Source organism: Pseudomonas flavocrustae (assembly GCF_029872515.1).
GTDB lineage: Bacteria > Pseudomonadota > Gammaproteobacteria > Pseudomonadales > Pseudomonadaceae > Chryseomonas > Chryseomonas aestiva.
Map to the genome: position 1 here is coordinate 1 of NZ_JAPDIQ010000001.1, position 113220 is coordinate 113220.

Consider the following 113220-nt stretch of genomic DNA (forward strand, 5'->3'; position numbering starts at 1 on the left):
GCTTCCTGAAGGGCCGTCGAAGACTACGACGTTGATAGGTCGGGTGTGTAAGCGCTGTGAGGCGTTGAGCTAACCGATACTAATTGCCCGTGAGGCTTGACCATATAACACCCAAACAATCTGACCGCGTGTCAGAGCGTGAGGAAGACGACGCCGAAAACGGCGCGTGGGTTCGCAAGACCCCAAAGACGAGTTGTCTACTTCGATCACAGACCCAATTGGGCCAGCCAGGCAGCCTCATCGCCTGGTCAGCCAACCGAATTGCTTGACGAACATAGAGCATTGGAACCACCTGATCCCTTCCCGAACTCAGAAGTGAAACGATGCATCGCCGATGGTAGTGTGGGGTTTCCCCATGTGAGAGTAGGTCATCGTCAAGCGCCTAACACCCAGCACCCCCGCTCAGTTCATTCTGGCGGGGGTGTTGTCTTTGCGGCGGGAAAAGTTTGGCCGGGCGTCAGGGGCTTGAGGACTGGGAGCAGCTAATTGGCTAGCGGACGCCTGAAGCCGCGTGGCTGAGGTTGCCCTCACCCTAGCCCTCTCCCGGGGGGAGAGGAGACCAAAAGGGCGCGGCGGCGGCGTTGGAGCAGTGCCTGCTAGGCAGGTGCTGCTTTACGTCCGCAAGAGCCCAAGAGCCACAACAGCCCGGCTGCGCCGGGCTGTTGGGTTGGAAGCGCAGCACAGAATCATCGTAGGTTGGCGCTGAGCGTAGCGAAGCCCAACAATCAAATCCGCTGCAGGGATCAAGCGAGCGGCGGCAAGGCGGTGAGGGGGTCAAGGCTGGAGTATGGATGTTGGGCTTCGCTAGGCTCAGCCCAACCTACCGCATCTTTACGCGAGCAAGAAAAAGCCCGGCATTGGCCGGGCTTTTTGCGTTCAGGGTTTGCGGGCGATCAGGGTCGCGCGCAGGGGGGCGGGGAGGCCTTCGACGGTCAGGCTGGGATCTTCCGGGTTCAGGAAGTCCGGTAGCGACTGGAAGCCCATCCATTCGGTGGAGCGCTGTTCGTCTACGGTCGTGGGGGTAAGGTCCACCAGGCGGATGTCCCGATAGCCTGCGCGTTGCAGCCAGAGTTGCAGCGCGGCCGCGGAGGGCAGGAACCAGACATTACGCATCTGGGCATAGCGGTCTTCGGGAACCAGGACGGTGGTGGCATCGCCCTCAACGACCAGGGTTTCCAGGACCAGCTCACCGCCGCTGTCGAGGCAGTTCTTCAGGTCCAGCAGGTGGTCGATGGGCGAGCGCCGATGGTAGAGCACGCCCATGGAGAAGACGGTATCGAAGCCGCCGTCCAGTGCGGGCAGTTCTTCCAGGGTCAGTGGCAGGTGCCAGGTCGGCAGGTCGGGCAGATAGCGCCGCAGGGCCTGGAACTGGCAGTGGAACAGCCAGTTGGGATCGACGCCCAGGACCAGGCTGGCTCCAGCACCGAGCATGCGCCACTGGTAGTAGCCGTTGCCGCTGCCGACATCCAGGACGCGTTTGCCCTGCAGATCCAGGTGGGGGGCGACCCGGTCCCACTTCCAGTCGGAGCGCCACTCGGTGTCCAGATGGAGATCGAACAACTGGAAGGGCCCCTTGCGCCAGGGCCGCAGTTGCAGCAGTGCCTCGCGCAGGACCTGGTGCTGCTCAGCGGTAGGAGCGCCGGCGAGGCGCACGGCCTCATGCAGGTCGACAGCTGCTACAGCGATTTCGGGGAGCGCATCGATACCCGCTTGCCAGCGCTGCAGATCGCCATGGCCACGGGCGTACTTGGCGGCCAGGACGGCTTCGAGGGACTGGGACCAGATGGCCAGCGGGGTATCCGCTAGCGCCTGTTGCAGGTCTGCGAGGTAAGGGGGCTGGGTCATGGCAGGGCGATCAGGGAGGTGAAGTTGAGGCACTGGAACCAGGGTTCGACGGTGGTGAAACCGGCGGCCTGCAGGCGTGCCCGGTGTTCGGCCAGGGTGTCGGTGAGCATGACGTTTTCCAGCGCGGTGCGTTTCTGGGCGATTTCCAGTTCGCTGTAGCCATTGGCTCTCTTGAAGTCCAGGTGCAGGCCGTTGAGCAATGCCTGGGTTTGAGCGTCCGGGAACCGGATCTTTTCCGACAGCAACAGGGCTCCTCCTGGCAGCAGGCTGTTGCGCAGACGGCTGAGCAGGCCCAGGCGCTGCTCCGGCGCGATGAACTGCAGGGTGAAGTTGAGCGCGATCACCGAGGCCGATGCGAGCGGAACCTCGAGGATGTCGCCTTCCACCACTTCGACCGGCAGCAACTCCTCGTGCATCGAATCCTGGGCGCTGAGGTATTCGCGGCAGCGGGTGACCATAGCGGTGGAATTGTCGATGGCCACCACCCGGGTACCCTCGGCGCGGACATGACGGCGCAGGGCCTGGGTCACGGCGCCCAGGGAGCAGCCGAGATCATAGAGGCGGCTGTTGGGCTGGGCGAAACGCGCCGCGATGACGCCAAGATTCTCGACGATGGTGGGATAGCCCGGCACGGATCTCTTGATCATGTCGGGAAAGACGCGCACCACGTCTTCGTTGAAGGTGAAGTCGGCAGGAGGCTGCGGCGACGCGAACAGGCGGTCGGCTTCGCTCATGGGCGGTACCTGGAAAATCGAAAGGGGGCATTGTACCCCCGGCAGGCACTGCAGGACGTGGCTTCAGCGGATTTCGATACGGCAGTCGAAGCGTGCCTGGGGCTCGGCTTCGGCATCCCAGGGCTGGCGGGCCTGGAGTTCGAGATGGGCGCTGCCGGCGTTCTGCGCGCGGAAGCGCCAGAGGGACTGACCGGCGCTGCCAATGCCGCCCTGATCCTGGCGCTGTTCGCGAAAGACTTCCGGGCCGAGTTGCCTGAGGTTGTCGCTACGCTGGAGGATGCTCCAGCGATAGCCGCTGGTGGGATCGCTGGGCAGGGTCAGGGTCAGTTCCTGGCCCGTGTGCATGGCCAGCGGAGTGCAGTCGCTGTCGTCGCCCAGGATGAGGTTGCCACTCGGCTGGGTACTGCTGCAGCCGGCCAGGAGCAGACAGCCGCAGAACAGAAGACGGTTGGACATGAAAACCTCCGGGGTATGACGGCAAAACGCAGAGCATACCCCAAGAGATTGGCCGGTCAGACTAGAAGAGCACCTTGGCCACGTCGGCGAAGCGCTTGGCGAAGTGGACGGTCAGCCCTTCCTTGAGATAGGCGGGCAGCTCTTCGAAGTCACCACGATTGGGCTCCGGCAGGATCAGTTCGCTGATCTTCTGCCGTCGCGCGGCGATGACCTTTTCCCGTACCCCGCCGATGGGCAGTACCTGACCGGTGAGGGTCAGCTCGCCGGTCATGGCCACGTTCTTCTTCGGCGCCTGGTTGCGGGCTAGCGACAGCAGGGCGGAGGCCATGGTGACGCCGGCGCTGGGGCCGTCCTTGGGCGTGGCGCCTTCGGGGACGTGCAGGTGGACGAAGGCCTGGTCGAAGAAATTCGGATCGCCCTTGAAGTCCTTGAGGTGCGCGGTGACGTAGCTGTAGGCGATCTCGGCGGATTCCTTCATGACGTCACCCAGCTTGCCGGTGAGCTTGAAGCCGCGGTTCAGGGTATGGATGCGCGTCGCCTCGATCGGCAGGGTGGCGCCGCCCATGCTGGTCCAGGCCAGGCCGGTGATGATGCCGACTCCGGACAGCACCTGCTCCTTGCGGAAAGGCGGTATGCCGAGGTAGTCCTCAAGATCCGAGGCACCGATCTTGACCTTGAGCTTGGGATCCTCGATGAGCCTGACCACCGCCTTGCGCACCAGCTTGCCCAGCTGCTTCTCCAGCTGGCGCACGCCGGCTTCGCGGGCATAGCCCTCCACCAGGGCCTTGAGGGCACTGTCGGTAAGCGTCAGGCGATCCTTGGGCACCCCGGCCTTGTCCAGCTGCTTGGGCCAGAGGTGGCGCTTGGCGATGGCCTGCTTCTCCTCGGCGATGTAGCCGGAAAGGCGGATGATCTCCATGCGGTCCAGCAGGGGGCCGGGGATGGAATCCAGGGTGTTGGCGGTACAGACGAACAGCACCTTGGACAGGTCCAGGCGCAGATCCAGGTAGTGGTCGAGGAAGTCGACGTTCTGCTCCGGATCCAGGGTCTCCAGCAGCGCCGAGGCCGGATCGCCCTGGTAGCTCTGGCCCATCTTGTCGATCTCGTCGAGCATGATGACCGGATTCATCACCTTGACGTCGCGCAGCGCCTGGACGAGCTTGCCGGGCATGGCACCGATATAGGTGCGCCGGTGCCCCTTGATCTCGGCTTCGTCCCTCATGCCACCCACGCTGAAGCGATAGAAGGGGCGGCCGAGGGATTCGGCGATGGATTTGCCGATGCTGGTCTTGCCCACCCCGGGCGGACCCACCAGCAGCACGATGGAGCCGGTCACCTCACCCTTGAAGGCGCCCACGGCGAGGAATTCGAGGATGCGATTCTTGATGTCATCGAGCCCGGCGTGGTGGCGGTCGAGCACCTTGCGCGCGTGCTTGAGGTCGAGCTTGTCCTGGCCGTGGACGCCCCAGGGCAGATCGGTGGCCCAATCCAGGTAGTTGCGGGTGACACCGTATTCCGGCGAGCCGGTCTCGAGGATGGACAGCTTGTTCAGCTCGTCCTCGATACGCTTCTGCGCGGCTTCGGGCAGGCTCTTGCCTTCCAGACGCTGGCGGAAGCTTTCGATGTCGCTGCTGCGATCGTCCTTGGTGATGCCCAGCTCCTGCTGGATCAGCTTGAGCTGCTCCTTGAGGAAGAATTCGCGCTGGCGCTCGTTGATCTTGCGATTGACCTCGGCGGACAGCTCCTTCTGCAGGCGGGCGACCTCGACCTCCTTGCGCAGCAGCGGCAGGACCTTTTCCATGCGCTGCAGCATGGGCACGGTATCGAGCACCTGCTGCAGTTCGTCGCCCGGCGCGGTGGTGAGGGCGGCGGCGAAGTCGGTCAGCGGCGAGGGGTCATTGGGGCTGAAGCGATTGAGATAGTTCTTCAGCTCTTCGCTGTAGAGCGGATTGAGCGGCAGCAGCTCCTTGATGGCGTTGATCAGCGCCATGCCGTAGGCCTTCACCTCGTCGCTGGGATCGGGGTTGGGGCGCAGGTGCTCGACCTCCACCAGGTAGGGCGGGCGCTGCCGGCGCAGCCAGCCGCGGATGCGCACCCGCGACAGGCCTTGGGCGACGAACTGCAGCTTGCCGTCCTGACGGGTGGCATGGTGAATGCGCACCAGGGTGCCATGCTGCGGCAGCTGGTCGGGATCGAAACCCTCGGCATCGCCGGGCTGCTGCTCCATGTAGAACAGCGCCAGGCAGTGGTGGTCGGTCTTGGCCACCAGTTCCAGGGTTTCCGCCCAGGGCTCTTCATTGACGATGACGGGCAGGACCTGGGCCGGGAAGAAGGGCCGGTTGTGGATGGGAATGACGTAGAGCTTGTCGGGAAGATTCTGGCCAGGCAGGACCAGGCCGGTCTGACCGGCTTCTTCGCTGAGAATATCCGCTTGATTGTCCTGATCGCTCATTGGCGTACCTTGGGCTTGGATGTGAGGCCAACATGGGGCGAGGGTGGCGCTTTTTCAACGCAGGCAAAGACCTGTCCTTCTTGACCGCCGGGTACCGCTCGAAGTGCGACGACCGGGACCGAGCCTGGCCACCGCGACGATAAAGATTCCTCCGGCACTGCCGCTAAAGCTGAAGTCACGCCGCGAAGTCGGCGAGAGTTTCCCAGGGCGCGTGGTGGAGAGCAGCGGGTGAATAAGCATTGGTTGGTAGCGGGATGGTTGGCTTTGGGCCTGGGAGCTGCGCAAGCGGCCGAGGTCGCGGTGCAGGTGGTCGATGGTCAGGGGGCGCCCCTGGCCGATGCCGTGGTGATGCTGTCGGGCCAGGGCCTGGTGCCCGAGCGGCAGCCCGCGGCCATTGATCAGCAGAATCGGCGATTCGTCCCCCATGTCCTGGCGGTGGCCACCGGGACGGCGGTGAGCTTTCCCAATACCGATGACATTCGCCATCAGGTGTATTCCTTTTCCAGTCCCAAGCGCTTCGAGCTGCCGCTCTACCACGGGCTTCCCAGCACACCGGTGGTGTTCGACCAGCCCGGCGTGGTGGTGGTGGGCTGCAACATCCATGACTGGATGGTGGGTTACGTCTACGTGACCACCGCCGGGCGCTCCGCGGTGACCGACAGTCAGGGTCGCGCCCGACTGGAGGCGCCGGACGGTCATTATCAGCTGGCGCTCTGGCATCCCGACCTCAGCGACAAGCAGGAGGTTGCCCAGCCTGCGCTGGACGTGGCGGGCAAGCCGGTGACCCTGAAACTCCAGCTGGCGGTCCAGCCGAAGCCGCAGCCTGCGGAACCGGCGAGCTCGGCTTTCGAGGATGCCTTCCACAAGGCCACGCACGATGAAGCTCATCCATAGTTTCCAGACCCGCATCGCCGGCAGCCTCTTCCTGCTGATGCTGGTGGTCATCACCCTGGTCTATCTGACGGTCAAGGCTGCCACCGAGGCCAGTGCCGTGCGCCAGTCCTATGACCAGCTCGACACCGGGGCGCGGGTATTCCGCCAGGTGCTGGACGGCCGCTGCCGCCGGCTGAACGATGCCGTGCGGGTGCTCGCCGCCGATTTCGGCTTTCGCGACGCCGTGGCCAGTGGCGATGTGCCGACGCTGAGGTCGGTGCTGGCCAACCACGGCGCCCGGGTGGGCGCGGGCGATACCTACCTGCTGGATCTGGACGGCCGGCTGATCGCCAGCACCGTGGCGGCGCATAGCGAAGGCGAGCGTCTGCCCGTTGCCATGGCGTCGGGCAATGACGGCAGTTGCGTGCTGGCCGGTACCGGCCTGCCGCAGTTGCGGGTCACGGTGCCGGTCCGTGCCCCTGTGCCCATCGCCCAGGTGGTGATGAGTTTCGCCATGGATCAGACCATGGCCGAGGAGTTTCGCTCGCTGATCAATCTGGACGTGGTGTTTCTCGGCGAAGCCGCGCTGATGGCCAGTACCCTGCCGGAGCAGGAGGGACGGCTGCTGCTGCATGAGCTGGCGACTTCACCCCAGGGCAGCGACATCTGGCAGCTGACCCTGGGCGGCCGGCTCTATCAGGTCAAGCGGCTGACCCTCGGGACCGCCGATCATCCGGTACAGGTCTATCTGCTGCGTTCGCTCGACGTGGCCATGGCCGAGTTCGAACCCCTGCTCAGGCAACTGGCGCTGATCGCCGGCGGTGCCCTGCTGGCGGCCTTGCTAGGTGCGCTCTGGCTTGCGCGCAACCTGGCCCAGCCGCTGCGGCAGCTGTCGGTGATGTCATGGCGCATCGGTCGGGGAGATTATGGGGTCAAGGTGGAGGTCCAGCGCCGTGACGAATTCGGCCGGCTGGCACAGGTGCTCGAAGAGATGCGCCAGGGGATCGCCGAGCGCGAGCAGCGGCTCAACCACAATGCCCTGCATGACGCCCTGACCGGTCTGCCCAATCGCATCCTGGCCGAGGAGCGACTGCGGGTCTTTATCGCCACCCAGTCCCAGGTGTCGCTGCTGTACCTGGGGCTGGATGGCTTCCAGGCGATCAACGAAAGCGCCGGGGTCGCCGGGGGTGATCGCATCCTCCGGATGGTGGCCGAGCGGGCCCAGGTGCTGCTGGCCGGGCGCGGCTGCGTGTCGCGCCCGGTAGGCGACGAATTTCTCGTGCAGTTCTGTCGCGTCGGCCTGGAAGGCGCGGTGGGTCTGGCCGAGCAACTGCGCCTGTCACTGGCCGAACCCATCGAATGGGAAGGCCAGCTGTTTCGGCTGAGTTGCCGGATCGGCGTCGTCGAGTATCCCCGCCATGGCGATGATCCGACCCTGCTGATCGAGCGCGCGCGCAGTGCCATGCTCGATGCCGGCCAGGTGCCGGATCGCCTCCGGGTCTATGATGAAGGTCGGGATGCGGCCCAGCAGCGGCGTCTGCAACTGGTCCACGACCTGCCGCTGGCGGGCGAACGGGGTGAATTGATGCTGGTGTTCCAACCCAAGGTGGCCCTGCAGGGCAATGGGCCGCACCAGGCCGAGGTGCTGCTGCGCTGGCGCCATGCCGAGCTGGGCATGGTCTCGCCGGGTGAATTCATTCCCCTGGCCGAGCACAGTGGCAGCATGGCCGGACTCACCCGCTGGGTAATCCAGGCGACTATCCGGCAGCTGGCGCTCTGGCAGACCCAGGATCGCGAGGTAAAGGTATCGGTGAACGTTTCGGCGGTCGACCTGGCCGATGCCCGCTTGCCCGAGCGCGTCATGGGCTGGCTCGATGACGCCGGCGTCTCGGCGCGGCAGCTGACCTTCGAGATTACCGAGAGCGCCATCATGGACGATCCCGAGGCGGCCATCGCGCTGCTGACGCAGCTGTCCGTGCTGGGCATCCGGCTGTCGGTGGACGACTACGGTACCGGGCATGCCTCCCTGGCGCACCTGAAGCGGCTGCCGGTGGACGAATTGAAGATCGACCAGTCCTTCGTGAAGGAACTGGCGCCGGGCAACGATGACGCCGTCATCGTCCGCTCGACCATCGAGATGGGCCACAACCTGGGCCTGGAAGTGGTCGCCGAGGGGGTCGAGGAAGCCCGGGCCCTGGCGCTGTTGCGCAGTTGGGGCTGCGATGTGATCCAGGGTTACTACATCAGCCGCCCGGTGCCGGCCGCGGAATTCGAGGCCTGGATGGAGCGGCAGAGCCAGCCGGTGCTGGAGGCGTTGTCATGAAGCACGGCTGGCTGCTGGCTGGCCTGCTGCTGGCAACCGCTGCCCAGGCCGACGGCGGCAAGCTGCTGGCCACCGGCGGCGCCAGCAGTCTGGAAGGCGCGGCGGGCGGCGGTATCACGCCCTGGGCGGTGATCGGTGGCTATGGCGAAAGCGGCCAGCCCGGCGCCACGGCCTTTGCCACCCGGGTGTGGACCGGTGACTACCGGCTCGATGCGGCCGGCGTGGCGGTGGCCTACGACAATCGGGTGGAAATGTCCTATGCCCGCCAGCGCCTGGACATGCCGACCCTGCGCCGCTTGATGAAGCTTGAGGAAGACAGCCTCAGCCAGGACATCGTCGGCGCCAAGGTGCGCCTGGCGGGCGACCTGATTTACGACCGGCTGCCGCAGCTAGCCGTGGGGGTGCAATACAAGCATCAACGGGATTTCGGCATTCCCGCTGCCGTGGGCGCGCGGCGCGACAGCGATGTCGAGGGCTACCTGGGCGCCAGTCGGCTGTTGCTGGGCGGTGCCTTCGGCTACAACCTCTTGCTCAACGTCGGTCTCAGGTACAGCCGCGCCAACGAGATGGGGCTGCTGGGCTTCGGTGGTGACCGCAACGACAGCCGTCAGTGGCTCAAGGAAGGCTCGGCCGCGGTGTTCGTCAATCCGCGCTGGGCGGTAGGCATGGAGTATCGCGAGAAGCCGCAGAATCTGTCCTTCACCCGGGAGAGCGACTGGGTGGATACCTTCGTCGGTTACTTCCCCAACAAGCACCTGTCGCTGGTGCTGGCCTATGCCTGGCTGGGCGAGATCGCCACCCTGGACGATCAGCAGGGTCTCTATCTGTCGCTGCAGGGGAGCTACTGATGCAGGGGAAAACGCTGGTACTGGCGGCGCTGCTGCTGATGCTGGGGTGCACGCCTCAGCCGCCGACGGGTGATCGGCTCTATCAGGAGCTGGGTGGCCAGCCCGGCATCACCCGGATCGTCGAGGGGATGCTGCTCAATGTGGCGCATGACGGGCGGATCCGGCACTACTTCGCCAACGTCGATATCGCGCGACTGCGCAGTCTGCTCATCCAGAAATTCTGCGTCGATGCGGGCGGTCCCTGCCGCTATGAAGGGGCGAGCATGGCGGAAAGTCATCGCGGTCTGAATCTGCAACCCGCCGACTTCAATGCCCTGGTGGAAGACCTGCAACTGGCCATGCAGCGTGAGGACGTTCCGGAGCGGGCGCAGAATGCCCTGCTGGCACGCCTGGCCCCGCAGCGCGGCCAGGTGATACGCCAGTAGTCTGCCGGCCGTCGCCGATGTCGAACCCCAGGCGGTGGAGAGCCTTCCTAGGCAAGACGCCTACGCGAGGGATACGGCTTGAGCAAGACGACTTCGGCGGCCGATCTCGGCCTGATGCTGGAGGTGGACGACGAATCGGCGCTGTTTGGCTGGTTCCTGGCGAGCTACCTGTTCGGCAAACGCATCTCCCAGGGTATCGCCGCCCAGGCCTGGACGGTGCTCTATCGCACCTATGGTCGCGACACGCCGCGCAAGCTGCTCAATCTGAGCTGGCGGCAATTGGTCGGCTATCTCGGCGAAGGGCATTACCGGCGTTATGACGAGAGCACGGCCACGCGCCTGCTGGACGTCTGTCTCCATCTACAGGAGGAGTATGGCGGCAGCTTCGTGAGATTGCGTGACGCCAGTACGGACCATGCGGATTTCGAGGCGCGTCTACAGCGGCTGAAGGGGGTCGGGCCCAAGACCTGTGAGATCTTCATGCGCGAAGCAGGGCCGCTATTATTTCCTGACTGAATGCACACCGCCGGCACGGGGCCGGCGGTGTCTAGGACGAGCGAGCCGCCGTTACTTGCCCAGATCGGCCTTGAGCCGGCTGCCGGCATAGGCCTGGGCGTCCTTGGCCTTTTGCACCACGGCAGCGGTGCCAAAGAACTCGTGGGTAACACCCGGATAGACCTTGCGCTGCACCTGCACGCCGGCCTGGCGCAGGGCGGTTTCCAGGAAGCCACCGTCATCCCGCAGGGGATCGATCTCGGCATTGACGATGGTTACCGGCGGCAGGCCGGCGAGGTCGGCCCGGGTCAGATCCAGGCGTGGATCCTTGAGGTCGGCGGGCGTACGGGTCACCTGCTCGACAAACCACAGCATCATCGGCCGGTTGAGCGGCTTGGCGTCGTCATACTGTTCATAGGACTGGGTATGGGTGTTGGTCTGGGCCACCGGATAGACCGACAGCACGTGCTTGGGCGCGGTGAGACCAGCCTTGCGCGCCGCCACGGCGGTCGCCACCGCCAGGTTGCCCCCGGCGCTTTCGCCGGCCAGGGCCAGGCGCTGCGGATCGCCATTCAGCGAGGCGGCATGGGTAGTCACCCAGCGATAGGCCGCCAGGGCGTCGTCATGGGCGGCGGGAAACTTGTATTCGGGCGCCTGGCGATAGTCCACCGACACCACGATGGCATTGGCCTGCTTGGCCAGACCGCGGGCGCCAGCGTCGTAGACGTTGCGATCGGCGAACACCCAGCCGCCGCCATGGAAATATAGGATGACCGGGAAGGGACCCTGGCCTTCGGGGGTGTAGATACGGGCCGGCAGCACACCGGCGGCGCCGTCGACGGCGCGGTCGACACTGGTAACGCCCGGCACCAGGGCTTCGGGCTGGGTGGGACGACCTTCGTCCTGCAGGACGCCCTTGACCGCATCGGCGATGGTAGGCTGCTTGCGGGCCTGCTGGGCGGTGAGTTTTTCCACGGCCTTGGGATCGAAGCTGGCGTACTTGTCGAGCACCTTCTGCATGTCGGCATCGGTACGCGCCATGCTCTTGGCATTGCTGACCGCTTCGGCACCCAGCGAACGTTTTTCCGGATCGCGGGCGCAGCCGGTCAGGGCGAGGCCGGCGCCAACCAGGGCCAGGGCGAGGAGGGTGGGTTTGCTACGCAAGACGGACAGCGGCATGGCGAAGATCCTGTGCGAATTCGAGGGGACTACCCTTAAACCGACATGCTTATCGCGCGAGAGGTTCCAGCGAACCGCCGGCAGGACCCTGGTGATCTTCCTGCTGGGACTGGTGGGTACCCACGCCTTCGCCGAGCCGGCGGCCTACTGGCGCTGGCGCAGCAACACGGATGGCCAGGAGTTCTGTACCCAGACGCCGCCGGGCGCGGGCTGGGTCAGGGTCGCGGGGCCCTTTCGCGATCTGCAGTGTCGCGAGCCGGGCAATCTGCCATTGCGCCGCTGGGCCGTACCGCCGCAACAGCGCTTCTAGTTCGAGGTCTCGGCAGCCTTGAGCAGGGAGGCGCCGAGCTCGCCTTCGTAGCGTTGCCACACCGGGCGCATGGCCTCGCGCCAGCGGGTCCGCTGCTCGGGGGTGAGGGTGATGATCTCGCTGCCGCCCGCGGCGGCGATGCGCGCGCGATCGCGCTGATTTTCCGCCTCGGATTGCTTCTTCACCTCGAAGGTCACCTGGTCGATGATTTCCTCCAGGGTGCTGCGTACGGCGAAGGGCAGGGTGCGCCAGCGATCCGCCTTGACGATCAGCATGTAGTCCAGGGCGCCGTGATTGCTTTCGGTGAAATAGCGCTGCTGCTGATCGAGGCGCTGACTCCAGTAGTTGGACCAGGTGTTCTCGGTGGCATTGACGGTGCCCGTGGTGAGCGCCTGCAGGGTCTGGTTGAAGGGCAGCCTGACCGCCGTGGCGCCGAGGGCCTCGAATTGGCTCTGCAGGACGTCGGAATTCTGGATGCGGAATACCAGCCCCCTGGCATCGCCGGGTTCGCGCAAGGGTTTGCGCGCCGCCAGCTGCTTGAGGCCGTTGGGCCAGTAGGCCAGGCCGATGATGCCGGCCGGCTCCAGACTGTGCAGCAGCTGGCGACCACTGGGGCGGGCCTGGAAGTGATCGAGGGCCGCGCGACTCTCGAACAGGAAGGGCAGGTCGAACAGCTTGAGCTTGGGACTGAGTTCGGTGAGCTTGCTGATCGCCGGCGCCAGGATGTCGACCTTGCCGTCCTGCAGCGCCTGGAGTTCGTTGGCGTCGGTGAAGGCCTTGCCGCTGGGCATCACCTCCAGCTGGACCTGCCCGGCGAGGCGCTGCGCCACCAGTTGCTGGAACAGCTGAGCACCCTTGCCCTTGGGGGTCTCCGGTGCCACCACATGGGAAAACCTCAGAGTAATGACATCAGCGTAGCTGGAGGTCATGGGCAGGGCAGCAGAGAGCAGGGCGCAAAGGCCCAGGATCGACGGTTTCATGGCAGGTCCTGGTGGTTATTCTTGGAATCCTTATAGGCGTACTTTACCAGTGCGACGTCAGGTCGCAGGGCCTGTGGGGAGGCGTTGGCTGCCGTTTGGCGGATGACCGGGAGAATCGGCGTCGCGCTGGCGTTCCAACGTCCACACCCCAAGAGAAGGATGCGTCCATGAATACCGCTCAAACCGTTCGTTTGCCCGATGGCACTACCGTTCCGGCGCTGGGCCAGGGAACCTGGCGCATGGGCGAGAACGCCGACCTGCATCGCCAGGAGGTCAGCGCCCTGCGTCAGGGCCTGGACCTGGGGCTCACCCTGATCGACACCGCCGAGATGTATGGCGAAGGCCGCGCCGAGGAACTGGTTGGCGAAGCCATCGCCGGTCGGCGGGACGAGGTGTTCTTGGTGAGCAAGTTCTATCCGAAGAATGCCACCGAAGCCGGGGTGCCTCTGGCCTGCGAACGCAGCCTGAAGCGCCTGGGCACCGATGTCATCGACCTCTATCTGCTGCACTGGCGCGGCCAGGTGCCGCTGATCGAGACGGTCATGGCGCTGGAGAAGCTGCGCGACGAAGGCAAGATCCGCCACTGGGGCGTGTCCAATCTCGACACCAGCGACATGCTCGAATTGAACGATGATCGCTGCAGCGCCAACCAGGTGCTCTACAACCTGGAACAGCGCGGCATCGAGCATGACCTGCTGCCCTGGAGCCAGCGTCAGCAGATGCCGGTGATGGCCTATTGTCCGCTGGGGCAGGGCGGCGATCTCTTGCGGCACCCCACCTTGGCAACCCTGGCCGAGCGGCATCAGGCCACCCCGGCGCAGATCGCCCTGGCCTGGGTGCTGCGTCAGCCGGGCGTGATCGCCATTCCCAAGGCGGGCGATGCCGGACATCTCGAAGAGAATGCGCGGGCCTTGGATCTGCGCCTGAGCGAAGAAGACTTCGCGCTGCTCGACGGTGCCTTTCCGCCGCCGCAAAGCAAGACGCCGCTGGCGATCATCTAGCCGCCGCGGATCAGCCGGCGCAGGGGAAAGCGAGTGGGGTGGCAGGCTTCGGCCACCCGTCGGGCCACCGGCAGGGGTTCGTCTTCCAGCCAGGCCGCCAGCAGTTCGGCGGCCAGCGGGGTGGTGACCAGGCCACGCGAGCCGTGCGCCAGATTCACATAGAGTCCCGTACGCCAGGGCGCCGCCTGCTCGGGTACCTGGCGGGCGTCGTAGGCTAGCGCCTGATACTGCTGGGCGAAGGCGACTTCATCCGCGACCGGCCCGACCAGGGGCAGATAGTCCGGCGAGGTGCAGCGAAAGGCCACCCGACCGTCCAGTGCCTCGGCCTGGTAGCTGGCGGCCAGCTCGGGCGACAGCTCGGCGAGCAGCTGCAGATTGCTCTGGTGTTCCGCCTGGCTGGGTTCGGTTTCGTCCCGGTCGAAGACGAAGCTGGCGCCCAGGCAATGCCGACTCTCCCGCGCCGGAGCAAGATAGCCTTCGCCGCAGACCACGGTCGCCAGCGCCTGGCTGTCCGGGGTTTCCGGCAGCGCGGACAACTGTCCACGAATCGCCTTGAGCGGCAGCTCAGGCAGCAGCGTCCTGGCCTGGGCGGCGCTGGCCACCACGACCACCGTCGCCACCAGTGACTCACCCTGGGTGCGGGCCTGCCAGCCATGCTCGGTTTGTTGCAGAGCGGTCACCTCGGTATGGGTGACCAGCTCGATGTTCGGATGGGTCAGCCAGTGCGCGCACAGGGCGGGCGGATGCACCCAGCCCCCTTCCGGAAAAAACAGGCCACCCGCTGTCAGAGCGATGCCGGCCCTGTTGCTGGCGGCTTCCCTATCCAGCGGTTGCAGCAGATCGGCGGGGAAGTGCGCCGCCAATTGCGCCTGCCGCTGGGCGTCCTTGTCCGTCAGCGCCAGTTGCAGCACTCCACAGGGTGACCAGGCGGCACCCGGAGGCAGTGCCTGGAGCTCGCGCAGGGTCAGGCCGAAGCCGTCGAGGATCAGCCGACTGAGCGGGGTGTCATGGGCCGACAGCTTGAGATAGAGCACCCCCTGGGGATTGCCGGAGGCTTCCTGGGCGGGCGCCCCGTGGCGCTCGACGACCCGGACCTGCCAGCCGCGGCGCGCGAGACTGGCGGCGGTGGCGCAACCGGCCAGGCCGGCGCCTATGACCAGCGCCGTGCGCGGGCCCCGGGGGCGCGGTGGGCGGGCATACCAGGGTACGGCGGCAGTAGTGACCGGGCGTTCCAGCGCGCCGGCCAGCATTTCCCGCTTGTGGCCGAAGCCGGGCACCTTGGCCATGGCGAAACCGGCCTCGTTGAGGCCACGGCGGACGAAGCCGGCACAGGTGAAGGTCGCCAGGGTGGTGCCGGCGTGGGACAGCCGCGCCAGTTCGGCGAACAGCGCGGGCGTCCACATCTCGGGATTCTTGGCCGGGGCGAAGCCGTCCAGGAACCAGGCGTCGCACCGGGCATCCAGTTCGGGCAGGCGCTCCAGCACATCGCCGACCAGCAGGGTCAGGGTGACGCGCCCGTCGTCCAGGATCAGGCGCTGGAAGCCCGGATGGATGGCCTGGTACTGCCGCTGCAGCGCCGCGCTGTAGGGGGCGAGTTCCGGCCAGAGGGTCAGTGCCTGGGCGAGATCGGCGGCGGTCAGTGGAAAGCGCTCGACGCTGACGAAATGCAGGCGTGCTTCCTTTGGAGCCAAGGCGGCGAAGAGTTGCCAGGCACAGAGGAAGTTGAGGCCGGTGCCGAAGCCCGTCTCGCCTATGGTGAAGACCTCTCCCGCGGCCAGCGCGGTGAAGCGTTCGGACAGGCGATTCTGCTGCAGGAAGACGTAGCGCGTCTCTTCCAGGCCGCTGGCACGGGAAAAGTAGACATCGCCATAGGTGCGGGAGAGCGGTTGCCCGGAGGCGTCCCAGTCGAGCTGGGCGTGCTGGAAGTCGGTCATGAGCGGCGCGGCCTGGCATTCAGGGCGCGCAGTCTAAAGGATCGAGCGCAGGCGGTCAGACGTTGCTGACGGATTGGCGCATCAGGCCCTGAGAGGTTTGCAGCCGTTCGACATAGCGATCGATCTGGTTGAGGGCTTCCTCGCGGCTGAAGAAGGGGCCTTCCAGGGTGCCTTCGCGGGTGGTGAAGAAGAACTGGCCGTTGACCACGCTGACGCGCTCGCTACGGAAATGGGTGGTGGCACCAGGGTCGTCATTGCGTTTGCCGAACATGAGAATCTCCTCCTCGTCTTGGCAACAGACCATGGCGAGCGCTGCGGGTTGCCCCGCTCGGCCGAATTGCGGTCCGTCGATCTTCCTTAGGTGTAGCACCCTAGCGGGCGCTGCGCCCGGGTGGAAAAAGCGCGACGGAATTGTGATGATGATCACGCGGCACGTGGCGTCGCGACCGGGGGATGGCCCAAGAGGGGTCGGCTTTCGCGTTATAACCACAGCGTGATCCGATCTTTCCCGCCCGCTCTGGTGGGCGGCATAGTGCCGCTATCCCTACCTGCATCCAGGAGAACTGCCAATGACCATCCGTCTGGGCGACATCGCCCCCGATTTCGAACAGGATTCCAGCCTGGGTCGCATCCGCTTCCACGAGTGGCTGGGCGACAGCTGGGGCGTACTGTTCTCCCATCCGGCCGACTTCACCCCGGTCTGCACCACCGAACTGGGCCTCACCGCCAAGCTCAAGGACGAATTCGCCAAGCGCGACGTCAAGGTGATCGCCCTCTCGGTGGACGGTCTGGAATCGCACCAGGGCTGGATCAAGGACATCGAGGAAACCCAGGCCACCGCCGTGGGCTTTCCGATCCTGGCCGACGCCGATCGCAGCGTCTCGACCCTCTACGACATGATTCACCCCAACGCCAACGACACCCTCACCGTGCGTTCACTGTTCATCATCGATCCGCAGAAGAAGGTGCGGCTGTCGATCACCTATCCGGCCAGCACCGGGCGCAACTTCGACGAGATCCTGCGGGTGATCGATTCCCTGCAGCTCACCGACAACCACAAGGTGGCGACCCCGGGCAACTGGAAGGATGGCGACGACGTGGTCATCGTGCCGTCGCTCAAGGACGAGGAAGAACTCAAGCGGCGTTTCCCCAAGGGCTACACCGCGGTGAAACCCTATCTGCGCCTGACGCCCCAGCCCAATCGCTGAAATTTCCTGCGACAACCCGACCCCGGCTCAAGCCGGGGTTTTGTTTTTCTGGTTATAACCAAGTGCCGAAAGGGTATTTTTAGGGAATAAACACCCGCTGCTAAGGTCCGCTCATTCCTTTTTCGAGCGGCGCGACACCGCTCTTTTTTCTCCAGGAGACGGCGATGCAGGTGGTAACTTTGGCAGGCAGTCCGGCAGCGCGCTCGCGCTCCAGCGGCGTGCTGGATCTGGCAGCGAACTGGCTGCAGGGGCGCGGCGTGGAACTGTCCCGCTGGCGCATCCAGGACTTTCCCGCCGCCGACCTCATCGGCGCCCGTTTCGACAGCCCGCCCGTGGTGGAACTGATCGCCCAGCTGCAGGCCGCCGATGGCCTGGTGATCGCAACCCCGGTCTACAAGGCCTCCCTGGCCGGCGCCCTCAAGACGCTGCTGGACCTGCTGCCCGAGCGCGCCTTGGCACTCAAGGTGGTGCTGCCCCTGGCCACCGCCGGCTCCAGCGGTCATCTGCTGGCCATCGACTACGCGCTGAAGCCGGTGCTCTCGGCGCTCAAGGCCCAGGAAGTCCTCAACGGCGTCTTCGCCGACGACAGCCAGGTCAGCTACACCGAGACCGGGGTCGCCCTGACCCCGGCGCTGGAGCAGCGCCTGCACGAATCCCTCGAACAATTTCACGCGGCCCTGGTGCGGCGTCCCCAACCCCTGACCCCCGAGCTGCTGGCCGATCGCATCGGCCAGGCGCGCTGGGGCATCTGACCAGGAGCCTTAGTCATGCAGTTCTCCTTCACGCGCTCGCTGCTCGCCGTTTCCCTGCTGACCCTGGCCGCCGGCCTGGCCCAGGCGGAAGAGACGGTGCGCATCGGCTACCAGAAGTACGGCACCCTGATCACCCTCAAGGCCCGCGGCACCCTGGAGCAGCGCCTGGCCAAGGACGGTGTCAAGGTGCAGTGGACCGAATTCCCCGGCGGCCCGCAGCTACTGGAAGGCCTCAACGTCGGCAGCATCGATTTCGGCGTGACCGGGGAGACACCGCCGGTGTTCGCCCAGGCCGCCGGCGCCGACCTGGTCTATGTGGCCCACGAGCCGCCGGCGCCCACCAGCGAAGCCATCCTGGTGCCCAAGGATTCGCCGATCCGGTCGCTGGCCGATCTCAAGGGCAAGAAGATCGCCCTGAACAAGGGCTCCAACGTCCACTACCTGCTGGTGCAGGCACTGGCCAAGGCCGGCATCCCCTACCAGGACATCCAGCCGGTCTACCTGCCGCCCGCCGATGCCCGGGCCGCCTTCGAGCGCGGCGCGGTGGACGCCTGGGTGATCTGGGATCCCTACCAGGCCGCCGCCGAGACCCAGTTGCAGGCGCGCACCCTGACCGATGCCACCGGCCTGGCCGACAACCACCAGTTCTATCTGGCCACCCGCAGCTTCGCCAAGGCCCATCCCGAACAGGTCGGCGCCATCGTCGACGAGGTGCGCTCGGTGGGCGAGTGGGCCAAGGCCCACCCGGACCAGGTCGCCGCCCAGGTGGCGCCCCTGCTGAACCTGCCGCTGGAAACCGCCGAGCGGGTGGTCAGGCGCCAGGGCTATGGCGCCCGCTTCATAAGTCCCGAGGTCGCCGCGCAGCAGCAGAAGATCGCCGACGCCTTCACCGCCCTCAAGTTGATTCCCAAGCCGCTGGTCATCCGTGACGTGGTGTGGACCCCGCCCGCCAGTCTGCAGACCGCTGCCGCCAAACCCTGATTTCGCCTGCTGGAGAAAGCCCCATGAGTCTCGATATCTTCTGGTTCCTGCCGACCCACGGCGATGGCCACTACCTGGGTACCGCCGAAGGCGCCCGCGCCGTCGACCACGGCTACCTGACCCAGGTCGCCCAGGCCGCCGACCGCCTGGGCTTTGGCGGGGTGCTGATCCCCACCGGCCGCAGTTGCGAGGATTCCTGGCTGGTGGCCGCCTCGCTGATCCCGGTCACCCAGAAACTCAAGTTCCTGGTAGCCCTGCGCCCCGGGATCATCTCGCCCACCGTGGCAGCGCGGCAGGCGGCCACCCTGGATCGCCTCTCCGGCGGCCGGGCGCTGTTCAACCTGGTCACCGGCGGCGATCCGGACGAACTGGCCGGTGACGGCCTGCACCTGTCCCACAGCGAAAGATACGAAGCCTCGGTGGAATTCACCCGCATCTGGCGTCGCGTGCTGGAAGGCGAGACGGTGGACTACGACGGCAAGCACATCCAGGTGAAGGGCGCCAAGCTGCTCTATCCGCCGCTGCAGCAACCGCGCCCGCCGCTGTACTTCGGCGGCTCCTCCGATGCCGCCCAGGACCTCGCCGCCGAGCAGGTGGAGCTCTACCTGACCTGGGGCGAGCCCCTGGACGCGGTGCGCGAGAAGATCGAGGCGGTCAGGGCCAAGGCCGCCGCCCAGGGCCGCACGGTGCGCTTCGGCATCCGCCTGCACGTGATCGTCCGCGAGACCAATGAAGAGGCCTGGCGGGCCGCCGACCGGCTGATCGCCAATCTGGACGACGCCACCATCGAAAAGGCCCAGGCCGCCTTCGCCCGCTTCGATTCCGTCGGCCAGCAGCGCATGGCGGCCCTGCACGGGGGCCGTCGCGACAAGCTGGAGATCGCGCCCAACCTCTGGGCCGGTGTCGGCCTGGTGCGTGGCGGTGCCGGGACCGCGCTGGTCGGCGACGGTCCCACCGTGGCCGCGCGGGTCAAGGAATATGCCGCCCTCGGCATCGACACCTTCATCTTCTCCGGCTATCCGCACCTCGAAGAATCCTATCGGGTGGCCGAACTGCTGTTCCCGCACCTGCCGGTCAAGCGGCCGACCCAGGTCGAAGGCGCCAATTACGTGAGTCCCTTCGGCGAGATGGTGGCCAACGACATCCTGCCGCAGAAAGCGGCGCAGAGCTGAGGGAGGCAGGCATGAACAGCACGATCGAACGTCAACTGCAGCGCCTGGCGCCCTGGGTGGTGCCGGTGGCCCTGATCGTCGCCTGGCAGCTGGCGGTCAGCAGCGGCCTGCTGTCCAGTCGCATCCTGCCGTCGCCGGCGGCGGTGCTGGAAGCGGGCTGGAGTCTGATCAAGAGCGGCGAGCTCTGGCAACACCTGGCCATCAGCGGCTGGCGCGCCGGCATCGGCTTCGCCATAGGCGGCAGCATCGGCCTGGCGCTGGGCTTCATCACCGGGCTGTCGAAATGGGGCGAGCGCCTGCTCGACAGCACCCTGCAGATGGTGCGCAACGTGCCGCACCTGGCGCTGATCCCGCTGGTGATCCTCTGGTTCGGCATCGACGAGTCGGCCAAGTTGTTCCTGGTGGCCCTGGGGGTGTTCTTTCCCATCTACCTCAACACCTACCACGGCATCCGCAACGTCGATCCGGCGCTGGTGGAGATGGCCCGCAGCTACGGCCTCTCCGGGGCGCGGCTGTTCTGGCACGTGGTGCTGCCGGGCGCCTTGCCGGCCATCCTGGTGGGGGTGCGCTTCGCCCTCGGCCTGATGTGGCTGACGCTGATCGTCGCCGAGACCATTTCCGCCAGCTCCGGCATCGGCTACCTGGCGATGAACGCCCGGGAATTCCTGCAAACCGACATCGTGGTGCTGGCCATCCTGCTCTACGCCATCCTCGGCAAGCTGGCGGATCTCGCCGCCCGCGGCCTGGAGCGTGCCTGGCTGCGCTGGCACCCGGCCTATCAGAAGGGAGCCCACGCATGACCAGTCTGCAAGCCGTTCCGCCGCTCTCGCGGGGCATCGCCCTGAAGCTGCAACAGGTGGTGAAGACCTTTGGCGAGCGCACCGTACTCCACGGGATCGATCTGCAGATCCCGGCTGGCCAGTTCGTTGCCGTGGTGGGCCGCAGTGGCTGCGGCAAGAGCACCCTGCTGCGCCTGGTGGCCGGTCTCGACCGCGCCAGTGGCGGCACCCTGCTGGGTCAGGACGAACCCCTGGCGGAGCACCGCGAAGACACCCGGCTGATGTTCCAGGATGCGCGCCTGCTGCCCTGGAAACGCATCATCGACAACGTCGGTCTGGGCCTCAGGGGCGACTGGAAACCGCGCGCCCTGGAAGCCCTGGCGGCGGTCGGCCTGGCGGATCGCGCCCAGGAGTGGCCCTCGGCGCTGTCCGGCGGCCAGAAGCAGCGCGTGGCCCTGGCCCGCGCCCTGATCCACCAGCCGCGCCTGCTGCTGCTGGACGAACCGCTGGGCGCCCTGGATGCCCTGACCCGAATCGAGATGCAGCAGCTCATCGAAGGCCTCTGGCAGCGCCACGGGTTCACCGTGCTGCTGGTGACCCATGACGTGGGCGAGGCGGTAGCCCTGGCCGACCGCGTGGTGCTCATCGAAGACGGCCATGTCGGTCTGGATCTCGACGTCAACCTGGCGCGCCCCCGGGCCGCCGGCGATGCCCAACTGGCGCGCCTGGAAGCCGAGGTACTGGCCCGGGTGCTGCAGCAACCGCTCAATCCCGATCTACCCGAAATCGTGCAACCCCTGCCCACGCAACTGCGCTGGGCCTACTGATCGCTCATCCGAGGAGTTCTGCCATGACCATCAAGGCCATCAACGTTCGCAACCAGTTCAAGGGCACCATCAAGGAAATCATCGAAGGCTCGGTGCTCTCCGAGATCGACGTCCAGACCGCCGCCGGCATCGTCACCTCCGTCATCACCACCCGCTCGGTCAAGGAGCTGGAACTGGTGGTGGGCAGCGAGGTGATCGCCTTCGTCAAATCCACCGAGGTGTCCATCGCCAAGCTGTGATGCGGCCCTGGTGGTGAGGAAACCCGCCCTGGTGGCGGGTTTTTTGTTTTGGCCTTGAGATGTTGGGCTCGAGAAGGCAAGCCGCTCCCCGTGGCAGACACGCCAGCGCCCCGGCTGAGCCAGGGAAGCGCCTGGGACCGGGGCGTTATGAAAGATTCGGAAGAACGGGGATCAGGCGACGTGCAGGCCCTGGCTCGACCCCAGCTTCGCCAGGTGGATCAGGCCTTCTTCCCACTGCCGATGCCCGGAGCGGGTATTGATATGGCCGGCACCCGGGAGGATGTCCAGGTCGCTATCCCAGTCGCGTGCCAGGGCTTCGGCCCGCGCGAGACTGATGGCGTGATCGTTGTCCGAAGTCACTATCCGCGAACGAAAGGGCAGTGGCTCCTGTGGCAAGGGCGCGAAACCCACCAGCTCCGCCGGGCAACCCGGGCGCTCGACGTCGGCCGGCGCCACCAGCAAGGCCGCCAGCACCCGCTGCCGACGGGCCACCGGGGCACTGGCCGCCCAACGCGCGACGGTCACGCAGCCCAGGCTATGGGCGATCAGCACCACCGGCGCATTGGCTTGGGCGATGGCTCTGTCGAGCGCGGCGACCCAGAGCTGCGGATCGGGACGCTGCCAGTCGTCCTGCTCGACGCGATGGGTGTCAGGCAGCAGCCGCTGCCAGTGAGTCTGCCAATGATCAGGGCCGGAACCTTGCCAGCCAGGAAGGATGAGATAGCGGGTCATGGCGGAGCTCCGCAGACGAAAGGGAGAACCGATAGTGCCGATGGATGATCCGCAGGAGAAAGAATAAAAGGCGCTTTGGTTATGCTCGGAGCTTGAGTCGGGGTTGGCCGCGGTAGACCCGTAGGTTGGGCTCAGACGGCGCCATCGTCGAAGCCCAACAGGGCCAATGTCGAAGTGCTGTTGGGCTTCGCTGGCGCTCAACCCAACCTACCAAGGCCCTTGGGTGGACTATTCGTTCCGTCCCAACCGCTCCACTTCCTGCAGCCAGCGCAGCCGCTGTTCCTCGTCCGCCGCTCGCACCGGCGAGTACTCATGAACCTGCAGCACCTGGATGCCGCAGGCTTCCAGGCCTTCCTGGATGCCCTGGCGGTGGGGCGCCTGGTTGCGCAGGCGCTGCCAGGGCGAGGGCGGGGTGTCGGAGGTCACCAGCAACTCGGCGCTGCGGCCGGTCAGCAGGGGCTCGCCGCCCCAGGTCTGGTCGCGCTGGGCGAAGGCGAAGCCCGGTTGCAGCACCCGCTCCAGAAAACCCGCCAGTACCGCCGGCAGGCCGTTCCACCACACCGGGTAGATGAACACCAGGTGCTCGGCCCAGTGGATCTGCCGTTGGGCTTCCAGCAGATCCGGCTCCAGGGTCTGGGAGAGGTCATAGCCTTCGCGCAGTACCGGATCGAACTGGGCGTCGGCCAGCTTGAGCTGACGCACCACCTGGCCGCTGGCCTGGGCGCCTAGGACATAGGCGTCGGCCAGCGACTGGCAGAAACTGGTGCGCTTGGGATTGCCCTGGATGACCAGCAGGCGCCGGCCATCTCCTTCCAGCGGCGTAGCGCCGCGGGCCTCAGCCACGGCCACCGGCTTCCAGCATGGTTTCCGGACGTACCCACTGATCGAATTGCTCGTCGGTCAGATAGCCAAGCTCCAGCGCGGCAGCGCGCAGGGTCTTGTTCTCGCCGTAGGCCTTCTTGGCGATCTCGGCGGCCTTGTCGTAGCCGATGTGCGGATTGAGCGCCGTCACCAGCATCAGCCCCTGTTCCAGGTGTTCGGCCATCTTGTGCTCGTCCGGCTCCATGCCGGTGACGCAATGGGTGTTGAAGTTGCGACTGCCATCGGCCAGCAGGCGGATGGATTCCAGCACGTTGTGGGCGATCACCGGCTTGTAGACATTGAGCTGCAAATGGCCTTGGCTGGCGGCGAAACCGACGGTGACGTCATTGCCGATCACCTGGCAGGCCAGCATCGACAGCGCCTCGCACTGGGTCGGGTTGACCTTGCCCGGCATGATGGAACTGCCCGGCTCGTTGGCCGGCAGCTTTACCTCGGCGAAGCCCGCGCGCGGACCGGAACCCAGCAGACGCAGGTCGTTGGCGATCTTCATCAGCGCCACGGCCAGGGTCTTGAGACCACCGTGCAGGGCCACCAGCGGTTCATGGCCGGCGAGGGCGGCGAACTTGTTCGGCGCGGTGACGAAGGGCAGGCCGGTGAGTTCGGCGATTTCCTTTGCGATGGCTTCGTCGAAGCCCTTGGGCGCATTGAGGCCGGTGCCCACGGCGGTGCCGCCCTGGGCCAGTTCCAGGACCGCCGGCAGGGCATTGCGGATGGCGCGCTCGGCCAGGTCCAGCTGGGCGACGAAGGCCGACAGCTCCTGGCCGAAGGTCACCGGGGTGGCGTCCATCATGTGGGTGCGGCCGGTCTTGACCAGGTTCTGGTAGCGCGCCGATTGCAGCGCCAGGCCGCCGGACAGCTCGGCGATGGCCGGCAGCAGGTCGTTCTGTACCGCCAGGGCGGTGGCGATGTGCATCGCGGTGGGGAAGCAGTCGTTGGAGCTCTGGCCGCGATTGACGTGGTCATTGGGATGGACCGGCTTTTTGCCGCCCATGCCGTTGCCGGCCAGTTCGTTGCTGCGTCCGGCGATGACCTCGTTGACGTTCATGTTGCTCTGGGTGCCGCTGCCGGTCTGCCAGACCACCAGCGGAAACTGGTCATCGTGGAAGCCGTCGAGGATCTCGCTGCTGGCCTTTTCGATCAGGGTGGCGACATCTTCCGGCAGTTCGCCAAGGCGCAGATTGACCCGCGCGGCCGCCTTCTTCACCGTCGCCAGGGCATGTACCACCGCCAGCGGCATCTGCTGGTTGCCGATGGCGAAGTTTTCCAGCGACCTCTGAGTCTGGGCGCCCCAGTAGACGTCGTCGGCTACTTCGATGGGGCCGATGCTATCGGTTTCGGTGCGGCTCATGGCGGTCTCCGTTGATGAGGTAGGGTCCAGCTAACTTGGGCAGCAGGTTAGCGCCAGGGTTCCCAAATGGGAAGTGTTCTCAACTTGGCGGTAGTCCTCGATAAGTTCAGGCCAGGTTCAGCCGCTCTGTGGCACACTCGCGGTCCATTTTCAGTCTCCTGAAGGATGCCCATGAAGAAGACCCTCCGTACGCTTGGCGCCGTCGTTGTGCTCGCCAGCGCCAGCAGCTTCGCCCTGGCCGACGCCAAGAGCCACGCGGCCGACGCGGAGCGCTTTCTCAAGCTGGCCAACGCCGACAAGCTGACCACGCCGGTCTACGCCCAGGTCCAGCAGCTCTTCGCCCAGCACTTCGAGCAGGCCAAGTCGCCGGCCAAGAAAGCCGTGCTGGAAAGCTACACCGCCCGCGCCAACCAGGCGCTGGACAGCACCATCGGCTGGGAAAAGATCAAGCCCGAGATGGTCAAGCTGTACACCGACAACTTCACCGAAGACGAGCTGGAGGGCCTGATCAAGTTCTACCAGTCCGATCTGGGCAAGAAGATGATCGCCACCCTGCCGCGCCTGTCGGCGCAGTCCGCCCAGCTGACCCAGGCCAAGCTGGAGCAGGCGGTACCCAAGGTCAACGGCATCCTCGCCGAGATGGACAAGGAGCTGGGCGTGAAGCCGCCGGCCGGTGCCGAGAACGCACCCCCGCCCGCCAAGCGCTGATTCAGCCTTGCCACAAGGCCCGGACCCGTTCCGGGCTTTGTCGTTTCCGGGCGGCGCCCAGGCTCGCTAGAATGACGCTTCTCACAGTCGAGGTATCCCCATGAGCATGCGCGAACGTATCCAGTCCAGCCTGGGCCTGTTGCAACCCGAGCACCTGGAGGTGCTGGACGAAAGCCACATGCACAGCCGCGGCCAGGAGACCCACTACAAGGCGGTGGTGGTTAGCGATCACTTCGCCGGCCTTAACGCGGTGAAGCGCCACCAGAAGGTCTACGGCACCCTGGGCGAACTCATGGGCCAGTTCCATGCCCTGGCGCTGCACACCTATACCCCCAAAGAGTGGGCGGCGCAGGGCCAGGCACCGGATTCGCCCACCTGCCGCGGCGGCAGCAAGCACGACCTCGCGGGTTGAACCCGGCGAGCCCTGTTCAGCGGCAGTCCGTATTGGTTAAAATTTGATCGGCGCCGGCATCCTTGCCGGCGTTTTCGTCTAACCGGTCCGCCCTTTGCGAGGGCGACCCCTGGGAACCCGAAGATGACCGACAAGATTGTCGTGGCGGCCTTGTACAAGTTCGTCACCCTGGACGACTACGTCCAATTGCGTGAACCCCTCCTGCAAACCCTGCTGGCGCATGACGTCAGGGGCACCCTGCTGCTGGCCGAGGAAGGCATCAACGGCACCGTCTCCGGCAGCCGCGAAGGTATTGACGCCGTGCTCGCCTGGCTGCGCGCCGATGCGCGCCTGGTGGACATCGATCACAAGGAATCCTACTGCACCGAGCAGCCCTTCTATCGCACCAAGGTCAAGCTGAAGAAGGAGATCGTCACCCTGGGCGTACCCGGCGTCGATCCCAACCGCCGCGTGGGTACCTATGTCGAACCCCGGGACTGGAACGCCCTGATGGACGATCCCGAGGTGCTGGTGATCGACACCCGCAACGACTACGAGGTGGGCATCGGCAGCTTCAAGGGTGCCATCGATCCCCAGACCAAGAGCTTTCGCGATTTCCCGGCCTATATCCGCGAGCACTTCGATCCGGCCCGGCACAGGAAGGTCGCCATGTTCTGCACCGGCGGCATTCGCTGCGAGAAGGCGTCGAGCTTCATGCTGCAGGAAGGCTTTCCCGAGGTTTTCCATCTCAAGGGCGGCATCCTCAAGTACCTCGAAGAGGTGCCGGCAGCGGAGTCGCGCTGGGAAGGCGAGTGCTTTGTCTTCGACAACCGGGTGACCGTGACCCATGACCTCGCCGAAGGGGTCTACGACCAGTGCCATGCCTGCCGCACGCCGGTCTCGCCGGAAGACATGCAGTCAGTGCATTACAGCCCCGGCATCAGCTGCCCGCACTGCTGGGATTCGCTGTCGGAAAAGACCCGCGCCGGCGCCCGCGAGCGGCAGAAGCAGATCGAACTGGCGCGCCTGCGCAACGAACCCCATCCCATCGGCCGCGATCCGCGGCTGAACGCCATGCCCAACCCCGAGGAGGTCTAGGATGCCCGGTCGCCTGCTCTATGTGATGGACCCCATGTGCTCCTGGTGCTGGGGCTTCGCGCCGGTGGTCGAGCGCCTGGCCGAGCGGGCGGCCGCCCAGGGCATTCCGCTGCGCCTGGTGGTGGGCGGCCTGCGTCGCGAGCGGGTGGCCCAGGACACCGCCAGCCGGGTGCGCACCCTGGCCTACTGGCAGGCGGTGCAGGAGACCACCGGCCAGCCCTTCGCCCTGGACCAGGGGCCGCCGGAAGGCCTGGTGTACGACACCGAGCCGGCCTGCCGCGCCCTGGTCGCCGCCCGCCAGCTCGACGAAGAGGCGGTCTGGCCACTGGCCAAGCGTATCCAGCGGGCCTTCTACGTCGAAGCCCGCGACGTCACCCAGCCGGCGCTGCTGGTGGAACTGGCCGAAGCCTGTGGCCTGCCGCGCATCGAATTCGCGCCGCTGTTCGACGGCGAGCCGGCGCACCAGGCCACTCAGGCCGACTTCGATTGGGCGCTGAATCTGGGTATCGCCGGCTTCCCTACGCTGCTGGCCGAGCGTGACGGCCAGCTGGCGCTGGTCACCAACGGCTACCAGCCGCTGGAGGAACTGGAACCGCTGCTGGACGCCTGGCTCAGCCGCGGCGCGCACCTGGCGTGAGTCTGGTCATCGACGAGCGTCTGACGCTGCCCGAGCAGGAAATCCAGCTCACTGCGGTTCGTGCCCAGGGTGCGGGTGGGCAGAACGTCAACAAGGTTTCCAGCGCCGTCCACCTGAGATTCGACATCCAGGCGTCTTCGCTGCCGGAAGCGCTCAAGGAGCGGCTGCTGACGCTGCGCGACGGGCGCATCAGCCGCGATGGCGTGGTGGTGATCAAGGCCCAGCAATACCGCACCCAGGAGCAGAATCGCGCCGACGCCCTGGAACGCCTGGCCACGCTGATCGCCACGGCCAATGTCCAGGAAAAGCCGCGGCGTCCGACCAAGCCCACCTATGGCTCCAAGCAGCGCCGCCTGGAAGGCAAGTCGCGCCGCAGCGGCCTCAAGGCCAGTCGCGGGCGGGTGGATTTCTAGGCGGCAGCCTGGGCTAACGCACCACGATCAGCGCGCTGCCGGCGGCTTCCAGCATGTTGCGGGTGTTGCTGCCCATGAAGAAGTGGCGCAGGCGCGAGTGGCCGAAGGCGCCCATCACTACCAGTTCCAGGCCGTGCTGCTTGCGATAGCGCTCCAGGCCCAGTTCCACGTCGCCGTCGGTGATGGCGGTGGTGACCGTGCGGCCCCGGGCCCTGAGTTCCTCGGCGGCGCGGGCGAGGGCGGCGCGGCGTTCTTCGCGGTCGCGGCCGACGGTCACCAGGTGGCAGGCCAGGCCGTCGAACAGCCGGCAGGTGGCCACCCAGGTCACCGCCTTGCGCGCGCTGTTGCTGTCGTCGTAGGCCAGCAGCACGCCGCTGGGCTTGACGAACAGGTGGCCGGCCACCAGCAGCGGGCGATGCAGGAGGCGGATGGCGCTTTCCAGGTGGCGGCCGATCAGCCGCTTGGGTGGACTGTCCTCGCCCTGACGGCCCAGCACGATGAGGTCGAAATCCTCCTGCAGACTTTCCAGCGAACCTATCAGGTCACCGTGCTGGAGCACGGCCCCGGCGCAGCGCGCCTGTTGCTCCTCCACCCGCAGCTGGGCCGCATCGAGCAGCAGCCGACCCTGGTCTTCCGCCAGGGTGCCGCGCTGGGCATCCAGCGCCGCCAGCTCGGTCAGCAGGTGTTCGCGGTTGACCAGCAGGGACGGCGTGGCCTGGCCCGGCCGCGGATAGCGGCGCTGATCCAGCACGTGCAGCAGGGTGAGCGGGGCATCCAGGGTGGTGCCGGCCCAGGCGGCGAAGTCGCAGACGGCGGCGCTGACGGCCGAGCCGTCGAGGCAGGCGAGGATCTTGGACATGGCCGCGGGTCTCCAGGAGCAGGACATTGCTGGGAGAGACCCGGGCGCGCCGTTGCGGGTTCAATCGCCGAGGGCGAGGTCGTCCGTCATGCCGCCGCGGCGCAGCAGCTGCTTGCAGCGTTGGGACAGGTGCAGCACCCGCACCCGCTTGCCGGCCTTGGCATAGCGTTCGTGCAGGGTGCGCAGCGCGGCCACGGCGGAGTAGTCGACGAAACTCAGGTGGCGGCAGTCCACCACGACCCTGGCGGGGTCGCCGGCCGGATCGAACTGGTTCAAAAAGGTGGCGGTGGAGGCGAAGAACAGGGTGCCGTGCACCTGGTACCTCTTGCTGCCGTCGGCCTCCAGATGGCTGTCGGCATAGAGCCGGCGGGCGTGCTGCCAGGCGAAGTTGAGCGCGGCCAGGACGATGCCGCAGAGTACCGCGGTGGCGAGGTCGGCGAAGACGGTGATCACGGTGACGGCAATGATCATCAGCATGTCGCTGCGCGGTACCCGGTGCAGCACCCGCAGCGAGGCCCAGGCGAAGGTCTGCTGGGCGACCACGAACATGGTGCCCACCAGCGCTGCCAGCGGAATGCGTTCGATCAGCGGCGAGAGAAACAGCACGAACAGCAGCATCAGCACGCCGGCGACCACCCCCGACAGCCGGCCGCGGCCGCCCGAGCTCAGGTTGATCATGGTCTGGCCGATCATGGCGCAACCGCCCATGCCGCCGAACAGCCCCGAAGCCATGTTGGCCGCGCCCAGGGCCACGCACTCGCGATTGGGCAGGCCGCGGCTCTCGGTGATCTCGTCGGTGAGATTCAGGGTCAGCAGGGTCTCCAGCAGGCCGACCAGGGCCATCAGCACCGCATAGGGCAGGATGATCTGCAGCGTTTCCAGGCTCCAGGGGATGTCGGGCAGCGCCAGGCGCGGCAGGCCGCCGGCGATATGGGCCATGTCACCCAGGGTACGGGTGGGCAGGTCGAGGAAATGCACCGCCAGCCCCACGCCGAGGATGGCGGCCAGGGCCGGCGGCACGGCGCGGGTCAGCCGCGGCAGCAGCCAGATGATGGCCATGGTCACGGCGGTCAGACCGATCATCAGGTACAGCGGCGTGCCGCTGAGCCAGGTCTCGCCCTGCTTGAAGTGCTCCAGCTGGGCCAGGGCGATGACGATGGCCAGGCCGTTGACGAACCCCAGCATGACCGGGTGCGGCACCATGCGGATCAGCTTGCCCAGGCGCAAGAGGCCGAAGGCGATCATCAGCAGGCCGCCGAGCACCACCGTGGCCAGCAGGTACTGCACGCCGTGCTGCACCACCAGGGCGATGATGACCACCGCCATGGAGCCGGCGGCGCCGGAGACCATGCCGGGGCGGCCACCGAAGAGGGCGGTGAGAGTACAGATGAAGAAGGCCCCATAGAGCCCCATCAGCGGATTGAGATGGGCAACCAGGGCGAAGGCGATGCACTCGGGCACCAGCGCGAAGGACGTGGTGAGACCGGCCAGGATGTCGGCGCGGGGAGAGACACTTTTCATGACGTATCCAGAACGGGCGACAGCACGGCGGGGCGCGATCGCGGAGAGACGACAGGGCAGCAGGACTCGGGTACAGACCGCAGGGGCCGTCACCAGGGGAGGGTTGGCGCTATGGCGGCGTCGGCAGGTGCTTGGACATGGTGAAGGGGTCCGCAGGCATCGCGAGGAAAGTTAGCCAGCTTAGCATGACTTTCCGGAGCTGCCGAGTCGCCAGGATCGCCGGACCGCTCTACTGGCTACCTTTCGCCAGGCCCTGGACTTGCGCACCCGCTCGGTGAGCGGCGGCTGGCCGACGATGATCCGCTGCCAACGGAGGGTACCCGGCCGTGCGGGATCCCAGGCCATTCGTCAGGCCGCGGCGGATCAGGGGACGGAAGGCCGACTTCCATTGATCGGCGACAACAGCTGAGCGCTCGATAAGCCAGGCTGTTGGGTTACTCTCTGTGCAGGGTTCGGCTACGCACCGGACCCAGCCTGAACGAGGATAAGAATCGTGGATATGAACCGTCGGCAATTCTTCAAGGTCGCTGGAGTCGGCCTTGCGGGATCCAGCCTGGCGGCGTTAGGCATGGCTCCCACAGCCGCCTTTGCCGACCAGGTGCGCCATTTCAAACTGGCGCACACCGTGGAAACCCGCAACACCTGTCCCTATTGCTCGGTCGGCTGCGGCCTGATCATGTACAGCATGGGCGACCGGGCCAAGAACGTGGCCCAGAACATCATTCACATCGAGGGCGACGCCGACCATCCGGTCAATCGCGGCACCCTCTGCCCGAAGGGCGCCGGCCTGCTGGATTTCATCCACAGCCCCAATCGCCTCAAGTACCCGGAAGTCCGCAAGCCCGGCAGCAACGAGTGGACCCGCATCAGCTGGGACGAGGCGCTCGGGCGCATCGCTACCCTGATGAAGGAAGACCGCGATGCCAACTTCATCGCCACCAACGACAAGGGCCAGACGGTCAATCGCTGGTTGACCACAGGCTTCCTGGCCGCCTCGGCGTCCTCCAATGAAACCGGTTATCTGACGCACAAGATCGCACGGAGTCTGGGCCTGCTGGCCTTCGACAACCAGGCGCGCGTTTGACACGGCCCGACGGTGGCAGGTCTTGCCCCGACGTTTGGCCGTGGAGCGATGACGAATCATTGGAGCGACATCAAGAACGCCAATCTCGTCCTCATCATGGGCGGCAATGCCGCTGAAGCCCATCCGTGCGGCTTCAAATGGGTCACCGAGGCCAAGGCGCACAACAACGCCCGGCTGATCGTGGTCGATCCGCGTTTCACCCGTTCCGCCTCGGTGGCGGATTACTACGCGCCGATCCGCACCGGCAGCGACATCGCCTTCCTCGGCGGGCTGATCAATTACCTGATCACCCACGACAAGATTCAGCAGGAGTACGTCCGCAACTACACCGACGCCGGCTTCCTGGTGAAGGAAGGCTTCACCTTCGAGGACGGCCTGTACAACGGCTATGACGCCGAGAAGCGCACCTACACCGACAAGGTGAACTGGGGCTACCAGATCGGCGACGACGGCTTCGTCAAGATCGATCCGACCCTGCAGGATCCGCGCTGCGTCTTCCAGCTGATGAAGCAGCACTACAGCCGCTACACCCTGGAAGTGGCCAGCCAGACCTGTGGCACGCCGACCGACGCGATCCAGAAGGTCTGGGCCGAAATCGCCGAGACCTCGGCGCCCGGTCGCGTCATGACCATCCTCTATGCCCTGGGCTGGACCCAGCACTCCATCGGGGCGCAGATCATCCGCTGCGGCGCCATGGTTCAGCTGCTGCTGGGCAACATCGGCCTGCCGGGTGGCGGCATGAACGCCCTGCGCGGTCACTCCAACATCCAGGGCCTCACCGACCTGGGCCTGCTGTCGATCCAGCTGCCCGGCTACCTGACCATCGGCGGCGACGGCGAGCAGGACTACAACGCCTTCATCGCCCGTCGCGCCAGCAAACCGCTGCGTCCGGGGCAGATGAGCTACTGGCAGAACTACGGCAAGTTCCACGTCAGCCTGATGAAGGCCTGGTACGGCGACAAGGCCACCAAGGACAACGACTGGTGCTATCACTGGTTGCCCAAGGTCGATGTCACCGGCGCCGGCTACGACGTCCTGCGCTACTTCGACATGATGGGCAAGGGCCAGGTCAACGGCTATGTCTGCCAGGGTTTCAACCCCATTGCCGCCTTCCCCAACAAGGCCAAGGTGATGCGCGGGCTGTCCAAGCTCAAGTGGCTGGTGATCATGGACCCGCTGGCCACCGAGACCTCCGAGTTCTGGCGCAACCACGGCGAGCACAACGATGTGAACACCGCCGAGATCCAGACCGAGGTGTTCCGCCTGCCCACCACCTGCTTCGCCGAGGAAGACGGCTCCCTGGTCAACTCCAGCCGCTGGCTGCAGTGGCACTTCAAGGGCGCCGAGGCACCCGGCGAAGGGCGCAGCGACATCGCCATCATGTCCGAGCTGTTCCTCAAGCTGCGCGAGGCCTATGCGAAGGATGGCGGGGCCTTCCCCGATCCGATCCTGGGGCTGTCCTGGCCCTACGCCAAGCCCGAGGAGCCGGCGCCGGAAGAACTCGCCAAGGAGTTCAACGGCTACGCCGTCACCGATGTGCTGGATGCCAAGGGCGCGGTCTCGGCCAAGGCCGGTCAGCAACTCGCCGGCTTCGGCCAGTTGATGGACGACGGCAGCACCGCCTCGGGTTGTTGGATCTTCTGCGGCGCCTGGACCGAGCAGGGCAACCAGATGGCGCGGCGCGACAACAGCGATCCGTTCCATATGGGGCAGACCCTGGGCTGGGCGTGGTCGTGGCCGAACAACAGACGCATCCTCTACAACCGCGCTTCCTCGGACCTCAGCGGCAAGCCCTGGGACCCGAGCAAGAAGCTGGTGTGGTGGAACGACAAGGCGCAGAAGTGGGGCGGCACCGATGTGCCCGACTACAAGATCGACGCCAAGCCGGCCGACGGCATGAGTCCCTTCATCATGAACCCGGAAGGGGTGGCGCGTTTCTTCGCCCTGGACAAGATGGCCGAGGGGCCCTTCCCGGAACACTACGAGCCGTTCGAGACGCCCATCGGTGTCAACCCGCTGCACCCCAACAACCGCAAGGCGCTCAACAGCCCGGCGGCGCGGGTGCTCAAGGACGACTGGGCGGACTTCGGCGATCGCAAGGACTTCCCCTATGCGGCCACCACCTACCGCCTGACCGAGCACTTCCACTACTGGAGCAAGCACTGCCGTCTCAACGCCATCATCCAGCCGGAGCAGTTCGTCGAGATCGGCGAGGTGCTGGCCAAGCAGAAGGGCATCGCCGCGGGTGATCTCGTGCGCGTCACCTCCAAGCGCGGCCACATCGTCTGCAAGGCGGTGGTGACCAAGCGGATCCGTCCGCTGCAGGTCAACGGCGAGACGGTGCACCACGTCGGCATCCCCATCCACTGGGGTTTCTCCGGCGTGGCGCGGATGGGTTACCTGGCCAACACCCTGACCCCCTTCGTGGGTGACGGGAACACCCAGACGCCCGAGTTCAAGTCGTTCCTCGTCAACGTGGAGAAAGCGTGATGGCAAGCCAGGATATCTACGCCCGCTCCGCGACCACCACGGCCTATACGTCGGTGCGCACCCAGGCGGAAGTGGCCAAGCTGATCGATGTGTCCAAGTGCATCGGCTGCAAGGCCTGCCAGGTCGCCTGTTCGGAATGGAACGAGTTGCGCGACGAGGTGGGCCACACCCACGGTACCTACGACAACCCGGCGGACCTCACCGCGGACTCCTGGACGCTGATGCGTTTCACCGAGCACGAGGACGAGGCCGGCAAGCTGGAGTGGCTGATCCGCAAGGACGGCTGCATGCACTGCGCCGAGCCGGGTTGCCTCAAGGCCTGTCCGAGTCCGGGGGCCATCGTCAAGTACGCCAACGGCATCGTCGACTTCAACCAGGACCACTGCATCGGTTGCGGCTACTGCATCGCCGGTTGCCCCTTCGATATCCCGCGGATCTCGAAGAAGGACAACAAGGCCTACAAGTGCTCGCTGTGTTCGGATCGGGTCGGGGTCGGCCTGGAGCCGGCCTGCGTGAAGACCTGCCCCACTGGCGCCATCGTCTTCGGCACCAAGGACGCCATGAAGGAGCACGCCGCCGAGCGCATCGTCGATCTCAAGAGCCGCGGCTACGAGAACGCCGGTCTGTACGACCCGGTTGGGGTAGGGGGCACCCACGTCATGTACGTGCTGCACCATGCCGACCAGCCGCAGCTGTACAACCACCTGCCCAAGGACCCGACCATCAGTCCCACCGTGGGCCTCTGGAAGGGCTTCACCAAACCCCTGGCGCTGTTCGCCATGGGCGCGGCGGTGCTGGCCGGTTTCTTCCACTACGTGCGCGTCGGCCCGAACCGGACCGATGACGACGACGAGGTGGTCGAGGCGCCGCCTCGTCCCGAGGGCGATGCGCCCAGGGGCGAGGTCAAGCAGCTGAGTCCGTCCGTGCAGATCTTCGATCCGCACGACAAGCAGCCCTAGCAGGGGTACGCCCCCGGTTTGGCCGGGGGCGTCCTGGGAGATCGAGATGAAACCTGAAATCCAGCGTTACAACGCCAACGAGCGGACCAACCACTGGATCGTGGCGATCCTGTTCTTCATGGCCGGGCTGTCGGGACTGGCGCTGTTCCACCCCGCGCTGTTCCCGCTGTCGAACCTGTTCGGTGGTGGCACCTGGACGCGCATCCTGCATCCCTTCATGGGTGTGGCGATGTTCCTGTTCTTCGCCTTCCTGGTGATCCGCTTCTGGCGGCACAACAAGATCGGTCGTGAAGACGCCCAGTGGCTCAAGCAGATCAACGATGTGCTGAACAACCGCGAGGAAAAGCTGCCGCCGATCGACAAGTACAACCCTGGGCAGAAGATCCTGTTCTGGGTACTGCTGGCCTGCATGCTGGTCCTGCTGGTCAGCGGCGTGGTCATCTGGCGGCAGTACTTCGCCCACCTGTTCCCCATCCCGGTGATCCGCCTGGGCGCCCTGGCCCATGCCGTGGCCGCCTTCGTGCTGGTGCTGTCGATCATCGTGCACATCTATGCCGGGATCTGGATCAAGGGCTCGGTGACCGCGATGATGACCGGCTGGGTGAGCCGGGCCTGGGCCAAGAAGCACCACTCGCTGTGGTACGAGAAGGTCACCCGCGAGAAGAAGTGAGCGGTCTCTATCGTTGGGCTTCGCTACGCTCGACCCAACCTACGGCTGAGGGGCGCGGCATTTTGCCCCCTCCCTCCGGGAGAGGGTTGGGGTGAGGGCAGCGGAGCCCGACACCCCAACCCGCCCGCTATCCTGAATCCTCCATCTTCCACCGTTTTGCTAAGGAGCCCTGCCATGGCGGGCCAGATCCTCGAGCCCGGCGAAATCGAAGCCGCGGCCGTCAATCCCGATTTCATCCTGCTGCCCGGTGGCGAGCTGTTCGGCTATCGCGCCGACCGCCTGCGCCTGCTGGCCGCCGGCAATGCGCTGAGTGACTACCTGCTGCTGATGGCCGACCTGTGCGAAGCCCAGCAAGGGGTCTTCGACCGGCTCGCCCCCCTGCCGCTGGACGAGGCGCGCAGCGCCCAGAGTCTGCAGCATGGTCTGCCACCCCTGGGTTACGACACCCTGGTTCGCGAGGGGGACTGGTTGCCCGCGCTGGATGCCCTGCTGGAGGCCCTCAAGCTTGCGCAGGCGCCGGTACAGGCCGCCCTGGACGAACTGCGCCAGGCCGATGCCGGCCAGCGCAAGGCCTGGGCCATCGCCCTGCTGGCCGGCAGCTACGAACTGGTGCCAGCCGGCGTCGTGCCCTTCCTCGGCGCCGCCCTGCAGGTGGCCTGGACCCACTGGCTGCAGCGCAGTGACTTCAGCGCCCTGCGCGAACAGGGTAGTCAGACGTCCTGCCCCTGCTGCGGTGCGCCGCCCATGGCCGGCATCATCCATCACCTGGGCAAGGCCAATGGCCTGAGATACCTCACCTGCTCGCTGTGCGCCTGCGAGTGGCACTTCGTGCGGGTCAAGTGCAGCCACTGCGAGACGGGCAAGGGCCTGGGCTACTACTCCCTGAGCACCGACGACGCCAACGTCCAGAAGGCTCCGCTACGCGCCGAGACCTGCGCCCACTGCAAGACCTATCTCAAGCACCTCTATCGCGACCACGACGCCCGCAGCGAACCCCTGTCCGCCGATCTCGCCAGCCTGGCGCTGGACGTGCGCCTGGCGGAAGAGGGCTACGAGCGCCACGCGCCCAACCTGCTGTTCGCCCCGGGCTAGACCGGGCAGGACGACCGCCCGGGGCAGGGCGGTCGCCGCTTCCGTTTCCGCCTATGGCGGGTAGCCTCGTCCTGGCCGGTGCCGATGCGCGCACCCTGATTCCGCTTCGTGAAGCCGAGCCGCGCGAACCCCGGCGAAGCGCTCGCCAACGCTGCTTATCGCGCCAAGCGTAGGTCGGCAATGCCCTGTCACCGCGGGGTCATCTTGCAGAGCCAGTCTATCGAAGGGCACAAAACCTTCTATCACACCGGGTGGCGAAGCCGTCTAGTATGGAGACTGCGCCGCTTCGTCGGTGTGCCCATCTGATGAGGGGATAACAATGACCGTAACGTCCGCTTCGCCCATGGTGGGGCTCTACCCGGAGCCGGCTCGACGCCGGCCTCAACGCCTGTCGTGCCCCTAGGCCGACGCGACCGGAACCACGCCTTCTGCAGGCCGTGCTGCTGTCGCGGCTGACAACCGGATGAACAAGACCCTGAGGTAGCCAAGAAGATGTCGACCGAATCCAAGTGCCCGTTCAATCACGCCGCCGGCGGTGGTACCACCAACAAGGATTGGTGGCCGAACCAGCTCAATCTCAACTTCCTGCACCAGCATTCCTCACTCTCCGATCCCATGGGCGAAGAGTTCGACTACGCCACCGAATTCAAGAGCCTCGACCTGGAAGCGGTAAAGGCCGACCTGCGCGCCGTGATGACCGATTCCCAGGACTGGTGGCCGGCCGACTTCGGCCACTACGGCCCGCTGTTCGTGCGCATGGCCTGGCACAGCGCCGGTACCTATCGCGTCGGTGACGGCCGTGGCGGCGCCGGTCAGGGTCAGCAGCGCTTCGCGCCGCTCAACAGCTGGCCGGACAACGTCAGCCTGGACAAGGCGCGCCGGCTGATCTGGCCGGTCAAGCAGAAGTACGGCCGCAAGATATCCTGGGCCGACCTCATCGTCCTCACCGGCAACGTCGCCCTGGAATCCATGGGCTTCAAGACCTTCGGCTTCTCCGGCGGTCGCCAGGACGTTTGGGAACCGGACGATGCGGTGTTCTGGGGTTCGGAAACCGTCTGGCTGGGTGGCGACGTGCGCTATGGCGCGCACAAGCAGATGGAGCAGCCCGGTGACGGTGTGCTGACCGCCCAGCCCGAGCAGCATCCGGTGGAGCACAGTCGCAACGACAATCCGCAGCGCACCCTGGAAAATCCTCTGGGCGCGGTGCAGATGGGCCTGATCTACGTGAACCCCGAAGGTCCGGACGGCAATCCCGATCCGGTGGCCTCGGCCCATGACATCCGCGAAACCTTTGGCCGCATGGCCATGAACGACGAGGAAACCGTCGCCCTGATCGCCGGCGGCCACGCCTTCGGCAAGACCCACGGCGCAGGCCCGGCGACCAACGTCGGCGCTGAGCCGGAAGCGGCCGACCTGGAACAGCAGGGCTTCGGCTGGCACAACAGCTACGGCACCGGCAAGGGCGCCGACACCATCACCAGCGGCCTCGAAGTGACCTGGACCTCCACGCCCACCCGCTGGAGCAACGAATACTTCGAGAACATGTTCAAGTTCGAGTGGGAGCTGTTCAAGAGTCCGGCCGGCGCCCACCAGTGGCGGCCGAAAGACGGCGCCGGCGCCAATGCCGTGCCCGATGCCCACGATCCCAGCAAGCGTCATCAGCCGACCATGCTGACCTCCGACCTGGCACTGCGCTTCGATCCGGCCTACGAGAAGATCTCCCGCCGCTTCCTGGAAAATCCGGACCAGCTGGCCGACGCCTTCGCCCGTGCCTGGTTCAAGCTGACCCACAGGGACATGGGGCCCCTGGCTCGCTACCTGGGCCCGGAAACCCCCACCGAAGAACTGCTGTGGCAGGACCCGCTGCCCAAGGCTGCAGGCGCGCCCCTGGGCGAGGCCGAGGTCAAGGCACTCAAGGACAAGCTGGCCGCGTCCGGCCTGAGCGTGTCCGAACTGGTCGGCACCGCCTGGGCGGCTGCTTCCACCTTCCGCGGTTCCGACAAGCGCGGCGGGGCCAATGGCGGCCGTCTGCGCCTGGCGCCGCAAAAGGACTGGGAGGTCAACCAGCCGGCGCAACTGGCCAAGGTGCTGGGCGTGCTGGAAGGCATCCAGCGTGACTTCAATAGCCAGGGCAAGCAGGTCTCCATCGCCGACCTGATCGTGCTGGCCGGCAGCGTCGGGGTGGAAAAGGCCGCCCAGGCGGCGGGCCATTCGGTCAGCGTGCCCTTCACTCCGGGGCGCGTGGATGCCTCCCAGGAGCAGACCGACGTCCACTCCTTCGGGCACCTGGAGCCCTGGGCCGACGGCTTCCGCAACTACGTCGGCGGGGAATTCAAGGTCAAGCCGGAATTCCTGCTGGTGGACAAGGCGCACCTGCTGAACCTGACCGCGCCCGAGCTGACGGTGCTGCTGGGCGGCCTGCGCGTGCTGGACATCAACGTGGGCGGCGCCAAGCATGGCGTCTTCACCCAGCGGCCGCAGACCCTGACCAACGACTTCTTCGTCAACCTGCTGGACATGGCTACCGAATGGAAGGCCACCGGTCCGGACAAGGCCACCTTCGAAGGTCGCGATCGCCAGACCGGTGCGGTGAAGTGGACCGGTACCCGGGTCGATCTGGTGTTCGGTTCCCACGCCCAGCTGCGCGCCCTGAGCGAGGTCTATGGCAGTGCCGATGCCCAGGAGAAGTTCGTCAAGGACTTCGTCAAGGTCTGGACCAAGGTGATGGAGCTGGATCGTTTCGATCTGCGCTGATCGCCGAGCGGTAGCTGAAAACGCCTCCTTCGGGAGGCGTTTTTTTTGGCCTCGCCAGCGCACCGCCGTCCATCGCCGATCAATGGCGGATCGAGTGGAAGGCGCGTTTCAGAGCCGTTCTGGCGCCCGCGACGCAGGGCTGGTCCGGCCTTAAGCAAACCCTAAGCGCCCCTTAAGGAGCGCGTAACCCGGGAGATACACACTGCGCCAAACACCCAGAGGCTGTCCCCATGGAAGCGCTTGCCGAACTCTCCCTCAGTCTGGTCGAAGGCCCCATCCGCCCCGATCTGTGCCGCGATGAAGTCCTCGCCGATCTGTTCGAGGCCACCGCGGCGCGGGCGCCGGAGCGGCCCGCCCTGCTCGAAGGCGAGCGCAGCCTGAGCTATGGCGAACTCAACGCCTGGGCCGACCGCGCCGCGTCGCGGCTGCTGGCCGCCGGTGCCGGGCCTGGCCGCGTGGTCGGCCTCTGGCTGCCACGCGGTATCGAGCTGCTGGTGATGCAGCTGGCCATCGCCAAGACCGGCGCCGCCTGGCTGCCCTGCGACGCCGAAACCCCGGCCGATCGCGTGGCCCTCTGCCTGGAAGATGCCCAGGCGGTGGGCGTGATCACCGGGGCGCCCTTCGCCGATCTGCTGGCGCGGCCCGGGCTCGGCTGCTGGACCCCCGACGAGCTGAGCGTCGGCCTGGCCCAGGGCGAGACCCTGCGCCGGCGTGGCCAGGTCTCTCCGGACCACCTGGCCTACCTGATCTACACCTCCGGCTCCACCGGCAAGCCCAAGGGCATCGGCATCCGCCAGGACAGCATCTGTCACTTCCTGCGCAGCGAGAATTCGCTGCTCGGCATCGAGGCCGGCGATCGGGTCTACCAGGGTTTCTCGGTGGCCTTCGACATGTCCTTCGAAGAGATCTGGATCAGCTACCTGGTGGGCGCCACCCTCTGGCTGGCGCCGCGGGAGATCACCGCCGACCCCGAGGCCCTGGCCCGCGCCCTGACCGCCAATCGCATCAGCGTGCTGCACGTGGTGCCGACCCTGCTGGCGCTGTTGCCGGAAGACGTCCCCAGCCTGCGCCTGATCAACCTCGGCGGCGAGATGTGCCCCGAGCCCCTGGTGGCACGCTGGAGTCGGCCGCAGCGGCGGCTGTTCAACACCTATGGCCCGAGTGAGGCCACTGTCTCGGCGAGTCTGGCGCAACTGCAACCGGGCGAGCCGGTGACCATTGGCCGGCCGCTGCCCAACTACAGCCTGCTGGTGGTGCACGCCGATGCCAGCCTGCCGCTGGCGCTGCTGCCACGCGATCAGGTGGGTGAACTCTGCATCACCGGTCCCGGCGTGGCCGATGGCTACCTGGGGCGTCCCGAACTGACCGCCGAGAAATTCCTGCCCAATCCCTGGAGCACCGGCAGCCACGACCTCAAGCTCTATCGCACCGGTGACCTGGCACGGGTCGACAAACACGGCCAGGTGCATTGCCTGGGCCGGGTCGACGACCAGGTGAAGATCCGCGGCTATCGCGTCGAGCTGGGCGAGATCGAAGCCACCCTGGCGCGGCAACCCGGCGTCGGGACCGTGGCCGTGGTGCTGCGCGAAGAAGGCGGCGTGGAGCAGCTGGTGGCCTTCCTGGTCGGCGATGGCGGTCCGCTGCCGCGCAGCGACCTGCTGCGGACCGAGCTGGCCGGCTGCCTGCCGCTGTACATGGTGCCCAGTCGCTTCGAGTGGCTCGGCGAGATGCCGCGGCTGAACTCCGGCAAGATCGACCGCAAGCAACTGCGAGCTCGGCCCCTGGCCATTGCCGTAGTGGCGCCGGTCACTCCGGCCAGTGGCGCCCTGGGTGCGCTGCTGGCGGCCACCGCCGAGCTGTTTCCCGGTCAGCCCCTGCACGCCGAGATGGATTTCTTCGACGACTTGGGCGGGCACTCGCTGTTCGCCGCCCGCCTGGTCTCGCGCCTGCGCCAGGACCCGCGCTATGCCAGCGCCACGGTCAAGGCGGTCTATGCCGGCCGCACCCTGGGCGCCATTGCCGACGCCCTGGAGGCGGATGCCGCCGAGGCGGGCACGGCGACGGCCACCGAGGCCTGGGCGCCGCCCAGCCGCTGGCGACGCTGGCGCTGTGGCCTGGCCCAGGCGGTGGCCCTGCCGCCGCTCCTGACCCTGCGCCTGGGCCGCTGGCTGGCACCCTTCCTGGCCTTTCCGCTGCTGATCCATTCCGGTACCGCGCTGCCCTTGGCCATGCTGACCGCCCTGAGTCTGTTCGTTCTGGCCATCGGCCTGGAATTCGCCGTGGCCCTGCTGGGCAAGCGTCTGACCGGTCGCCTGCAGCCCGGTCGCTATCCGCTGTGGGGCCTGACCTATTATCGCTGGTGGCTGGGTGAGCGCTTCCTCGCCCTGGCGCCGGCCTACCTGCTCAGCGGTTCGCCCCTGGCCCGTGGCTGGCTACGGCTGCTGGGCGCCCAGGTCGGCGCCGAGGCCTTCGTCGGCACCCTGACCCTGCGCGTCCCCGAGTTGCTGACCCTGGGGCAGGGTGCCAGCCTGGGCAACGGCGTCAACTTCGAAAACGCCCGGGTGCTGCGCGGCGAACTGCTGCTCGGCGCCGTGACCCTGGGTCGCGAAGCCCAGGTCGGCTCCTATGCCATCCTCGAAGGCGACACCGCCCTCGGTGACGGTGCGCGCCTGCAGGCCCAATCCGCCCTGCGCAGCGGCCAGCGCATCCCGGCCGGACGCAACTGGGGCGGCGCGCCGGCCCATGACCAGGGCGCCGCCGGTGCCCGCGTCCTGCCGCCGGCTCCGGTATCCCGCGCCCAGCGTGCCGTGCTGAAAGGGCTCTATGCCCTCAGTGGCCTGGTGGTCTCGGTGCTGTTCTTCATGCCGCTGTTTCCCCTGGCGCTGCTGATCGACGAACTGGAAAGCTTCGGTGGGCTGCCCTGGTGGCACACCTCTTCGCTGCTGCTCGATGCCCTGCAATACGGCGTACTGGCCCTGCCGCTGGGCATGGTCAGCGTCGCCCTGACCCTGCTTGGCTGCGCCCTGGCACGGCGGTTGATCCTGCCGCGGCTGGAAGAAGGCCAGTGGTCGATCGACAGCCTCTTCTACTGGCGCAAGTGGCTGGCCAACCTGATCCAGGAGTCGGCGCTGCAGAGTCTGCAGGGCCTCTATGCCACCGTTTATTCGGCGCTCTGGTATCGCCTGCTGGGTGCCCGGGTCGGCCGTGATGCCGAGATCTCCACCGCCCAGGGCCCGGTCTCCTCGCTGCTGGAACTGGGCGCCGAGACCTTTATCGCCGATGCCGTGATGCTCGGTGACGAACAGGTGGCCCAGGGCTGGATGACCCTCAGACGCACCTCCATCGCCCGCCGCAGTTTCGTCGGCAACGGCGCCTATGTCGCCGACGGCTGCCACCTCCCCGAAGACGCCCTGATCGGTGTCCTGGGGCGGCTCGACGAAGGCGTGCCCCTGCGCCAGGGCGAAACCTGGCTCGGCTCGCCGGCGGTCCGGCTGCCGGCGCGGGAGACCCTGACCGGCTACCCGGAAAGCCTGACCTTCCGCCCGGCACCTTGGCGCCGGGTGGCGCGTGGCCTGATCGAGGCCCTGCGCATCGTGCTGCCCACCGGCTTCACCGTCGCCGCCGGCTGCGCCATCGCCGAAGCCCTTGTGCCGCTGTGGCAGGCCGGCGCCTGGCTGCAACTGCTCGGCGAGACCCTGCTGGCCGGCAGCGCCTTCGCCCTGGCCAGCTTCCTGGTGGTGCTGGGACTCAAGTGGCTGGTGGTCGGTCGTTATCGCCCGCGCTCGGCGCCCATGTGGACCTTCTTCGTCTGGCGCAGCGAAGCCATCACCAGCCTCTACGAAACCCTGGCGGTGCCCAATCTGCTCGGCACCCTGCGCGGTACGCCCTGGCTGCCGCTGGCGCTGCGCCTGCTCGGCGCCCGCCTGGGGCGCGGCACCTACCTGGATACCACCGACCTCACCGAATTCGACTGCGTGCGCCTCGGTGACCATGGCGAACTCAATGCATTGGCCGGGCCCCAGACCCACCTGTTCGAAGACCGGGTGATGAAGGTGGGCGAAGTCGAGCTGGGAGCCGGGGTCAACCTGGGGCCGCGCAGCGTGGTGCTCTATGGCGCCCGCGTCGGCGACGACGTGGAACTGGGTCCGCTGTCGCTGGTGATGAAGGGCGAAACCTTGCCGGGTCGCTCGCGCTGGGAGGGTAACCCCGTTCAGCCCCGGCGCTAGGACTGTCACACAACCATAAAGACAGCCCCGGATACTCCGCCCCGTACAACAATGACGGGGCAAGGCGATGACGGCGTGGGTACGACGGATCAGGATTGGGCGGACCGGCTGGCTGCTGGCCCTGGCGCTGCTGCTGGCACTGGGAGTGACCCAGGGTCTGCGCAGCAGCCATCTGGATAGTCAATTGCTGTTCTGGCTCGGCCAGCAGTGGCAGAGCGAACCCCGAACCTCCCTGGAGCTCGGTCGCTACCGGGTGGCGGTGGAAGCCAAGCCGGTGGCCGGCGTCAGCGAGAATCTGTCCGACCTCAGCTATGACCCGGAGCGGGATCGCCTCTGGGCGGTGGTCAACAATCCGCCGGAGTTGCTGGCCCTGAGCCGGGACGGCGAGCTGCTGCAACGCCATCGCCTGGAGGGCTTCGACGACGTCGAAGGCGTGACCTATCTGGGAGGCGACCGCCTGCTGCTGGCGGAAGAGGGCGCCAACGCCCTGACCCTGGTAGGCATCCCCGAGGGCGACGACGTGCTCCGCCGCAAGGACTATCGCAGCCTGACCCTGGATCTCTTCCCCCGCGCCAACCAGGGCTTCGAGGGGCTGGACTACGATGCCGCCCGCGATCGCCTGTTCGTGGTCAAGGAGCACTCGCCGCGCAAGCTCTATGAAATCCGTGGCCTGCTCAGGAGCTTCGACGGCGACTTCGCCCTGCGCATCATTGATCGCCAGGCCTGGCTGGACCAGGCGCCCAGCACCGGTGACCTGTCCGCGGTCCATGTCGATCGCCGCACCGGCCACCTGCTGCTGCTCAGCGACGAATCGCGGGTGCTGATCGAACTCAACGACCAGGGCCATACCCTGGATACCCGTTCCCTGGTGGCGCCCTTTGGTGGCCTGTCACGGCGGATCCGCCAGCCCGAAGGCGTCACCCTGGATACCGCCGGCAACCTCTATGTGGTCAGCGAGCCTAACCTGTTCTATCGCTACCAGAAGCGCTGAAACAGGTGCTTGGATTCAAGACTGCTCGATACCGGTGGAGGGGTCGTAGATCAAGCTAACCAGATCGGCCAACTCGGTTAGCGAGCCCCTCATCGCCATCGCTCGATCAAAGCCATGAAAGTGCTCAGGCGCACCTTGGCGCAACAAGGCAAAAGCCGCTTTCGGACCCGGATAATAGAGTCCCCGCACCGCGAAATAGTCTTCCAGCAGGGAGAACAGCAGCCAGTGAAGCCGATAGTGACCTTCGGCATCGTCGCGTGCTGCCCGGCGCAACATGCGCCGCGCCCACTGTTGCCGGTGGAGACGTTCATTGGTTGACAGCGCTACGGTCTGTTCTGCTACTAGCTCTTCCACCTGGGCAAGCACCTGCTCGCCAAACCGTTCGCGCTGGAACAAGACTCGGCCGCCCTTTAGCCGAACCCAACTGGCATTGGGTCGTGCAGCGGTCGCATCGATCCAGCCATCCACATATAGGCCCTGCCAGTCCGTGGGCAAGCGGATCGGGGCGTCCGTATCCCGGAACCCTAGTACATCCAGATCACTGTCAGGCTCCCAGTCGCCACGAGCGCGCGAGCCGTAGAGGATAGCGGTATGACAGCCGTAGTCGTGGCGCAGCACTTCGGCAAGGGCTGCCACCAGCGTGGCGTTGTCCGCCGCTGAACAACGAGCCATTCAGACGCCGCCCAGCCGCTCCAGCACGGCAGGGGTATCCTTGGCGCCCATGGCGCGGGCCACGCTCAGCGCCGTGTTGCCGGCGGCGTCCCGGGCCTTGGGATCGGCACCGCGGGCGACCAGCAGTTCCACCATCTGCACGTGGTTGAACATGGCCGCCATCATCAGCGCGGTCTTGCCGTCGGGCATGGCGCCCTCCACGGCGGCGCCGTGCTCCAGCAGCAGTTCGGCCATCGGCAGGTTGTTCTTGAAGGCCGCGCCGGCCAGGGGCGACTGGCCCATGTCGTTGGCCAGATTCGAATCGGCCCGGTGCTCCAGCAGGACACGGCTGGCCTCCAGGTGGCCGTGGTAGCTGGCCAGCATCAGCAGGCTGTCGCCCTTGTGATTGCGCAGATTGGGGGTCAGCCCCTTCTCCAGCACCAGGGCCAGCACCTCGGCATTGCCGGTGCGCGCGAGGTTGAACACCTCGGTGGCGAATTCCTGGGCTTCTTCATCGGTCATGCGCTGGGGACCGTCTGCGGTCATGGTGCTCTCCTGGACTAAGGCGGGCGGGACCCTCGGGATCCCGGACGATAGGAGGGCAGACCCGAATGGCAGGGGGGAGTTCTGTCGCGGCGGCGAAACAAGGCCGCCGCAAAAGCGCGAGTCGGTTATAAAACGTCGCGAGCGGTTGTCAGACAGGTGTGTGCGGCGCGCAGGAACCGGAGTGTACGAGTAGTACATGAGGATTCCGAGCACCGCACGTGCCTGTATGGCGGACGCGCAGTAGTTTTATAAGCGGCTCTCAGCCGAAGGTTGCGTGGGTCTCGGCGAAGGCCTGCAATTCCGCCACGCTGTAGTTGCCGACCATCAGCACCGGGCCATGGGCCGTACCAATCTGCGCGGGCAGGGTGTCGAGAAAACCACCGGTAGGGGTCACCCCGAGGTTGGTGTATTCGGCGGCCGGCAGATGGAATTCGGCGATCAGGCGCGCCGCTTCGGCGATGCCGGCGGCCACGCTGACTGGATGCAGGGCGGCCCCTAGCGGATTGACTTGGCCACCGTTGTCGCCGCTGAACAGGTGGCCGACCTTGGCTGCCGCCTGGGTCAGGTCGTGCTGGTCGGCCTGGGCGCCGATCAGGAACAGCGAACCATAGTGCGGCAGGCTGCCGCCGCCCTCGGCCTGGCTGACGAAGCTGGGCGCGAAGGGCTGCTCGCCGCGGATGTCGGAGCTGTAGTTGGCCACCGGATCGCCGAGGGTGACCACATTGACGAAGTTGCCTCCGTGACCCGCCGCGTGCGCATCGCGGGGAATGCCCGAGGCCTCGAAGCTGATGCCGCCGAGACCGGTCTGCTGGGCGACGTAGGCCGCCGAGATGCCGCCCAGGGAGTGGCCGGTGATGAAGATGTCCTGGGTGCCATAGCCCTGCTTGGCCGCCGCCTCGATCACCTGGTGGGCGAAGTCCAGCGACTGGCGCTGGGCGCTGGAGACCTGCTGGCCGAGGATCTGCAGATCGCTCAGCAGACCACCGGCGGTGGACAGGGGATCGATCAGCAGATTCTCGCCTCTGGTAGTGCCGGCATAGCTGATGAGCACCTGGTTCTCGGCGGTGATCCAGGTGTGGGCCGTCGCGCCATTGAGCGAGTTGTGCAGCGTCAGCTGCTGGCCATCGACCAGGAAGGGCCGCATGCCGTCGGGCGTGCCACCCAGCACGTACTCGCTGATGGCGCCGTTGAGGAATTCGCTGACGGTTGGGGTGCTGGCCGAACTGGTCTGCGCCAGCGGCGTGACCGCGGCGCTCTTCAGCGTGTGCAGGTAGGTGAAGTTGCCGAGGCTGACGATGTCGCTGTTGTCGAGCAGGCCATCGCTGGCCCAGGGGGAGGTTTTCTTGGACATGACGGCACCTTTGTTATTGTCGTGAGGTGGACGCGGTGGCCAGGGCCTTCCACGCCAGGACCACGCTAGGCGCCTGGGAAAAGCCCGCGAAAACCATCCTAGGACGGGCTCTGGCACGCGGCAAACCGGGAACCCGGGGGTCATTTCCGGACGCCCCGGGTCCGGGTTCGGCCACCCCACGCCGGGACGGGCCAGGCCTGCGGCAGCGCGGCGCGCCCTGGTCGACCCGCCGCGAGTTCGGGCTACACTGGGGGTCGAATCGATCAAGAGGCTCCCATGACCGCCATTCGCCTGCCGTCCATCGACCGCCTGCTGCGCCATCCCGCTTCGCGTCCGCTGGAGGAGCGCCACGGTCGCGAGCTGGTCCTTGGCGGCTATCGTTCGCTGCTGGACGATCTGCGCGACGCCCTGAGAGCCGGCACCCTGACCGCCGTGGAGGTGGAGGAGGGCGTGCTGGCCGGTCGCCTGGGCGAGCGCCTGGCGTTGCATAGCCAGCCGCGGGTGCGGCGGGTGTTCAATCTCACCGGCACGGTGCTGCACACCAACCTGGGACGGGCGCTGCTGGCGGAAGAGGCGATCGCCGCGGTGACCGAGGCCGCGCGTCAGCCGATGAATCTGGAATTCGATCTAACCACCGGCAAGCGCGGCGATCGCGACGACCTGGTCGCCGACCTGGTGCGCGAACTCACCGGCGCCGAGGCGGTGACCGTGGTCAACAACAACGCCGCGGCCGTTCTGCTGGCCCTGCATGCCATAGGCGCACGCAAGGAAGGGGTGCTGTCCCGCGGCGAGCTGATCGAGATCGGCGGTGCCTTTCGCATCCCCGACATCATGGCCCGCGCCGGGGTCAAGCTGGTGGAGGTGGGCACCACCAACCGCACCCATGCCCGCGACTACGAAGCCGCCATCGGCCCGCGTACCGCGCTGCTGATGCGGGTGCACACCAGCAACTACAGCGTCCAGGGCTTTACCGCCAGCGTGGCCACGACGGAGCTGGCCGCCATTGCCCACGCCCATAACGTCCCCCTGCTGGAAGACCTCGGCAGCGGCACCCTGGTTGACCTGACCCGTTGGGGGCTGCCCGCCGAGCCCACGGTGCAACAGGCGCTGCGCGATGGCGCGGACCTGGTGACCTTCAGTGGCGACAAGCTGCTCGGCGGCCCGCAGTGCGGCCTCATCGTCGGTCGCCGTGACCTCATCGAGCGGATCAAGAAGAATCCGCTCAAGCGGGCGTTGCGGGTCGACAAGCTGACCCTGGCCGCCCTGGAAGCGACCCTGGCGCTCTATCGCGATCCGGATCGACTGGCCGAACGTTTGCCCAGCCTGCGCCTGCTATCCCGCCCGGCCGAGGCCATCACCACCCAGGCCGAGCGGCTGCTGCCGGCCTTCGCCGCCGTGCTGGGCGCGACCTATGCGGTCAGCGTGGAGCCGGCGCTGGGCATGATCGGCAGTGGCGCCCAGCCGGTGGCACGGCTGCCCGGGGCGGCGCTGTGCTGTCGTCCCCAGGTCAGCAAGCGCCTGCGTGGGCGCGCCCTGCGGCAGTTGGAAGAGGGCCTGCGCCAGCTACCCATTCCGGTGGTGGGGCGCATCGACGCCGATGCGCTCTGGCTGGATTTGCGCCAGCTCGACGACGAAGCCGCCTTTCTGGCGCAGTTGCCAGCGCTGCTGCTGCCGGAGATTCGCTAAGAGCCTGTTCAAAGGCTCGCGAGCTAGAGCCAAACAAGGCCTCGGCGGCCCCGCGAAAAGACCTGAGGAAGCGGACCGGGCTCGCGAACGAGTTTACGAGTAGTAAATGAGCATTCCGGCCGGGCTGGCGACCCAGGGTCTTTTCAATGCCGTTTGGCCGACGCGCAGCAGCCTTTGAATAGGCTCTAACGAACGACCCAGCGCTGCCGGGCCCAGTTACTCAGCAGATCCACGCCCAGCACCAGCACCAGCATGCCGAGGATCACGGTGGCGGCCTGGGCCTGCTGGAACAGGCTCAGGCTGAAGTACAGCTGCTGCCCCAGGCCGCCGGCGCCGACGAAGCCGAGGATGCTGGCCATGCGGATGTTGTTTTCCCAGCGATAGAGCAAGTAGGCCAGCAACTGTGGCCAGACCGCCGGCAGGGTGCCGTAGAGAAAGGCCGCCAGCGCGCCACCGCCGGCCAGGCGAATGGCCTCGGCGGGCGCCTTGGGGGTGTTTTCCAGGGCGTCGGCGAACAGCCGGCCGAGTACCCCGGCGGTGTGCAGGGCCAGGGCCAGGGTCCCGGCGTTGGGTCCCAGGCCGGCGGCCAGCACCATCAGCGCCGCCCAGACCAGTTCCGGCACGGCGCGCAGGGCATTGAGCAGCAGCCGCGCCAGCGCCAGGGCGCCCAGGCCCAGGCGACCGGCCGCCGGCAGCGCCAGCAGGATGCCGAGCAGCCCGGCGAGCAGGGTGCCCAGGGCCGACATGGCCAGGGTCTCCACCGCGCCGTGGGCCACGGCCAATAGCTGGGTAACCGAGAAGTCCGGCTTGAGAAAATCGGCCAGGAAGCTGCCCATCTGCGCCAGGGCGCGAACGCTCAGCAATTCGCCGAAGGCTGTACCCAGGTAGCTGGCGGACGCCACCAGGGCGGCGCCCATGGCCAGCACCGTCAGAGCGCCGCGGCCGCCGCCCTGACTGCGCTCCACCTGGCGCAGCAGGCGACTGAGCACATCGGCCAGCAGCACCAGCACCAGGAAGGTCAGCAGCAGGCTGGCCACCTCGCCACCGGCGAACATGCGCAGCGACAGGTCCACCTGCTGACCGAGACCGCCGGCACCGACGAAGCCCATCACCACCGAGGCGCGGATGGCGCATTCCCAGCGGTAGACGCTGTAGGAAATCATCTCGCCCGCGGCATTGGGCAGCACGCCATAGACGAAGGCCTGCAGGCGACCGGCGCCCTGCAGCAGCAGAGCCCGCGCCGGGCGGGGATCGACCGATTCGAAGATCTCCGCATAGACCTTGCCCAGCATGCCGCCGTAGGTGATGGCGATGGCCAGCACCCCGGCGGTGGGACCCAGGCCCACGGCGCGGACGAACAGCAGCGCCCAGACGATCTCCGGCACGCTGCGCAGGACGATCAGCACCCCGCGGACCAGTCCGCGGAGCAGGCGCGGCAAGCGGCCTGGACGTCCGCCGCGGGGCAGGGCGGAGATCGACAGCACGCGAGTGGCGAGCAGAGCGGCGGGCAGGGCGATCAGCGCCGCCAGGGCCATGCCCAGGGTGGCGATGGCCAGGGTTTCCAGGGTGGCGCGCCCGAGCACGGCGAGAAAGTCGGCGTCATGGGCGGGTGGCCAGAAGCCGGCGAGAAAGTTGCCCATGGTGCGGGCGTTGTCGCCGGTGAAGAGTCCGAAGAGATCGAATTCCGCCAGGCGCAGCGTCGGCCAGGCCAGCAGCAGGGCCAGCAGGGTGAGCAGCAGACGGGGCCGGGCGGCCGGGTCCTGGCGGGGCGAGGTCAGCATCGCGGCAGGTCGAGCGGCGTCTCGGCCGGGGCCGGTGCGGCGGGCGCCAGTGTGGCGCTCAGCCCCTCGTTGGCATAGAGCGCGGCGAGATCGGCCGGGGTGACGGCGCTCGCGGCTTTGTCCCACAGCAAGCGGCCGGCCCGCAGGCCGAGAATGCGTGGAAAGCGCTGCAACGCCAGCTCCACATTGTGCAGGCTGGTTACCAGGGTGGTGCCCTGGCGCGCCGCAGCGTCGCTCAGCACCTCCAGGGTATGGCCGGCCAGCACCGGGTCCATGGCCGACACGGGTTCGTCGGCGAGCAGCAGCTGCGGCTGCTGATAGAGCGCCCGGGCGATGCCGACGCGCTGCAGCTGGCCACCGGACAGCTGATCGCAGGAGGAATAGAGGCGATCGGCGAGATCCAGCGGCGCCAGGGCGGCGGCGGCGCCGTCACGATCCAGGGGATGCACCAGGCTGACCAGGCTGCGCGCCAGCGACCACTGGCCGAGGCGTCCGGCCAGTACCGCGGTGATCACGCGCTGGCGCGCCGGCAAGGGCGGCGCCTGATGGATGAGGCCGATGCGGGCACGCAACTGGCGCCGCTCCCGGTTGCCCAGGCTCCAGGGCTCCTGGCCGAGCAGCTCCAGCTCACCTGCGACCGGTCGCAGCCCGGTGGCCAGCAGGCGCAACAGGCTGGTCTTGCCCGCCCCGGACGGGCCGATCAGCGCGACCTGCTCACCCTGTTGCAGGCTGAGGTCGAGATCGGCCAGGGCGGGCGAGCCGTCGGCGTGTACCAGCGTCACGCCCCTGAGGGCGAGACTCACTTGAGCAGGCCGGCTGCCAGGGCGGAAGCCTCGATGCTCTTGTAGTTGTCCGGCGAGGTCGGCACGAAGCGGCTGGCCGCCTGCAGGTCGAGGATCGCCTTGTCGGCCGGCTTGGCCGGATCCAGGTCGAGGAAGGCCTGCTTGATCTTGGCCGCCAGTTGCGGATCCAGACTGCCGCGCACCGTCCAGTTGTAGTCGTAGTAGGGCGGGGTGGTGGATATCACTCGGACCTTGCTGGTATCGACCTTGCCGGCGTCGACCAGCTTCTTCCACACCGAGGCGTTGAGCACACCGGCATCGGCCTTGCCCGCGGCGACCCAGGCGACGGTGGCGTCATGGGCGCCGGAATAGGCCACCCGCGAGAAGAACTGCTCGGGGACGATGCCTTCCTGCTGCATGAAGTAGCGTGGCATCAGGCTGCCCGAGGTGGAAGAGACCGAACCGAAGGCGAAGGTCTTGCCCTTGAGGTCCTGCAGGGTCTTCACAGCCGGGTCGGCGGTGATGAATTTGCTGGTGAACTTCTGATCTTCTTCGCGCTGCACCAGGGGGGTCATCGGCGCCTTGCGCTGCGCCTGGACGAAGGTGAAGCCGCCGAACCAGGCCAGGTCCAGGCGATCCGAGGCCATGGCTTCCACCACGCCGGCATAGTCGGACACCGGGACGAATTTCACCGGCATGCCCAGGCGCTGCTCCAGGTATTCACCCAGCGGCTTGAACTTGCGGATCAGCTCGGTGGGCGCCTCGTCGGGAATGGCCGAGACGCGCAATTCGGCGGCGGCGTGGGAGAGCAGGGACGTCAGGGACAGGGCCAGGCCTGCTGCCAGGGCCAGCGAACGCTTGAGCATGGGTTTCTCCGGTTCAATAGCGGAAAAAAAGGGGCTGCAGTATAGGGGGTGGCGCTGTTTTGCGCAGCTGTCACGGGGCCTAAGGCCTGGCAGGATGCTGCCGTCGGGTGACGCAGGGGCTCTAGGCGGTCACTGTGCAGCGGACACGAACAGGCGTCCGAGTCCGCTGCGGTGGTATCAGGGCGGGCCGGCGAGCGCTCAGGTCTCGTCGAAGAAGCGCTCGTTCCAGTCGACCAGGGGTTGCGGCGCATTGAGCTTCTGGCCGTAGATCACTGCGTAGGCCAGCACGTTCTGCACGTATTGCCGCGTCTCATCGAAGGGAATGGTTTCCACCCAGACGTCGAAGGCCAGGTGGCGTGCGCCCGTCAGCCAGCGCTTCACCCGCCCCGGGCCGGCGTTGTAGGCCGCCGAGGCCAATACCCGGTTGCCGTTGAACTGGGCATGGACCATCGACAGATAGGCGGTGCCCAGCTGGATGTTCTTTTCCGGGGTCAGCGCCTGCTGTGGCGAGGCCAGGGGAATGGCGAACTTGCTGGCGGTATGACTGGCGGTGGCCGGCATCAGCTGCATCAGGCCCATGGCGCCCACCCCGGAGCGCGCATCGGCCATGAAGCCGCTTTCCTGGCGGGTGATGGCGAACACCCAGCTGCTGTGCAGACCGCGGGTCTGGGCCTCGCGCACGAAGCTCTCGCGATAGGCGATGGGGAAACGAATATCCAGGTCGTCCCAGTACTTGGCCAGGCTGATGGTGCGGATTGCCGGGAAATACCATTGCATGTCATAGGCCATGCGCGCCTGGGCCACGAGTTCGTCGCGGTTGAAGTGGCGGCTGACATAGAACCACTCGCGGCGGGCGTTGATCGGTTCGCCGCGGGCGATGAATTCCAGGGCGCGCTGCACGCCAGGGGTATTGCGCACCTTGCGCTTGAGGGCGTCGCTGAGCATCAGCGGCTTGTTGTTGAGCTGATAGGGCGCCTTGCTGCGGTCGGCGGCAAGGAAACCGTAGTAGTCGCGCTCGCGACTGACCTCGGCGTATTCGCGCAGCACCGCCGGACTCTGCGGCTGCATCAGCTCCAGGGTGCGGGCCCGCCAGTATTCCCAGCGATTGGCCTTGGCCAGACTCGGCGGAAAGCGTTCGATCAGGGCGTGGGCATCGCTCCAGCGACCCAGGCGCAGGAGCAGTCGGGCACGCCATTCGCTGACGTCGTCGTCCCGCAGTTCGGGGTCATAGCGCTCCATCAGCGGCAGGGCGCGCGGATCGAAATTCTTCGCCAGGGTCAGGCCGATCTGGCGGGCGATGGCGACCTTTTCATCGCGGGTGAAGGGCATGCGCTGGCTGTAGACCTCAAGCAGGCTCATGGCCTGTTCCGGGTCCTGGCGCGCCAGCTTGCGCAGGCCCAGGCCGACCACGTCGGCGAGGCTCTCGCTGGCCGGGGCGAAGGCCTGGACATTGGCGATCTGCTGCGGCTTCTGGGCCACGTCGATCAGCCGCTGGGCCTGGCCGGACAGCGTCGGCAACTGGGCGGACAGGGTGCGCACCAGGCCGTACTCGCCCTTGTCGGCGGCCAGCTTGGCGCGTTCCCAGACCCGCTCCTCGGTGAGCTGGCCGCGCGCCGCCCAGGCCTGGAACAGGCCATCGCAGGTGGTCGGCTGGGCCTTGCCCACCAGCCAGTACTTCTCCGCCAGCTTGAAGCCCTCGCTGGCATTGCCCTGGGCGATCAGGTACTGGCCGTGCAGGCAGTCCAGTTCGGTGAAGTTGAAGTCCGGCGAATAGTATTTCTCGAAGCGATTCCAGTCGCCGCGATCGGCCAGGCTGCGCAGCCAGCGCAGGCGCAGCCAGTTGGACTGCGGCAGATCGCCGTGCTCGGCGAGAAAGCCCTCGATCTCGGCATCGCTGGCACCGGGGACGCGCTTGATCAGCTCGTCGTAGGCCAGATAGGGCTCCAGCGGATAGGTGCGCAATTCGCCGCGATTGGCCAGGTAGACGCTGGCATCACCGCGGTCCAGCGCCGCCTTGGCCTGGTCGTAGAGTTGCCGCTGCTGCTCCAGGGGAGCGGCTTGCGAGGTGGTGGAGCCGATCAGGGGAGCGAGGAGCAGGGGCAGGATGACGAACAGGCGACCGCGCATGGGAATTCCGTAAAAGCTGGATGCGGAGGGGGCGGCGCGCCAGGCTCAGGGCAGGCGGCCGACCGTCACGGGGCAGTCTAGCTTACGTGCCGGCGGCAGGTGGCGAAAGCGTCGGCCATGGCCTGCCGTCGGGCGGTCCGGGCGTTTCGCCGGCTCGCACCGACCGGCGCCGGGGCAGGCGTCTCTGCTAGACTGGCTGGCCTTTTTCGCGGAGAAACCCATGGCGCTGCTCAAGTTCACCAACGTATCCCTGGCCTTTGGCGTCACCCCCTTGCTGGACGGGGTGTCCTGGCAGATCGAACGGGGCGAGCGGGTATGCATCATCGGCCGCAACGGCACCGGCAAATCCAGCCTCCTGCGCATCGTCAAGGGCGAGCAGCAGGCCGACGACGGCGAGGTCTGGCGCGCCCCGGCGATCAAGATCGGCGAATTGCCGCAGGAATTGCCCCGCGCCGACGACCGCTCGGTGTTCGACGTGGTGGCCGCCGGCCTGGCCGGTGTCGGCGAATTGCTCGCCGAGTATCACCACCTCACCCAGGACACCAGCGGTGAACTGGACATGGAGCGGCTCATGCACGTCCAGCAGGAGCTGGAGGCCCGCGATGGCTGGCGCCTGCAGCAACTGGTGGACAGCACCCTGAGCCGGCTGCAGCTGCCGGCGGAAAAGACCCTCGCCGAACTCTCCGGCGGCTGGCGGCGGCGCGTGCTGCTGGCCCAGGCACTGGTGGCCGAGCCGGATCTGCTGCTGCTCGACGAACCCACCAACCACCTGGACATCGGCGCCATCGCCTGGCTGGAAGACGCCTTGCGCGGCTATCCCGGCGCCGTGCTGTTCATCACCCACGACCGCGCCTTCCTCCAGGCCCTGGCCACCCGCATCCTCGAACTGGATCGCGGCAACCTGATCGACTGGCAGGGCGACTACGCCAGCTTTCTGGTGCACAAGGAGCAGCAACTGGCGGCGGAAGAGACCGCCAATGCCCTGTTCGACAAGCGCCTGGCCCAGGAAGAGGTGTGGATCCGTCAGGGCATCAAGGCCCGCCGTACCCGCAACGAAGGCCGTGTCCGCGCCCTCAAGGCCATGCGCAACGAGCGCAGCGAGCGCCGTGAGCGCCAGGGCAAGGCCAACCTCCTGCTGGAGACGGCCGACAAGTCCGGCAAGCAGGTCATCCTCGCCGAGCACATGAGCTATGCCCATCCCGGTGGCGAACCCCTGATCCGTGACCTGACCCTGCTGATCCAGCGCGGCGATCGCATCGGTCTGCTCGGTCCCAACGGCTCCGGCAAGACCACCCTGCTCAAGCTGCTGCTGGGTGACCTGCAGCCGACCACCGGCAAGATCCAGTACGGCACCAAGCTGGAGATCGCCTACTTCGACCAGCTGCGCCTGCAACTGGAGCCGGAAAAGACGGTGATCGACAACCTCGCCGAGGGTCGCGAATTCATCACCATCAACGGCCAGGATCGCCATGTGCTGAGCTACCTGGGCGACTTCCTGTTCAGCCCCCAACGGGCCCGTACCCCGGTCAAGGCACTGTCCGGTGGCGAGCGCGCGCGCCTGCTGCTGGCGAAGTTGTTCAGCAAGCCAGCCAACCTGCTGGTGCTGGACGAACCGACCAACGACCTCGACGTCGAGACCCTGGAACTGCTCGAAGAAGTGCTGCTGAGTTTCGAGGGCACCGTGCTGATGGTCAGCCACGACCGGGCCTTCCTCGATAACGTGGTGACCAGCACCCTGGTGTTCGAAGGGGAAGGGCGGGTACGGGAATACGTCGGTGGCTACCAGGACTGGCTGCGCCAGGGCGGCTCACCGCGCCTGTTGGGCGTGCAGACCCGCGAGGACGGCAAGGCTGCGCCAGTGGCTGCCAAGACCGAGCCCGCACCCGCGGCGGCCCCGGTCGCTGCTGCAGCCGCACCGGCCAGGCGCAAGCTCAACTACAAGGAGCAGCGCGAGCTGGACGCCCTGCCAGGCGCCATAGAAACCGCGGAAATCGAGCTGGAAGCCCTGCAGACCGCCATCGCCGATCCCGGCTTCTACCAGCTGCCGGGCGAAGTCACCCAGGCCAAGCTCGCCCGCATGGACGCGCTGCAGGCCGAGCTGGATCGGCTGATCGAGCGCTGGGCCGAACTGGAGTAATCCAGCCCGGCCGCGGGATCAGGCCTTGTCTTTCTTCAAAGCCACCGCCAGGGTATCGCAGGGCGCGCCGTGCAACAGGTCGTTGGACGTCGAGCCCAGCAGCAGCGCCAGGCCGTGACGACCATGGCTACCGACCACGATCAGGTCGCAGCCCTGCTCCTTGGCCATGCGGTGGATCTCCTGGCGCGGCTGCCCATAGGCCAGCACGCAATTGCCAGCCAACTCGGCGTACTGGGTGGTGAAGCCATCCAGCCGCTCGCGCGCCTGCTCGATCTGCTGCTGCTGCAGCGACGACAGATCCATGGGCACGTCACCGCCAAAGGCCATGGCCATGGGTTCGACCACGTGCACCAGCGACACCTTGCTGCCACAGCACTGACCCAGGGCCACGGCGCGACGGATCACCGGTTGGCAATCTTCGGTAAGGTCGACGGCAACCAATATGTGTTGGTAGGCCATACACATCTCTCCTTCATGATGGGGCGCCAGACCGTACCGTGGCTGGCGCTCGATTCGCGGGCTTCAGGTGCTGGCCGGACAGAACCGGCTGTCGCTCGGCAACTGTTCAGGCAGACGCTTGCCCACTTGTAGTTTCGACTCCAGGAGTCGGGGATAGCTCCACGGCTATCTTGCACAGAAGCGCGCCAAGCTCAAGCTCTCACCACTCGAACCCCCGACCACGCTTTCCCCGTGCATCCCAATTGACAAGCGCCCGCTTTTGCCAGAAGGTTGTGCGAACCGTTCAAACGGTTGTATGAATTTTCGCCCCGGCCCGGCCGGTGCCCTCCACAGAACAATATCGGGGCTGGCGATTTTCGGCTTCCATCCGAAGCTGCCGCCCGCCTTGCGACCAGGACTCAAGGGAGACCCGCTGATGATTTTCGAAGGCAAAGCCCTTTCGGTGCGCGACGTGGAGGACGGCATCGCCGAACTTCGCTTCGACCTCCAAGGCGAATCGGTCAACAAGTTCAGCGCCATCACCCTGCGTGAATTCCGCCAGGCCGTGGATGCCCTGAAAGCCCACGCCGGCCTGCGCGGCGTCATCGTCACCAGCGGCAAGGACGTCTTCATCGTCGGCGCCGACATCACCGAATTCGTCGAGATGTTCGGTCGGCCGACCGAAGAGCTGCAGGCCGGCATCGCCGAGATCAACCGCATCTTCAACGACTTCGAAGACCTGCCGGTGCCCACCGTGGCCGCCGTGGGCGGCATCGCCCTGGGTGGCGGTTGCGAGATGACCCTGGCCGCCGACTATCGGGTGCTGAGCACCGCGGCACGCATCGGCCTGCCGGAAGTCAAACTGGGCATCTATCCGGGCTGGGGCGGCACCGTCCGCCTGCCACGCCTGATCGGCAGCGACAACGCCATCGAGTGGATCGCTTCCGGCAAGGAAAACGACGCCGCCACCGCTCTCAAGGTCGCCGTGGCCGATGCCGTGGTCGCCCCCGAGCACCTGTTCGATGCCGCCCTGGACCTGGTTCGTCGCGCCGCCGCCGGCGAGCTGGACTACCGTGCCAAGCGCAAGCCCAAGCTGGAAAAGCTGCAGCTCAATGCCATCGAGGCCATGATGGCCTTCGAATCGGCCAAGGGCTTTGTCGCGAGCCAGGCCGGTCCGCACTATCCGGCGCCGCTGGAAGCCATCAAGGCCATCCAGAAGTCCGCCAACTACGGCCGCGACAAGGCTCTGGAAGTGGAAGGCGCCGGTTTTGCCAAGATGGCCCAGACCTCGGTCTCCGCCAGCCTGGTCGGCCTGTTCCTCAATGACCAGGCGCTCAAGCGCAAGGCCAAGGTGCTGGAGAAACAGGCTGCGCCGGTCAGGCTGACCAGCGTGCTGGGCGCCGGCATCATGGGGGGCGGCATCGCCTACCAGTCCGCGCTCAAGGGCACCCCGATCCTGATGAAGGATATTCGCGACGAAGCCCTGGAGCTGGGGCTGAGCGAAGCCAGCAAGCTGCTCAACAAGCGCGTCGAGAAGGGGCGCCTGGAGCCTGCGAAGATGGCCGAGGCGCTCAATCGCATCCGGCCGACCCTGTCCTATGGCGATTTCAAGAGTGTCGACCTGGTGGTCGAGGCCGTGGTCGAGAATCCCAAGGTCAAGCAGGCCGTGCTGGCGGAAGTGGAGGGCCAGGTGCGCGAAGACGCCATCCTCACCTCCAACACCTCCACCATCTCCATCAGCCTGCTGGCCCAGGCGCTCAAGCGTCCGGAAAACTTCTGCGGCATGCACTTCTTCAACCCGGTGCACATGATGCCCCTGGTCGAGGTGATCCGTGGCGAGAAGACCAGCGAAAGGGCCATCGCCACCACCGTGGCCTATGCCCGCCAGATGGGCAAGAACCCCATCGTGGTCAACGACTGCCCCGGCTTCCTAGTCAACCGCATCCTCTTCCCGTACTTCGGCGGCTTCGCCGCGCTGCTGGCCCAGGGCGCCGATTTCCAGCGCGTCGACCGGCTGATGGAAAAATTCGGCTGGCCCATGGGTCCGGCCTACCTGATGGACGTGGTCGGCATGGACACCGCCCACCACGCCCGCGACGTCATGGCCGAGGGCTTCCCCGAGCGCATGAAGGAAAGCCGCAAGACCGCGGTGGACGCCCTTTACGAAGCCCAGCGCTTCGGCCAGAAGAACGGCAAGGGCTTCTATGTCTACGAGACCGACAAGAAGGGCAAGCCGAAGAAGGTCGCCGATCCGGCCGTGGCCGAGGTACTGGCACCGGTCACCTACGAACAGCGTGAATTCACCGACGAGCAGATCGTCGAGCGGATGATGGTGCCGCTGTGCCTGGAAGCCGTGCGCTGCCTGGAAGACGGTATCGTCGACAGCGCCGCCGAAGCCGACATGGGGCTGATCTACGGCATCGGCTTCCCGCCCTTCCGGGGCGGTGCGCTGCGCTACATCGACAGCCTGGGCGTGGCCGAATTCGTCGCCATGGCCGACCAGTACGCCGACCTCGGGCCGCTGTACCACCCGACCCCCAAACTCCGCGAAATGGCCGCCGCTGGCCAACGCTTCTTCGGTTGAGCCTGGAGTAAAAAAATGAGTCTGAATCCGAGAGACGTCGTCATCGTCGACTTCGCCCGCACGCCCATGGGCCGTTCCAAGGGCGGCATGCACCGCAACACCCGCGCCGAGACCCTGTCCGCGCGGCTGATCGACGCGGTCCTCGACCGCAATCCCCAGGTCAATCCGGCCGAGGTGGAAGACGTGATCTGGGGCTGCGTCAACCAGACCCTGGAGCAGGGCTGGAACATCGCCCGCATGGCGTCGTTGCTGACCCGCATTCCCCACACCAGCGGCGCCCAGACGGTAAGCCGCCTGTGCGGCTCTTCCATGAGCGCCCTGCACACCGCCGCCCAGGCGATCCAGACCGGCAACGGCGACGTCTTCGTCGTCGGCGGCGTGGAGCACATGGGCCATGTCGGCATGATGCACGGCGTCGACCCGAACCCCCAGCTGTCGCTGCACGCCGCCAAGGCCTCCGGCATGATGGGCCTGACCGCCGAAATGCTGGGCAAGATGCACGGCATCACCCGCGAGGCCCAGGACCAGTTCGGCTATCGCTCGCACCAGCTGGCCTGGAAGGCCACCAAGGAAGGCAAGTTCAAGGACGAGATCATTCCCCTGGAAGGTCATGATGAGAACGGCTTCCTCAAGGTCTTCAGCCAGGACGAGACCATCCGTCCGGAAACCACCCTCGAAGGCCTGGCGGCCCTGAAGCCGGCGTTCAACCCCAAGGGTGGTACCGTGACCGCCGGCACTTCCTCGCAGATCACCGACGGTGCTTCCTGCATGCTGGTCATGTCGGCCCAACGCGCCCAGGACCTGGGCCTGCAGCCGCTGGCCAGGATCCGTTCCATGGCCGTCGCCGGCGTGGATCCGGCGATCATGGGCTACGGTCCGGTCCCGGCTTCCCAGAAGGCTCTCAAACGCGCCGGCCTGACCATCGCCGACATCGATTTCATCGAGCTCAACGAAGCCTTCGCCGCCCAGGCCCTGCCGGTACTGAAGGACCTCAAGGTGCTCGACAAGATGGAGGAAAAGGTCAATCTGCACGGGGGCGCCATCGCCCTGGGTCATCCCTTCGGTTGCTCTGGCGCCAGAATTTCAGGCACGCTGTTAAATGTCATGAAACAGAATGACGGCACCTTCGGCCTGGCCACCATGTGTGTGGGTCTCGGCCAGGGCATCACCACGGTGTTCGAACGCCTGCGCTGATCCGCCGCAGCGTGCGTCATCCGACCGGGGCGCCCCAGGGCTGCCCCGGTTTTCTTTTTTCGAGGTGGAACATGGCATTGCAGACGGGACTCTACCGGCACTACAAGGGTCAGCAGTATCGGGTGCTGGGTCTGGCCCGGCATTCCGAGACCGAAGAAGAGCTGGTCATCTATCAGGCGTTGTATGGTGAATATGGTCTCTGGGCGCGTCCCCTGAGCATGTTTCGCCAGAGCGTCCAGGTGGATGGCGAGCAGGTGCCGCGCTTCGCGCTGATCAGCGTCGAAGCCGATCCCTTGGGTCTGGATGCCACGCCGCAGCCTTGACCTTGCCGACATCGCCACTATATATAGCGGTGCCGCGTTGGCCGACCGCCCCCCGGCGCACCAGACTCAAATCGGTCTGGTCCTCCATCCGCCGTTCCGGCGCTCGCCTTTCGCTCGCTTACCGCCTTCAAGCAGGAATCTGACTCTCCCATGGGTAAATCGCTGGTCATCGTGGAATCCCCGGCCAAGGCCAAGACCATCAACAAGTACCTGGGTAACCAGTACGTGGTGAAGTCGAGCATCGGCCATATCCGCGACCTTCCCACCAGCGGCGCCGGCACCGCCAAGGAGCCCGCCGCCAAGACGCGCAAGACCGCCGCCGAGGCGCCCGCGCTGTCACCCAAGGAAAAGGCCCGGCGCCAGCTCTTCACCCGCATGGGCGTCGACCCCGAACACGGCTGGAAGGCGCACTACGAGATCCTGCCCGGCAAGGAAAAGGTGATCGAGGAACTGCGCCGCCTGGCCAAGGACGCCGACACCGTCTATCTCGCGACCGACTTGGACCGCGAAGGGGAGGCCATCGCCTGGCACCTGCGGGAAGCCATCGGCGGCGACGACTCGCGCTACAAGCGCGTGGTCTTCAACGAAATTACCAAGAAGGCCATCCAGGAGGCCTTCTCCCGGCCCGGCGAACTGGACATCAATCGCGTCAACGCCCAGCAGGCGCGCCGCTTCCTTGACCGCGTGGTCGGCTATATGGTCTCGCCGCTGCTGTGGTCGAAGATTGCCCGCGGCCTGTCCGCCGGTCGGGTGCAGTCCGTCGCGGTCAAGCTGGTGGTGGAGCGTGAGCGCGAGATCCGCGCCTTCGTCCCCGAGGAATACTGGGAAATCCACGCCGACCTGGCCACGCCGAAAAAGGCCCAGGTGCGCTTCGAAGTGGTGCGCGAGAAGGGTGAAGCCTTCAAGCCGCTGAACGAAGCCCAGGCCAGGGCCGCCCTGACCAAGCTGGAGAAGGCTGCCTATCGCATCGCCAAGCGCGAAGACAAGCCGACCAGCAGCCGGCCCTCGGCACCCTTCATCACCTCCACCCTGCAGCAGGCCGCGAGCAATCGCCTGGGCTTCGGGGTGAAGAAGACCATGATGATGGCCCAGCGTCTCTATGAGGCCGGCTACATCACCTACATGCGTACCGACTCGACCAACCTGTCGGGCGATGCCATCGCCATGGCCCGCGGTTACATCGAGAGCGAATTCGGCAAGCAGTACCTGCCGGAAAAAGCCAATGTCTACGGCAGCCGCGAAGGCGCCCAGGAAGCGCACGAGGCCATCCGCCCATCCGACATTAACGTCAAGCCCAACAGCCTGTCGGGCATGGAGCGTGATGCCGAGCGTCTGTACGAACTGATCTGGCGCCAGTTCCTGGCCTGCCAGATGCCCCCAGCCGAATACCTGTCCACCACCGTGACTGCCGCGGCGGGTGACTTCGAGCTGCGTGCCCGTGGCCGCATCCTCAAGTTCGACGGCTATACCCGGGTCCTGCCGCAGCAGAGCAAGCCGGGCGACGATGACGTCCTGCCCGAGATGAAGCAGGGCGAGGACCTCGGCCTGGTCAAGCTCGATCCGAGCCAGCACTTCACCAAGCCGCCGGCCCGCTTCTCCGAAGCCAGCCTGGTCAAGGAGCTGGAGAAGCGCGGCATCGGCCGGCCGTCGACCTATGCCGCCATCATTTCCACCATTCAGGATCGCGGCTACGTGACGGTGCACAATCGCCGTTTCTATGCCGAGAAGATGGGCGACATCGTTACCGACCGGTTGAACGAAAGCTTCGCCAACCTGATGGACTTCAGCTTCACCGCCAACATGGAAGGCAATCTGGACAACGTCGCCCAGGGCGAACGGGACTGGAAGAATCTGCTCGACGAATTCTATGGGGATTTCAAGCAGAAGCTGGAATACGCCGAAGCGGGTGAGAAGGGCATGCGCGCCAATCAGCCGACCCTGACGGACATTCCCTGCCAGCTCTGCGGCCGGCCGATGATGATCCGTACCGCCTCCACTGGCGTCTTCCTGGGCTGCTCCGGTTACGCCCTGCCGCCCAAGGAACGCTGCAAGGCCACGATCAACCTGGTGCCCGGCGACGAGATCGCTGAAGACGACGAGGGCGAGTCCGAATCTCTGGTCCTGCGTGGCAAGCATCGCTGCCCCATCTGCAGCACCGCGATGGATGCCTATCTGATCGACGAGCACCGCAAGCTGCACGTCTGCGGCAACAACCCTGATTGCCCCGGCTACGAGATCGAGGAAGGCAGCTATCGCATCAAGGGCTACGAAGGCCCGTCGCTGGAATGCGACAAGTGCGGCAGCGAGATGCAGCTCAAGACCGGCCGCTTCGGCAAGTTCTTCGGCTGTACCAACCCGGCCTGCAAGAACACCCGCAAGCTGCTCAAGAACGGTGAGCCGGCGCCGCCGAAGATGGACGCCGTACCCATGCCGGAGCTGCGTTGCGAAAAGGTCGACGACACCTATGTGTTGCGTGATGGCGCTTCGGGTCTGTTCCTGGCCGCCAGCGGCTTCCCGAAGAATCGCGAAACCCGTGCGCCGTTGGTCAGCGAATTGCTGCCCCATCGCGACGAGATCGATCCCAAGTACCATTATCTGCTCAGTGCTCCGGTGAAGGATGACGAGGGTCGCCCGGCGGTGATCCGCTTCAGCCGCAAGACCAAGGAGCAGTACGTGCAGACCGAGGTCGAGGGCAAGCCCACCGGCTGGAAGGCCTTCTACGACGGCAAGAAGTGGCAGGTCGAAGAGAAGCGCTAGGGCCTCTGGCTTCGGCGCGAGACAGGCGGTCGGCGTGAGCCGGCCCGAGGAGAAGGGCATGGCCAACGAGCGTTACACCCGCACCAACCAGAAGCTCTATTTCGCCGGTCTGGCGCTGGACAGCTGGCGCTCGGCTCAGGCGGCACCTTCCGCGCAAAGCCAGGGCCGCATCATGGCCGAGCGCGAGGCCTGCCTGTTTCATCTGCATGGAGCCCTGCTGGGCCTCTGTCAGGAAGTGGCGGGTTTCTACCGTCATCCCACCATGGAGGCCACATCGCTCGCCATCCTGCTCTCACCCGAAGCCTTGAACGAAGCGCCCAGTCCGGAAATGGGTGAGCTGGTGGAGCTGGCTGGCAATTCGGAGACCTGGCTGGCACGGCTGATCGCCGAATACCAGCGGCTGCTGCAGCCGCCCCAGGCGCCACGACGGCCCAAGCAGGACCCGACGCTGGCCCTGATCGAGGCGGTCAGCCTTGAACCGGCCGAGCCGGAGCTGGGTCTTGAAGAAGTGGAAGCCTGGCGCGAAAGCCTCAAGCAGACGGCGCTCAGATTCCGCGGTGCCATGACCGAGTGGTAGACCCGTTCCATTGGCAACTCATCCAAGGCCGTCAGGATGCTGGCCTTGCAGACCGTCGAAAAAGGCTCAGGCAAGTCGGCCTCTCAGACCCCACGCTGTTACACTATCCGCTTAGCTGTGGAGATACTGAATGACTACTGCCTACCTGGAAATCGTTGAACTCTCCGATGGTCGCATCGTGTTGCGCCGTGCGGACGACGAGGAAGCCCTCGTTACCCTTGAGTTTTCCAGCGATGCCAAGGATTTCCTGCATGGACAGCAGATAGAGGTGGCCAAGGCCATGTTCAACCTGGGCGTGCAGATGGCGGGTCGCCTGGCGGAAGGCGACAGTCTTCAGCGTGACGATCAACCCCGCGTCCTGCACTGACTCTCCGCCCGATCCGGCATTCCTCGCGGGAATGCCGCCGCTACATCCCTTTCTGCCTGCTGCCTACGCGAATCTGACGTTCAGACTCTGGCTGTTGCCCTGGGCCGCGGCGCGTGCCAGTTGCTGCTTGCCCGCATCGCTCAGGTCGTGCAGCCAACTGATCACCGTATGACTCTGTCCCTTGCGCAACACCTCGCAGGCCAGTTGCAGGGTCTTGGCCGCGCTCGGCGTCTGCAGCAGCAGCACGCGCTCCGGATTCAGATGGGTACTGCGCAGCCAGGCGTTGCTGAGCAGCGACGGTGGCGTGACCAGGGTCAGCCAGCGGGCATCGTCCTTGTCGCTCAGCTGGCGCAGGATGGGAGCCAGCAATTGCAGGCACTGCTCCTGGCTACCGTGCAGGGACATCTCGCTGAAAGTGTCCGGCAGTGGGGCGGCCGGCAGCTCTCGTGCCGGCCTGCCAGGCTTGGGCAGAAAGGCGGTCAGCTCCTGCAGCAGGAGCTCGGGTGCCAGATCCAGCTCTTGAACGGACGAGCGAGGTGCATCGAACATCAGGGGAAATTGCATGGCGACCTCCTGGAGGCGACTCGATCAAATCCACTTGAGGTCATGTACCACGGATACATGACGTCACTGTGCTCAGCCTGGTCTTGAACGCTTTCCGGAGCGCGAACAGATATCCCCGATCAAGACTTCGGCGTAAGGCAAAAGGCGTGATTAAGGCTGGCCCGAGGGCCAGCCTTAGACGTTAGCGGCGGATGACGCCAACGCTTAACCCTTCGATGGCGAATTCCTGGGTGGAAAGATCGACTTCGATAGGGGCGAACTCGGGATTCTCTGCCAGCAGGGTGACCTGGTTGCCCGAGCGCTTGAATCTCTTCACGGTAACCTCGTCGCCCACCCGGGCCACGACGATCTGGCCATTGTGCACCTCACGGGTCACATGGACGGCCAGGAGGTCGCCATCGAGGATGCCGACGTCTCTCATGCTCATGCCCTTTACCTTGAGCAGGTAGTCGGCACGGGGCTGGAAGAAAGCCGGATTGATGGCGCAGTTCTCTTCGACGTTCTGTTCGGCCAGGATGGGCGCGCCCGCAGCAACCCGACCGATGACCGGCAGGCTCTCGTCGGCTTTGCGCGTGGCATCCAGACCCGGAATGCGGATGCCCCGAGAGGCGCCCGGCGTCATCTCGATGGCGCCCTTGCGTGCCAGGGCCTTGAGGTGCTCCTCGGCCGCGTTCGGTGATTTGAAACCAAGCTCCTGCGCGATCTCCGCGCGGGTAGGCGGAAAGCCATTGGCTTCGAGGCAACGCTTGATGAAGGCCAGGATCTCGGCTTGTCGCGGTGTCAGTTTCAGCATGATGCACGTCGCGTCGTCTAATGATGCTGTGATTATATACAGTAACTCCGGGTGCTAGGCAAGGCCGCTGCCCCTGGCTTCGGACGACAGGCCGAATTCACTGTAGATAGCGTTCAAATGACGGAATGACGTACCTTCCAGGGCTTCGCATGGCTGTTCGCAGACCAGCCCGCGATTGACTTCGGTAGCGTTTGAAACATATGTTTCAAACGGAAATTCATCTATCGGGGAAGGTCATGGCGCAGTCGGATACCGTTGAACGCATTCTGGATGCGGCCGAGCAGCTGTTCGCCGAGCGCGGCTTTGCCGAAACCTCGTTGCGACTCATCACCACGCGAGCTGGGGTCAACCTGGCCGCGGTCAACTATCACTTCGGCTCGAAGAAGGCCCTGATCCAGGCGGTGTTCTCGCGCTTCCTCGATCCCTTCTGCTTCAACCTGGAGCGGGACCTCGATCAGTGGCAGCCGAAGCATGGCGAGGACGTGAGCCTGGAGGCGCTGTTGAATCTGCTGGTGGATCACTCCCTGGCCATAAAGCCGCGGCATGGCAATGACCTCTCGGTGTTCATGCGTCTGCTGGGCCTGGCCTTCAGCCAGAGCCAGGGCCACCTGCGCAAGTACCTGGAACAGACCTACGGCCGCGCCTTCCGCCGCTTCCTGCTGCTGGTGAATCGAGCCGTGCCCGAGATCCCGCCGCTGGAGCTGTTCTGGCGCGCCCACTTCATGCTGGGCGCGGCGGTGTTCAGCATGTCCGGCATCAAGGCGCTGCGGGCGATCGGCGAAAACGATTTCGGCGTCGATACCCATACCGATCAGGTACTGCGACTCATGGTGCCCTTCCTCGCCAGCGGAATGCGCGCCCCCACGGCGATGCACGCGCCGGAGCTGGCCCAGGCGCAGTATCGGCCACGGCGGCCGGTGGTCGCGGAGACGGCCGAGAGCTACTAGGCTGCGAGGCCGGCGGTGCCTGGGGTAAGCTTGCGTCCCTTTCACGGCGCCGTGCGCCGGAGCATTCGGACGAGGTACCCATGCAAGGCTCCCTGATGGTCGATATCGCTGGCACCTGGCTCACCGCCGAGGATCGCCAGCTGCTGCGCCAGCCGGAGGTGGGCGGGCTGATCCTGTTCGCCCGCAACATCGAAACCCCGGGGCAGGTACGGGAACTGTGCCGTGCCATTCGCGCGGTGCGACCAGAATTGCTGCTGGCCGTGGACCAGGAAGGCGGTCGCGTGCAGCGCCTGCGCCGCGACGTGGTGCGGTTGCCGGCCATGGGGCAGCTGGGCGGGCGCGCGGACAGCGCGGAACTCGCCCGCCTCTGCGGCTGGCTGATGGCGACCGAGATCCTGGCGGTAGGGCTGGACTTCAGTTTCGCCCCGGTGCTGGACGTCGACCATGGGCGCAGCCAGGTCATCGGCGCCCGTTCCTTCGGCAGTGCCGACCAGGTGATCGAGCTGGGCAGTGCCTTCATCGCGGGCATGGGCGACGCCGGTATGGCCGCCACCGGCAAGCACTTCCCCGGCCACGGCTGGGCCGAAGCCGACTCCCACTATGCCATTCCCACCGACGAGCGCGATCTGGACACCCTGTTGCGCACCGACCTGCGCCCGTTCCAGGCTCTCTTGCCGACCTTGGGAGCGGTGATGCCCGCTCACGTCATCTATCCAGCGGTGGATCCCCAGCCGGCCGGCTTTTCCCGCCGTTGGCTGCAGGACATCCTGCGCGGCGAGCTGGATTACCGGGGCGTGATCTTCAGCGACGACCTGTCGATGGCGGGTGCCCACGTCGCGGGCGATGCCGGCCAGCGCGTCGAGGCGGCGCTCACCGCCGGCTGCGACATGGGGCTGGTGTGCAATGACCGCGCAGCGGCCGAGCTGGCCCTGACCCGGGTGCAGCAGCTGGGCGTCTCGCCCGCGCCACGACTGGCCAGCATGAGAGCCCGCCGCCTCGTCGATCTCGATTACCGCCAGCAACCGCAGTGGAGTCTTGCCCTGCGGCGGTTGCGCCAGGCTGAACTCATCTAAAGGACGTTTCCATGACTACCTACGCCATCATCGGCGGCACCGGTCTCACCGCGCTCGCCGGCCTGGAGCTGGACCAGGCCCAGACCTTCGAGACGCCCTGGGGTGCGCCCTCGGCGCCCGTGCAGCGCGGCCACTATGCCGGCCTACCGGTGCTGTTCCTGGCCCGCCATGGCCATCCGCACCGCATTCCGCCGCACCAGGTCAACTACCGCGCCAATCTCTGGGCGCTCAGGGAAGCCGGCGCCGAGGCCATCGTCGCGGTGAATGCCGTGGGTGGCATCCATGCCGCCATGGGCAGTGGCCATCTGTGCGTGCCCCACCAGCTGGTGGACTACACCTGGGGGCGCGGCCATACCTTCTTCGAGGGCGCGGACCTTGCGCATGTCACCCACATCGACTTCAGCTTTCCCTACGACGAGCCCCTGCGCCAGCAGCTGCTGAATGCGCTGCGCAAGCTGCAGCTGCCGCACAGCGACCATGGCGTCTATGCCGCCACCCAGGGGCCACGTCTGGAAACGGCAGGAGAGATCGTCCGGCTGGAACGCGACGGCTGCGACATCGTCGGCATGACCGGGATGCCGGAAGCGGCCCTGGCGCGCGAACTGGGCCTGCCCTATGCCTGTCTGGCGCTGGTGGTGAATCCGGCGGCCGGCAAGGTGCAGCGGGAAATCACCATGGCCGAGATCGAAGCGGTCCTGGCCAGCGGCATCGACGAGGTGCGGCAGGTGCTGGCCGAGGTGCTGACGGGCTGATAGCGACCGAGCCGCTCCCGGGGATACCCGGCGAGCGGCTCTTCGATCAGCTGGCGGCGGGCGTCAGGCGATCGAACAGGGCTTCTAGGACGTTGAAGCGCTCTTCCGCCCGCTCCATCGGTACCTGGAATTTGAACAGGGTCGCGCCCTCCAGCCGATACTTCTTCGGCTGCGCCTGGATCATCTTCACCAGCACCAGTGGATCCACCTGGGTATCGGCGGCGAATTCCAGCCGCCCGCCCTGGGGGCCCGCATCCACCTTGACGATGCCCAAGCCTTCCGCGCGCAGCTTGAGCAGCGTCAGGCGCACCAGATTTTTGGTCGGTTCCGGCAGGAGTCCGAAGCGATCGATCATCTCCACCTGCAATTCCTTGAGAGCGTCTTCGTCCGCTGCCGAGGCGATGCGCTTGTAGAGGATCAGCCGCGCATGGACATCGGGCAGGTAGTCTTCCGGGATCAGCGCGGGGACGCGCATGTTGATGTCCGGACCGCCCCCCAGGGGCTTTTCTAGGTTGGGCTGCTCGCCTTTACGGATGGCCTTGACCGCGCGCTCCAGCATTTCCATGTAGAGGGTGAAACCCACCGCCTGGATCTGTCCGCTCTGGCCTTCGCCGAGCAGCTCGCCGGCGCCACGGATTTCCAGGTCGTGGGTCGCCAGGATGAAGCCGGCCCCCAGGTCCTGGGCGCCGGCAATGGCTTCCAGGCGCTTTTCGGCATCCGGCGTCATGCCCTTGCGGGGCGGCGTGAGCAGGTAGGCGTAGGCCTGGTGGTGACTGCGCCCGACCCGGCCGCGCAGCTGGTGCAGCTGGGCCAGGCCGAACTTGTCGGCGCGCTCGATGATGATGGTGTTGGCATTGGGCACGTCGATGCCGGTCTCGATGATGGTCGAGGCCACCAGCACGTTGAATCTCTTGTGGTAGAAGTCGCTCATCACCTGTTCGAGATCGCGTTCGCGCATCTGCCCGTGGCCGATGCCGACGCGGGCCTCGGGCACCAGCTCGGCCAGTTCGCGGGCGCGCTTCTCGATGGTCTTGACCTCGTTGTGCAGGAAGTACACCTGGCCGCCGCGCAGGAGCTCGCGCAGCAGGGCTTCCTTGATCACGGCGTTCTGCTCCTCCATGACGAAGGTGCGCACCGAAAGCCGGCGGGCCGGGGGCGTGGCGATGATGGACAGGTCGCGCATGCCGGCCACGGCCATGTTCAGGGTGCGCGGAATCGGCGTGGCGGTGAGGGTGAGGATGTCCACCTCGCTGCGCAGCGACTTCAGCTGTTCCTTCTGACGCACCCCGAAGCGGTGCTCCTCGTCGATGATGGCCAGGCCCAGGTCCTTGAACTTCACATCGCCCTGCAGCAGCTTGTGGGTGCCGATGATGATGTCGATCTTGCCATCGGCCAGCTCCCGCGCGGCGGCGGCGACTTCCTGGGCCGACTTGAAGCGGCTCATCACCTCGACGCGTACCGGCCAGTCGGCGAAGCGGTCGCGGAAACTGTTGTAGTGCTGCTGGGCGAGGAGGGTGGTGGGGACCAGCACCGCCACCTGGCGACCGCCGTGCACGGCGATGAAGGCTGCGCGCATGGCCACCTCGGTCTTGCCGAAGCCCACGTCGCCGCAGACCAGGCGGTCCATGGGCGTGCCCGCCAGCATGTCCTTGTGCACCGCCTCGATGGCGGCCTGCTGGTCCGGCGTCTCCTCGAAGGGGAAGCCGGCGGAGAAGGTGGCGTAGTCGACGGCCGGGTCCCTGAAGGCATAGCCCTTGCGCGCGGCGCGGCGGGCATAGATGTCGAGCAGTTCGGCGGCCACGTCGCGTACCTGCTCGGCGGCCTTGCGCTTGGCCTTCTGCCAGGTCTCGGAACCCAGCTTGTGCAGGGGCGCCAGGGCATCGTCGGTGCCCGAATAGCGGGCGATCAGGTGCAGGCTGGCCACCGGCACATAGAGCTTGGCGTCGTCGGCGTATTCGAGCAGGAGGAATTCCTGGGGCTGGTCGTCCAGCTCCAGGGTGATCAGGCCCATGTAGCGGCCAACGCCATGGTCGATGTGCACTACCGGCGCGCCTTCGCGCAACTCGGTGAGATTCTTGATGACGTTCTCGCCGGCATCGCGACCCTTCTCGCGGCGGCGGCGCTGCATGATGCGCTGGCCGAACAGCGGATTTTCCGGAATCAGGGCGGCGCCGGCGTCATCCAGCACCAGGCCCTCGTCCAGTGGCGCCAGGGCGATGGCAATGCGCTCGGCGCTGGCCTGGAAGGCCGCCCAGCCCTCGACCTGGCCGGGGCGCAGATTCAGGCGGGCCAGCAACTCCAGCAGCACTTCGCGGCGGCCGGCGCTTTCCGCGGTGAACAGCACCCGGCCGGGGAAGTCGGTGATGAAGTGCTCCAGGGCCGCCAGCGGCTGGCTGGCCTTGGCGTCGATGGCCAGGTCCGGCAGGGCGCGGGCGGCGAAGCGCTCACGGCCCACGCCGGATTCCAGGTCGTCCGCGCCAATGACCACCCGCGGCCAGTTCTTCAGGCGGGCGAAGCAGTCTTCCACCGGCAGGAAGACATCGGCCGGCGGCAGCAGCGGCCGCTCCGGATCGACCCGGCGGTCTTCGTAGCGATTGCGGACATCGGTCCAGAATTGCTCGGCGGCCTGCTCGATGCCGGGCAGGGAAAACACCTGGGTGTTGGCCGGCAGATAGTCGAAGAGGGTCGAGGTTTCATCGAAGAACAGCGGCAGGTAGTACTCGATGCCCGCCGGCGTGATGCCGCTCGCCAGGTCCTGATAGATGGGACAGCGGCGATAGTCCACGTCGAAGCGCTCGCGGAATCGCGCGCGAAAGCCGGTCACGGCTTCTTTATGCAGCGGAAATTCCCGCGCCGGCAGCAGGCGGATGCTGTCGACCTTGTCGATGGATCGCTGCGTTTCCGGATCGAAGGTGCGCAGCGTCTCGATCTCGTCGTCGAACAGGTCGATGCGGTAGGGCAGGTTGCTGCCCATGGGGAAGAGATCGATCAGGGCGCCACGCACGGCGAACTCGCCATGTTCGTACACCGTATCCACATATCTATAGCCGGCTGCTTCCAGCCGTCCGCGGGTGGCTTCCACGTCCAGCCGCTGGCCGACGTCCAGCACCAGGCTGCTGCCGAGCAGGAAACGGGTGGGTGCCAGGCGGTGTAGGGCGGTCGCCAGAGGGACTACCAAAATACCGTGGGAGAGCTCCGGCAGCCTATAAAGAGTCGCGACGCGCTGGGAGATGATGTCCTGATGCGGCGAGAAGACATCGTAGGGCAGCGTCTCCCAATCGGGAAAATTCAGCACCGGCAACTCGGGGGCGAAGAAGCGGAGTTCCTGCTCCAGGCGATCGGCGGTCTGGCTGTCCTGGGTGATCAGCAGGGTGAAGCGGCGAGTCGCGGCCTTGGCGGCTTCAGCGATGGCGAGGGCTAGCGCGGCGCCGGGCAGATTGCCCCACTGCTGGCGGCCGGCGGTTTCAGGAATTGACGGGGTACGCAAAACTGACACGCGGGCGGAACTCCGGTGGATTTCGGGAGGGTTGGGATTGTAACGACCGGCCTTTCGCGCTGTCAGTGCAGCGACGCGCGTCGATTGCCTGGGAGAGGCAGCGCGGTCATAATGTAGTTCCTTTTTTCAGCTCCTACATAGGGAAGGATTTGTCGTGAGTCAGAAGCCTGAGCAGTGCCTTGAAGAATGGATCGATCGCGAAGCGCTCGCCGAGGCCATGATTCCCCTGATTGGTCAGCTGTACCGTAACAACAATGTTGTGACCTCGATTTACGGTCGCGGTTTGGTCAACCGTTCGGTGATCTCCATTCTCAAGGCCCACCGGTTCGCCCGCCAGATCGACAACGTCGAGCTGTCCGTGCAGGACACCTACCCGCTGGTGAAGGCCCTGAGCGAGCTGGAACTGGGCGCCGCCTCCATCGACCTGGCCCGCCTGAGCCTGAAGTTCAAGGCCGAAGCCGCCGGGCGCGACCTCAAGGACTTCCTGCGCAGCGAGCTGTCCGCCGTGGTCGGCAAGCAGGGCGTCGAGCAGCGCAAGGGCAAGGACGTCGTGCTCTACGGCTTCGGTCGTATCGGCCGGCTGCTGGCGCGCATCCTCATCGAGCACCAGGGTAGCGGCGACGGCCTGCGCCTGCGCGCCATCGTCGTGCGCAAGGGCGCCGACAACGACCTGGTCAAGCGTGCCAGCCTGCTGCGTCGCGATTCCGTGCACGGTTCCTTCGACGGCACCATCACCGTCGACGAAGCCAACAGCACCCTGTGCGCCAACGGCACCCTGATCAAGGTGATCTACTCCAACGATCCCACCACCGTCGACTACACCGCGTACGGCATCCAGGATGCCATCGTGGTCGACAACACCGGCAGATGGCGCGATGCCGAAGGCCTGGGCCAGCACCTCAAATGCAAGGGCGTCTCCCGCGTGGTGCTGACCGCACCCGGCAAGGGCAGCCTGAAGAACATCGTGCATGGTATCAACCATGACACCATCACCGCCGAAGACACCATCGTCACCGCGGCCTCCTGCACCACCAACGCCATCGTGCCGATCCTCAAGGCGGTCAACGACAAGTACGGCATCGTCAACGGTCACGTCGAGACCGTGCACTCGTACACCAACGACCAGAACCTGATCGACAACTTCCACAAGGGCGATCGCCGTGGCCGCAGCGCCGCGCTGAACATGGTGATCACCGAGACCGGCGCCGCCAAGGCCGTGGCCAAGGCCCTGCCGGAACTGGCTGGCAAGCTGACCGGCAACGCCATCCGCGTGCCGACGCCCAACGTTTCCATGGCGATCCTCAACCTGAACCTGGAAAACGGCACCAGCAAGGAAGAGATCAACGAGTACCTGCGCGAAATGGCGCTGCACTCGCCGCTGCACAAGCAGATCGATTTCGTGAACTCGCCGGAAGTGGTCTCCAGCGACTTCGTCGGCTCCCGTCATGCGGGCGTGGTCGATGCCGGTGCCACCATCGTCAGCGACAACCGTGTCGTCCTCTATGTCTGGTACGACAACGAGTTCGGTTACAGCTGCCAGGTCGTGCGGGTGCTGGAAGAGATGGCGGGGGTCAATCCGCCGGCCTTCCCGGCCTGAGTCTTGCGCGCTAGGCAAGGCTGACTTGCAAGAAAAAACGGGAGCCCTGGTGGCTCCCGTTTTCGTTTTGACCGGGTTTTGCGCCACAATAGCGGCCCGTGACAAGAGGTCGCAGCCCCCTGGGGGCGATCTCGCGTCGGATCCGGCCTCGCATGAGGTGGTCCGGCTCCAGCCGTCGCCTGCGGACGGCTAACCTTCTGAGGAGAAAGCATGGCGGTCTATAGCTACGACGTGGTGGTACTGGGTTCGGGACCGGCCGGCGAGGGCGCGGCGATGAACGCCGCCAAGAATGGCCGCCGCGTGGCGGTGGTGGACAATCGCCAGGTGGTCGGCGGCAACTGCACCCACCTGGGCACCATTCCCTCCAAGGCCCTGCGCCATTCGGTCAAGCAGATCATCCAGTTCAACACCAACGAGATGTTCCGCTCCATCGGCGAGCCGCGCTGGTTCTCCTTTCCCGACGTGCTGCGCAGCGCCGAGCGGGTGATCGCCCGGCAGGTGTCGTCTCGTACCGGCTACTACGCGCGCAACCGGGTCGACCTGTTCTTCGGCACCGCCAGCTTCGCCGACGACAACACCATCGAGATCGTCAACCTGCGCGGTGACCTGGAGCGCCTGGTGGCCAAGCAGGTCGTCATCGCCACCGGTTCGCGTCCCTATCGCCCGGTGGACGTGGACTTCAGCCATCCGCGCATCTACGACAGCGACACCATCCTGTCGCTGACCCATACCCCGCGCCGGCTGATCATCTACGGTGCCGGGGTGATCGGCAGCGAATACGCCTCCATCTTCAGCGGCCTCGGCGTGCTGGTGGACCTGATCGACAACCGCGACCAGCTACTCAGCTTCCTCGACGACGAAATCTCCGACGCCCTGAGTTATCACCTGCAGAACAACAATGTGCTCATTCGCCACAACGAGGAGTACGAGCGCATCGAAGGCCAGGAAAACGGCGTCGTCCTGCATCTGAAGTCCGGCAAGAAGCTGCGCGCCGATGCCCTGCTGTGGTGTAACGGCCGGACCGGCAATACCGACCAGCTGGGCCTGCAGAACGTGGGCATCTCGGTCAACAGCCGGGGCCAGGTCACCGTCGACGAGAACTACCGGACCTCGGTCGCCAACATCTATGCGGCGGGCGACGTCATCGGCTGGCCAAGCCTGGCCAGTGCCGCCTACGACCAGGGGCGTTCGGCGTCGGACAACATCCTGCACGACAACAATGGGCGGGTGGTCAACGACATCCCCACCGGCATCTACACCATTCCCGAGATCAGTTCGCTGGGCAAGACCGAGCGCGAGCTGACCCAGGAAAAGGTGCCCTACGAGGTTGGCAAGGCCTTCTTCAAGAGCATGGCGCGGGCGCAGATCTCCGGCGAACCGGTGGGCATGCTGAAGATCCTTTTCCACCGCGAGACCCTGCAGGTGCTGGGCGTGCACTGCTTCGGCGACCAGGCGTCGGAAATCCTACACATCGGCCAGGCGATCATGAACCAGGAAGGTGCGGCGAACAGCATCCGCTATTTCGTCAACACCACCTTCAACTACCCGACCATGGCCGAGGCCTACCGGGTGGCGGCCTTCGATGGGTTGAATCGGCTGTTCTGAGTCGGCCTAGGTTGGGCGGACGGAGGCAAATGTCCGCTCGGCTAGCCCCCTCTCCCCTCGGGAGAGGGCTGGGGTGAGGGTACCCCCGTAGCAGCCTCCAGTGGAAAAGGCTGCGCCGTTTTCCACGCTACGGTTCTGCGTCGGCTTATATCGCGGCCATGGCGGTCCGCCGATGCGGCCGCTCCTACGGTAACGTTCGTGCCTGTAGGAGCGGCCCATGGCCGCGATGGCCAGATTTGGCTTTCGTAGGTTGGGTTGAGCGCAGCGAAGCCCAACACGTCCCGGGCTTCGACCTGCGCCAGCGCCTACCCCAACGTCCGTCGTGCCAGGCTCGGGAAGTCGGTGATCAGGCTGTCCGCGCCGAAGTCGGCCAGGCGGCGCATCAGGCTGGCGTCGTTCACCGTCCAGACCGAGACATGCAAGCCCTGGCGCTGGGCCTTGAGCAGCCGCTCCGGGGTGCACAGCGTCCAGTTCAGCGCCAGCAGGTGGCAGTCGTAGTGAGCGGCCACCTTGAGCGGATCCAGCCAGGCGTACTCTGCCACCAGCCCACGCGCCAGATGCGGCGTATCGCGCTGCAGGGCGCGCAGGACCTCGCGCGAGGCGCTGGTCACGGTGATCCTGTCCTGCAGGCCGAATTCCTCGACCAGCTGGGCGATGGCCCTGACGGTCTGCGCCGCCCGCACCCGCGAGGCGCTCTTCACCTCCAGCTGCCAGTGTTCGAAGGCGCACTTCTCGAACAATTCGCGCAGGGTCGGAATGGGGCAGGGGCGTGGCCAGACCGGGCCGCCCTGGCGGGCATCCAGGGCGACCAGATCGGCGACGGCCTTTTCGCTGACCTTGCCGCCTCGCCCGGTGGTACGTTTCAGGGTCGGGTCATGAATCACCACCAGCTCGCCGTCCCGGGAGAGGTGCAGATCCAGTTCGCAGCGCCGGACGCCCAGCTCCAGGCACAGCTCGAAACCGGCCAGGGTATTTTCCGGGGCTTCGCCGCGGGCACCGCGGTGTCCGTAAATGAGGGTCATGGGGGCTCCTAGGGTGACGGGACCGGGCGCCGCGGTTCACGGACCGCGTCCAGCACCCGATCGTTTTCGAAATAGACGCTGAAATCTCTGTAGTCCCAGCGGCGAATCGCCGGGCGTCCGACCGGAGGATGCTCCTGGTCGGGCAGGCCGAAGCGCTCCAGAACCTGGCTGCGACTGTCGCCGCGCAGGGGCAGCGGGGTACTGCCATCGCCCTGCTGGCCCAGCGGGATCTGCAGGGTCTCGGCCCAGCCGGGCAGGGCGGTACCGAGCAGCAGGGCCGCCAGCCAGGGGCGTTTCACGCCTCGTCTCCACGGTCGGCGCGACGTACCCGGGCCTGCTGACGCAGGACATGGCGCGCCAGCAACTGGCGCTGGGCGTCTTCCAGGTCGATGAAGCTGGTGCCGATCTCGTACCTGCCGGCCACGGCCTGGCAACCGGTCACCTCCGCCAGCACCTGCAGGCCCAGGCCCTGGGGCGGCAATGCCATGCGCAGGTCGAGTCGGGTGCCCAGGGTGTAGGGCTCGGCATCGACGAAGGCCAGGCCGCCCTCGGACAGCACCACGTCGCGGGTGGCGCCGCTGTCGTGCAGCAGATTCCAGGTAAAGGCCTGGCCGAGCAGGTCCAGGCGCTTGTTCACCAGGCGCAGGCAGGCGGTAACGGCGCGGTCGCGCTCGTCCAGATTGCGCAGCAGGTGACGGGATTCGAATTCCAGCTGATGCAGTTCGCTCAGGAGTGCGAACAAGGGCGCGGTCTCGCCGGGGACCCCGTCGGCAGGGCTGATTTGCAGTGCGATACGGTCGGTGATGCGATAGTATTCCCGCCGTTCACGCGCGTCTGGGGTGGTCATGTCGGGCCGCTCCGTGGGTGATGGCCCCGAGTGTAGCCGGCGAGCCGGCACGGTGTCGCCGTCCAACCCGCAGGGCGCCTACGTCTTTCCGCCGTGCAAGCGAGCCTATGTTCAGACCCCTGCCGATCTACCTTGGCCTGCGTTACGTCCGCGCCAAGCGCCGTAACCATTTCGTCTCCTTCATCTCGCTCACCTCCATGATCGGCCTGGCCCTCGGCGTGGTCGTCATGATCGTGGTGCTGTCGGTCATGAACGGCTTCGATCGCGAGATGCGCGATCGCGTCCTCGGCATGATTCCCCATGCCACGGTGGAGTCCTACCAGCCGGTGCCCGACTGGCGCAGCGTGCGCGAATTGGCGCTGCAGAACAGCCAGGTGGCCGCGGTGGCGCCCTTCACCCAGTTGCAGGGCATGCTGGCCCACGACAAGGCGGTGCAGACGGTGTTGCTCAACGCCATCGATCCGGCCGAGGAACCCAAGGTCTCGATCATCCCCAGCTTCATGCGCGAGGGCCGGCTCGACGACCTCAAGCCGGGTGAATTCGGCATCATCATCGGTTCCCTGGCCGCCGAGAAACTGGGCGTGAAGGTTGGCGACAAGCTCACCTACATCGCCCCGGAAGTGGCCGTGACCCCCGCCGGCATGTTTCCGCGCATGAAGAGATTCACCGTGGTGGGCATCTTCAGCGTCGGCGCCGGCGAGCTGGACGGCTCGGTGGGCCTGATCGACATCGAAGACGCCGCGCGGCTGCAGCGCTGGCCGGCGAACGCGGTACAGGGCGTGCGCCTCAAGCTGCACGACCTGTTCCAGGCGCCGGACGTGTCCTGGAACATCGCTCGCCAGCTGCCGGGCAAGGACTGGTACGCCCGCGACTGGACCCGCACCCACGGCAATCTCTATCAGGCCATCGGCATGGAAAAGACCATGATCGGCCTGCTGCTGCTGCTGATCGTCGCCGTGGCCGCCTTCAACATCGTCTCCACCCTGGTGATGGTGGTGACCGACAAGAAATCCGACATCGCCATCCTGCGCACCCTGGGCGCCACGCCCCGGCAGATCATGGCGGTGTTCATGGTCCAGGGGACCTTCATCGGCGTCATCGGCACCGCCATCGGCTGCCTGCTGGGCGTGCTCGCCGCGCTCAACGTCAGTGCCGCCCTGGCCTGGGTGCAACGGATCACCGGGCACCAGTTCCTCAACGCCGAGGTGTATTTCATCGACTACCTGCCGGCGCAGCTGCAGCTGCACGACGTCCTGCTGGTCTGCGGCGCGTCCTTCGCCCTGAGCTTCCTGGCCACGCTCTATCCCTCCTGGAGCGCCGCCCGTACCCAACCCGCCGAGGCCCTGCGTTATGAATGATCGAGCCGTTTTGCGTTGCCAGGACCTGGGCAAGCGCTACGAGGAAGGCCCCCAGACCGTCGAGGTGCTGAGCAATGTCCAGCTGACCCTGCAACCGGGCGAGCGGGTGTCCATCGTCGGCAGTTCGGGGTCGGGCAAGACCACCCTGCTGAATCTGCTCGGCGGCCTCGACACCCCCAGCAGCGGTAGTGTCTGGCTCGATGGCGAAGAGCTGTCGGCGCTGAACGAGAAGGCCCGTGGCCTCTTGCGCAATCGCGCCATGGGCTTCGTCTACCAGTTCCACCACCTGCTGCCCGAATTCAGCGCCCTGGAAAACGTCTGCATGCCGCTGCTGATCGGCAAGGCCTCCATCGGCGAAGCCCGCGAGCGCGCCGCCAAGTTGCTGGAGCGGGTCGGTCTCGGTCATCGCCTGGGCCACAAGCCGGCCGAGCTGTCCGGTGGCGAGCGCCAGCGCGTGGCCATCGCCCGGGCGCTGGTCAACCAGCCCAAGCTGGTACTGCTCGACGAACCCACCGGCAACCTCGATCAGCACACCGCCCATGGCATCCAGGACCTGATGCTGGAACTGTCCACCTCGCTGCGCACCGCCTTCCTGGTGGTGACCCACGATCGGGTGCTGGCTGGCCAGATGGATCGGATGCTGCGCCTGGACGAAGGCCATCTGGTCGACGCCACGCCGGCCCGGCAGGTCTGAGGTCGCCATGTTCAGACCGCTTTCGCTGTTCATCGGCCTGAGATACACCCGCGCCAAGCGGCGCAAGTCGTTCATCTCCTTCTTCTCGCTGGTTTCCATGTTCGGCCTGGCGCTGGGCGTGCTGGCCATGATCCTGGTGCTGTCGGTGATGAACGGCTTCCAGGAAGAAATGCGCGGCCGCATCCTCGGCATGGTGCCCCATGCCTTCATCAGTGGTGCCCAGCCGCTGGACGACTGGCGCCCGCTGGCGGCCAAGGCCGAGCAGCAGCCCCATGTGCTGGCGGCGGTGCCCTATACCCAGTTGCAGGGCATGCTTTCGGTACGGGGTCGCATGCAGCCGCTGCTGGTGGACGGCATCGATCCGGCCCAGGAAAAGCGCGTGTCCATCGTCGGCGAACGCATGACCCAGGGCAGTCTCGACGCCCTCAAGCCCGGTGAATTCGGCATCGTGCTGGGCGAGATCGCCGCGCGACGCTTCCAGCTGGAGCTGGGCAGCCAGGTCACGGTGATCATCCCCGAGGTCGGCGCCACCGGCAGCATCACCCCGCGGCTGCGGCGCTTCACCGTGGTCGGTACCTTCAAGGTCGGCGCCGAGCTGGATGCCTCCCTGGCCCTGATCAACGTCGCCGATGCCGCCCCGCTCAAGGGCTGGCAGCCGGGCCAGGTGGAAAGCATCCGCCTGGCGCTGGACGATCTGTTCCAGGCGCCGCGCATCTCCCGCGACGTGGCCAAGGCCCTCGGCGACGGCTACCAGGCGCGTGACTGGACGATCTCCCAGGGCAGTCTGTTCCAGGCCATGCAGATGGAAAAGACCATGATCGGCCTGCTGCTCCTGCTGATCGTCGCCGTGGCCGCCTTCAACATCATCGCCACCCTCATCATGGTGGTGGCCGACAAGAAGGCCGATATCGCCATCCTGCGCACCCTGGGCGCCACGCCCGGGCAGATCATGGCGGTGTTCATGGTGCAGGGCACGGTGATCGGCCTGGTCGGTACCCTGATCGGCGGCGTGCTGGGCGTCATCGCGGCACTCAACGTCAGCAGCTGGATCGCCGCCCTGGAGCGTCTGGTCGGCCACAAGCTGTTTGGTGGTGACATGTACTTCATCAGCAACCTGCCGTCGCGGCTGGAGCTGGAAGACGTGGTGCTGATCGCCGTGGCCGCCCTGAGCATGAGTTTCCTGGCGACCCTCTATCCCGCCTGGCGCGCCTCGCGCACCTCACCGGCCGAAGCCCTGCGCTACGACTGATCTCCTGCCGGGCCAGGCGGCGCTACGCCCCTGGCCCTACGGCGTCCAAGCTGCTCTAATCCGCGCTTCCGAAGCTCTTTTGGCTCTCCAAGGATGGAGTCCTGATGCGCGCCGCTCTGCTGTCCTTCGCCCTGGGCGTGCTGCTCCTGCGCGCCTTCGCCACACTGCCGTCGCTATCCCTGCTGGCGGCCCTCGCGGCGGTGGCCCTGGTGCTCCTGTTCACCCGCTTCCTGGCGCTCGGTGCCTTCGGGCTGGGCCTGGCCTGGGCGCTGCTCAATGGTCACTGGGCGCTGGACGATCGCCTGGATCCGACGCTGGAGCAGCGGGTGCTGTGGATCGACGGCGAGATCAGCGGCCTGCCCACGGTGGAGGCCGACTCGGTGGGTTTCGTGCTCGCCGGGGCAACCAGCCGCCGCGCGCTGAAGCTGCCGGCGCGGATCCGCCTGAGCTGGCACGGCGGGCCGCGCCCACTGGCCGGCGAACGCTGGCGCCTGGCCGCGGAGCTGCGCGGCCCCGCGGGTCTGGTCAACCCCCTCGGGCAGGATCGCGAAGCCTGGCTGCTGGCCCAGGGCATAGGCGCCACCGGCAGCGTCAAGGATGGCCAGCGCCTGGCCGCCGCCAGTGGCCTGGCGACCTGGCGCGACGGCATCCGGCAATACCTGCAGACGCGGGATCCGGCGGGGCAGGGTGGGCTGCTCGCCGCCCTGGTGGTGGGCGACGGCTCGGGTATCACCACTGCCCAGTGGCAGCTGTTCCAGGACACCGGCACCGTGCACCTGATGGTGATCTCCGGGCAGCACATCGGCCTGATCGCCCTAGGCGTTTATGCCGGGGTGGTCCTTCTGGCACGCCGTGGCCTCTGGCCGCGTCAACTGCCCTGGCGTCTGTCCGCGGCGGTGCTGACGATCGCCACCGCACTGGGCTACGGACTGCTGGCCGGCTTCGAGGTGCCGGTGCAGCGGGCCTGCGTCATGGTCACCCTGGGCCTGCTCTGGCAACTCGGGCGCCAGCAGGTGCGGCTGGCGGACGCGGTCCTGCTGGCCCTGGCACTGGTGCTGGCCGCCAATCCGCTGGTCAGTCTGCTGCCCGGATTCTGGCTGTCCTTTGGCGCCGTGCTGTTGCTGCTGTGGAGCTTTGCCGGCCGCCTGGGCCGACTGCCCTGGTGGCTCACCCTCGGGCGCGCTCAGTGGTGCATGGCCGTGGGCCTGGCGCCGCTGCTCCTGGCGCTGGGCCTGCCCCTGAGCCCGAGCGGCCCGCTGGCCAATGCCCTGGCCGTGCCGCTGATGGACCTGGCCATCGTGCCCCTGGCGCTGGCGGGGACCCTGCTGTCCCTGCTCTGGTCGCCGCTGGGGACGCCGGCCTTGCTGCTGGCGGGTGGCCTGCTGCAGGGGCTGCTCTGGCTGCTGAGCGGCTTGGCGCACCTGGCTGCAGCCTGGCAGCCGGTCCTCGCGCCCGCCTGGGCGCTGTGGCTGGCGGGGCTGGGGGCGCTGCTGGCGCTACTGCCCGCGGGTGTGCCGCTACGAGGCTTCGGCGTGCTGCTGATGCTGCCGGGGCTGTTTCCCCCGTCGCCGGTACCCGCGGCGGGGCTGGCGCGGATCACCGTGCTGGACGTGGGGCAGGGCCTGGCGGTGCTGGTGCGCACCCGCGACCATGCGCTGCTCTACGACGCCGGGCCGCGCCAGGGCAGCTATGACAGCGGCGCCCGGGTCGTCCTGCCCAACCTGCAGGCCCTTGGCATCGACACCCTGGACGTCATGCTGCTCAGTCATGCCGATGCCGACCACGCCGGCGGTGCGCCGGCCGTGGCCAGAGGACTGCCGCCAGGACAGGTACTCAGCGGCGAGGCGGGTCGGCTCCAGCCGGAATTGCACGCGCGGGATTGCACGGATGGGGCCGAGTGGCGCTGGAACGAGGTCGTCTTCACCACCTGGTGGCACCCCGCGGCGGATTCCAACGCCTCCTCCTGCGTGCTCAGCGTCGCCGCGAGGGGCGAGCGCCTGCTGCTGACCGGCGACATCGATGCCCGCCGTGAAGCCGAGCTGGTGGCCAGCGGGGTGCCGCTGGCAGCCGAGTGGCTGGTCGCTCCGCACCATGGCAGTCGCAGCGGTTCCAGCGCCGCCTTCATCGACGCCGTCCAGCCGCGCGGCGTACTGATCTCCAGGGGGCTGAACAATCGCTATGGCCATCCCCATCCCCAGGTGCTGGCGCGCTATCGCGAGCGCGGCGTGCTGCCCTACGACACCGCCGCGCTGGGCGCCCTGAGCTGGACCCTGGGTCGCTGGGAGGTACCGCACGGGCAGCGCCAGGTGCGGCATTGGTGGCGGATAGGCCCGCCGACACCCTGAGGCGTTCGTGCTAGAGTGGCCGCATTTTGCGGCAGGGGTAACGCTCTCGTGTTCGAAATGGTCAAAGCTGGCGGCTGGATGATGCTGCCGATCATCCTCAGTTCCATCCTGGCCACGGCCATCATCGCCGAGCGGCTGTGGACCCTGAGACGCAGCCGGGTGGCACCGCCGACGCTGCTCGCCCAGGTCTGGCGCTGGATCCAGGACAAGCAGCTCAATGCCGAGCGGCTGCGCGAATTGCGCGCCGGATCGCCCCTGGGCGACATCCTCGCCGCGGGCCTGACCAACTCCCGTCATGGCCGCGACATCATGAAGGAAGCCATCGAGGAAGCCGGCAGCCGCGTGGTGCACGACCTCGAACGCTATCTCAACACCCTCGGCAGCATCGCCGCCCTGGCACCCCTGATGGGCCTGCTCGGCACGGTGTTCGGCATGATCGACATCTTCAGCGCCTTCATGAACGACGGCATGGCCAATGCGCCCATCCTCGCCGGCGGCATCTCCAAGGCGCTGGTCACCACCGCCACCGGCCTGCTGGTGGCGATTCCCGCGGTGTTCTTCCATCGCTACCTGCTGCGCCGGGTCGATGAGCTGGTGGTCGGAATGGAGCAGGAAGCGGTCAAGCTGGTGGACATCCTCCACGGCGATCGCGAGGTGGACGTCCGCGAAGGGGCTCCGGCGTGAAATTCCGTCGCCGCGCCGGCGGCGCCGCCCGCGAAGAGGTCTATATCAACCTGGCCTCCTTCATCGACGTCATCTTCGTCCTGCTGCTGTTCTTCGTGGTGACCGCGACCTTCAGCAAGCCCAGCCAGCTGAAGATCGAACTGCCCGAGGCCGACAGCGCCGCAGCGGCCGCCAACCAGGCCAAGACCCTGGAAATCAGCATCACCGCCGAAGGCCAGATGGCGCTCAACGGCCAGACCCTGGCGCGCAACGACCTGACCGGCCTGACCACCGCGCTGCAGCGTGAATCCGGCGGCGACAACAGCCTGCCGCTGGTGATCACCGCCGATGGCCGCGCCACCCACCAGTCGGTGGTCATGGCCATGGACGCTGCCGGCAAGCTGGGTTTCAGCCAGTTGCGCATCACCACCCTCGAGGCCCAGGCGAAGCGTCCGTGAGCCTGGGTGAGCGCCTGGTCCGCGCCTGGTACCAGGGGCATCCGGCCCTGAGCCTGCTGGCGCCGCTCGAAGCCCTCTATCGGCAGGTCGCCCGGCGCAAGCGCCGGCGGTTCCTGGCGGGGCAGGGCAGCATCCATCGCGCGCCGGTGCCGGTCATCGTGGTGGGCAATCTCACCGTCGGCGGTACCGGCAAGACGCCCATGATCCTCTGGCTGATCGGCCACCTGCGCGCGCGCGGGCTGAGGGTCGGGGTGGTCAGCCGGGGCTATGGCGCCACGCCGCCGAGTCTACCCTGGCGGGTGCGGGCCACCGACACCGCCGCCGTCGCCGGCGACGAGCCGCTGCTGATCGTGCAGCGCACCGGGGTGGCCCTGGTCACGGATCCCGATCGTGGGCGCGCCGTCGAACGCCTGCTCTCCGAGGAGCGGCTCGATATCATTCTCAGCGACGACGGCCTGCAGCACTATCGCCTGGCCCGCGACCTGGAACTGGTGATGGTCGATGCGGCGCGCGGCTTCGGCAATGGCCGCTGCCTGCCGGCCGGGCCGCTGCGCGAACCCCTGGAGCGGCTGGCCGAGGTGGACGCCGTGATCCACAACGGCGCCACTGTCGATCCTGCCGACGGCTACGGCCTGACCCTGCAGCCCTGCGCCCTGGTCAATCTGCGCAGCGGCGAGACGCGATCGCTGGATTTCTTTCCCCCGGGGCAGCGCCTGCACTCCCTGGCCGGCATCGGCAACCCCGGCCGTTTCTTCGCCACCCTCGAAGGACTACACTGGCAGCCGTTGCCCCATGCCTTCGCCGATCACGCCACCTACAGCGCGGCAGAGCTGGCCTTCACCCCGGCGCTGCCGCTGGTGATGACCGAGAAGGACGCGGTCAAGTGCCGGTCCTTCGCCGCCGCCGACTGGTGGTACCTGGCGGTGGACGCCCAGCCCTCGGCCGCTTTCGTCGCCTGGCTGGATGGGCGTCTCGACCGGCTACTGCCCGAACACTCTCACTGACGGAATCTTCGCCCATGGATCTCAAGCTGCTGGACATCCTCGCCTGCCCCCTGACCAAGAGCCCGCTGATCTTGAGCGACGACAAGACCGAGCTCATCAGCAAGGCCGCCGGCCTGGCCTTCCCGATTCGCGACGGCATCCCGGTGATGCTGGAAAGCGAGGCGCGCATCATCACCACGGATGAGCGTCTGGACAAATGAGCACCGCGTTCACCGTCGTCATCCCGGCGCGGCTCGCCAGCACCCGACTGCCCAACAAGCCGCTGCTCGACATCGCCGGCAAGCCGATGATCCAACACGTCTGGGAGCAGGCCCGGCGCAGTGGCGCCGAGCAGGTGGTGGTGGCGACCGACCACGACGACATCCTGCGTGCCTGCGAAGGCTTTGGCGCGCGTGTCCTGCTGACCCGTGCCGATCATGCTTCGGGCACCGATCGCCTGGCCGAGGTGGCCGAGCTGCTCGGCCTGGCCGCTGACGCCCTGGTGGTCAACGTCCAGGGCGACGAGCCGCTGATACCACCGGCGGTGATCGAACAGGTGGCCAATAATCTCGCTGCCCATCCCGAAGCCGGCGTGGCCACCCTGGCCGAGCCGATCGCGGACGTCGACAGCCTGTTCAATCCCAATGTGGTCAAGGTGAGCACCGACCTGAACGGCCTGGCGCTGACCTTCAGCCGGGCGCCGCTGCCCTGGGCGCGCAATGCCTTCGCCGCTGATCGCGCGCAGCTGCCCCAGGGCTTTCCCTACCGTCGCCACATCGGCATCTACGCCTATCGCGCCGGCTTCCTCGCCGATTTCGTCAGCTGGGGTCCCTGCGCCCTGGAAGAGACCGAAGCCCTGGAGCAATTGCGCGCCCTCTGGCACGGCGTTCGTATCCATGTCGCCGATGCCCTGGAAGCGCCCCAGGCCGGCGTGGATACCCGAGAAGATCTCGAGCGCGTCAGACGCCTGCTGGGAGCCTAGATGACCCTGCGCATCCTGTTCGTCTGCATGGGCAACATCTGCCGTTCGCCCACCGCCGAAGGCATCCTCAGGGCCAAGCTGGACGCCGCCGGCCTGACCGAGGTGGTGGAGCTGGATTCGGCCGGCACCGGCGATTGGCATGTCGGCAAGGCCCCGGATCCCCGTGCCATCCAGGCCGCGGCGGGTCGCGGCTATGCCATCGGTGACCTGCGCGCGCGTCAGGTCGCCGAGGATGATTTCCAGCGTTTCGACCTGATCCTGGCCATGGACCAGGACAACCTCGCCTGGCTGGAACAGCTGCGCCCTGATGAGGGCGCCGTGCCCGAACTCTTCCTGGCGCGCCAGGGCCTGGCGGTGGACGAGGTGCCGGATCCCTATTACGGCGGTGCAGCCGGCTTCGAGCGGGTCCTCGACCTGCTGGAAAGCGCCTGCGATGGCCTGGTCGCCGAGGTGGCTGCCCGTCATGGTCGCTGAGCTGCAACAGCAGGTCCCCCTGCAAGGCCTCAACACCTTCGGCCTGGTGGCGCAAGCCGATCGCTATCTGGAAGCCGCCAGCGACGCCGAGGTCCGCGCGGCCCTGGCGTTGGCCCGGCAACTGGACGTGCCCCTGCGGGTGCTGGGCGGTGGCAGCAACCTGGTCCTGCCCGAACGGGTCGAGGGTCTGGTGCTGCGGTTGACGTCCCGCGGCATCCGTCTGCTGGCGGAGGAGGGCGATGCCCTGCTGGTGGAAGCCGAAGCCGGCGAGCCCTGGCATCCCTTCGTCATGGCCACCCTGGCCAATGGCTGGTACGGGCTGGAAAATCTCAGCCTGATCCCAGGCACCGTGGGCGCCTCACCGATCCAGAACATCGGCGCCTATGGCGTCGAATTGAAGGACAGATGCGCCGGGGTCACGGCACTCGATCGCCACAGCGGCGAGCTCCATGACCTCGGCCCGGCCGATTGCGCCTTCGCCTATCGCGAGAGTCGCTTCAAGGCCGAGGCCGGGCGCTGGATCGTGCTGCGGGTACGCTTCCGGCTCAGTCGCAAGCCGCAGCTGGTGCTGGACTATGGTCCGGTACGCCAGGCGCTCACCGCGGCGGGCGTCACGCAGCCAACGCCCGAAGCCGTCAGCGCGGCCATCTGCAGCATTCGCCAGAGCAAGCTGCCCGACCCGGCGGTGCTGGGCAATGCCGGCAGCTTCTTCAAGAATCCGGTGGTGACCGCTGGCGAGGCCGCAGCTCTGCATGAGCGCTATCCGAGCCTGCCGACCTATCCGCAGGCCGATGGCAGCGTCAAGCTGGCCGCTGGCTGGCTGATCGATCAGGCCGGCTGGCGCGGCCATCGCGACGGCGCCGTGGGGGTGCATGCCGCCCAGGCGCTGGTGCTGGTCAACTTCGGTGGCGCCCGCAGTCGCGACGTCCTGGCCCTGGCCGAGCGCATCCGCGCCTCGGTGCGCGAGCGCTTCGGCGTGACGCTGGAGATGGAGCCGGGAAGCCTGACGTGACCGCTGACGCCCCCGATGCCCAACGCCGTCGCCTGCTGATCGCCACCACCTCCGCCGTCGGCGGTCTGGGCCTGGTGGCGGGCAGCGTGCCCTTCGTCTGCGCCCTGCGGCCCAGTCGGTCGGCGGAGGTGGCGGCGGCGCCGGTCGAGGTGGATCTCCAGGCCTTGCGCGAAGGCGAGCAACTCACGGTGCAATGGCGCGGCCAGCCGGTCTGCGTCCTGCGCCGCAGCGCGGCGGACCAGGCCCGCCTGCTGGCCGACGAGGCAGGGCTGGCCGACCCGGATTCCCGGGAATCCAGCCAGCCACCCTATGTCGATCCGCGCCTGAGATCGCGGCGGCCGGACATCTTCGTCGTCACCGCGATCTGCACCCATCTGGGCTGCATTCCCTCCCTGGCACCAGGCGCGGCGGACCGGGACGGGGGCTATCTCTGTCCCTGCCATGGCTCCCACTTCGATCTCGCCGGGCGGGTCTATCGCGACCAGCCGGCACCGCTGAATCTGGCCGTGCCGCCCCATCATTTTCGCGGCGACAATCTGCTGGTGATCGGCAGCGACGGGGAGGGCGCGACATGAGCAACGACGAGCCCGGCTGGCTGGAGCGACGGCTGCCCCTGGGCGCCTTCTGGCGCCGGCACTTCAGTGACTACCGGGTGCCGCGCAATCTCAACGTCTTCTACCTGTTCGGCTCGCTGCTGCTCTTCATCCTGGCGCTGCAGGTGCTGACCGGACTCTGGCTGCTGTTCGGCTATGAGCCGACGGTGAAGGGCGCCTTCGCCTCGGTCCAGCTGTTCATGCGCGAGGTGCCCTTCGGCTGGCTGATCCGCTACCTTCACGCGGTGGGCGCCTCGGCGCTGTTCGTCTGCCTCTACCTGCACATGCTGCGCGGCCTGCTCTATGGCTCCTATCGGGCGCCGCGCGAGCTGGTCTGGAGCTTTGGCGTGCTGCTCTACCTGCTCCTGCTGGCCCAGGCCTTCTTTGGCTATCTGCTGCCCTGGGGGCAACTCTCCTACTGGGGCGCCCAGGTGTCTCTGAGCGCGGTCGAGGCGCTGCCCCTGGTAGGCCCGAGCCTGGCCGATCTGCTGCGCGGCGGGGTGGTGCTGTCCGACGCCACCCTGCGGCGCTTCCAGGCCCTGCATGTGGTCGGGCTGCCGCTGTTGATCCTTGCGCTGGTGAGCCTGCACGTCGTCGCCCTGCGCCAGACCGGCTCGAACAATCCCGAGGGTGACGAGCGCGATGTCCGAGGTGCAGCCGGGGTGGCTTTCCACCCCTATCTGACGCTCAAGGACCTCTGTGGTCTGGCAGTCTTCCTGCTGGTGTTTCTCGCCGTGGTGCTGCTGGCGCCGGACCTGGGCGGGCTGGTGCTGGAGCCGGCCAACCAGCAGCCGGCCGATCCGCTGGTGACCCCCGCGCACATCGCCCCGCCCTGGTACCTGGCGCCCTTCTATGCGCTGCTGCGGGCGGTGCCGAGCATGGCCGGCGGCCTCGGCCTGGCGGCTCTGGCCATCGCCCTGCTGTTCGTGCTGCCCTGGCTGGATCGCAGTGCGGCCCGCTCGATCCGCCACAAGGCCTGGCCGGGGCGGCTGGGGCTGTACCTGGTCTGCCTGGCCTTTGTCGCCCTGGGAATACTGGGCGTGGTCGCGCTGACCGATGGGCGCCTGTGGCTGGCGCGCCTGGCCGCGGGTGTCTATTTCATCGGCCTGCTGGGCATGCCCTGGTACAGCCGGCTGGGTCGTCCGCGTGCGCCAGTGGAGTCCCGGTCATGAGTCGCGGGCTGCTGCTGGGCCTGCTTCTGCTGTGCAGCGGTCTGGCCATCGGTGCCGACGGTGATCCCCGGGCTGGGGCCATCAGCTTCGGCCGCTATTGCCTGGCCTGTCATGGCCAGGAATACCAGCGCTTCGACCGGGTCGCCGCCGATCTCCACCTGGACCTCGCCAGCTGGGCGCCCGGACGCACCGCCAGCGCGCCCATGCTCGGCCTGCTCAAGCCCGAGGATGCCCGGCGTGCCTTCGGCAGCGTGCCGCCGGATCTCACCCTGATCGCCGCGGTGCGCGGCGAGGCCTGGCTGCGCGCCTTCCTGCAGGAGTTCTACGTGGCGCCCGGGCGGCCACTCGGGGTCGACAACCTCAGGGCGCCCGGCACCCGCATGCCCGATGTTCTGGCCGCCTTGCGCGGCCGCCAGGTGCGCGACTGCAGCGCGGGACGTTGCGTGCTGCGTCTGGAGCCGGACAGTGGCGCCCAGACGCCCGAACAATTCGCCCGCACCGTCGAGGATCTGGTTGCCTACCTTGGCTATTCGGCGGCGCCGGAACGTAGTCTGGCCTGGCGCCTCGCGCCCTGGGTGCTGGGCTATCTGCTGCTGTTCGCCGTCCTGGCCTTCTGGCTTAAGCGCGAATTCTGGCGGCGATTGCCCGACAGTGAGCGATGAGACGGAGGCTTGTCTGAAAAGTCGCCGAGCGAAGGTGAGGCAGGGCAAAAATCAGCGAGGAAGCGGACCGGGCTCGCGCTCGAGTTTGCAAAGGGTAAATGAGCATTCCGAGCTGATTTTTAACGCAGCATCACCGATGTGCAGGCAGTTTTTAGACAAAGCCTAGGTCTCGGGCGGCAAGGTGCGAGATAATCCCGCCTTTGCAGCTTCGCCCCCAACGGGGGAGGGACCCATGGGCGCCATAACCCGCCTGACCTGTTTCCATGATCCCGAGGATCACTACAGCCACCGGATCCGCCTGATCCTGGCGGAAAAGAACGTCGAGTGCGAGCTGATCGCCGTACGTCGTGGCGAATGCCCGCGGCAGCTGGCCGAGCACAATCCCTATGGCACCGTGCCGACGCTGATGGATCGCGACCTGGTGCTCTATGGTACCGAGGTGCTCATGGAGTATCTCGAGGAGCGCTATCCGCACCCGCCGCTGTTGCCGGCCTATCCGGTCACCCGCGGTCAGTCGCGGCTGCTGATGCACCGCATCGGGCGCGACTGGTGCACCCTGGTGGACGCCATCCTGCAGGCGGCGCCGGGCGCCGACCTCGCAGCCGCGCGCAAGGAATTGCGCGAGAGCCTGACCGGCGTGGCGCCGATCTTCGCGGAAAAACCCTTTTTCCTGAGCGACGACTTTTCCCTGGTGGACTGTTGCCTGCTCCCCCTCCTGTGGCGACTGCCGCGCCTGGGCATCGAATTGCCCCGGGCCGCCAAGCCGCTGCAGGACTACATGGATCGCATGTTCGCGCGCGACAGTTTCCGATCCAGTCTTTCGGTCACCGAGCGTGAGATGCGCTAGAGGAGAACCCCATGAATTCCAGTCGCCCCTACCTGGTCCGCGCGCTCTACGAGTGGATCGTGGACAACGACTGCACGCCCCATCTGCTGGTCAATGCCGACTACGCCGAGGTGCGCGTGCCGCCGGGCTATGCCAACGACGGCCAGATCGTGCTGAACGCCTCGCCCAGTGCCGTGCGTGACCTGCACATGGACAACGAAGCCGTGAGCTTCAACGGTCGCTTCGGCGGCGTGGCCTACAACCTCTATGTCCCGATCGGCGCCATCCTGGCTATCTATGCCCGCGAGAACGGCCAGGGCATGGTCTTCGACAGCGAGCCCACCCCGCCGGATGACCAGGGTCCCGACAGCGGCGGCAGCAAGCCCGAGGCACCCAAGCCGGCACCGGCGCGGCCGAGTCTGAAAGTGGTCAAGTGAGCCCTGACGGCCTGCCGCGGAGTCTCGCTGCGGCAGGCAGGAAAAAGCCCCTGTCGGCGCTGCCGGCAGGGGCTTTTTCGTAAGCCAGGTGAACTCAGCGCTTGAGCGAGGCCGGCAGGTGCGGCTGGATCTGCGTCAGCAGGCCACGGAAGCACTTGGGGTTGCCGGCGACGATGTGGCCCTTCTCGAGGAAGTCGTGGCCGCCATTGAAGTCACCGATCAGGCCACCGGCTTCCTGGACCAGCAGAGCGCCTGCGGCCATGTCCCATTCCGACAGTCCCATTTCCCAGAAGGCGTCGAAACGACCGGCGGCGACATAGGCCAGGTCCAGCGCGGCGGAACCGGCGCGGCGGATGCCGGCGGTCTGGCCGATCAGGCTGCGGAACATGCCCAGGTAGTTGTCCAGGTGGTCGACGTCATTGGCGCGGAAGGGGAAGCCGGTACCCAGCAGGGCGCCTTCCAGGCTGCGTCGATTGGTGACACGGATGCGCCGGCCGTTCAGGGCGGCGCCGCGGCCACGGCTGGCGGTGAATTCTTCCTGGCGCACCGGATCCAGCACCACGGCGTGTTCCAGGCGGCCCTTGTACTTGCAGGCGATGCTTACCGAGAAGTGCGGGACGCCACGGAGGAAGTTGGTGGTGCCATCCAGCGGATCGACGACCCAGACGTAGTCGGCGCCTTCGCCTTCGCCCGCCAGGTAGCCGGATTCCTCACCGTAGAAACCATGGGTGGGGTAGGCCTTGCGCAGGGTGGCGAGGATGGTCTGCTCGGCGGCTCGGTCGACTTCGGAGACGAAGTCGTTGGCGCCTTTTTCATCGACGGCGATCACGTCCAGGCGCTCAATCGAACGGAAAATCAGTTCACCGGCGCTGCGGGCCGCGCGCAGTGCGATGTTCAGCATGGGCTGCATGGATAAATCACCTGGGTTGTATAAGGAAAGCCGGCAATGATAGCAGACTTCGCGGCGCTGGAAGGGGTATTCGTGGCCAGCGGGCCCGTGTGGGCGTAGTATACGGCGCCGATTTCCCGCGTCCGCTCGAGGATAGCCACGTGCTGAATAACATCCGCGTCGTTCTGGTCAATACCAGCCATCCCGGCAACATCGGCGGTGCCGCCCGGGCAATGAAGAACATGGGCCTGTCGCGCCTCTATCTGGTCGATCCCGAGGACTTTCCCAGTGGAGAGGCCAATGCCCGCGCCTCCGGGGCCAATGACGTGCTCGACGCCGCCATTGTGGTCGACACCCTGGAAGAAGCCCTGACCGGCTGCAGCCTGGTGCTGGGCACCAGTGCCCGCGACCGCCGCATCCCCTGGCCGCTGCTCGATCCGCGGGAATGCGCGACCACCTCCCTGGCCCAGGTGGAGCGGGGCGGCGAGGTGGCCCTGGTATTCGGGCGCGAGTATGCCGGCCTGACCAACGAAGAGTTGCAGCGCTGCCACTACCACGTGCACATCCCCTCCGATCCGGCGTTCGGCTCCCTCAATCTCGCTGCGGCGGTCCAGGTGCTGGTGTACGAGGTGCGCATGGCCTGGCTGGCGGCGCAGAACCAGCCGACCAAGATGAACAAGGTCGAGGCCACCGCCATGCTCAACACCCAGCCGGTGACGGTGGAAGAGCTGGAGCTCTATTACGAGCACCTGGAGCAGACCCTGGTGGAGATCGGCTTCCTCGATCCGGCCAAGCCGCGCCACCTGATGAGTCGCTTGCGGCGCCTCTATGGCCGGGCCGGCATCAGCAAGCTGGAGATGAACATCCTGCGTGGCATCCTGACCGAAACCCAGAAGGCGGCCCGCGGCGAATCCCACCCGCGGACTATCCCGCCGATAGATAATGCCTGAGTGATTTGGTTGGTTTTATAGTTGACCTTTTTTGTCGGGAATCCGATAATCGAAGTCATCCGATGCAACCCGCTCGAGTTCGTCATGAGACTGACCACCAAAGGCCGCTATGCCGTAACCGCCATGCTCGACCTGGCGCTGCACGCCCAGCGGGGCCCGGTGTCGCTGGCCGACATTTCCGAGCGGCAGGGCATTTCGCTGTCCTATCTGGAGCAGCTGTTTGCCCGGCTGCGCCGCGGTGCGCTGGTCAATAGCGTACGCGGCCCCGGCGGCGGCTATCAGCTGGCGCGCGACATGGGCGGTATCCATGTGGCCCAGGTGATCGATGCCGTCAACGAATCCGTGGATGCCACCCGCTGCCAGGGCGGTGGGGGCTGTCACCAGGGTGATACCTGCCTGACCCACCACCTCTGGTGCGACCTGAGCGATCAGATCCACACCTTTTTGAGTGGTATCACCCTGGCCGACCTGGTCGCCCGCAACGAGATCCAGCAGGTGGCCAAGCGTCAGGACACCAAGGCCTGTGCCAGCAAACAATCGCCCTTAGCGGTCGAAAAAATCGAAGCGTCCACCATCGACTGAGCAGAGACGCCCGTCTGATTAGGAGTAACCGATGAAATTGCCGATCTACCTAGACTATTCCGCCACCACGCCCGTCGATCCGCGCGTCGCTCAGAAGATGAGCGAGTGCCTGCTGGTGGACGGCAACTTTGGCAACCCCGCATCGCGCTCCCACCTGTTCGGCTGGAAGGCCGAGGAAGCCGTGGAAAACGCCCGTCGTCAGGTGGCCGAACTGGTCAACGCCGACCCGCGCGAGATCGTCTGGACCTCCGGTGCCACCGAGTCCGACAACCTCGCCATCAAGGGCGCCGCGCACTTCTACCAGAACAAGGGCAAGCACCTGATCACCTCCAAGATCGAGCACAAGGCGGTGTTGGACACCACCCGCCAGCTCGAGCGCGAAGGCTTCGAGGTCACCTATCTCGAGCCGGGCGAAGACGGCCTGATCACCCCCGCCATGGTCGAGGCGGCCCTGCGTAACGACACCACCCTGGTGTCCATCATGCACGTCAACAACGAGATCGGTACCGTCAACGACATCGCCGCCATCGGCGAGCTGACCCGCTCCCGTGGCGTGCTCTTCCACGTCGACGCGGCCCAGTCCACCGGCAAGGTCGAGATCGATCTGGAAAAGCTCAAGGTCGACATGATGTCCTTCTCGGCGCACAAGACCTATGGTCCCAAGGGCATTGGCGCTCTCTACGTCCGTCGCAAGCCGCGCGTGCGTATCGAGGCCCAGACCCACGGTGGCGGCCATGAGCGTGGCATGCGTTCGGGCACCCTGGCGACCCACCAGATCGTCGGCATGGGCGAAGCCTTCCGCATCGCCAAGGAAGAGATGGTCCAGGAAAATACCCGCATCAAGGCCCTGAGCGATCGCTTCTACCGGCAGTTCGAAGGCCTGGAAGAGGTCTACCTGAACGGCAGCCTGATCCATCGTGTGCCGCACAACCTGAACCTGAGCTTCAACTACGTCGAAGGCGAGTCGCTGATCATGGCGCTCAAGGATCTGGCGGTCTCGTCCGGTTCGGCCTGTACCTCGGCGTCCCTGGAGCCGTCCTACGTCCTGCGCGCCCTGGGCCGCAACGACGAGCTGGCGCACAGCTCCATTCGCTTCACCTTTGGTCGCTTCACCACCGAAGAAGACGTTGACTACGCCGCGAGCAAGGTCACCGAAGCCGTCAACAAGTTGCGCGAATTGTCTCCGCTGTGGGACATGTTCAAAGAAGGCGTAGACCTGAGTCAGGTCGAGTGGCAAGCCCACTGACCCACCCTGATAAGCGAGGATTGAACCATGGCATACAGTGAAAAGGTCATCGACCACTACGAAAATCCGCGCAACGTCGGCAAGTTCGACGCGGCCGATCCCGATGTCGGCACTGGCATGGTCGGCGCCCCGGCCTGCGGCGACGTGATGCGCCTGCAGATCAAGGTCAACGAGCAGGGCATCATCGAAGACGCCAAGTTCAAGACCTACGGCTGTGGCTCCGCCATCGCGTCCAGCTCCCTGGCCACCGAGTGGATGAAGGGCAAGAGCATCGAGGAAGCGGCGTCGATCAAGAACAGCATGATCGCCGAAGAACTGGCTCTGCCGCCGGTGAAGATCCACTGCTCGGTACTCGCCGAAGACGCCATCAAGGCGGCGGTCAGCGACTACAAGCAGAAGAAAGGCCTGCTCTAAGGAGGAACCATGGCGATCAGCATGACCGAGTCCGCCGCCCGCCACGTGCAGCGTTCCCTTGAGGGGCGCGGCAAGGGGGAGGGCATCCGCCTGGGCGTTCGTACCACGGGCTGCTCGGGACTGGCCTACGTGCTCGAATTCGTCGATGAATTCGCGCACGAGGACCAGGTGTTCGAGAGCCATGGCGTCAAGGTCATCATCGACCCCAAGAGCCTGGTCTACCTGGACGGCACCGAGCTGGATTTCGTGCGTGAAGGCCTCAACGAGGGCTTCAAGTTCAACAATCCCAACGTGCGTGGCGAGTGTGGCTGCGGCGAAAGCTTCAACATCTGAGGCCGGCCATGGGTAAGCCCTGTCACTTCGCGCTGTTCGAGATCAGGCCCGCCTTCGAGATCGACCAGGCGGGTCTGGCCTCGCGTTACCGCGATCTGGCGCGCACGGTCCATCCGGATCGGTTCGCCGATGCGCCGGAGCGTGAGCGGCGTCAGGCGCTGGAGCGCTCGGCCGAGCTCAACGAGGCCTATCACGTGCTGCGCGCCCCGTCGCGCCGCGCGCGCTATCTGCTGGAGCTGGAAGGGCACGAGATGCCGCTCGAAGCGACCATCCAGGACACCGACTTCCTCATGCAGCAATTGCAATGGCGCGAGGAACTGGAGGACCTGCAGGACGCGGGTGACAGCGCGGGCATTCCCACCTTTCGCCAGCGGCTCAAGGATGCGCAGCGCGACATCGAGCAGGCCTTCGCCGCGATCTGGCAGGACCCCGCCCAGCGCGAGCCTGCCGAGCGCCTGGTCCGTCGCATGCAGTTTCTCGACAAGCTGGCCAGCGAAATCCGCCAGCTCGAAGAGCGTCTGGACGATTAATCACAGGTGTCGCTCAGGCACCGACAACCATAAGCCGACTAGCCAATGGCTCTATTGCAGATAGCCGAACCCGGAATGGCGCCCAAGCCGCACCAGCGCAAGCTGGCGGTAGGTATCGATCTGGGCACCACCAATTCCCTCGTGGCCGCCGTCCGCAGTGGCGTGGCCGAGACCCTGCCCGATCTGCAGGGCGAGGTGATCCTGCCCTCCGCGGTACGCTATGCCGCCGACGGTGTGGAAGTGGGGGCGGGCGCCAAGGCCGCCGCCGCCCAGGATCCCTTCAATACCATTCTTTCCGTCAAGCGCCTCATGGGGCGTGGCATCGCCGACGTCAAGCAACTGGGCGAGCAGCTGCCCTATCGCTTCGTCGCCGGTGAATCGGAAATGCCCTTCATCGATACCGCTGCCGGGCGCAAGAGTCCGGTGGAGGTCTCCGCCGACATCCTGCGGGTGCTGCGCGAGCGGGCCGAAGCGACCCTGGGTGGCGAACTGGTCGGTGCGGTCATCACCGTGCCGGCCTATTTCGACGATGCCCAGCGCCAGGCCACCAAGGACGCCGCCCGCTTTGCCGGCCTGAATGTCCTGCGCCTGCTCAACGAGCCTACCGCGGCCGCCGTGGCCTATGGTCTGGACCGGGGCGAGGAGGGCGTGGTCGCCATCTACGACCTGGGCGGCGGTACCTTCGATATCTCCATCCTGCGCCTGACCCGCGGTGTCTTCGAGGTCATGGCCACCGGTGGCGACAGCGCCCTGGGCGGTGACGACTTCGATCACGCCATCGCCAGCTGGATCGTCCAGCAGGCCGGGCTGTCCAGCGATCTGGATCCGGGCACCCAGCGGCGCCTGCTGCAGAGTGCCTGCGCCGCCAAGGAAGCCCTGTCCGCTGCCGAGCGCGTCGAGGTCGGTCATGGCGACTGGTCGGGCGTGCTGGAACGCAGCACCTTCCAGGAACTCATCGCGCCGCTGGTCGCGCGCAGCCTCAAGGCCTGTCGCCGCGCCCTGCGCGATGCGGAAGTGGAACCGGCGGACATCGCCGCCGTGGTCATGGTCGGCGGTTCCACCCGCGTGCCCTATGTCCGTGAAGCCGTGGGCGAGCTGTTCGACTGCACCCCGCTCACCGACATCGATCCGGATCGCGTGGTCGCCATCGGGGCCGCCCTGCAGGCCGATTCCCTGGCCGGCAACCGCGCTGGCGAAGAATTGCTGCTGCTGGACGTCATCCCGCTGTCCCTGGGACTCGAGACCATGGGCGGCCTGATGGAGAAGATCATTCCGCGCAACACCACCATTCCGGTGGCGCGGGGCCAGGACTTCACCACCTATCGCGACGGCCAGACCGCCATGCTGGTGCATGTGCTGCAGGGCGAGCGCGAACTGGTCAAGGACGCCCGCTCCCTGGCCCGTTTCGAATTGCGCGGTTTCCCGCCCATGGTCGCCGGTGCCGCCAAGATCCGCGTCACCTTCCAGGTCGATGCCGACGGCCTGCTCGGCGTCAGCGCCCGCGAGCTGTCCAGTGGCGTGGAAGCCAGTGTCCAGGTCAAGCCGTCCTACGGCCTGACCGATGGCGAGATCGCCAACATGCTGCAGGACTCCTTCCGTCATGCCGGAGACGACATGCAGGCCCGCGCGCTGCGCGAGCAGCAGGTCGAGGCCCGGCGGCTGATCGAGGCGGTCACCGCCGCGCTGGCCGCCGACGGCGAGCGCCTGCTGGACGCCGAGGAGCGTCAGGTGATCAAGCTGGAAATCGGTCAGTTGACCGAGCTGCTGGACGCCACCGACCTCCAGGCGCTCGAAGACCAGACCAAGCGTCTTTCTCACGTAACCGATGCCTTCGCCGCCCGGCGGATGAACGCCTCGGTCAAGGCGGCCCTGGCGGGTCGCCGTCTCAACGATATCGAGGAGTAGTTCCATCATGCCGCAGATCACCCTGCTGCCCCACGCCGAGCACTGCCCCGAGGGGGCGGTCTTCGAAGCCAGCGAAGGCGAAACCATCATCGCCGCGGCCATGCGCAACGGCATCGACATCGAGCACGCCTGCGAGATGTCCTGTGCCTGCACCACCTGCCACGTGGTCGTCCAGGAAGGCTTCGATTCCCTCGCGCCCTCGGATGAGCTCGAAGACGACATGCTGGACAAGGCCTGGGGTCTGGAGATGCGTTCGCGCCTGTCCTGCCAGGCGGTAGTAGGCAGCGAAGACCTGGTGGTGGAGATTCCGCGCTACACCATCAACCAGGTTTCCGAAGGTCACTGAGGACAGCTGTCATGGCACTGAAATGGACCGATGTGCTGGATATCGCCATCGAACTCAACGACACCCATCCCGACGTGGATCCGCGCTACGTGAATTTCGTCAAGTTGCGCAACTGGGTCGTGGAGCTGCCGGAGTTCGACGACGATCCCCAGCGGGGTGGCGAGAAGGTGCTGGAGGCCATCCAGGCCGCCTGGATCGAAGAGTCCGCCTGACGCATCGCCCGTACCGCGCTACGCTTTTCACCGGGACCCGCGTATAATCCGCGGGTTTCGTTTTTGCTCTATTCCCACATTCGGAGTTCACATGTCTGTTCAACGTACCCTGTCGATCATCAAGCCCGATGCCGTATCCAAGAATGTCGTCGGTGAGATCGTCACCCGCTTCGAGAAGGCTGGCCTGCGCGTCGTCGCTGCCAAGATGGTCCAGCTGTCCGAGCGCGAAGCCGGTGGCTTCTACGCCGAACACAAAGAGCGTCCCTTCTTCAAGGATCTGGTCTCCTTCATGACCTCCGGTCCGGTCGTGGTCCAGGTGCTGGAAGGCGACAACGCCATCGCCAAGAACCGTGAGCTGATGGGCGCCACCGATCCCAAGAAGGCCGACGCCGGTACCATCCGCGCCGACTTCGCCGTCTCCATCGACGAGAACGCCGTCCACGGTTCGGACTCCGAAGCGTCCGCCGCTCGCGAGATCTCCTACTTCTTCGCAGCCACCGAAGTCTGCGAGCGCGTCCGCTAAGGATGAGCGCCGGCCAGGGAAGCGGCCAGCCCGCCTTCCTGGCACCGCCCGCGCCTTGCGCGGGTTTCAAACAGATTTCGTCGAGGTGATCCCATGACCACAGCCACCGATAAGGTCAATCTGCTGGGCCTGACCCAGCCGCAACTCGAGTCGTTCTTCGAGTCCATCGGGGAGAAGCGCTTTCGCGCCGGCCAGGTCATGAAGTGGATCCATCACTTCGGCATCGACGATTTCGACGCCATGAGCAACCTGGGCAAGGCGCTCAAGGAAAAGCTCAAGGCCGCCGCGGAAATCCGTGGCCCCGAGATCGTCAGCGAAGACATCTCCCGCGATGGCACCCGCAAGTGGGTGATCCGCGTCGCCTCCGGCAGCTGCGTCGAGACCGTTTACATCCCGCAGAATGGCCGCGGCACCCTGTGCGTGTCGTCCCAGGCCGGTTGCGCGCTGGACTGCAGCTTCTGCTCCACCGGCAAGCAGGGCTTCAACAGCAACCTCACCGCCGCCGAGGTGATCGGTCAGGTGTGGATCGCCAACAAGTCCTTTGGCAGCGTACCGGCCAAGATCGACCGCGCCATCACCAACGTGGTGATGATGGGCATGGGCGAGCCGCTGCTGAACTTCGACAACGTCGTCGCCGCCATGCGCATCATGATGGACGACCTCGGCTACGGCATCTCCAAGCGCAAGGTCACCCTGTCGACCTCGGGCGTGGTGCCGATGATCGAAGAGCTGGCCAAGCACATCGACGTCTCCCTGGCGCTGTCGCTGCACGCGCCCAACGACGAGTTGCGCAACGAGCTGGTGCCGATCAACCGCAAGTATCCGCTGGCCATGCTGCTCGACGCCTGCCAGAGATACATCCGGCAACTGGGCGAGAAGCGCGTCCTGACCATCGAGTACACCCTGCTCAAGGACGTCAACGACCTGCCTGAGCACGCGCTGCAGATGATCGAGCTGCTGCGCAACGTGCCCTGCAAGATCAACCTGATTCCCTTCAATCCCTTCCCGCACTCCGGGTACGAGCGGCCGAGCAAGAACGCCACCCGCCGGTTCCAGGAGCTGCTGGTGCAGGCCGGTTTCAACGTTACGGTGCGGACCACCCGCGGTGACGACATCGATGCCGCCTGCGGCCAGCTGGTGGGGCAGGTCATGGACCGCACCCGCCGCAGCCAGCGCTATATCGCCGTTCGCCAGCTCGACGGTGCCGAAACCGTAACGCCGCTCCAGGGCTGAGGGCGCGACCATGGCGATCACGCGCTTTGCGGCTGTCGCGCTCGCCCTGCTGGTCGGTGGCCTCGCCGGCTGCGTGACCGAGGGTGATCGCAACCCCATGGATACCCGCCAGGGACGGATGCAGGCCCGTGATGCCTATATCCAGCTCGGCCTCGGCTATGTCCAACAGGGCAATACCGAGCAGGCCAAGGTGCCGCTGAAGAAGGCCCTGGAGCTGGATTCGTCCAGCGCCGACGCCCATGCCGCGCTCGGACTGGTGTTCCAGGCCCAGGGCGAAACCGACCTGGCCGATCAGGAATACCGCCTGGCCCTGCGCGAGCGGCCCCACGATGCCCGCATCCTCAACAACTACGGCAGCTTCCTCTATGAGCAGGGGCGCTACAAGGATGCCTACGAACGCTTTACCCAGGCCGCCGAGGACAGCCTCTATCCGGAGCGCGCCCGGGTGTTCGAGAATCTCGGCCTGACCGCCCTGCGACTCAATCAGGTCGACTTGGGCAAGGAAAATCTGGAAAAATCCCTGCGGCTGGATCGCAATCAGCCCAGGGCTCTGTTCGAATTGGCTCAATTGGCCTACCAGACGCGCGATTACGTGCCGTCCCGGAGCTATTACCAGGCCTTCAGCCAGCTAAGCCCCCAGGATGCCCGCAGCCTGCTGCTCGGGATCCGTCTTGCCGAGGTGTTCAATGATCGCAACACCGCCGCGAGTTACGCCCTGCAGCTGAAGCGCCTCTACCCGAACTCACCTGAATATCGTCAACTTCAGTCGGAGCAGAAATGACCGCAGTGCAATCCGAAGCGGTACACGCCGGACGGGGCAATCCCGGTGAGATCTTGCGTCAGAAGCGGCTGGAGCTTGGCTGGAGCCAGGCCCAGGTCGCTCAGAATCTCAATCTCAGCGAGCGCATCATCGAGCAGCTCGAGTCCGGCAACTATCAGCAGATGCCGGGGCACACCTTTGCCCGCGGCTACACCAAGGCCTATGGCAAGCTGCTCGGCCTGGACCAGATCGAGCTGGTGCGTACCTTCGACGGCTATACCGGCACCGATGCCAAGGGCAGCACCGTGCACAGCCTGGGGCGTCTCGACGAGCCGGTGCGGCTGTCGCGCAATGTCCTGAGGTTCGTCAGTTTCATCCTGGTGGTGCTGATCATCGCCATGGGCCTGTTCTGGTGGCAGGAGCGCAGTCGCCAGGCCTCCAGCGCCAGTGCCGTGAGCATGGAGCATGTCGAGGTCGAGGGCGCCGACGGCAAGACCGAGATCCACCCCATCGACGAGCCGGAAGAACAGCCCCCGGTCGCCGCCCAGCAGCCGGCGACCACCGTGCCTTCCCCGGTGGGCACGCCGATGCCGGATGCCAATGCCGTCGCCGCCATGACGGCACCTACCGCAGCGCCCACCCCGGCCCCGGTAACGGGTTCGACCACGCCTGCTCCCACGGCGCCCACCGCTGCGGCCCCTGCCGCGCCGGCCAGCGCGCCTGCCGCGGCGCCCGTCGCCGGCAGCGACAGCCTGAACATCCGGTTCACCGCCAGTTGCTGGACGCAGGTCAGCGACGGTACCGGCAAGATCCTCTTCAGTGGCGTGAAGAAGGGCGGCGAGAGCCTGGATTACGCCTCGATCAAGGCACCGGTGAACATCCGTCTCGGTTTCGCCCGCGGTGCCCAGATCTCCTACAACGGCCAGGTCGTCGACCTCGCGCCCTACACCAAGGGCGAGACCGCCCGCATCAAACTCGGTCAGGCCGGACAATGACGTCCGGCGACCCCATGGGAAACCAGCATGCATAGCGAATCGCCCATCAAACGTCGGTTGTCCCGCAAGATCTGGGTCGGCTCGGTGCCGGTCGGCGGCGATGCCCCCATCGCCGTGCAGAGCATGACCAACACCGAAACCTGCGACGTCGATGCCACCGTGGCCCAGGTCCAGCGCCTGCAGGACGCCGGTGCCGACATCGTGCGCATCTCGGTGCCCGACATGGACGCCGCCGAAGCCTTCGGTCGCATCAAGCAGCGGGTCAGCCTGCCGCTGGTGGCCGACATCCACTTCGACTACAAGATCGCTCTGCGCGTCGCCGAGCTGGGTGTGGACTGCCTGCGCATCAACCCGGGCAACATCGGTCGCGAAGACCGGGTCAGGGCGGTGGTCGACGCGGCCCGCGAGCGCGGCATCCCGATCCGCATCGGCGTCAACGCCGGTTCGCTGGAAAAGGACCTGCAGAAGAAGTACGGCGAGCCCACCCCGGAAGCCCTGGTGGAGTCGGCCATGCGCCACGTCGACCACCTGGAGAAGCTGGACTATCCGGACTTCAAGGTGAGCGTGAAGGCCAGTGACGTCTTCATGGCCGTGGCCGCCTATCGCCAGCTGGCCACCCGCATCGAGCAGCCGCTGCACCTGGGCATCACCGAAGCCGGTGGCCTGCGCTCGGGTACGGTGAAGTCCGCCGTGGGTCTGGGCATGCTCTTGGCCGAAGGCATCGGCGACACCATCCGCATCTCGCTCGCGGCCGATCCGGTCGAGGAGATCAAGGTCGGTTTCGACATCCTGAAATCCCTCCGCCTGCGTTCGCGGGGCATCAACTTCATCGCCTGCCCGAGCTGCTCGCGGCAGAACTTCGATGTGGTCAAGACCATGAACGAGCTGGAAGGGCGCCTGGAGGACCTGCTGGTCCCCCTGGACGTCGCGGTGATTGGCTGCGTGGTCAACGGCCCCGGCGAAGCCAAGGAGGCGCATGTCGGCCTGACCGGGGGGTCGCCGAACAACCTGGTGTACATCGACGGCAAGCCGGCTTCCAAGCTGAACAACGACAATCTGGTGGACGAGCTGGAAGGGCTCATCCGCCGCAAGGCGGCCGAAAAGGCCGAAGCGGATGCCGCACTCATCGCGCGCAGCTGAAAGATCAAGGAATAAGGCCCTTTCGTGAGCAAGTCCCTGCAAGCCATCCGTGGCATGAACGATATCCTGCCGGAGCAGACTCCGGCCTGGCGCTACCTGGAACGTACCTTCGCGACGCTGCTCGACGGCTATGGCTACCACGAGATTCGTCTGCCCATCATGGAGTTCACCGAACTCTTCGCCCGCGGCATTGGCGAGGGCACCGACGTGGTCGACAAGGAGATGTACACCTTCCTCGACCGCAACGAGGAGTCCCTGACCCTGAGGCCGGAAGGCACCGCGGGTTGCGTGCGGGCCGTGCTCGAACACGGCATGACCGGCGGTGGCCAGGTGCAGAAGCTCTGGTACGCCGGGCCGATGTTCCGCTACGAGAAGCCGCAGAAGGGCCGCTATCGCCAGTTCCACCAGATCGGCGTCGAGGTCTTCAACCTGCCCGGTCCGGACATCGACGCCGAGCTGATCGTGCTCACTGCGCGCCTCTGGCAGCGCCTGGGTCTGACCGACGCCGTCACCCTGCAGCTCAACAGCCTGGGTTCCAGTGCCGATCGCGTGCGCTATCGCGAAGCCCTGGTGGCCTATCTGCAGGACCGCTTCGAGCAGCTCGACGAAGACAGCCAGCGCCGCCTGACCACCAATCCGCTGCGCATCCTCGACAGCAAGAACGCCCAGACCCAGGCGCTGCTGCAGGACGCCCCGACCCTGGCGGATTATCTGGACGACGAATCCCGCGCCCACTTCGACGGCCTGAAAGCCCGCCTGGACGCCGCCGGCATCCGCTACCAGATCAATCCCAAGCTGGTACGTGGCCTGGACTACTACGGCCGTACCGTCTTCGAGTGGGTCACCGACAAGCTGGGTGCCCAGGGCACCGTCTGCGCCGGTGGCCGCTACGACGGCCTGATCACCCAGTTCGGTGGCAAGCCCACCCCGGGGGTCGGCTTCGCCATGGGCGTCGAGCGCCTGGTGCTGCTGCTGGAAACCCTGGAGCGGCTGCCCGGTGATCTGCAGCGCCCCGCCGATCTCTATCTCTGCGCCTTTGGCGAGGCGGCCGAACTGGCCGGCCTCAAGCTGGCCGAGCAGCTGCGCGACGCCCGTCCCGACCTGCGGCTGCTGGTCAACGCCGGCGCCGGCAGTTTCAAGAGCCAGTTCAAGAAGGCCGACAAGAGCGGCGCGCTCTGGGCGATGATCCTGGGCGACGACGAATTGGCTACGCAACAGGTGGCACTCAAGCCGCTGCGTGGCGACGCGCCCCAGGAAAAGGTCGACTTCGCGGCCCTGGCCGCCCGTCTGGACGAGATTTTGCCCCCGGCCGGTTCCGGTCGCGGGAATTGAGGAGAACGGATTTGAGTTCCATCGACGACGACAATCTGGTGGTCGCCAAGGCCTGGTGGCAGCGTAATGGCAAGCCGCTGCTGGCCGGTGGCGTCATCGCCCTGGTGGCGGTACTGGGCTGGCAGGGCTGGCAGCGCTATCAGAACAACCAGGCGCAAGGCGCCTCGGTGCTCTATCAGCAGCTGGTGGAAGCCGCTCTGGCGCCCGGCGGCAAGGTCGACACCGCACGGGTGACCGATACCTACGGCAAGCTCAAGCAGGATTATTCTGGTACCGCCTACGCCCAGTACGGCAGTCTCTTCGTCGCCAAGGTGGCGGTGGAGAACAATCGCCTGGACGACGCCGCCGCCGAGCTCAAGGCCGTGGTGGACAAGCCCCACGACGCCGAACTCGGCGAGCTGGCGCGTCAGCGTCTGGCCCGGGTGCTGGCGGCCCAGGGCAAGGCCGAAGAAGGCCTCAAGCTGCTGGATGGCGAGGCACCCAAGGCCTATGTCGCCAATCGTGAAGAATTGCGTGGCGACCTGCTGGTGGCGCTGAAGAAGCCGACCGAGGCCCGCGCCGCCTATGAAAAAGCCCGCGCCGCGCTGCCCAACGATGCAGCCGAAGGCGTGCTGCAGATGAAACTCGATGATCTCGCCAAAGGAGACGCCTGATGTTGCGCTGGAAGCCTATCGCGGTACTGGGTCTCGCCCTTGCGGTCGTCGGGTGCAGCAGCACCGGCAAGAAGGAATTGCCGCCGGCCGAGCTGAAGGACATCAAGGCCGAAGTCCGGCTGGATGAAGTCTGGAGTCGCTCGGTGGGCGACGGCCAGGGCAAGGAATACAACCGCCTGGTACCGGCTGTGGACGGCCAGACGATCTTCGCCGCCGATGCCGATGGCCGGGTCATGGCGATGAATCGCGAGACCGGCCAGGTGCTGTGGAAGAAGGACCTGGACCTGCCGGTGTCCGGTGGGGTGGGGGTCGGCTCCGGCCTGGTGCTGGTCGGCACCCTGCGTGGCCAGGTGATCGCCCTCGACAGTGCCAGTGGCGACGAGAAGTGGCGCGCCCAGGCGTCCAGCGAAGTGCTGTCCGCCCCGGTGGTCAACAACGACGTGGTGGTGGTGCAGTCCCAGGATGACAAGCTGCAGGCCTTCGAGCTGGGCAGTGGTACCCGTCGCTGGATCTACGAAGACACCCAGCCGGTGCTGAGTCTGCGCGGTACCGGTGCGCCCCTGGTCACCAACCAGGTGGTCATGGCCGGTTTCGCCAGCGGCAAGGTGGTCGCCCTGGACGTGCAGCGCGGCCTGCCGCTGTGGGAACAGCAGATCGCCGTGCCCAAGGGCCGTTCCGAACTGGAGCGGATCGTTGACGTGGACGGTGGTCTGTCGCTGTCGGGCGACACCCTCTATGTGGTCAGCTACAACGGCCGCGTGGCCGCGCTCAATCCGGCCAACGGCCAGATCCTCTGGCAGCGGGACGCCTCCAGCTACGACGGCGTGGCCGAAGGCTTCGGCAACGTCTACCTGAGCCTGGACAACGGCACCGTGGAAGCCGTCGAGGAATCCTCGACTTCTTCGCTCTGGACCAATGCCGATCTGGCCCGTCGCCAGCTCACCGGCCCGGTGGTCTGGTCGAGCAACGTGGTGGTGGGCGACTACGCCGGCTACATCCACCTGCTGAGCCAGGTCGATGGGCGTTTCGTCGGTCGCACCAAGGTCGACGGTGACGGCGTCCGGGTACGGCCACTGGTCGTCGGCGACATGCTCTATGTTTACGGCAATGGCGGTAAACTCGTCGCCTATCGTCTGCGCTAGAAACTATTATCCTCAACCGATGGCCGCTACCGTGAAGTTCGGTAGCGGCCATCGTGTTTTCTGCTCTGGGAGAGCCGCATGGTTCCCGTAATTGCCCTGGTGGGGCGGCCGAACGTCGGCAAATCCACGCTTTTCAACCGCCTGACCAAGACCCGGGACGCCATCGTCGCCGACTTTGCCGGCCTGACCCGCGATCGCAAGTACGGCGAAGCCAAGTGGCAGGGACGCACCTACATCGTGGTCGACACCGGCGGTATCTCCGGTGACGAGGAAGGTATCGACCTGAAGATGGCCGAGCAGTCGCTGCAGGCCATCGAAGAATCCGATGCGGTGCTGTTCCTGGTGGACTCCCGCGAAGGCATGACCGTCGCCGATCAGATGATCGCCGAGCACCTGCGCAAGCGAAACAAGCGCACCTTCCTGGTGGCCAACAAGGTCGATACCGTCGACCCGGATATCGCCCGGGCGGAATTCAGCCCGCTGGCCATCGGTGACGCCTATCCCATCGCGGCGGCCCACGGGCGCGGCGTGAACAACCTGCTGGAAGACGCCCTGGGCGTCTTTCCCAAGGATGAGGTCGAGGTCGAGGAGCTCACCGAGGAGCAGGTGCGCGCGGCCGCGGAGGAGGGCGGTGACGTCTTCCGTCGCGTGCAGGGCATCGACGAGACCACCGGCATCAAGATCGCCGTGATCGGCCGGCCCAACGTCGGCAAGTCGACGCTGGTCAACCGCATGCTCGGCGAAGAGCGGGTGATCGTCTATGACCAGGCCGGCACCACGCGCGACAGCATCTATATCCCCTTCGAGCGCAACGAAGAACGCTACACCCTGATCGACACCGCCGGCGTGCGCCGCCGCGGCAAGGTCTTCGAAGCGGTCGAGAAGTTCTCGGTGGTCAAGACGCTGCAGGCGATCCAGGACGCCAATGTGGTGATCTTCGTCATGGACGCCCGCGAAGGCGTGGTCGAGCACGACCTCAACCTGCTCGGCTTCGTGCTGGAGACCGGGCGTGCCCTGGTGATCGCCCTCAACAAATGGGACGGCATGGAGTCCGGCGAGCGCGACTACGTCAAGACCGAACTGGAACGCCGGCTGCTGTTCGTCGACTTCGCCGACATCCACTTCATCTCGGCGCTGCATGGCACCGGCGTGGGCCATCTGTACAAGTCGGTGCAGCAGTCCTTCGCCTCGGCCACCACCCGCTGGCCGACCAGCCGCCTGACCCAGATCCTCGAGGACGCGGTGCAGGAGCACCAGCCGCCAATGGTCAGTGGCCGGCGCATCAAGTTGCGCTATGCCCACCTGGGCGGTGCCAACCCGCCGCTGATCGTCATCCACGGCAACCAGACCGATGCGGTGCCCAAGTCCTATACCCGCTATCTGGAAAAGACCTATCGCCGGGTGCTCAAGCTGGTGGGTACGCCGATCCGTATCGAGTACCGCGGTGGCGAGAACCCCTTCGAGGGCAAGAAGAACACCCTGACCGAGCGCCAGGTCAACAAGAAGCGCCGGTTGATGAGCCACCACAAGAAGGCCGAGAAGAAGCGCAAGGACAAGCGCCGGTAGACCGGCAGGACGTTGCGCAGGGAAAGGGGGCTCAGGGGAGCCCCCTTTTTCTTTGGTAGCGGGTTGGGGTGAAGGTGCCCCTCGCGCACCGAACTGCCCCCCTCTCCTTCTGGGAGAGGGTTGGGGTGAGGGCGTCCCCGCGGACTCATCAGTGGAAAAGGCTGCGCCGTTTCCACGCTACGGTGGTCGCCTGCCTCGCGGCCGAGGCGGTGCACCGAACGACCCCTCTCCCAGAGGGAGAAGGGATGTTTGGATCAGGCTCAGCACTTCGGATTAGTCGAGTTCGCTGTCTTGCACTGCCCGGCAAGACTTGCCCTCTCGCGCAAAAAATCGCAGTCTGCCGATCTCCTTCCAGCCAGACCCGTGCCCGCGCGATGATCCAGAGCAAGCTTCCCGACCTCGCCGTCACCATCTTTACCCGCATGTCCCAGCTCGCCGCCCAGACCGGTGCGCTGAATCTGTCCCAGGGCTTTCCCGATTTCGACGGCCCGGCCGAGCTGCTCGCGGCGGTCGGTCGCCATGTCGCGGCCGGTCACAACCAGTACGCACCCATGACCGGACTGCCGGCGCTGCGCCAGCAGGTGGCGGCCAAGGTCGCCCGCTTCTATGGTCGAGAGGTGGATGCCGAGGCCGAGGTCACCATCGTGCCCGGGGCTACCCAGGGCCTGTTCTGCGCTCTCCAGACCCTGGTGCGGCCAGGCGACGAGGTGATCGTCTTCGATCCCTGCTACGACAGCTACGAACCCTCAGTGCAACTGGCCGGCGGGCGCTGCGTGCACGTGTCCCTGGCGCTGCCGGGCTTCGGTATCGACTGGACGGCACTGGAAGCCGCCCTGAGTCCGCGCACCCGCGCCATCGTGCTCAATACCCCACACAATCCCAGCGGGGCCCTGGTCAGCGCCGCCGACCTGGACCGCCTGGCCGCGCTGATCCGCGGGCGCGATCTCTACCTGGTCAGTGATGAGGTCTACGAGCACCTGGTCTATGACGGCGAGCGCCATGCCAGCGTCATCGCCCACGACGAACTCTATGCCCGCGCCTTCGTGGTCAGCTCCTTCGGCAAGACCTATCACGTCACCGGCTGGAAGACCGGCTACGTGGTGGCGCCGCCGGCGCTGTCGGCCGAGTTGCGCAAGGTGCACCAGTACGTGAGCTTTTGCGGGGTGACGCCGATCCAGGGCGCCCTGGCCGATTTCATGGCCGCCCATCCCGAACACCTCAGCGAGCTGCCGGCCTTCTATCAGGCCAAGCGCGATCTCTTCTGCGATCTGCTGGGTAACTCGCGCTTCAGCTTCCAGCGCGCCGCCGGCACCTATTTCCAGGTGGTCGACTATTCCGTTATTCGCCCGGATCTGGACGACGTGGCCATGGCCGAGTGGTTGACCCGCGAGCATGGCGTCGCCGCCATTCCGCTGTCGGTGTTCTACCAGACGGCGCCTGCGGACCTGCGTCTGGTGCGCTTCTGCTTCGCCAAGCGCGAAGACACCCTGCGTCAGGCAGCGGAGCGGCTATGCGCGATCTGACACCCACCCGGGACCTGCGCCTGGCGCTGGTGCAGAGCGAACTGGCCTGGCACGACCCGGCCGCCAACCGTGCCCATTTCGAGGCGCTGCTGACGGAAGTCGGCGAGACCGATCTGATCATCCTGCCGGAGATGTTCACCACCGGCTTTTCCATGGTATCGGCAGCCCTTGCCGAGCCCGCGGATGGGCCGACAGCGGTCTGGATGCGAGAACAGGCGCAGCGTCTCGGCGCGGTGGTCACCGGCAGCCTGATCGTGCGGGACGCGGATGGGCAGCACCGCAATCGCCTGCTGTGGGCGACGCCGGATGGCGAGTTGCAGCACTATGACAAGCGCCATCTGTTTCGCATGGCCGGCGAGCACGAGCACTATGCCCCGGGCGAGCAGCGGCTGCGGGTGACCCTCAAGGGTTGGCGAATCCGCCCGCTGATCTGCTACGACCTGAGATTCCCGGTGTGGAGTCGCGCCCAGGACGATACCGACCTGCTGCTCTGGCCGGCGCCGCGGCGCGGGCACTGGAATCGCCTGCTGCCGGCGCGGGCCATCGAGAACCTCTGCTATGTCGCCGCGGTGAATCGCCTCGGCAGCGACGGCAATGGCCATCCCTATGCGGGCGACAGCCAGGTGCTGGACTTCCAGGGTGAACCCCTGATCGAGGCCGGCGCGGAAGCCGGCATCTTCCACACGACGCTCTCGGCTGCCGCCCTCACAGCCTATCGCGAGCGCTTTCCGGCGCAGCGCGATGCCGATGCCTTCCGCCTGGACTGATCAGGCCCAGAAGGGCGCTGGCTGGGCGGCGTGCTGGTGGATCAGGGTGACGGCCCGGTCCACGTCCGCCGCGGTGGTGTAGCGGCCCAGGCTGAATCTGTAACTGCGTGCGGCCTGTTCAGGGGTGAGCCCCAGACCCAGCAGTACATGGGAGGGCGCCGCCTTGGCCGAACTGCAGGCCGAGGTGGTCGAGAAGGCCAGCTGGCGCTGCAATGACGCGGTGTCCAGCGGCGTGGCGAAGGTCAGATTCAGGGTATGGGGAATGCGCTGACGGGCACAGCCATTGAGCTGCATGCCGGGCAGCGTCTGCACCCCGGTCAGGAACCGCTCGCGCAGCTGGCCGAGTCGCTCGTTCTCCCGCGCCATGGCCTGGCCGGCGAGGGCGAAGGCGGTACCCATGCCGACGATCTGATGGGTGGCCAGGGTGCCGGAACGCAGCCCGCGCTCGTGGCCGCCGCCATGGATCTGCGCCTGCAGGGCACCCTCGGCACGCGGACCCACATAGAGGGCGCCGATGCCCTTGGGCCCATAGGTCTTGTGCGCGGAAAAGGACATCAGATCGACTTCCAGGCCGGTCAGGTCGAGGGCGACCTTGCCGGTGGCCTGGGCGGCGTCCACGTGGAAGAGGGCGCCACGGGCGCGGACCAGCCGGCCGATGGCGTCGATGTCGGTCAGGGTGCCCAGTTCGTTGTTCACCACCATCAGCGAGACCAGGCAGGTGTCCGCCCGCCAGGCCTGCTCGACGGCGGCGGGGGTGATCAGACCTGCCGCATCAGGCGTCAGGTAGGTGACGGTGAAGCCCTCGGCTTCCAGTTGGGCCGCGGTATCGAGCACCGCCCGGTGTTCCAGGCAACTGGTGATCAGATGGCCGCGCCCGCGACGGCGAGCCACGCCGAGCAGCGCGAGGTTGTTGGACTCGGTGGCACCGGAGGTCCAGACCAGCTGCTCGGGCCGGGCGCCGACCAGATCGGCCACCTGCTGGCGAGCGGTGTCAACGGCGCGCTGGGCGTCGTTGCCGAAGGCATGGCCGCGAGAGGCGGGATTGCCGAAGACGCCCTGCCGACCCAGGCAACCCAGCATGGCTTCGATGACGACATCGTCGACAGGGGTGGTGGCGGCGTAATCGAAATACAGGGGATAAGCGTCCATGGCGGCCTCGCGCGTTTGAGTGAAACTAGGCTAACGCTCACGCTCGTGAAGAAATTTGCTTTTTTATCTCTTATTGGCGTTTTCAGGAGAATAGAATTCTCTTAAATAGCTTTTCTGGAGAAAGCCATTTCATGGATCGCTTCGATCGCGCCATCCTCGAGATCTTGCAGCAGGACAGCACCCGACCGGTGGCCGATATCGCCGAGCGCATCGGCCTGGGCACCACCGCCTGTTGGCGGCGGATCCAGAAGCTGGAGGAGCAGGGGGTCATCCGCGCCCGGGTGGCGCTGCTCGATCCCCGGCAGCTCAACGTGGGGGTGACGGTGTTCGTTTCGGTGCGCACCAACCAGCACGCCATGGACTGGCTTCAGCGCTTCCACGAGGCGGTGGCGGCCATTCCGGAGGTGGTCGAGCTCTATCGCATGGCCGGCGACACCGACTACCTGATGCGTATCGTGGTCCCGGACATCGCCGCCTACGATGGCGTCTACAAGCGCCTGATCCAGGTGCCCGGATTGCTGGACGTCAGCTCCAGCTTCGCCATGGAGCAGATCAAATACAGCACGGCCTTGCCGCTGGATTATGTGCGGTAGGGCAGGGCCGTAGCGTGGAAAACCGCGCAGCCTTTTCCACAGGGACATTGGCTGCGTGGGATCACCCTCACCCCAGCCCTCTCCCGGAGGGAGAGGGGGTTGTCCGAGCGGGCGCTGGGTTTTGGCGGGCAGGTAGATGATCAAGCAGCTGCAGAAGTGACTGATGCGTAGCGTGGAAAATGGCCCAGCCTTTTCCACTCTTGATATCGGCTGCGTGGGATCACCCTCATCCCAGCCCTCTCCCGGAGGGAGAGGGGGGGTGTGTGAGCGGGCGCTGGGCTTTGGCGGCCAGGTAGATCATCAGCGGCTGCAGAGGTGACTGATGCGTAGCGTGGAAAACGGCGCAGCCTTTTCCGCTCTTGATATCGGCTGCTGGAGCCACCCTCACCCCAGCCCTTTCCCGAAGGGAGAGGGGGTTGTCCGAGCGGGCGCTCGATATCGGTTGCGTGGGATCTCCCTCACCCCAACCCTCTCCCAAAGGGAGAGGGGGCTGCTCGGTGCGCGTCCGTGGTCGCGACACCTCAGCGATAGGCGCTGACCTGATTCAGCAGGGTGATGTCATCGGCCGGTAGCTGCAGCCGGGTGGCGGCCACCAGGTCGTCGAGTTGGGCCTGGGAGGTGGCGCTGGCGATGGGCGCGGTGATGCTGGGGCGGGCGATCAGCCAGGCCAGGGCGACCTGGGCCGGGGTGGCGTCGTGCTTTTCGGCGATTTCGTCGAGGCCGGCCAGGATGGCCATGCCGCGTTCGTCCAGGTAGCGCTTGACCATCTCCGCCCGCGAACCCTGCAGATCGTCCTTGGTGCGGTACTTGCCGGTCAGGAAGCCGCTGGCCAGTGAGAAGTAGCTGATCACGCCCAGACCGAGTTCCTCGACCACCGGTTCCAGGTCGGTCTCGTAATCCTGGCGCGCATGCAGGTTGTAGTGGGGCTGCAGGCTCTGGTACGCCGGCACGCCCAGGCGTTCGGCGATCCTGGTCGCTTCGCGCAGGCGCTGGCCGCT

The 113220-nt window shown here is 66.4% G+C and carries 106 protein-coding genes, 2 rRNA genes, 1 other RNA gene and 1 pseudogene (1 of these 110 only partly in view); 78 read left to right on the forward strand and 32 right to left on the reverse strand.

All coding sequences use genetic code 11. The features are described from left to right. A 23S ribosomal RNA gene (locus tag OMP44_RS00005) occupies window positions 1–104 on the forward strand; the annotation flags it as partial. A 160-nt stretch (window positions 105–264) separates the two neighbouring features. Next, window positions 265–380, forward strand: a 5S ribosomal RNA gene (gene rrf, locus OMP44_RS00010). 496 nt (window positions 381–876) lie between these two features. Here the strand turns inward: rrf and cmoB are convergent. From cmoB to lon, 4 genes are all read right to left on the reverse strand, one after another. Next, entirely contained in the window at window positions 877–1845 is a 969-nt protein-coding gene (cmoB, locus tag OMP44_RS00015) for a tRNA 5-methoxyuridine(34)/uridine 5-oxyacetic acid(34) synthase CmoB (protein WP_133862843.1), read from the reverse strand. Beyond that, window positions 1842–2579, reverse strand: a complete 738-nt coding sequence (cmoA, locus tag OMP44_RS00020) for a carboxy-S-adenosyl-L-methionine synthase CmoA (protein ID WP_133862842.1) — start codon at window positions 2577–2579, stop codon at window positions 1842–1844. The genes cmoB and cmoA overlap by 4 nt, the downstream gene beginning before the upstream one ends. Window positions 2580–2642: 63 nt before the next feature. After that, window positions 2643–3035, reverse strand: coding sequence for a protease inhibitor I42 family protein (locus tag OMP44_RS00025; RefSeq protein ID WP_273862979.1), 393 nt, complete (start codon window positions 3033–3035; stop codon window positions 2643–2645). Window positions 3036–3096: 61 nt separating this feature from the next. Next, complete coding sequence (lon, locus tag OMP44_RS00030; RefSeq protein WP_280305777.1) at window positions 3097–5487, reverse strand: endopeptidase La; 2391 nt, start codon at window positions 5485–5487, stop codon at window positions 3097–3099. A gap of 264 nt (window positions 5488–5751) precedes the next feature. Here lon and OMP44_RS00035 point away from each other — a divergent pair, with 264 nt between their 5' ends. The 5 genes from OMP44_RS00035 (at window position 5752) to OMP44_RS00055 (ending at window position 10472) form a co-directional block, all read left to right on the forward strand. Next, window positions 5752–6381, forward strand: coding sequence for a methylamine utilization protein (locus OMP44_RS00035; RefSeq protein WP_133862847.1), 630 nt, complete (start codon window positions 5752–5754; stop codon window positions 6379–6381). Beyond that, window positions 6365–8683, forward strand: a complete 2319-nt coding sequence (locus OMP44_RS00040; protein ID WP_280305780.1) for a putative bifunctional diguanylate cyclase/phosphodiesterase — start codon at window positions 6365–6367, stop codon at window positions 8681–8683. The genes OMP44_RS00035 and OMP44_RS00040 overlap by 17 nt, the downstream gene beginning before the upstream one ends. After that, entirely contained in the window at window positions 8680–9531 is an 852-nt protein-coding gene (locus OMP44_RS00045) for a DUF3034 family protein (protein WP_280305782.1), read from the forward strand. The genes OMP44_RS00040 and OMP44_RS00045 overlap by 4 nt, the downstream gene beginning before the upstream one ends. Then, complete coding sequence (locus OMP44_RS00050; RefSeq protein WP_273862975.1) at window positions 9531–9956, forward strand: group I truncated hemoglobin; 426 nt, start codon at window positions 9531–9533, stop codon at window positions 9954–9956. The genes OMP44_RS00045 and OMP44_RS00050 overlap by 1 nt, the downstream gene beginning before the upstream one ends. A gap of 78 nt (window positions 9957–10034) precedes the next feature. Further along, window positions 10035–10472 carry an HhH-GDP family DNA glycosylase gene (locus OMP44_RS00055; protein ID WP_273862974.1) on the forward strand — a complete coding sequence of 146 codons (438 nt, stop codon included), beginning with the start codon at window positions 10035–10037 and terminating at the stop codon, window positions 10470–10472. A gap of 51 nt (window positions 10473–10523) precedes the next feature. Here the strand turns inward: OMP44_RS00055 and OMP44_RS00060 are convergent, their stop codons facing one another. Further along, on the reverse strand, window positions 10524–11630 hold the full coding sequence (locus OMP44_RS00060; protein ID WP_273862973.1) for an alpha/beta hydrolase: 1107 nt from the start codon (window positions 11628–11630) through the stop codon (window positions 10524–10526). A 91-nt stretch (window positions 11631–11721) separates the two neighbouring features. Between OMP44_RS00060 and OMP44_RS00065 the strand changes: the two genes are divergently transcribed. Next, a complete protein-coding gene (locus tag OMP44_RS00065; protein ID WP_187980135.1) occupies window positions 11722–11940 on the forward strand; it encodes a hypothetical protein in 219 nt (72 codons plus the stop codon). On the opposite strand, the gene OMP44_RS00070 is transcribed toward OMP44_RS00065, so the two are convergent. Next, on the reverse strand, window positions 11937–12920 hold the full coding sequence (locus OMP44_RS00070; protein WP_280305787.1) for a DctP family TRAP transporter solute-binding subunit: 984 nt from the start codon (window positions 12918–12920) through the stop codon (window positions 11937–11939). The two genes, OMP44_RS00065 and OMP44_RS00070, sit on opposite strands and share 4 nt — an antisense overlap. A gap of 167 nt (window positions 12921–13087) precedes the next feature. Between OMP44_RS00070 and OMP44_RS00075 the strand changes: the two genes are divergently transcribed. Continuing rightward, window positions 13088–13921 carry an aldo/keto reductase gene (locus OMP44_RS00075; protein ID WP_133862833.1) on the forward strand — a complete coding sequence of 278 codons (834 nt, stop codon included), beginning with the start codon at window positions 13088–13090 and terminating at the stop codon, window positions 13919–13921. Here OMP44_RS00075 and mnmC read toward each other — a convergent pair. Together mnmC and OMP44_RS00085 are read right to left on the reverse strand one after the other, a co-directional pair. Continuing rightward, window positions 13918–15855: a bifunctional tRNA (5-methylaminomethyl-2-thiouridine)(34)-methyltransferase MnmC2/FAD-dependent 5-carboxymethylaminomethyl-2-thiouridine(34) oxidoreductase MnmC1 gene (mnmC, locus tag OMP44_RS00080; protein ID WP_280305789.1), complete on the reverse strand. Its 1938-nt coding sequence runs from the start codon at window positions 15853–15855 to the stop codon at window positions 13918–13920. The genes OMP44_RS00075 and mnmC overlap by 4 nt on opposite strands. A 55-nt stretch (window positions 15856–15910) precedes the next feature. Next, window positions 15911–16126, reverse strand: coding sequence for a DUF6316 family protein (locus OMP44_RS00085; RefSeq protein ID WP_133862831.1), 216 nt, complete (start codon window positions 16124–16126; stop codon window positions 15911–15913). Window positions 16127–16424: 298 nt separating this feature from the next. Here OMP44_RS00085 and OMP44_RS00090 point away from each other — a divergent pair, with 298 nt between their 5' ends. The 7 genes from OMP44_RS00090 to OMP44_RS00120 all read left to right on the forward strand — a co-directional run bounded on the left by OMP44_RS00090 (window position 16425) and on the right by OMP44_RS00120 (window position 21813). Continuing rightward, entirely contained in the window at window positions 16425–17063 is a 639-nt protein-coding gene (locus tag OMP44_RS00090; protein ID WP_059315912.1) for a peroxiredoxin, read from the forward strand. Window positions 17064–17227: 164 nt separating this feature from the next. Beyond that, entirely contained in the window at window positions 17228–17815 is a 588-nt protein-coding gene (gene ssuE / locus OMP44_RS00095; protein ID WP_280305793.1) for an NADPH-dependent FMN reductase, read from the forward strand. Window positions 17816–17830: 15 nt separating this feature from the next. Then, entirely contained in the window at window positions 17831–18796 is a 966-nt protein-coding gene (locus tag OMP44_RS00100) for a sulfonate ABC transporter substrate-binding protein (RefSeq protein ID WP_187980133.1), read from the forward strand. Window positions 18797–18819: 23 nt separating this feature from the next. Further along, a complete protein-coding gene (ssuD, locus tag OMP44_RS00105; RefSeq protein WP_280305795.1) occupies window positions 18820–19968 on the forward strand; it encodes an FMNH2-dependent alkanesulfonate monooxygenase in 1149 nt (382 codons plus the stop codon). Window positions 19969–19979: 11 nt separating this feature from the next. After that, window positions 19980–20768 (forward strand): aliphatic sulfonate ABC transporter permease SsuC, encoded by a 789-nt coding sequence (gene ssuC, locus OMP44_RS00110; protein ID WP_280305797.1) that lies wholly within the window; start codon window positions 19980–19982, stop codon window positions 20766–20768. Continuing rightward, window positions 20765–21574 carry an aliphatic sulfonates ABC transporter ATP-binding protein gene (ssuB, locus tag OMP44_RS00115; RefSeq protein WP_133862826.1) on the forward strand — a complete coding sequence of 270 codons (810 nt, stop codon included), beginning with the start codon at window positions 20765–20767 and terminating at the stop codon, window positions 21572–21574. Before ssuC ends, ssuB begins: the two co-directional genes overlap by 4 nt. A gap of 23 nt (window positions 21575–21597) precedes the next feature. Further along, window positions 21598–21813: a TOBE domain-containing protein gene (locus OMP44_RS00120; RefSeq protein ID WP_010795839.1), complete on the forward strand. Its 216-nt coding sequence runs from the start codon at window positions 21598–21600 to the stop codon at window positions 21811–21813. A 171-nt stretch (window positions 21814–21984) separates the two neighbouring features. Here the strand turns inward: OMP44_RS00120 and OMP44_RS00125 are convergent, their stop codons facing one another. The 3 genes from OMP44_RS00125 to OMP44_RS00135 form a co-directional block, all read right to left on the reverse strand. After that, window positions 21985–22545: an RBBP9/YdeN family alpha/beta hydrolase gene (locus OMP44_RS00125; RefSeq protein WP_280305800.1), complete on the reverse strand. Its 561-nt coding sequence runs from the start codon at window positions 22543–22545 to the stop codon at window positions 21985–21987. 228 nt (window positions 22546–22773) lie between these two features. Further along, on the reverse strand, window positions 22774–23394 hold the full coding sequence (locus OMP44_RS00130; RefSeq protein ID WP_133862824.1) for an NAD(P)H-dependent oxidoreductase: 621 nt from the start codon (window positions 23392–23394) through the stop codon (window positions 22774–22776). Beyond that, on the reverse strand, window positions 23381–24775 hold the full coding sequence (locus OMP44_RS00135; protein ID WP_280305803.1) for a class II fumarate hydratase: 1395 nt from the start codon (window positions 24773–24775) through the stop codon (window positions 23381–23383). Before OMP44_RS00135 ends, OMP44_RS00130 begins: the two co-directional genes overlap by 14 nt. Window positions 24776–24946: 171 nt before the next feature. Between OMP44_RS00135 and OMP44_RS00140 the strand changes: the two genes are divergently transcribed. The 5 genes from OMP44_RS00140 to arfB all read left to right on the forward strand — a co-directional run bounded on the left by OMP44_RS00140 (window position 24947) and on the right by arfB (window position 28022). Beyond that, window positions 24947–25483, forward strand: coding sequence for a DUF2059 domain-containing protein (locus OMP44_RS00140; protein WP_133862822.1), 537 nt, complete (start codon window positions 24947–24949; stop codon window positions 25481–25483). A 100-nt stretch (window positions 25484–25583) separates the two neighbouring features. Next, window positions 25584–25895, forward strand: coding sequence for a BolA family protein (locus OMP44_RS00145; RefSeq protein WP_280305805.1), 312 nt, complete (start codon window positions 25584–25586; stop codon window positions 25893–25895). Window positions 25896–26018: 123 nt separating this feature from the next. Further along, window positions 26019–26972: an oxygen-dependent tRNA uridine(34) hydroxylase TrhO gene (gene trhO, locus OMP44_RS00150; protein ID WP_280305807.1), complete on the forward strand. Its 954-nt coding sequence runs from the start codon at window positions 26019–26021 to the stop codon at window positions 26970–26972. Window position 26973: 1 nt separating this feature from the next. Next, window positions 26974–27609: a DsbA family protein gene (locus OMP44_RS00155; RefSeq protein ID WP_160923243.1), complete on the forward strand. Its 636-nt coding sequence runs from the start codon at window positions 26974–26976 to the stop codon at window positions 27607–27609. Further along, window positions 27606–28022: an alternative ribosome rescue aminoacyl-tRNA hydrolase ArfB gene (gene arfB / locus OMP44_RS00160; RefSeq protein WP_372240072.1), complete on the forward strand. Its 417-nt coding sequence runs from the start codon at window positions 27606–27608 to the stop codon at window positions 28020–28022. The genes OMP44_RS00155 and arfB overlap by 4 nt, the downstream gene beginning before the upstream one ends. Before the next feature lie 13 nt (window positions 28023–28035). On the opposite strand, the gene OMP44_RS00165 is transcribed toward arfB, so the two are convergent. Continuing rightward, window positions 28036–28881: a universal stress protein gene (locus OMP44_RS00165; protein WP_280305810.1), complete on the reverse strand. Its 846-nt coding sequence runs from the start codon at window positions 28879–28881 to the stop codon at window positions 28036–28038. 60 nt (window positions 28882–28941) lie between these two features. After that, the gene (locus OMP44_RS00170) at window positions 28942–30402 is read right to left on the reverse strand and encodes a SulP family inorganic anion transporter (protein WP_187980126.1); all 1461 of its coding nucleotides are present in this window, start codon (window positions 30400–30402) and stop codon (window positions 28942–28944) included. A gap of 493 nt (window positions 30403–30895) precedes the next feature. On the opposite strand from OMP44_RS00170, the gene fdnG reads away from it, so the two are divergent. From fdnG to OMP44_RS00205, 7 genes are all read left to right on the forward strand, one after another. Continuing rightward, on the forward strand, window positions 30896–33976 hold the full coding sequence (gene fdnG / locus OMP44_RS00175; RefSeq protein WP_273862960.1) for a formate dehydrogenase-N subunit alpha: 3081 nt from the start codon (window positions 30896–30898) through the stop codon (window positions 33974–33976). Further along, window positions 33976–34935 (forward strand): formate dehydrogenase subunit beta, encoded by a 960-nt coding sequence (gene fdxH / locus OMP44_RS00180; RefSeq protein ID WP_133862816.1) that lies wholly within the window; start codon window positions 33976–33978, stop codon window positions 34933–34935. Before fdnG ends, fdxH begins: the two co-directional genes overlap by 1 nt. Before the next feature lie 46 nt (window positions 34936–34981). Further along, window positions 34982–35605: a formate dehydrogenase subunit gamma gene (locus OMP44_RS00185; RefSeq protein WP_133862815.1), complete on the forward strand. Its 624-nt coding sequence runs from the start codon at window positions 34982–34984 to the stop codon at window positions 35603–35605. A 174-nt stretch (window positions 35606–35779) separates the two neighbouring features. After that, window positions 35780–36697 carry a formate dehydrogenase accessory protein FdhE gene (gene fdhE / locus OMP44_RS00190; protein WP_280305816.1) on the forward strand — a complete coding sequence of 306 codons (918 nt, stop codon included), beginning with the start codon at window positions 35780–35782 and terminating at the stop codon, window positions 36695–36697. A 492-nt stretch (window positions 36698–37189) separates the two neighbouring features. Continuing rightward, a complete protein-coding gene (katG, locus tag OMP44_RS00195) occupies window positions 37190–39451 on the forward strand; it encodes a catalase/peroxidase HPI (protein ID WP_187980123.1) in 2262 nt (753 codons plus the stop codon). A gap of 230 nt (window positions 39452–39681) precedes the next feature. Further along, window positions 39682–43677 carry a Pls/PosA family non-ribosomal peptide synthetase gene (locus OMP44_RS00200; protein ID WP_187980122.1) on the forward strand — a complete coding sequence of 1332 codons (3996 nt, stop codon included), beginning with the start codon at window positions 39682–39684 and terminating at the stop codon, window positions 43675–43677. Between the two features lie 67 nt (window positions 43678–43744). Further along, window positions 43745–44668, forward strand: coding sequence for an SdiA-regulated domain-containing protein (locus OMP44_RS00205; protein WP_280305820.1), 924 nt, complete (start codon window positions 43745–43747; stop codon window positions 44666–44668). A gap of 15 nt (window positions 44669–44683) precedes the next feature. Here the strand turns inward: OMP44_RS00205 and OMP44_RS00210 are convergent, their stop codons facing one another. The 4 genes from OMP44_RS00210 to OMP44_RS00225 form a co-directional block, all read right to left on the reverse strand. After that, complete coding sequence (locus tag OMP44_RS00210) at window positions 44684–45340, reverse strand: nucleotidyltransferase domain-containing protein (protein WP_273862957.1); 657 nt, start codon at window positions 45338–45340, stop codon at window positions 44684–44686. Continuing rightward, a complete protein-coding gene (locus tag OMP44_RS00215) occupies window positions 45341–45865 on the reverse strand; it encodes an ankyrin repeat domain-containing protein (protein ID WP_280305824.1) in 525 nt (174 codons plus the stop codon). A 123-nt stretch (window positions 45866–45988) separates the two neighbouring features. Further along, a non-coding RNA gene (locus tag OMP44_RS00220) (sX9 sRNA) lies at window positions 45989–46063 on the reverse strand. 61 nt (window positions 46064–46124) lie between these two features. Next, the gene (locus tag OMP44_RS00225; RefSeq protein WP_280305826.1) at window positions 46125–47216 is read right to left on the reverse strand and encodes a hypothetical protein; all 1092 of its coding nucleotides are present in this window, start codon (window positions 47214–47216) and stop codon (window positions 46125–46127) included. 276 nt (window positions 47217–47492) lie between these two features. On the opposite strand from OMP44_RS00225, the gene selA reads away from it, so the two are divergent. Continuing rightward, window positions 47493–48902 carry an L-seryl-tRNA(Sec) selenium transferase gene (gene selA, locus OMP44_RS00230; protein ID WP_280305827.1) on the forward strand — a complete coding sequence of 470 codons (1410 nt, stop codon included), beginning with the start codon at window positions 47493–47495 and terminating at the stop codon, window positions 48900–48902. Window positions 48903–49087: 185 nt separating this feature from the next. Here the strand turns inward: selA and phnE are convergent, their stop codons facing one another. The 5 genes and pseudogenes from phnE to OMP44_RS00255 all read right to left on the reverse strand — a co-directional run bounded on the left by phnE (window position 49088) and on the right by OMP44_RS00255 (window position 54458). Beyond that, entirely contained in the window at window positions 49088–49819 is a 732-nt protein-coding gene (gene phnE, locus OMP44_RS00235) for a phosphonate ABC transporter, permease protein PhnE (protein WP_252977325.1), read from the reverse strand. A gap of 51 nt (window positions 49820–49870) precedes the next feature. Continuing rightward, a pseudogene (locus OMP44_RS00240) lies at window positions 49871–50683 on the reverse strand (PhnE/PtxC family ABC transporter permease); the annotation flags it as partial. Then, window positions 50677–51486, reverse strand: a complete 810-nt coding sequence (locus OMP44_RS00245) for a phosphonate ABC transporter ATP-binding protein (protein ID WP_273862955.1) — start codon at window positions 51484–51486, stop codon at window positions 50677–50679. The pseudogene OMP44_RS00240 and the gene OMP44_RS00245, both read right to left, overlap by 7 nt. Next, a complete protein-coding gene (locus OMP44_RS00250; RefSeq protein WP_133862805.1) occupies window positions 51483–52331 on the reverse strand; it encodes a putative selenate ABC transporter substrate-binding protein in 849 nt (282 codons plus the stop codon). Before OMP44_RS00250 ends, OMP44_RS00245 begins: the two co-directional genes overlap by 4 nt. 198 nt (window positions 52332–52529) lie before the next feature. Further along, complete coding sequence (locus OMP44_RS00255) at window positions 52530–54458, reverse strand: transglycosylase SLT domain-containing protein (RefSeq protein WP_187980115.1); 1929 nt, start codon at window positions 54456–54458, stop codon at window positions 52530–52532. Window positions 54459–54678: 220 nt separating this feature from the next. On the opposite strand from OMP44_RS00255, the gene OMP44_RS00260 reads away from it, so the two are divergent. Then, window positions 54679–56595, forward strand: a complete 1917-nt coding sequence (locus OMP44_RS00260; RefSeq protein WP_280305830.1) for an ATP-binding cassette domain-containing protein — start codon at window positions 54679–54681, stop codon at window positions 56593–56595. An 18-nt stretch (window positions 56596–56613) separates the two neighbouring features. Here OMP44_RS00260 and OMP44_RS00265 read toward each other — a convergent pair whose 3' ends face one another. After that, window positions 56614–57054: a universal stress protein gene (locus OMP44_RS00265; protein ID WP_007162381.1), complete on the reverse strand. Its 441-nt coding sequence runs from the start codon at window positions 57052–57054 to the stop codon at window positions 56614–56616. Between the two features lie 415 nt (window positions 57055–57469). Here OMP44_RS00265 and fadB point away from each other — a divergent pair, with 415 nt between their 5' ends. From fadB to OMP44_RS00295, 6 genes are all read left to right on the forward strand, one after another. Next, entirely contained in the window at window positions 57470–59617 is a 2148-nt protein-coding gene (gene fadB / locus OMP44_RS00270) for a fatty acid oxidation complex subunit alpha FadB (RefSeq protein WP_280305838.1), read from the forward strand. Between the two features lie 15 nt (window positions 59618–59632). After that, entirely contained in the window at window positions 59633–60811 is a 1179-nt protein-coding gene (gene fadA, locus OMP44_RS00275; RefSeq protein ID WP_280305840.1) for an acetyl-CoA C-acyltransferase FadA, read from the forward strand. Between the two features lie 71 nt (window positions 60812–60882). After that, window positions 60883–61134, forward strand: a complete 252-nt coding sequence (locus OMP44_RS00280) for a DUF1653 domain-containing protein (protein ID WP_178083935.1) — start codon at window positions 60883–60885, stop codon at window positions 61132–61134. 150 nt (window positions 61135–61284) lie between these two features. Further along, window positions 61285–63891 (forward strand): type I DNA topoisomerase, encoded by a 2607-nt coding sequence (topA, locus tag OMP44_RS00285; RefSeq protein WP_280305843.1) that lies wholly within the window; start codon window positions 61285–61287, stop codon window positions 63889–63891. 58 nt (window positions 63892–63949) lie between these two features. Continuing rightward, window positions 63950–64468: a DUF6586 family protein gene (locus OMP44_RS00290; RefSeq protein ID WP_280305845.1), complete on the forward strand. Its 519-nt coding sequence runs from the start codon at window positions 63950–63952 to the stop codon at window positions 64466–64468. Window positions 64469–64598: 130 nt separating this feature from the next. Then, window positions 64599–64835 carry a hypothetical protein gene (locus tag OMP44_RS00295; RefSeq protein WP_007162387.1) on the forward strand — a complete coding sequence of 79 codons (237 nt, stop codon included), beginning with the start codon at window positions 64599–64601 and terminating at the stop codon, window positions 64833–64835. A gap of 63 nt (window positions 64836–64898) precedes the next feature. Here OMP44_RS00295 and sulA read toward each other — a convergent pair whose 3' ends face one another. Together sulA and lexA are read right to left on the reverse strand one after the other, a co-directional pair. Continuing rightward, a complete protein-coding gene (gene sulA / locus OMP44_RS00300; protein WP_158894147.1) occupies window positions 64899–65399 on the reverse strand; it encodes an SOS-induced cell division inhibitor SulA in 501 nt (166 codons plus the stop codon). A 181-nt stretch (window positions 65400–65580) separates the two neighbouring features. Then, window positions 65581–66192, reverse strand: a complete 612-nt coding sequence (lexA, locus tag OMP44_RS00305) for a transcriptional repressor LexA (protein WP_133862797.1) — start codon at window positions 66190–66192, stop codon at window positions 65581–65583. A 236-nt stretch (window positions 66193–66428) separates the two neighbouring features. Here lexA and OMP44_RS00310 point away from each other — a divergent pair, with 236 nt between their 5' ends. From OMP44_RS00310 to OMP44_RS00320, 3 genes are all read left to right on the forward strand, one after another. Next, window positions 66429–67139: a TetR/AcrR family transcriptional regulator gene (locus OMP44_RS00310; RefSeq protein ID WP_133862796.1), complete on the forward strand. Its 711-nt coding sequence runs from the start codon at window positions 66429–66431 to the stop codon at window positions 67137–67139. Between the two features lie 80 nt (window positions 67140–67219). After that, window positions 67220–68212 (forward strand): beta-N-acetylhexosaminidase, encoded by a 993-nt coding sequence (nagZ, locus tag OMP44_RS00315; RefSeq protein WP_187980111.1) that lies wholly within the window; start codon window positions 67220–67222, stop codon window positions 68210–68212. 11 nt (window positions 68213–68223) lie between these two features. Then, complete coding sequence (locus tag OMP44_RS00320; protein WP_187980110.1) at window positions 68224–68964, forward strand: S-methyl-5'-thioinosine phosphorylase; 741 nt, start codon at window positions 68224–68226, stop codon at window positions 68962–68964. Window positions 68965–69010: 46 nt separating this feature from the next. Here the strand turns inward: OMP44_RS00320 and mfd are convergent, their stop codons facing one another. Beyond that, complete coding sequence (mfd, locus tag OMP44_RS00325; RefSeq protein WP_280305853.1) at window positions 69011–72460, reverse strand: transcription-repair coupling factor; 3450 nt, start codon at window positions 72458–72460, stop codon at window positions 69011–69013. 154 nt (window positions 72461–72614) lie between these two features. Here mfd and OMP44_RS00330 point away from each other — a divergent pair, with 154 nt between their 5' ends. Both OMP44_RS00330 and sthA read left to right on the forward strand, forming a co-directional pair. Then, window positions 72615–74057: a glyceraldehyde-3-phosphate dehydrogenase gene (locus tag OMP44_RS00330; protein ID WP_273862950.1), complete on the forward strand. Its 1443-nt coding sequence runs from the start codon at window positions 72615–72617 to the stop codon at window positions 74055–74057. A gap of 210 nt (window positions 74058–74267) precedes the next feature. Then, the gene (gene sthA / locus OMP44_RS00335; protein WP_133862791.1) at window positions 74268–75662 is read left to right on the forward strand and encodes a Si-specific NAD(P)(+) transhydrogenase; all 1395 of its coding nucleotides are present in this window, start codon (window positions 74268–74270) and stop codon (window positions 75660–75662) included. Between the two features lie 305 nt (window positions 75663–75967). On the opposite strand, the gene OMP44_RS00340 is transcribed toward sthA, so the two are convergent. From OMP44_RS00340 to OMP44_RS00350, 3 genes are read right to left on the reverse strand one after another with little or no spacing between them, the layout of a single operon-like run. After that, a complete protein-coding gene (locus OMP44_RS00340) occupies window positions 75968–76684 on the reverse strand; it encodes a glycerophosphodiester phosphodiesterase (protein WP_133862790.1) in 717 nt (238 codons plus the stop codon). Window positions 76685–76692: 8 nt separating this feature from the next. Beyond that, complete coding sequence (locus OMP44_RS00345; protein WP_273862949.1) at window positions 76693–76983, reverse strand: phosphodiesterase; 291 nt, start codon at window positions 76981–76983, stop codon at window positions 76693–76695. Next, window positions 76980–77531 (reverse strand): PilZ domain-containing protein, encoded by a 552-nt coding sequence (locus OMP44_RS00350; RefSeq protein WP_280305857.1) that lies wholly within the window; start codon window positions 77529–77531, stop codon window positions 76980–76982. Before OMP44_RS00350 ends, OMP44_RS00345 begins: the two co-directional genes overlap by 4 nt. A 107-nt stretch (window positions 77532–77638) precedes the next feature. Between OMP44_RS00350 and OMP44_RS00355 the strand changes: the two genes are divergently transcribed. The 16 genes from OMP44_RS00355 to OMP44_RS00430 all read left to right on the forward strand — a co-directional run bounded on the left by OMP44_RS00355 (window position 77639) and on the right by OMP44_RS00430 (window position 91439). Further along, a complete protein-coding gene (locus OMP44_RS00355; RefSeq protein ID WP_133862787.1) occupies window positions 77639–78889 on the forward strand; it encodes a lipoprotein-releasing ABC transporter permease subunit in 1251 nt (416 codons plus the stop codon). Further along, window positions 78882–79583: a lipoprotein-releasing ABC transporter ATP-binding protein LolD gene (lolD, locus tag OMP44_RS00360; RefSeq protein ID WP_280305859.1), complete on the forward strand. Its 702-nt coding sequence runs from the start codon at window positions 78882–78884 to the stop codon at window positions 79581–79583. The genes OMP44_RS00355 and lolD overlap by 8 nt, the downstream gene beginning before the upstream one ends. A 7-nt stretch (window positions 79584–79590) precedes the next feature. Further along, window positions 79591–80832 carry a lipoprotein-releasing ABC transporter permease subunit gene (locus OMP44_RS00365; RefSeq protein ID WP_187980107.1) on the forward strand — a complete coding sequence of 414 codons (1242 nt, stop codon included), beginning with the start codon at window positions 79591–79593 and terminating at the stop codon, window positions 80830–80832. Window positions 80833–80936: 104 nt separating this feature from the next. Next, the gene (locus tag OMP44_RS00370; protein ID WP_187980106.1) at window positions 80937–83177 is read left to right on the forward strand and encodes a DNA internalization-related competence protein ComEC/Rec2; all 2241 of its coding nucleotides are present in this window, start codon (window positions 80937–80939) and stop codon (window positions 83175–83177) included. 48 nt (window positions 83178–83225) lie between these two features. Continuing rightward, entirely contained in the window at window positions 83226–83861 is a 636-nt protein-coding gene (locus tag OMP44_RS00375; protein WP_059315847.1) for a MotA/TolQ/ExbB proton channel family protein, read from the forward strand. Next, a complete protein-coding gene (locus OMP44_RS00380; RefSeq protein ID WP_133862784.1) occupies window positions 83858–84298 on the forward strand; it encodes an ExbD/TolR family protein in 441 nt (146 codons plus the stop codon). The genes OMP44_RS00375 and OMP44_RS00380 overlap by 4 nt, the downstream gene beginning before the upstream one ends. After that, the gene (gene lpxK / locus OMP44_RS00385; RefSeq protein WP_280305863.1) at window positions 84295–85302 is read left to right on the forward strand and encodes a tetraacyldisaccharide 4'-kinase; all 1008 of its coding nucleotides are present in this window, start codon (window positions 84295–84297) and stop codon (window positions 85300–85302) included. Before OMP44_RS00380 ends, lpxK begins: the two co-directional genes overlap by 4 nt. A gap of 14 nt (window positions 85303–85316) precedes the next feature. Next, window positions 85317–85502: a Trm112 family protein gene (locus OMP44_RS00390; protein ID WP_007162406.1), complete on the forward strand. Its 186-nt coding sequence runs from the start codon at window positions 85317–85319 to the stop codon at window positions 85500–85502. Continuing rightward, window positions 85499–86263 carry a 3-deoxy-manno-octulosonate cytidylyltransferase gene (gene kdsB, locus OMP44_RS00395; RefSeq protein ID WP_280305871.1) on the forward strand — a complete coding sequence of 255 codons (765 nt, stop codon included), beginning with the start codon at window positions 85499–85501 and terminating at the stop codon, window positions 86261–86263. Before OMP44_RS00390 ends, kdsB begins: the two co-directional genes overlap by 4 nt. A gap of 6 nt (window positions 86264–86269) precedes the next feature. Beyond that, the gene (locus OMP44_RS00400; RefSeq protein ID WP_187981249.1) at window positions 86270–86737 is read left to right on the forward strand and encodes a low molecular weight protein-tyrosine-phosphatase; all 468 of its coding nucleotides are present in this window, start codon (window positions 86270–86272) and stop codon (window positions 86735–86737) included. After that, entirely contained in the window at window positions 86727–87749 is a 1023-nt protein-coding gene (murB, locus tag OMP44_RS00405; protein ID WP_187980102.1) for a UDP-N-acetylmuramate dehydrogenase, read from the forward strand. The genes OMP44_RS00400 and murB overlap by 11 nt, the downstream gene beginning before the upstream one ends. Then, window positions 87746–88324 (forward strand): ubiquinol-cytochrome c reductase iron-sulfur subunit, encoded by a 579-nt coding sequence (gene petA / locus OMP44_RS00410; RefSeq protein ID WP_187980101.1) that lies wholly within the window; start codon window positions 87746–87748, stop codon window positions 88322–88324. The genes murB and petA overlap by 4 nt, the downstream gene beginning before the upstream one ends. Beyond that, window positions 88321–89514 carry a cytochrome b gene (locus tag OMP44_RS00415; protein ID WP_280305874.1) on the forward strand — a complete coding sequence of 398 codons (1194 nt, stop codon included), beginning with the start codon at window positions 88321–88323 and terminating at the stop codon, window positions 89512–89514. Before petA ends, OMP44_RS00415 begins: the two co-directional genes overlap by 4 nt. After that, complete coding sequence (locus tag OMP44_RS00420) at window positions 89511–90176, forward strand: cytochrome c1 (protein ID WP_187980099.1); 666 nt, start codon at window positions 89511–89513, stop codon at window positions 90174–90176. Before OMP44_RS00415 ends, OMP44_RS00420 begins: the two co-directional genes overlap by 4 nt. A gap of 232 nt (window positions 90177–90408) precedes the next feature. After that, the gene (locus OMP44_RS00425; RefSeq protein WP_158892870.1) at window positions 90409–91023 is read left to right on the forward strand and encodes a glutathione S-transferase N-terminal domain-containing protein; all 615 of its coding nucleotides are present in this window, start codon (window positions 90409–90411) and stop codon (window positions 91021–91023) included. A gap of 11 nt (window positions 91024–91034) precedes the next feature. Then, entirely contained in the window at window positions 91035–91439 is a 405-nt protein-coding gene (locus OMP44_RS00430) for a ClpXP protease specificity-enhancing factor (protein ID WP_133862775.1), read from the forward strand. 94 nt (window positions 91440–91533) lie between these two features. On the opposite strand, the gene suhB is transcribed toward OMP44_RS00430, so the two are convergent. Then, window positions 91534–92349 carry a type III secretion system regulator SuhB gene (suhB, locus tag OMP44_RS00435; RefSeq protein WP_133862774.1) on the reverse strand — a complete coding sequence of 272 codons (816 nt, stop codon included), beginning with the start codon at window positions 92347–92349 and terminating at the stop codon, window positions 91534–91536. Between the two features lie 140 nt (window positions 92350–92489). Between suhB and trmJ the strand changes: the two genes are divergently transcribed. The 20 genes from trmJ (at window position 92490) to OMP44_RS00535 (ending at window position 110480) form a co-directional block, all read left to right on the forward strand. Further along, complete coding sequence (trmJ, locus tag OMP44_RS00440) at window positions 92490–93278, forward strand: tRNA (cytosine(32)/uridine(32)-2'-O)-methyltransferase TrmJ (RefSeq protein WP_187980098.1); 789 nt, start codon at window positions 92490–92492, stop codon at window positions 93276–93278. Window positions 93279–93362: 84 nt separating this feature from the next. Continuing rightward, a complete protein-coding gene (gene iscR, locus OMP44_RS00445) occupies window positions 93363–93860 on the forward strand; it encodes a Fe-S cluster assembly transcriptional regulator IscR (RefSeq protein WP_017639755.1) in 498 nt (165 codons plus the stop codon). A 31-nt stretch (window positions 93861–93891) separates the two neighbouring features. Continuing rightward, window positions 93892–95106, forward strand: coding sequence for an IscS subfamily cysteine desulfurase (locus OMP44_RS00450; RefSeq protein WP_187980097.1), 1215 nt, complete (start codon window positions 93892–93894; stop codon window positions 95104–95106). Between the two features lie 27 nt (window positions 95107–95133). Then, the gene (gene iscU, locus OMP44_RS00455) at window positions 95134–95520 is read left to right on the forward strand and encodes a Fe-S cluster assembly scaffold IscU (protein ID WP_007162419.1); all 387 of its coding nucleotides are present in this window, start codon (window positions 95134–95136) and stop codon (window positions 95518–95520) included. A gap of 9 nt (window positions 95521–95529) precedes the next feature. Further along, window positions 95530–95853, forward strand: a complete 324-nt coding sequence (gene iscA, locus OMP44_RS00460; RefSeq protein ID WP_133862771.1) for an iron-sulfur cluster assembly protein IscA — start codon at window positions 95530–95532, stop codon at window positions 95851–95853. Between the two features lie 8 nt (window positions 95854–95861). Continuing rightward, window positions 95862–96383 (forward strand): co-chaperone HscB, encoded by a 522-nt coding sequence (gene hscB, locus OMP44_RS00465; RefSeq protein ID WP_273862942.1) that lies wholly within the window; start codon window positions 95862–95864, stop codon window positions 96381–96383. A gap of 45 nt (window positions 96384–96428) precedes the next feature. Then, window positions 96429–98288, forward strand: a complete 1860-nt coding sequence (gene hscA, locus OMP44_RS00470) for a Fe-S protein assembly chaperone HscA (RefSeq protein WP_273862941.1) — start codon at window positions 96429–96431, stop codon at window positions 98286–98288. A 7-nt stretch (window positions 98289–98295) separates the two neighbouring features. Then, window positions 98296–98634 carry an ISC system 2Fe-2S type ferredoxin gene (fdx, locus tag OMP44_RS00475; RefSeq protein WP_133862768.1) on the forward strand — a complete coding sequence of 113 codons (339 nt, stop codon included), beginning with the start codon at window positions 98296–98298 and terminating at the stop codon, window positions 98632–98634. An 11-nt stretch (window positions 98635–98645) separates the two neighbouring features. Further along, window positions 98646–98846 (forward strand): Fe-S cluster assembly protein IscX, encoded by a 201-nt coding sequence (iscX, locus tag OMP44_RS00480; protein ID WP_133862767.1) that lies wholly within the window; start codon window positions 98646–98648, stop codon window positions 98844–98846. Window positions 98847–98937: 91 nt separating this feature from the next. Then, on the forward strand, window positions 98938–99369 hold the full coding sequence (ndk, locus tag OMP44_RS00485; RefSeq protein ID WP_158892855.1) for a nucleoside-diphosphate kinase: 432 nt from the start codon (window positions 98938–98940) through the stop codon (window positions 99367–99369). Between the two features lie 93 nt (window positions 99370–99462). Beyond that, a complete protein-coding gene (rlmN, locus tag OMP44_RS00490; RefSeq protein WP_273862940.1) occupies window positions 99463–100602 on the forward strand; it encodes a dual-specificity RNA methyltransferase RlmN in 1140 nt (379 codons plus the stop codon). Between the two features lie 10 nt (window positions 100603–100612). After that, window positions 100613–101383 (forward strand): type IV pilus biogenesis/stability protein PilW, encoded by a 771-nt coding sequence (pilW, locus tag OMP44_RS00495; protein WP_133862764.1) that lies wholly within the window; start codon window positions 100613–100615, stop codon window positions 101381–101383. After that, on the forward strand, window positions 101380–102357 hold the full coding sequence (locus OMP44_RS00500; RefSeq protein ID WP_133862763.1) for a RodZ domain-containing protein: 978 nt from the start codon (window positions 101380–101382) through the stop codon (window positions 102355–102357). The genes pilW and OMP44_RS00500 overlap by 4 nt, the downstream gene beginning before the upstream one ends. A gap of 27 nt (window positions 102358–102384) precedes the next feature. Then, window positions 102385–103497 carry a flavodoxin-dependent (E)-4-hydroxy-3-methylbut-2-enyl-diphosphate synthase gene (ispG, locus tag OMP44_RS00505; RefSeq protein ID WP_133862762.1) on the forward strand — a complete coding sequence of 371 codons (1113 nt, stop codon included), beginning with the start codon at window positions 102385–102387 and terminating at the stop codon, window positions 103495–103497. A 24-nt stretch (window positions 103498–103521) separates the two neighbouring features. Beyond that, window positions 103522–104829, forward strand: coding sequence for a histidine--tRNA ligase (gene hisS / locus OMP44_RS00510; protein ID WP_208692288.1), 1308 nt, complete (start codon window positions 103522–103524; stop codon window positions 104827–104829). A gap of 11 nt (window positions 104830–104840) precedes the next feature. Next, window positions 104841–105482 (forward strand): tetratricopeptide repeat protein, encoded by a 642-nt coding sequence (locus tag OMP44_RS00515; protein WP_133862760.1) that lies wholly within the window; start codon window positions 104841–104843, stop codon window positions 105480–105482. Next, entirely contained in the window at window positions 105482–106624 is a 1143-nt protein-coding gene (gene bamB, locus OMP44_RS00520; protein WP_133862759.1) for an outer membrane protein assembly factor BamB, read from the forward strand. The genes OMP44_RS00515 and bamB overlap by 1 nt, the downstream gene beginning before the upstream one ends. 78 nt (window positions 106625–106702) lie before the next feature. Then, entirely contained in the window at window positions 106703–108190 is a 1488-nt protein-coding gene (gene der / locus OMP44_RS00525) for a ribosome biogenesis GTPase Der (protein ID WP_158892845.1), read from the forward strand. Between the two features lie 374 nt (window positions 108191–108564). Further along, window positions 108565–109713 (forward strand): pyridoxal phosphate-dependent aminotransferase, encoded by a 1149-nt coding sequence (locus OMP44_RS00530; protein ID WP_280305892.1) that lies wholly within the window; start codon window positions 108565–108567, stop codon window positions 109711–109713. Further along, window positions 109701–110480, forward strand: a complete 780-nt coding sequence (locus tag OMP44_RS00535) for an amidohydrolase (RefSeq protein WP_280305893.1) — start codon at window positions 109701–109703, stop codon at window positions 110478–110480. The genes OMP44_RS00530 and OMP44_RS00535 overlap by 13 nt, the downstream gene beginning before the upstream one ends. On the opposite strand, the gene OMP44_RS00540 is transcribed toward OMP44_RS00535, so the two are convergent. Then, entirely contained in the window at window positions 110481–111629 is a 1149-nt protein-coding gene (locus OMP44_RS00540) for an aminotransferase class V-fold PLP-dependent enzyme (protein WP_187980091.1), read from the reverse strand. A 131-nt stretch (window positions 111630–111760) separates the two neighbouring features. Between OMP44_RS00540 and OMP44_RS00545 the strand changes: the two genes are divergently transcribed. Next, a complete protein-coding gene (locus OMP44_RS00545) occupies window positions 111761–112222 on the forward strand; it encodes an Lrp/AsnC family transcriptional regulator (protein WP_133862755.1) in 462 nt (153 codons plus the stop codon). 521 nt (window positions 112223–112743) lie between these two features. Here OMP44_RS00545 and OMP44_RS00550 read toward each other — a convergent pair. Further along, window positions 112744–113220: the 3' portion of an aldo/keto reductase gene (locus OMP44_RS00550; RefSeq protein WP_280305895.1), read on the reverse strand. The gene runs 474 nt beyond the window's last position; 477 of the gene's 951 nt are visible here — the last part of the coding sequence; the start codon falls outside the window, past its right edge — the gene reads right to left on this strand; its stop codon occupies window positions 112744–112746.

Bases quoted from the DNA above. Each gene is read 5' to 3' on its own strand.
- cmoB (WP_133862843.1), bottom strand. From the start codon at position 1,845: ATGACCCAGCCCCCTTACCTCGCAGACCTGCAACAGGCGCTAGCGGAT.
- cmoA (WP_133862842.1), bottom strand. From the start codon at position 2,579: ATGAGCGAAGCCGACCGCCTGTTCGCGTCGCCGCAGCCTCCTGCCGAC.
- OMP44_RS00025 (WP_273862979.1), bottom strand. From the start codon at position 3,035: ATGTCCAACCGTCTTCTGTTCTGCGGCTGTCTGCTCCTGGCCGGCTGC.
- lon (WP_280305777.1), bottom strand. From the start codon at position 5,487: ATGAGCGATCAGGACAATCAAGCGGATATTCTCAGCGAAGAAGCCGGT.
- OMP44_RS00040 (WP_280305780.1), top strand. From the start codon at position 6,365: ATGAAGCTCATCCATAGTTTCCAGACCCGCATCGCCGGCAGCCTCTTC.
- OMP44_RS00045 (WP_280305782.1), top strand. From the start codon at position 8,680: ATGAAGCACGGCTGGCTGCTGGCTGGCCTGCTGCTGGCAACCGCTGCC.
- OMP44_RS00050 (WP_273862975.1), top strand. From the start codon at position 9,531: ATGCAGGGGAAAACGCTGGTACTGGCGGCGCTGCTGCTGATGCTGGGG.
- OMP44_RS00060 (WP_273862973.1), bottom strand. From the start codon at position 11,630: ATGCCGCTGTCCGTCTTGCGTAGCAAACCCACCCTCCTCGCCCTGGCC.
- OMP44_RS00070 (WP_280305787.1), bottom strand. From the start codon at position 12,920: ATGAAACCGTCGATCCTGGGCCTTTGCGCCCTGCTCTCTGCTGCCCTG.
- OMP44_RS00075 (WP_133862833.1), top strand. From the start codon at position 13,088: ATGAATACCGCTCAAACCGTTCGTTTGCCCGATGGCACTACCGTTCCG.
- mnmC (WP_280305789.1), bottom strand. From the start codon at position 15,855: ATGACCGACTTCCAGCACGCCCAGCTCGACTGGGACGCCTCCGGGCAA.
- OMP44_RS00085 (WP_133862831.1), bottom strand. From the start codon at position 16,126: ATGTTCGGCAAACGCAATGACGACCCTGGTGCCACCACCCATTTCCGT.
- OMP44_RS00090 (WP_059315912.1), top strand. From the start codon at position 16,425: ATGACCATCCGTCTGGGCGACATCGCCCCCGATTTCGAACAGGATTCC.
- ssuE (WP_280305793.1), top strand. From the start codon at position 17,228: ATGCAGGTGGTAACTTTGGCAGGCAGTCCGGCAGCGCGCTCGCGCTCC.
- OMP44_RS00100 (WP_187980133.1), top strand. From the start codon at position 17,831: ATGCAGTTCTCCTTCACGCGCTCGCTGCTCGCCGTTTCCCTGCTGACC.
- ssuD (WP_280305795.1), top strand. From the start codon at position 18,820: ATGAGTCTCGATATCTTCTGGTTCCTGCCGACCCACGGCGATGGCCAC.
- ssuC (WP_280305797.1), top strand. From the start codon at position 19,980: ATGAACAGCACGATCGAACGTCAACTGCAGCGCCTGGCGCCCTGGGTG.
- ssuB (WP_133862826.1), top strand. From the start codon at position 20,765: ATGACCAGTCTGCAAGCCGTTCCGCCGCTCTCGCGGGGCATCGCCCTG.
- OMP44_RS00120 (WP_010795839.1), top strand. From the start codon at position 21,598: ATGACCATCAAGGCCATCAACGTTCGCAACCAGTTCAAGGGCACCATC.
- OMP44_RS00125 (WP_280305800.1), bottom strand. From the start codon at position 22,545: ATGACCCGCTATCTCATCCTTCCTGGCTGGCAAGGTTCCGGCCCTGAT.
- OMP44_RS00135 (WP_280305803.1), bottom strand. From the start codon at position 24,775: ATGAGCCGCACCGAAACCGATAGCATCGGCCCCATCGAAGTAGCCGAC.
- OMP44_RS00140 (WP_133862822.1), top strand. From the start codon at position 24,947: ATGAAGAAGACCCTCCGTACGCTTGGCGCCGTCGTTGTGCTCGCCAGC.
- OMP44_RS00145 (WP_280305805.1), top strand. From the start codon at position 25,584: ATGAGCATGCGCGAACGTATCCAGTCCAGCCTGGGCCTGTTGCAACCC.
- trhO (WP_280305807.1), top strand. From the start codon at position 26,019: ATGACCGACAAGATTGTCGTGGCGGCCTTGTACAAGTTCGTCACCCTG.
- OMP44_RS00155 (WP_160923243.1), top strand. From the start codon at position 26,974: ATGCCCGGTCGCCTGCTCTATGTGATGGACCCCATGTGCTCCTGGTGC.
- OMP44_RS00165 (WP_280305810.1), bottom strand. From the start codon at position 28,881: ATGTCCAAGATCCTCGCCTGCCTCGACGGCTCGGCCGTCAGCGCCGCC.
- OMP44_RS00170 (WP_187980126.1), bottom strand. From the start codon at position 30,402: ATGAAAAGTGTCTCTCCCCGCGCCGACATCCTGGCCGGTCTCACCACG.
- fdxH (WP_133862816.1), top strand. From the start codon at position 33,976: ATGGCAAGCCAGGATATCTACGCCCGCTCCGCGACCACCACGGCCTAT.
- OMP44_RS00185 (WP_133862815.1), top strand. From the start codon at position 34,982: ATGAAACCTGAAATCCAGCGTTACAACGCCAACGAGCGGACCAACCAC.
- fdhE (WP_280305816.1), top strand. From the start codon at position 35,780: ATGGCGGGCCAGATCCTCGAGCCCGGCGAAATCGAAGCCGCGGCCGTC.
- katG (WP_187980123.1), top strand. From the start codon at position 37,190: ATGTCGACCGAATCCAAGTGCCCGTTCAATCACGCCGCCGGCGGTGGT.
- OMP44_RS00200 (WP_187980122.1), top strand. From the start codon at position 39,682: ATGGAAGCGCTTGCCGAACTCTCCCTCAGTCTGGTCGAAGGCCCCATC.
- OMP44_RS00205 (WP_280305820.1), top strand. From the start codon at position 43,745: ATGACGGCGTGGGTACGACGGATCAGGATTGGGCGGACCGGCTGGCTG.
- OMP44_RS00210 (WP_273862957.1), bottom strand. From the start codon at position 45,340: ATGGCTCGTTGTTCAGCGGCGGACAACGCCACGCTGGTGGCAGCCCTT.
- OMP44_RS00215 (WP_280305824.1), bottom strand. From the start codon at position 45,865: ATGACCGCAGACGGTCCCCAGCGCATGACCGATGAAGAAGCCCAGGAA.
- OMP44_RS00225 (WP_280305826.1), bottom strand. From the start codon at position 47,216: ATGTCCAAGAAAACCTCCCCCTGGGCCAGCGATGGCCTGCTCGACAAC.
- selA (WP_280305827.1), top strand. From the start codon at position 47,493: ATGACCGCCATTCGCCTGCCGTCCATCGACCGCCTGCTGCGCCATCCC.
- phnE (WP_252977325.1), bottom strand. From the start codon at position 49,819: ATGGGCGCCGCCCTGGTGGCGTCCGCCAGCTACCTGGGTACAGCCTTC.
- OMP44_RS00250 (WP_133862805.1), bottom strand. From the start codon at position 52,331: ATGCTCAAGCGTTCGCTGGCCCTGGCAGCAGGCCTGGCCCTGTCCCTG.
- OMP44_RS00255 (WP_187980115.1), bottom strand. From the start codon at position 54,458: ATGCGCGGTCGCCTGTTCGTCATCCTGCCCCTGCTCCTCGCTCCCCTG.
- OMP44_RS00260 (WP_280305830.1), top strand. From the start codon at position 54,679: ATGGCGCTGCTCAAGTTCACCAACGTATCCCTGGCCTTTGGCGTCACC.
- OMP44_RS00265 (WP_007162381.1), bottom strand. From the start codon at position 57,054: ATGGCCTACCAACACATATTGGTTGCCGTCGACCTTACCGAAGATTGC.
- fadB (WP_280305838.1), top strand. From the start codon at position 57,470: ATGATTTTCGAAGGCAAAGCCCTTTCGGTGCGCGACGTGGAGGACGGC.
- fadA (WP_280305840.1), top strand. From the start codon at position 59,633: ATGAGTCTGAATCCGAGAGACGTCGTCATCGTCGACTTCGCCCGCACG.
- OMP44_RS00280 (WP_178083935.1), top strand. From the start codon at position 60,883: ATGGCATTGCAGACGGGACTCTACCGGCACTACAAGGGTCAGCAGTAT.
- topA (WP_280305843.1), top strand. From the start codon at position 61,285: ATGGGTAAATCGCTGGTCATCGTGGAATCCCCGGCCAAGGCCAAGACC.
- OMP44_RS00290 (WP_280305845.1), top strand. From the start codon at position 63,950: ATGGCCAACGAGCGTTACACCCGCACCAACCAGAAGCTCTATTTCGCC.
- OMP44_RS00295 (WP_007162387.1), top strand. From the start codon at position 64,599: ATGACTACTGCCTACCTGGAAATCGTTGAACTCTCCGATGGTCGCATC.
- sulA (WP_158894147.1), bottom strand. From the start codon at position 65,399: ATGCAATTTCCCCTGATGTTCGATGCACCTCGCTCGTCCGTTCAAGAG.
- lexA (WP_133862797.1), bottom strand. From the start codon at position 66,192: ATGCTGAAACTGACACCGCGACAAGCCGAGATCCTGGCCTTCATCAAG.
- OMP44_RS00310 (WP_133862796.1), top strand. From the start codon at position 66,429: ATGGCGCAGTCGGATACCGTTGAACGCATTCTGGATGCGGCCGAGCAG.
- nagZ (WP_187980111.1), top strand. From the start codon at position 67,220: ATGCAAGGCTCCCTGATGGTCGATATCGCTGGCACCTGGCTCACCGCC.
- OMP44_RS00320 (WP_187980110.1), top strand. From the start codon at position 68,224: ATGACTACCTACGCCATCATCGGCGGCACCGGTCTCACCGCGCTCGCC.
- sthA (WP_133862791.1), top strand. From the start codon at position 74,268: ATGGCGGTCTATAGCTACGACGTGGTGGTACTGGGTTCGGGACCGGCC.
- OMP44_RS00340 (WP_133862790.1), bottom strand. From the start codon at position 76,684: ATGACCCTCATTTACGGACACCGCGGTGCCCGCGGCGAAGCCCCGGAA.
- OMP44_RS00350 (WP_280305857.1), bottom strand. From the start codon at position 77,531: ATGACCACCCCAGACGCGCGTGAACGGCGGGAATACTATCGCATCACC.
- OMP44_RS00355 (WP_133862787.1), top strand. From the start codon at position 77,639: ATGTTCAGACCCCTGCCGATCTACCTTGGCCTGCGTTACGTCCGCGCC.
- lolD (WP_280305859.1), top strand. From the start codon at position 78,882: ATGAATGATCGAGCCGTTTTGCGTTGCCAGGACCTGGGCAAGCGCTAC.
- OMP44_RS00365 (WP_187980107.1), top strand. From the start codon at position 79,591: ATGTTCAGACCGCTTTCGCTGTTCATCGGCCTGAGATACACCCGCGCC.
- OMP44_RS00370 (WP_187980106.1), top strand. From the start codon at position 80,937: ATGCGCGCCGCTCTGCTGTCCTTCGCCCTGGGCGTGCTGCTCCTGCGC.
- OMP44_RS00390 (WP_007162406.1), top strand. From the start codon at position 85,317: ATGGATCTCAAGCTGCTGGACATCCTCGCCTGCCCCCTGACCAAGAGC.
- kdsB (WP_280305871.1), top strand. From the start codon at position 85,499: ATGAGCACCGCGTTCACCGTCGTCATCCCGGCGCGGCTCGCCAGCACC.
- murB (WP_187980102.1), top strand. From the start codon at position 86,727: ATGGTCGCTGAGCTGCAACAGCAGGTCCCCCTGCAAGGCCTCAACACC.
- OMP44_RS00415 (WP_280305874.1), top strand. From the start codon at position 88,321: ATGAGCAACGACGAGCCCGGCTGGCTGGAGCGACGGCTGCCCCTGGGC.
- OMP44_RS00420 (WP_187980099.1), top strand. From the start codon at position 89,511: ATGAGTCGCGGGCTGCTGCTGGGCCTGCTTCTGCTGTGCAGCGGTCTG.
- OMP44_RS00425 (WP_158892870.1), top strand. From the start codon at position 90,409: ATGGGCGCCATAACCCGCCTGACCTGTTTCCATGATCCCGAGGATCAC.
- OMP44_RS00430 (WP_133862775.1), top strand. From the start codon at position 91,035: ATGAATTCCAGTCGCCCCTACCTGGTCCGCGCGCTCTACGAGTGGATC.
- suhB (WP_133862774.1), bottom strand. From the start codon at position 92,349: ATGCAGCCCATGCTGAACATCGCACTGCGCGCGGCCCGCAGCGCCGGT.
- iscR (WP_017639755.1), top strand. From the start codon at position 93,363: ATGAGACTGACCACCAAAGGCCGCTATGCCGTAACCGCCATGCTCGAC.
- OMP44_RS00450 (WP_187980097.1), top strand. From the start codon at position 93,892: ATGAAATTGCCGATCTACCTAGACTATTCCGCCACCACGCCCGTCGAT.
- iscU (WP_007162419.1), top strand. From the start codon at position 95,134: ATGGCATACAGTGAAAAGGTCATCGACCACTACGAAAATCCGCGCAAC.
- iscA (WP_133862771.1), top strand. From the start codon at position 95,530: ATGGCGATCAGCATGACCGAGTCCGCCGCCCGCCACGTGCAGCGTTCC.
- hscB (WP_273862942.1), top strand. From the start codon at position 95,862: ATGGGTAAGCCCTGTCACTTCGCGCTGTTCGAGATCAGGCCCGCCTTC.
- hscA (WP_273862941.1), top strand. From the start codon at position 96,429: ATGGCTCTATTGCAGATAGCCGAACCCGGAATGGCGCCCAAGCCGCAC.
- fdx (WP_133862768.1), top strand. From the start codon at position 98,296: ATGCCGCAGATCACCCTGCTGCCCCACGCCGAGCACTGCCCCGAGGGG.
- iscX (WP_133862767.1), top strand. From the start codon at position 98,646: ATGGCACTGAAATGGACCGATGTGCTGGATATCGCCATCGAACTCAAC.
- ndk (WP_158892855.1), top strand. From the start codon at position 98,938: ATGTCTGTTCAACGTACCCTGTCGATCATCAAGCCCGATGCCGTATCC.
- rlmN (WP_273862940.1), top strand. From the start codon at position 99,463: ATGACCACAGCCACCGATAAGGTCAATCTGCTGGGCCTGACCCAGCCG.
- pilW (WP_133862764.1), top strand. From the start codon at position 100,613: ATGGCGATCACGCGCTTTGCGGCTGTCGCGCTCGCCCTGCTGGTCGGT.
- OMP44_RS00500 (WP_133862763.1), top strand. From the start codon at position 101,380: ATGACCGCAGTGCAATCCGAAGCGGTACACGCCGGACGGGGCAATCCC.
- ispG (WP_133862762.1), top strand. From the start codon at position 102,385: ATGCATAGCGAATCGCCCATCAAACGTCGGTTGTCCCGCAAGATCTGG.
- bamB (WP_133862759.1), top strand. From the start codon at position 105,482: ATGTTGCGCTGGAAGCCTATCGCGGTACTGGGTCTCGCCCTTGCGGTC.
- der (WP_158892845.1), top strand. From the start codon at position 106,703: ATGGTTCCCGTAATTGCCCTGGTGGGGCGGCCGAACGTCGGCAAATCC.
- OMP44_RS00530 (WP_280305892.1), top strand. From the start codon at position 108,565: ATGATCCAGAGCAAGCTTCCCGACCTCGCCGTCACCATCTTTACCCGC.
- OMP44_RS00535 (WP_280305893.1), top strand. From the start codon at position 109,701: ATGCGCGATCTGACACCCACCCGGGACCTGCGCCTGGCGCTGGTGCAG.
- OMP44_RS00540 (WP_187980091.1), bottom strand. From the start codon at position 111,629: ATGGACGCTTATCCCCTGTATTTCGATTACGCCGCCACCACCCCTGTC.
- OMP44_RS00545 (WP_133862755.1), top strand. From the start codon at position 111,761: ATGGATCGCTTCGATCGCGCCATCCTCGAGATCTTGCAGCAGGACAGC.